This window comes from Pseudomonas fluorescens (genome assembly GCF_902497785.1).
In the GTDB taxonomy this organism is placed as follows: Bacteria; Pseudomonadota; Gammaproteobacteria; order Pseudomonadales; family Pseudomonadaceae; genus Aquipseudomonas; species Aquipseudomonas fluorescens_BO.
Window position 1 is genome coordinate 172,108 of the sequence record NZ_CABVHK010000002.1, and the last position, 115,343, is coordinate 287,450.

A 115,343-nucleotide genomic window follows, 5' to 3' on the forward strand; every position below is an offset into this window, starting at 1 on the left:
GCCTGCGGCAGCTCCTACATTGGGATATGTTTCCCCGGTAGGAGCTGCCGCAGGCTGCGATCTTTTGATCTTCAACAAAAAGCCCCGCATCTGCGGGGCTTTTTGTTGGGTTACGCGCTTACTTTCTTCGCGTTGAGCTTCTTCAGCTCTTCATCACGCAATTCCCGGCGCAGGATCTTGCCGACGTTGGTCGTCGGCAGCGCATCGCGGAACTCCACAGAACGCGGCACCTTGTAGCCGGTAACGTTGGCACGCATGTGCTCCATCACTTGCTCTTTGGTCAGGGTCACACCCGGTTTGGCGACGATAAAGATCTTGATCGCCTCGCCCGATTTCTCGTCCGGCACGCCAATGGCCGCGCATTGCAGCACGCCCGGCAAGGTCGCCAGGACATCTTCGAGTTCATTCGGGTACACGTTGAAACCGGACACCAGGATCATGTCTTTCTTGCGATCGACGATGCGCATGTAGCCATCCGGCTGAATCACCGCGATGTCACCGGTTTTCAGCCAGCCTTCGCTGTCGAGCATTTCATCGGTGGCGTCCTGACGCTGCCAGTAGCCCTTCATGACCTGCGGACCTTTCACACACAGCTCGCCGATTTCGCCCAACGGCTGCTCGACGCCGGCATCGTTGATGATTTTGCACAGGGTCGAAGGCACCGGAATACCGATGGTGCCGAGCTGGATGTTCTGGATCGGGTTCACCGTTGCCACCGGGCTGGTTTCGGTCATGCCGTAACCTTCGCAGATCGCGCAACCGGTGACCGCTTTCCAGCGCTCGGCCGCGGCCAGTTGCAGGGCCATGCCGCCGGAGAGAGTGACTTTCAGGGCCGAGAAATCCAGCTTGCGGAAGCCTTCGTTGTTGCACAGGGCAACGAACAGCGTGTTCAGGCCGACGAAACCGCTGAACTTCCACTTCGACAGTTCCTTGACCATCGCCGTCAAATCGCGCGGGTTGCTGATCAGGATGTTGTGGTTGCCGATCAGCATCATCGCCATGCAATGAAAGGTGAACGCATAGATGTGGTACAGCGGCAGCGGCGTGATCAGGATCTCGCAGCCCTCATGCAGGTTGGAACCCATCAGCGCCTTGCACTGCAGCATGTTCGCCACGAGGTTGCGATGGGTCAGCATCGCCCCCTTGGCCACACCGGTGGTGCCGCCGGTGTATTGCAGCACGGCGACGTCGCTGCTGGCCGGATTGGCCTCAGCTACTGGCTGGCCATGACCCTTGCTCAGCACGTCGTTGAATTTGATGGCTTTCGGCAAGTGATACGCCGGGACCATTTTCTTCACGTATTTGATGACACTGTTGATCAGCAGACGCTTGAGCGGCGGCAGCAGGTCGGCCACTTCGGTGACGATGACGTGCTTGACCCCGGTTTTCGGCACGACGGCCTCGGCCAGGTGCGCCATGTTTGCCAGGCAGACCAGCGCTTTGGCGCCAGAGTCGTTGAACTGGTGTTCCATTTCCCGCGCGGTGTACAGCGGGTTGGTGTTGACCACGATCAGCCCGGCGCGGATGGCACCGAATACCGCGACCGGGTACTGCAGAACGTTGGGCAGTTGCACGGCGATTCGATCGCCCGGCTGCAAGTCGGTATGCTGTTGCAGGTAAGCGGCAAAGGCCCCGGACAATTCGTACAGTTCACCGTAGGTGATTGTCTTGCCCAGGTTGCTGAATGCCGGCTTGTCGGCGAAGCGTTGGCAGGACTGCTTCAACACTGCCTGAATATTCGGATACTCGTCCGGATTGATGTCGGCAGCAATCCCGGCAGGGTACTTATCCTTCCAGAAGTCTTCGATCATGGAAGCCCACTCCTCAGCAACGCGAATTCAAATACCGCATTTTGATGCGGTTATTATTGGTGTTTGATTATGGGTGAGTCTGGCAGTTACAGCAGGCCGAGAGGTCCCAAAGCGCGCCGAGAGTAGCAGCTTTGCCGAGGGTCGACCAGAGCCAAAAGCGGCCTCTACAGTCACATTGGTGACTCAAGAATATTCAATAGTCAGTTTTAGAGCAAAAAACCTATATGTCGCTGAAAGCCTATGAAAATGGGCTGAAAATCAAAGGATCGCAGCCTTCGGCAGCTCCTACGCAGGAATGCGATCCCCTGTAGGAGCTGCCGAAGGCTGCGATCTTTTATCGACTGCACCACCGATCAGGCAATATCGCGCAATTCCCGCCGCAGAATCTTGCCCACCGGCGTCATCGGCAACGACTCCCGCAACACGATGTGCTTGGGCACTTTATAAGCCGTGAAGTTTTCCTTGCAGTAAGCCTTCAGTTCTTCAAGGCTCACCCCCGATTCACGTGCCACCACAAACAATTTCACCGCCTCGCCCGAACGCTCGTCTGGCACACCGATCACCGCGCAGTTGGCGACTTTCGGGTGGGCCATTACCACGTCTTCGATCTCGTTCGGGTACACGTTAAAGCCCGAGACGATGATCATGTCCTTCTTGCGATCAACGATGCGCACGAAACCGTCCGGATCGATCACAGCGATGTCGCCGGACTTGAACCAGCCTTCGACATCCAGCACTTCAGCGGTGGCTTCGGGCTTCTGCCAGTAGCCCTTCATGATCTGCGGGCCTTTGATGCACAACTCGCCCCGCTCGCCAAGCGGCTGCTCGACACCTTCATCGTTGATGACTTTGAGCGTGGTGCCCGGCACCGGCAGGCCGACGGTGCCAATCCGCGACTTGTCGCCGTACGGATTGGTACACGCCACCGGTGAGGTTTCAGTCAGGCCGTAACCTTCGGTAATGCGACAGCCGGTGAGTTGTTCCCAGCGCTCGGCGGTGGCCTTGACCAGGGCGGTGCCGCCGGAGTTGGTGAGCTTGAGGCTGGAGAAATCCAGGGTCTTGAAATCCGGATGGTCCATCAGCGCGACAAACAGTGTGTTGAGTCCCAGCAACGCCGAGAACCGCCAGTTCTTCAGCTCCTTGATGAAGCCCTTGATGTCCCGTGGATTGGTGATCAACACGTTGTGGTTGCCAGTCACCATCATGCACATGCAATTCGCCGTGAACGCATAGATGTGGTACAGCGGCAGCGGCGCGATCATCACTTCCTGACCTTCGCGCAGCAACGGCTGCCCATCGCTGCCAAACTGTCCGAGACACGCCCGCGCCTGCTGCATGTTCGCCACCAGATTGCCGTGGGTCAGCATCGCGCCCTTGGCCAGGCCGGTGGTGCCGCCGGTGTATTGCAGCACCGCGATATCATTGAGGCCGGCGTTCAGCGGCTTGATGCCCAGGCCCCGGCCCATGCGCAACGCGCTCTTGAAGGAAATGGCCTGCGGCAAGGCATAGGCCGGGACCATTTTCTTCACTTTGCTCACCAGCGTGTTGACCAGCCAGCCTTTGGCGGCGGGCATCATGTCGCCCATCTTCGCCTCGATCAGGTACTGGATGTCGGTATCGGGCAGCACTTCCTGGACCTTTTGCCCGAACATGTTCAGGTACACCAGCGCCCGGGCACCGGAATCCTTGAACTGATGACGCATCTCCCGCGCGGTGTACAGCGGGTTGGTGTTGACCACGATCAGCCCGGCGCGCAACGCACCGAACACGGCAATCGGGTAATGCAGGACGTTGGGCATCTGCACCGCGATGCGATCCCCGGGCGCGAGGTCGGTGTGAGCTTGCAGGTAACCGGCGAACGCGGCGCTGTAGCGTTCCAGTTCGGCGTAGGTCAGGGTGACGCCCATGTTGCTGAAGGCCGGGCGGTCAGCGAATTTTTTGCAGGAACGCTCGAACACCTCGATCACCGACTTGTAGGCCCCTTGATCAATGTCCAGGGGCACGCCGGCCGGGCGCTTGTCATTCCAGAAATCAGGTTGCATTGTTCTTGTCCTCTTTACCTGAGCCTATCCGGGCCGCTTTTCTGTTCGCCTTCAAAACAAGCAACGAAAAAGCGGAGCTTCACGGACACTAGCAGCTATGGCGAATCAGGCAAATATGCCAAAGGGTGTCATAGACCGTGTGAATCTTGGTGCCGTGGTGCGGCCTGATCAGACGCCAGTGCCGGGATGCGCTATACAATGGACCGAGCCCGTGCCCATGCCCGCAAAAGGAATCGCCATGATCCACGACACCTTCTGGCTGACCGCGAGTGACCGCAGTCGCCTCTTCGTCAATCAGTGGTTGCCGGCCCCGCCGTTGAAAGCCGTGATTCTGCTGGCCCACGGCATGGCCGAACACAGCGGTCGCTACGCGCGCCTGGCGCAAAAGCTCTGCGATCAAGGCTACGGTGTGTACGCGCCGGACCTGCGTGGGCATGGCAGAACTGCCGAAAACGGCACACTCGGTCATTTCGCCGATGACGATGGCTGGTGCAAGGTGGTCGGCGACCTGGCCAGCCTCAATCAGCACATTGGCCAGCAACATCCCGGCCTGCCGATTGTGCTGCTCGGCCACAGCATGGGCAGCTACATCGCCCAGGCCTATTTACTGCATCACAGCGCCAGCCTGCACGGCGCCGTGCTCAGCGGTTCGAACTTCCAGCCCATGGCGCTTTATCGCGCCGCACGGCAGATCGCCCGCCTCGAAGGATTGCGCCAGGGGCCGAAGGGTCGCAGCGCACTGATCGAATGGCTGTCGTTCGGCTCGTTCAACAAGAAATTCAAACCGGCCCGGACACAATTCGACTGGCTCAGTCGTGATCCGAACGAGGTCGATCTGTACGCCAACGACCCGCTCTGCGGCTTTCGCTGCACCAATCAACTGTGGATCGATTTGCTCGGCGGCTTGCAGCAAATCAGCAAAGCGTCCAATCTCGCTCAGATTGATCCGGGCCTGCCGCTGCTGGTGATTGGCGGCGAATGTGATCCGGTGAGTGAAGGCAAGCGTCTCAAAGATCTGGCTGACGCGCTACGTGCCGCTGGCAGCCAGAGCCTGCAACTGAACGTCTATCCGCAGGCGCGGCACGAACTGTTCAACGAGAGCAATCGCGATGAAGTGACGGCCGATGTGCTGAGCTGGATCGCACAAGCCCTCAGCCACCGCCGTCCACCCCGATCCGAATAGTTTTTTGTGGTTTTTTTGATTTGTCACAGGAATTGAAACCGATGACCCAGGTTACCAACACCCCTTACGAAGCCCTTGAAATCGGCCAGACTGCCAGCTACAGCAAGACCGTTGAAGAGCGCGACATTCAATTGTTCGCCGCGATGTCCGGCGATCACAACCCGGTGCACCTGGACGCCGAATTCGCCGCCGCCACCATGTTCAAGGAACGCATCGCACACGGCATGTTCAGTGGCGCGCTGATCAGCGCCGCCGTCGCTTGTGAGTTGCCTGGGCCGGGGACTATTTATATCGGTCAGCAGATGAGCTTTCAGAAGCCGGTGAAGATTGGCGACACCTTGACGGTGCGTCTGGAGATTCTTGAGAAGCTACCGAAGTTTCGTGTGCGCATTGCCACACGCGTGTTCAACCAGCGCGATGAATTGGTGGTGGATGGCGAGGCGGAGATCCTGGCACCGCGCAAACAGCAGACCGTGACGTTGCCGACTTTGCCGGCGATCAGCATCGGCTGATGGCCGTTAAAAGATCGCAGCCTTCGGCAGCTCCTACAGGTGTACACAAAACCCCGTAGGAGCTGCCGAAGGCTGCGATCTTTTGATCTTATGGCGACTCCTGCACCTGCACACTCGCCGTCATTCCCGAACTCAGATTGATCCCTTCGGGCAGGTTGTCCAGTTTGATCCGCACCGGAATCCGTTGCGCCAGCCGCACCCAGTTGAACGTCGGCTCCACTTCCGCCAGTAGCTGCCCATCCGGCGTGGTGTTGCGATCGGTAATCCCGCGACTGACGCTTTCGACGTGCCCGTGCAACGCCTCGCCCGCGCTCATCAACCAGATTTTCACCGGATCGCCAACGCGAATCCGCGGCAGTTTGGTTTCCTCGAAATACGCCTGCACATAAAACGTCGAATCATCAATCAACGCCATCACCGCTTGCCCGGCATTGACGTAATTGCCCTGGGCCAGTTGCAGGTTGGTGATGTGGCCGTTGCGTGGCGCATGCACCTGGCTGCGGGCGAGGTTGAGCTCGGCGACCTTGGCTTCGGCCTGGGCTTCACGCAGTTCGCCACGGGCGATGCCGGCGTTGATTTGTGCGTTTTCGCGCAGCTCTGCACTGATTGCCTGCGGGCCGAGGGCCGCGCGACGACTGGCTTCGCGCTCACGCAGATTGAGTTGCTGCTGGCGGGTTTGCACCACCGCCTGTGCCTTCTCCAGCGCCGCTTCAAAACGGTCGCGATCAATGCTCAACAACAGATCCCCGGCCTTCACCGGCTGGTTGTCGAACGCCTTCAGTTCGCGCACCCAGCCCGACACATCCGGGGCGATTACCACCACGTCGGCGCGAATCCGCGCATCCCGCGTCCAGGGCGTGAGCATGTAGTACTGCCACAGATGAAAACCGGCAAAAATCGCCACCACCACCAGGCACAGGGTTATCGCGACACGTACGGAGGTACGCATGTTCACTTCCTTATAAAAGTCTGAGTTAAAAACGTCCGAGGACGAGGGTGATCAAGGTCAAAACACACACATACAAGGCGCAGTCGAATAGCGCTTCGTGCCAGATCCAGCGGCCCACCGGCGTCAGGCGCAAGAGCATGCGCAGCGCCCCGGTGACCAGCAGCGCCAGCAGCACATAAATCAGAAACGGACTGAGCAGCACGCCGCCCACCGACCATTCACGCAAGCCCATGGCGTTGCTCCTGTTGATGGCACCAGGCGCGCCAGCTGTTTTGCAATTGCAGCACCGCGCCCTGGGCCAGTTTCACCGCATCGCTGGATGGCAACGCGTACAAGGTTTTCAAGAAGTCTGCGCTGGGCTGTTCGAGGGCGTCGGCACGCTGTCCGCTCGGGCCTTGCTCAAGGACGTTTTCCAGTTGCTCGAAATAACGCCGTTGCGGCGCGCTGGCCGGAGCCTGCGCCACCGCCAGGCTCAAGCGCAGATGCAGCAGTTCATCGCCGATGTCGAGCCCGAGCAAACCGTCGTCCCAGCGACTGCGTGCCGGTTGCGGCAGCTCTGGGTAATGCCGCGCCAGTTGCAGCAAGCGGTCGGCCATGCGCCCGCCGAACCAGCTTTCGGCGCCGCGCAGATTGCGTCGGGTCAGGCGCACCAGGTCGTGCAGCGTCGCCACCAGCAAACGCCTGCTGTGCCAGGCTGGATCACGCAGGATCAACAGCTTGAACGCCAGCACCGCCGCGCCCACGCCGATCACCATCGCCTGGGCGCTGTTGAAGAAATTCGCGACATCGAACTTCATCGCGTTCAGCGGCGAGATCAACACGATGAAATGCAGGCAGAACGACGTGGCGGTGGCACCGATCTGCGGCTTGGCCATGCCCAGCGCGCCGAAAAACAACGGCACGCCCATGCCCATGCACAGCAAGGCAAAACTGCTCCATTGCGGCAGCAGAATCTGCCCGACGATAAACGCCGCCGGGATCGCCAGGAAAATCCCGCGCATGAAGCTCATGCCGATCTGCGCGCCGTTTTCGCGACTGGCAAACAGGCTGCACACCACGCACGTCAGCAGCAATGCACCGGAGGCAGCGGGCCAGGCGGTCGCCAGCCAGAAGCACGACACCACCAAAAACGCCAACGCGCTGCGGGCACCGAAGACCAGCGCCAATGACAGGTCCCGGTGCGGGGTCAGGGTGCGTGGGGGATCGACGGTTTCCCTGCCCTCCTCCACCGCCGCCAACGCAGCGGTCGCCGCCATCGCGGTATCGAGCAGCAAGGTGAAACGAGCCAGGCAATAGCTCTGCGCCGAACTGATCTGCGGGTCGTGGGAAGCGTCGAGCAAGCGCGGGCGCAAGGCTTGCAGCGTCGCATTATCGGGGCTGTCGAGCGCGGCTTGCACTTCGCTCAGCCAGGGTGAAAGCTGCTCGGCCTCCTGCGGCGCCAACTGCTTCCACTGACGCCGCACCGACCGGGCAATGCGCAGCAACATCAACAATTTCTGGCTCAGCCCGCTGATCGCCCTTGCACGTTGCCGGCCCAACCCGCCTTCAAACCACGCATGCTCGCGCTGCGCATCCACTGCAACAATCCGGCCGAGGATTTCCAGCAAGCCTTTGCGCGCCTGGCCATCCCCGGCCAGGGTCGCTCGCGCGGCATTTATCCCACTGCGCCACGCGGCCTGTGCCTGGTCACTCAGTTGCTGTTCAACCCGCATCGGCCACAACAGCGCACTGGCGGCGGTGGCGCAGAGAATGCCCAGGCAAATTTCCGTGCAGCGAGCCACCGCCTGATCGAATACCGCCAAAGGATGGGACAGGGCCGGCAGCGCAATGATCGCTACGGTGTAGCCGGCCAGCACAAACGAATAGGACCAGGCACTGCGCAGCAGGGTCGAACTCGCCGTACAGATTCCCAGCCACAACGCCAATGCCAGCAGAAACAGCCACGGCGTCTGTGCGAAGAGGCCCATGAACACCACCGACATGATCGTTCCGACCAGCGTACCCAAAAGCCGTGCCAGGCCTTTTTGCACCACCATCCCGGACAACGGCTGGGCAACAATGAACGCCGTCATCAACGCCCACGCCGGTTGCTCCAGGCCCCAACGCAATGCCAGCCACAGCGCCAGGCCGCCGCCGATCAGGGTCTTGATCGCGAACTGCAGGGCACGGCGGTCGGGCGCGAATAACGCCTGTAAGGTGATGGGCACGGAGGGGTCTCAGAAAGGGTTCGGTATAACGAGTGTAGGAGCTGCCGAAGGCTGCGATCCTTTGATCTTGCTTTCGGCAACAGTCAAAAGATCGCAGCCTTCGGCAGCGCCTACAAGGGTAAGTTCAGGGTTAATTCCCGGGCACAAAAAAACGCCAGACTGGCTGGCGTTTTTGACAGGTTACGAACGCTTACGAGCGTGCGCGAGCCTGATTACGCAAGGCTTTCACCTGATCGTGATTGCGTTGTACGCCGTGGTACTGACGTTCAACCAGGTCACGAATGCCCACCAAGTTGTGCTTGTTGATTTTCTCGATGGCTTCTTTGTACGCCTTCAGTGCGTGATCTTCACCGCGTTCGGCTTCGTTCAGCACGGCTTCTTCATCCTTGCCGGTGAACATCGCTTTCACGTCGACCCAGCGACGGTGCAAGTCACCGCTGACGCTGGTGGAAGTTTCCGGATCGCCACCCATCGAACGCACGGCGGTTTGCAGTTCCGAAGCCGCGGCAGCGCAGTCGGCGGAACGCTGGATGAACAGCGATTTCAGCTCTGGGTGTTTGATGTCTTCAGCGCAAGTCTTGAACCCTTCCTGACCGTCTTTGCTGGTTTCAATCAGGTCGTTGAGTACAGAGATCGCTTCTTTATTCATGTCGGTCATTTTCAATTCCTCACGGGTTGATGAAAGATGCAATAGCTATTGCACCCTGCATGCCAGCTTTGAATTGACAATTTATTACTTAGAATTCAAGCACTTAACATTCCAGTGAAAATCTGTATCCGCGTTTTTTGCATGATCTGTCATTTGGCCTGCATGCAGAATGCCTGTATTTTCCAGACTGAATGAATCAAGACGACCGATTGATGAACCCTGAAAAGCTCGAATTGCTGATTACCCGCGAAATGCCCTTCGGCAAATACAAGGGCCGCATCATCGCCGACTTGCCCGGCCCTTACCTGAACTGGTTCGCCCGTGAAGGCTTCCCCCACGGAGAACTCGGCGGCCTGCTGGCGCTGATGCAGGAAATCGATCACAACGGTTTGGCGGAGCTGCTTGAACCGCTGCGCGCCAAACATGGCAAACCTGCCCCTCGCCATTGAGTCGTTCCCATGCCCGATAACACCCTGCGCGCCCGTGATGAAAAATTCTGGCAGACCTTTGCCGACCGGTACGCCGTCGAGCCCGGCCCGCTGAATCTGGAAAATGGCTATTTCGGGCGCATGTCGCGCACGGTGGTCGAGGAATATCAACGCAACATCGAACTGATCAACCGCAGCAACTCGGTGCATGTGCGCCAGCGCTTCGAACAGGGCGAAAACGAACAGGTTCGCGCGCAACTCGCCGAACTGATGGGCGTACCCACCGACAGCGTTGCTTTCACCCGCAATGCCTCGGATGGCCTGCAATCGCTGATCCGCAATTACAACCGCTTGCAGCCTGGCGATCAGGTACTGATCTGCGACCTGGAATACGACACTGTCAAAGGCGCCATGCGCTGGCTGGCCCGGCATCGCGGCGTGGAAGTGATCGAGATCGAACACGCCCACCCGGCCAGTTTCGACAGCTTGCTGGCAACTTATCGCGACACCTTCGTGCGCTACCCGAAGCTTAAGTTGATGGCGTTGACCCACGTCACTCACCGCACCGGTCTGGTGATGCCGGTGCAGGCGATTGTCGCCGCCGCCACGGAACACGGGATCGAAGTGATCTTCGACGGCGCCCATGCCCTCGGCCAGATCGAGTTCGATCTCGCTGAACTCGGCGTCGCGTTCGCCGGTTTCAACCTGCACAAATGGATCGGTGCGCCGCTGACCCTCGGCTTCCTGTATATCGCGCCGGAACGCCTGGCCGACATCGACCCGGACATGGGCGAAGCGCATTACCCGGTCACCGACATTCGCGCCCGCACGCCCTACAGCACACCCAATATCCCGGCACTGCTGACACTGCCGTTGGTGTTCGAAGAACACCGGGCCATGGGCGGGTCCGCTGCCAAGGGTGCACGGCTCAATTACCTGCGTAACCGCTGGGTCAGTGCGGTGCGGGATTTGCCGGGCATTGAAGTTCTGACTCCGGATGATCCGCGTCTGTATTGCGGCATCACCTCGATGCGCTTCACCCGGCAAGCCGATCAGCAAGCGATGGTCGAGCGACTGCTGGAGGACTACAACCTGTTTACCGTGATGCGCAGCGGTGCGGCGTGTGGCCCGTGTATCCGCATTACGCCGGGGCTGACCACCACTGCAGCGGACATGGACGCCTTGAGCGAAGCACTGAACGCACTGCGCTGACGTCACACGGTGTACTTGTCGAAGTCCTCGGGCTTGATCTGCGATGACGCCGCAAACGTGTCGATGCCGATGGTGAGCTGACCGAAAAAACCGTCTTCTTTCGAGTCACGACTGAGCGCGTGAACGGTCAGTGTCGAGGCGTCGCCGCCCATGGTTTCATAGAAAAAATCCTGCTGGTTGGTCAGCGGCGTGACCGTTCGACCGCTGTATTCCCTGGCGTTGAGCACTGAACGCGAGGCCACTTCGGGCAGGTACAGCTGGCCGACCCAGGCGACATGGCGTTCCTCCAGATAGTTCTTGCCGGCAGGTACGCGCACCGCGACGTGAATGTGCAACGCCCGACCGGCATAAAAACCCGGATAGATCGTGGTGAAACGCACAATGCCGTGCGGGTCGGTGAACTGCCCGCCGCGCAGGTAGGTATCGTCGTCGGTGCGCGGGATGGCGCCGATCGCGTCGACATCAACTTCGGTATCCGGATTGATCTTGCTCCAGCCCGAATACGCACCGCGGGCATTGCAATGCCAGATATCGACGATGGCGCCGGTGACTGGCTCGCCGGTCATCGCATCGACAATCGTCAGGCGCAGCACCAGCGGGATGCCATCCAGGCCTTCGCTGATGTTGCGCCTGATCAGTTTCGGGTTGCGAAAATACGGGCCGGCGATCTGTTCGGGCGTCAGCAGGTAAGCCGCGGGGGAAGGTGCAACTGAGGCGTGGTCGTCCATGACGTTCTCTCTTCAAAAGATGAACGGAGGTTAACGCTGGATGACCGGGATGATGCGGTAACTATGTATCGCATGATGTCCTGCCGCTAATGCCAGCAGGTAAAGAGACCGAGTGATCTGTGGCGAGGGAGCTTGCTCCCGCTGGGTCACGAAGTGGCCCCCCTCTCCATCTGAAAAGAAGGGGACTGCTTCGCAGTCCAGCGGGAGCAAGCTCCCTCGCCACAGCTTCAGGTTTTCCAGGGGCAAAAAAAAACGGTGCACCGACCAAGCGCACCGTAAAGCCGTAGAACACACAACGAAGTGTCAGGTAAAGCGATCAGTCCAGCAGCGCCAGGGCCTCGGCGGTGCATTCCTGAATGCGGGCCCAGTCGCCGTTCTTGATCCACTCCGGGTCAAGCATCCAGCTACCGCCCACGCACATCACGTTTTTCAACGCCATGTAGCTCTTGATGTTGGCCGGGCTGACGCCGCCGGTCGGGCAGAATTTCACTTCGCCAAACGGGCCGCCGAGCGCTTTGATCGCCGCGACGCCGCCGCTGACTTCCGCCGGGAACAGCTTGAAGCGGCGGTAACCCAGGCCGTAGCCTTCCATGATCCCCGAAGCGTTGCTGATGCCGGGCAACAGCGGGATCGGGCTGTCGACGCTGGCTTCGAGCAGGTCACGGGTAATGCCCGGCGTGACGATAAATTGCGAACCGGCCGCTTCAGCGGCGGCCAGCATCTGGCGATCGAGCACGGTGCCGGCACCGGTCACCAGTTCCGGACGCTGCTCACGCAGAATCTGAATCGCCTTGAGGCCGAACTGCGAACGCAGGGTCACTTCCAGCGCGGTCAGGCCACCGGCGGCGAGGGCGTCGGCCAAGGGCAGCACGTCCTGTTCGCGGGCGATGGTGATCACCGGCAGAATCCGCGCCTTGGCGCAGAGGCTGTCGATCAGGGCAACTTTGTCCGCCATGGAAACGGTCGGGGATAGGGTTGTCATAGCGGCTGTTCCTTGGCTCATGGGCACCAGTAAATCTCTAACGTGGGTTGCAAAAATGCGCGTATCGGCATGGCGGCGACATCGTCACCGGCCAATGCCGCGCTCAACGTGGTCAGCTTGGACTGACCGGAAATCGATAGAACGGTGTACCTGGCCGAAGCCAGCAACGCGCGACTCATGGTCAGGCGCTGATGCGGCACGGTGGGCGCCAGCATCGGGTAGCAACGGCGGGTGCCGTCGGGTTTCAGGGCTTCAGCCAGGTTCGGGCTGTTGGGAAACAGCGACGCGGTGTGGCCGTCGTCGCCCATGCCGAGGATCAGCACGTCGATCGGTGGCAATTCCGCCAGCAAGCGATCAGCCTGCTCGGCCGCCAGTTCCAGATTCGCGGTGGCGCTGTACAGACTCAGAAACTGAGCCTTCGCCGCCGGGCCTTGCAACAGGTAACGCTTGAGCAGGCCGGCATTGCTGTCGGCGTGTTCCACCGGCACCCAACGCTCGTCGGCCAGGGTCACGACGACCTTGGACCAGTCCAGCGTCTGCGTGGCCAGGTGCTGGAAAAACGCCACCGGGCTGCGGCCACCCGAGACCACCAGGGTCGCGGTGCCCGAGGCATCAATCGCGTCGCTCAGTTGCTTCGCCACCTTCAGCGCCAGGCCTTCAGCCAGCAACACCGGACTTTTGAACGCATGGGCGCTGACGCCCTGCGGCAGTTGCACATTAGATATCGCCATACCACGACCTCCCGTCCCGCGTGATCAGTGCAATGGAGCTCATCGGCCCCCAGGACCCGGCCGCATACGGCTTGGGCGCATCACCGGACTTTTTCCACCCGGCAATCAACTGGTCACACCACTTCCACGCGGCTTCGATTTCATCTTTACGGACAAACAGGTTCTGATTGCCGCGCATCACTTCCAGCAACAACCGCTCGTAGGCATCGGGAATCCGTGCGCTACGCCAGGTGTCGGAAAAATTCAGCTGCAACGGACCGCTGCGCAGCTGCATGCCCTTGTCCAGGCCTTGTTCTTTGGTCATCACACGCAAGGAAATGCCTTCGTCCGGTTGCAGGCGGATAATCAGCTTGTTGCTGATTTGCAGGCGCTGCTCAGGGGCGAAGATGTAGTGCGACGGTTCCTTGAAATGGATAACGATCTGCGACAGCTTCTGCGGCATGCGCTTACCGGTGCGCAGGTAAAACGGCACGCCGGCCCAGCGCCAGTTGCGGATGTCGGCACGCAGGGCGACGAAGGTTTCGGTGTCGCTCTGGGTGTTGGAATTCGGTTCTTCGAGGTAACCCGGCACCGGTTTACCTTCGCTGTAACCGGCGATGTACTGGCCGCGCACCACTTGCGTGGTCAGGCCTTCCGGGCTGATCGGCGCCAGCGCCTTGAGCACTTTGACTTTCTCGTCGCGGATGCTGTCGGCGGAGAGGTCGGCCGGCGGGTCCATGGCGATCAGGCAGAGCAGCTGCAACAGGTGATTCTGGATCATGTCGCGCAGTTGGCCGGCCTTGTCGAAGTAGCCCCAGCGGCCTTCGATCCCGACCTTTTCCGCCACGGTGATTTCCACGTGGGAGATGTAATTCTGGTTCCACTGGGTTTCGAACAGGCTGTTGGCGAAACGCAGGGCGATGAGGTTTTGAACGGTCTCTTTGCCCAGATAGTGGTCGATACGGTAAGTGCGGTTCTCCGGGAAGAACTGCGCCACGGCGTCGTTGACCTTGCGCGAGGATTCGAGGTCGGAACCGATCGGTTTTTCCAGCACCACGCGGGTATTTTCGGCCAAACCGACCTTGGCCAGATTCTCGCAGATCGCACCGTAGACGGCGGCCGGCGTAGCAAAGTAGGCGATCACCCGTTGGGCGCTGCCGGCCATTTCGGCCAGGGCCACATAGTCTTCGGATTTGAGGAAATCGACGTGCAAATACGTCAGGCGCGCCAGAAAGCGCTCGAGCACGGCTTCATCGAGCTCTTTGGAGCCAACGTAGCGGCGCAGTTCGGACGTGATGAACGCCAGATGCTCCTGCTCGCTGCCGGCCTCACGGGCCAGCGCGATAACCCGCGTGTCCTCGTGCAGCAGGCCTGCGCCATCAAGCTGGTACAGGGCAGGAAACAGCTTGCGCAAGGCCAGATCGCCGAGGGCGCCGAACAAGGCAAAGGTGCACGGTTCAACCGTAATCGAAGGCATGATGTTTGTTCTTTTATCAAGTTAAGCTACAAATACCTTTTTTCAAGGCATCGCTCAAGCAAAAATGTAGTAATAACCACAACATTTTCGCAAAATATGGATTCCGAGTGGTGGTCGGTTGGAGCCATCAGTAGGATAGGCCACCGCTTGGGGCCCGATCAAAGGCCCAATTTGCATAGCAACACCCTTATTTGCATCGCAGAGCACTCTTGTCGGCGAACCAAGGAAATCATATGGACCGCGTGCGAAATTTACTGGAACAGATCCAGAATCGCCTTGAAGACCTGAACAAGGCAGAACGCAAAGTCGCCGAAGTGATCCTGCTCAACCCGCAGCAGGCCACCCGGTTCAGCATCGCCGCCCTCGCCCAGGCCTCCAAGGTCAGCGAGCCGACGGTCAACCGTTTCTGCCGTTCGTTCGGCGTCAGTGGCTACCCGGAACTCAAGCTGCAACTGGCCCAAAGCCTGGCCAGCGGCGCCGCGTATGTCAGCCGGGCGGTCGAGGCTGATGACAATCCCGAAGCGTATACGAAGAAGATTTTCGGCAGTGCCATCGCGTCCCTGGACAGTGCCTTGCAGGCGCTGGACCCGAACCTGATCAGCCGCGCCGTCGACCTGTTGATCCAGGCCCGGCAGATCCACTTCTTCGGCCTCGGCGCCTCGGCACCGGTGGCACTGGATGCGCAGCACAAGTTCTTCCGCTTCAACCTGGCCGTCACCGCCCATGCCGATGTGCTGATGCAGCGGATGATTGCTTCGGTGGCGCACACCGGCGAGTTGTTCGTGATCATTTCCTACACCGGCCGCACCCGCGAACTGGTGGAAGTGGCGCGCATCGCCCGGGAAAACGGCGCGTCGGTGCTGGGTCTCACGGCTGAGGGTTCACCGCTGGCCAAGGCCAGTACCTTGAGCCTGAACATTCCGCTGCCGGAAGACACCGACATCTATATGCCGATGACCTCGCGCATTATTCAACTGACCGTGCTGGATGTGCTGGCAACGGGCATGACCTTGCGTCGGGGCGTGGATTTCCAGCCGCATTTGCGCAAGATCAAAGAGAGCCTGAATGCGAGCCGGTATCCGGTGGGGGATGAGTTCAATTGAAAGATCGCAGCCTCGCTTCGCTCGACAGCTCCTACGCAGACCTGTAGGAGCTGTCGAGCGAAGCGAGGCTGCGATCTTTTGATCTACCGCTACACCCCAACCCTCGCCTGCAAACTCAAATGCGCCTTCTGCCCCGGCGCCAGGCTAAGGCTGTCGGTCCCGCCGCTCGCCGCTTCGACACAGACAAACTCCGAAACCTCGTTCCAGCTCACCCCCAACAACGGCCGCGAGCCCGGATGCCAGACCACGGTGTCTCCATCATCGCCAGTATCGATGCACAATTCGCGCTGCCAGGCGTGATCCTTGAGCTGCAGTTCACCGTCATGCTGAAACACCCGCTGACAGCCGCCCTCTACCCTTAATTCGCCTTCCTGCTGGCAAACCTGACGATTCAATTGATCATATCCCTGCGCGCCGTCGAGCCCAGACAGCGCTACCTCACCGACATCGCCAATACGCCAATACGCGTGCAACGCCTGACTCAATTGGCAGGGCAGGCTGTCCTGATGCTCGGTGCTCAGGCGCAAATCCATGCGTTCGCCAAGCTGGGCATGCAGGTCCACTTGCCAGTCGCACAGCTGCAATTGCCAGTGCAGGTGCACGCCGTCGTCGTCATGGCTGCTGTCGAGCAGTTTCCAGTCGAGCAGACGCGCCCAACCATGGGACGGCCAGGCGTTTTCGCTCGGATGCCGGCCATACCACGGCCAACACACCGGCACCCCGCCGCGAATCGCCCCCACGTGCGGCCACTTCGCCGCGCACCACAGCCAGGGCTTCTGGCCCTTGGGCTGGAAGTGCAGCAATTGCGCACCCTGCCGACTGAACACCGCCTGACACAGCGGATGATCGATCACCAGCACATCGCGCATCTGATAGCGCTCCCACGCAAACACCGGACGTTCGCGCAAGGATTTGAAGAAGCGTTGTAGCGGATGCTCATGCATGTGCCACGGTCCTGAAAATCATCTGTGTACTCATATTCTTGTGTTCAGCGAACTAATGTGGCGAGGGGATTTATCGAAACGTCGCACCGCCCCGTTGGACTGCGCAGCAGTCCCTTTTTTTGGGGCCGCTCCGCAGCCCAACGGGGATAAATCCCCCCACCACAATTGCGTCAGACATAACTTTCCTTGTAAGCCCCAAAAAAAAGCGGACAGCCTGGGCTGTCCGCAAATATGCGCACATAGAGAGGAGCTTATCGCAACAGCGTTAGAACACCGACTGAATTTTCAGGCCGGCGACCAGCGCGTCATCCACTTCATTCACACCGCCCGGGTGCGTGATGTATTGCAGGTTGGGACGCACGGTCAGCCAGTTGGTGACGTGGAAGCCGTAGTTGAGTTCGTAGTTGTATTCAGTGTCCCGCAGTGGCGAAAACAACGGATCTTCGTACTGAGTAACACCATTGGCGGCGTTGACCAATTCAGCGTTCTTCTTCACGTCATCGTTGATATGGATACGGGCGAAACCGATGCCGACGTCATCTTTCGGACGCGCATCGAACGGGCCCTTGTACACAAACATCAGCGACTGATAGTTGTCGACGACGTTGGTGTCCTTGTCGTGGAATGTGGCGTTGGCCGAGACGGTCAGGCCGCGGCTCTTGTCACCGTTGTGGTCGGTCAGTTGTTGCTGCGCGACGAACCAGTAGCCGGACTTGCTGCTGTGGCTGCGGTAAGCGTTGCCGCTGGTGGCCGCGTCATCACCGTTGTCGTCTTCGCGAACGTCATCGGCCTTGGCCGTGCTCTTGTAGTAACCGACACGGTATTCGCCCGGCAGGTTGTTCGGGTTAGGCAACCAGACCAGTTCGACCGGCAACACGGTGCCCTTGGTGCCACTGCCGCTGAGCTTGAAACCGTTGCCGTGCTCCAGCTGCGACGGATTCTGGTTGTACGCGCCGATCTGCGCATAGAACTCGGGCGAGATGTTGTACTTCACGCGCACCGCGGCCTGGCTGACGGGCCAGTTGTACCAGATGTTGGTCGCCCAGTTACCCACTTGGGAACCGCAGAACGCCAGGTTCTGGAACTCGCAAGGGAAGGTGTTGAAGTCTTCGCCTTCGCCGAAGTAACCGGCCTTGACGTCCAGTTTGCCGTCGAGAAACTGGTGCTTGATCCACAGTTGGGTCAAACGGACCATGTGGCCACGGCCGTAGACTTCCTGCGAAGAGCTCAAGGTGCCGGCACGCGGATCGCCGACGCGATCGTTGGAGATGTTCTGCCCGTTACGGTTGGTCAGCTGGATCTTCGCCTGGGTGTTGTCCCAGCCCCACAACTTTTGCAGGTCCAGCGCCACGCCCAGGCCAAACTGATCGGCGTAACGCGCAGTTTTGTCGTCGTTGTAACCGCCGTGGAGGTTGCCGCCCACTTCACCGACGTAGTCCATCTTGATGTCGATGCCTTGCTCGATGAGCCTGGTCCGCTCGCCGCCCCAATCGCCGGTCATCCACTCGGAATCGGCACTGAACGCGTCAGCCGCGTGAGCGCTACCGGCCATCATCATTACCGCAACAGCTGATAATTGGCAGATAAGCTGAGCGTTGTTCTTCTTCTTCATCCCTACATCCTCGTTTTATTGTTATTAACTGTTTTTATTTAACGCGGTTACATCGGTTAACCTTTGTAGGAGCCGACTTTGTGGTGAGGGGATTTATCCCCGTTGGACTGCGCAGCAGTCCCATTTTTTAGGGCCGCTTCGCGCCCCAACGGGGATAAATCCCCTCACCACAAGCTCGCTCCTACAGTTTTTGATCTTCAGCGGCCTTTGAATTGGGTGACGTTGGCGCTGTGAACTTCGGCTTTTGGCAGACCGGCCACCCCCAGGCGCTCGCCGGTCTTGGCATCAAACAACAACACTTTCGCTGGATCGAATTGCAGGGTCAGGGTCTCGCCCACGGCCGGCGCTACGTCCGGCGCCAGACGGCAGCAGACTTTTGTGTCATTCAGATTGACGAACACCAGCGTGTCGGGACCGGTCGGTTCGGTGACCTGGACTTCGGCGCGAATGGTCGGCAAACCATTGGCTTCACTGCCCGCCAGCACGATCTGTTCAGGGCGCATGCCGAGGATCACTTCACGGTCTTCAAGCCCGGCATCCTGCATGCCCAACGGCAATTCGCAGCGCGCCTGACCGCTGTCGAGCAGCGCCAGCAGACGACCGTCCTTGCGCTGCAAGCGCAGGGGGATGAAGTTCATCGGCGGCGAACCGATGAAGCTCGCCACGAACAGGTTGGCCGGGTTGTTGTAGATGTCCTTCGGCGTGCCGAACTGCTGAATGATCCCGTCCTTCATCACCGCCACTTTGTCGCCCAGGGTCATGGCTTCGATCTGGTCGTGGGTCACGTAAACCGTGGTGGTTTTCAGGCGCTGGTGCATCAGTTTCATTTCAGTGCGCATCTCGACCCGCAGCTTGGCGTCGAGGTTGGACAGCGGTTCGTCGAACAGGTAAATCTTCGGCCGCCGCGCCAGGGCACGGCCCATCGCCACACGCTGTTGCTGGCCACCGGAGAGCTGGCCCGGCTTGCGGCTGAGCAAATGTTCGATCTGCAGCAGCTTGGACACACGAGCCACTTCTTCGTCGATTTCAGCGGCCGGCATTTTGCGAATTTTCAGGCCGAACGCGATGTTGTCGCGCACGCTCATGGTCGGGTACAGCGCGTAAGACTGGAACACCATGGCGATGTCGCGATCTTTGGGGCTCATGCCGCTGATGTCGGCGTCATCGACCAGGATCGCGCCGCCGCTGATGTTTTCCAGGCCGGCAATGCAGTTCATCAGCGTGGATTTACCGCAGCCCGACGGGCCGACCAGAATCAGGAACTCACCGTCATCGATTTTCAGTTCGATGTTTTTCAGGGTGTCCGGCAAACCGGCACCGTAAGTCTTGTTGACGTTGCGTAATTCGAGAGTTGCCATGTTCTACCCCTTGACCGCGCCGGACGTCAGCCCACGCAGGAAATACTTGCCAGCGAATATGTAGACCAGCAGTGTCGGCAGCCCGGCGATCATCGCGGCAGCCATATCAACGTTGTATTCCTTGGCCCCGGTGCTGGTGTTGACCAGGTTGTTGAGGGCCACGGTAATTGGCTGGGCATCGCCACTGGCGAAGACCACGCCGAACAGGAAGTCATTCCAGATCTGGGTGAACTGCCAGATCAGGCAGACCATCACGATCGGGATCGACATCGGCAGCAGGATCTTCCAGAAAATCGTGAAAAAGCCGGCGCCATCCAGGCGTGCCGCCTTGACCAGCGCATCCGGGATGCTCACGTAGTAGTTGCGGAAGAACAGCGTGGTGAACGCCAGGCCGTAGACCACATGCACCAGCACCAGGCCCGTGGTGGTGTTGGCCAGGCCGAATTTGCCGAGGGTGAACGAGGCCGGCAGCAGCACGGTCTGGAACGGCAGGAAGCAGCCGAACAGCAACAGGCCGAAGAACAGTTGCGAACCACGGAAGCGCCACATCGACAGCACGTAGCCGTTCATCGCGCCAATAAACGTAGAAATCAAAACCGCCGGCACGGTGATTTTCACCGAGTTCCAGAAGTAGCCGCCGACGGTGTCCCAGGCCTTGATCCAGCCGATGCCGTCGATCACGGTTGGCCAGCTCAGCAGGTTGCCGGTGCGAATGTCTTCCGGGGATTTGAAACTGGTCAGCAGCATCACCACCAGCGGGATCAGATACACCGCAGCGGCGAGCAACAGCGTGGCGTAAATCGCGATGCGACTGAAGCTGATCGCCGGTTTGCCAAGTTGATTACTCATGGCGTTTGCCTCGCAATTCGGAGTACAGGTACGGCACCAGAATCGCCAGGATCGCGCCCAGCATCATCATGGCGCTGGCCGAACCAATGCCCATCTGGCCACGGCTGAAGGTGAAGGAATACATGAACATCGCCGGCAGGTCGGACGAGTAACCCGGACCGCCTGCGGTCATCGCCGCCACCAGGTCGAAGCCCTTGATCGCGATGTGCGCGAGGATCATGAAGGCGCTGAAAAACACCGGGCGCAGGCTCGGCAGCACGATTTTCATATAGATGGTCGGCAGGCTCGCACCGTCGACTTGCGCGGCGCGAATGATCGATTGATCGACACCGCGCAGGCCGGCGAGAAACATCGCCATCACAAACCCGGAGGCTTGCCACACGGCGGCGATCACCAGGCAATACACCACGCGATCCTGATCCACCAGCCAGTCGAGACGGAAGCCTTCCCAGCCCCAGTCGCGCAACATTTTGTCCAGCCCAAGGCCGGGGTTGAGCAGCCATTTCCACGCGGTACCCGTGACGATCATCGAGAGCGCCATCGGGTACAGGTAAACGGTGCGGATGAAGCCTTCCTTGCGGATGCGCTGATCCAGCAGCACGGCGAGGAACACGCCCAGCACCAGGCTGATGCCGATGAACATGCCGCCGAACAGCGCGAGGTTCTTGCTCGCGACCCACCAGCGATCATTGTCCAGCAGACGGGTGTATTGCTGCAGGCCAACCCATTTATAGGTCGGCATGAAGCTGGAATTGGTGAAGGACAGTACGAATGTCCAGATGATGTAACCGTAGAAACCAACCAACACGATGAGCATGCTCGGCGCGAGTACCAACTTGGGTAACCAGCGTTGCAGCGCATCGAACGGTGAGGCTTTGCTGAAAACCGCCACAGAGCTCATCGGGATAATCCAGGTTTAGAGATAAGGATCTGAGTGCGATCCCTGGTAGGAGCTGCCGAGTGACACGAGGCTGCGATCTTTTGAATTGGTTTTTTATAATCAAGATCAAAAGATCGCAGCCTGCGGCAGCTCCTACAGGGGCCTCACTCGATGTCAGGGATTACTGGGCGGCTTTGACGGCCGATGCCAGTTGGGCGCTGGCCTTGGCCGGGTCAGCATCCTTGTCGTTCATGAAGTTGGTGACCACGTCGAAGATCGCGCCTTGCACGGCCAGGGATGTGGCCATGTTGTGCGCCATGCTCGGTTGCAGGCCGCCCGTCTTCTCGTCCGCCAGGAAATCCTTGGCGGCCGATTGAGCGCAGGAATCGAAGCCCAGGCCGCTCATGTCGTTGAGCATGTCGGTGCGGACCGGGATCGAGCCTTTGTTGATGCTGAAGACCTTCTGGAAGTCTTTACCCAGCGCGACCTTGGCCAGGTCTTGCTGAGCGGCGATGTCGCCCTTGCGATCGGCTTTCAACTTGAACACCGCCAGGGAGTCGATGTTGTAGGTGAAGGCTTTTTCGGTGCCCGGGAACGGCACGCACTGGTAGTCCTTGCCTGCCACTTTTTTCGCGGCAGTCCATTCGCTTTTCGCCCAGTCGCCCATCATCTGCATACCGGCCTTGCCGTTGATGACGTCGGCGGCAGCGATGTTCCAGTCACGACCGGCGCGGTTCGGGTCCATGTAGCCCGTGAGTTTTTTCAGCTCGGTAAACGACTTGGTCATCTCGGCCCCGGAGAGGGTTTTCTGATCCAGGTCTACCAGCGCTTTTTTGTAACCGTCAGCCCCCATGACCGAGAGCACCACGTCTTCAAACACGGTGCTGTCCTGCCAAGGCTGGCCACCGTGGGCGAGCGCAATGAAGCCTGCGGCTTTGAGCTTGTCGCCGGCGGCATAGAATTCTTCGAGGGTGGTCGGGGCTTTTTCGATGCCGGCTTTCTTGAACACTTCCGGGTTGATCCACAGCCAGTTCACGCGGTGAATGTTCACCGGAACGGCGACGTAATCACCTTCGTACTTGACCGTGTCGGAGACTTTCTTCGACAGCAAGCCATCCCAGCCTTCGGACTTGGCAACGTCTTTCAGGGTGTCGGTGCTGAGCAGGCCAGTGCTGCCCCACTCCTGGATGTCCGGACCTTTGATCTGGGCAACGCCCGGCGGGTTACCGGCAACGGCGCGGCTTTTGAGTACGGTCATGGCTGTGGAACCGCCACCACCGGCAACAGCGCCGTCCTTCCAGGTGAAGCCGTCTTTTTCGACTTGAGCCTTCAGAACATCGACCGCTGCTTTTTCACCACCCGACGTCCACCAGTGAACGACTTCCACGGAACCTTTGGATTCGGCGGCAAGCACACTGAGAGGGAGCGCAGACAGGGAAGCGAGAGAAATGACAGTAGCGAGGCGAGAAATCGCATTCATCTAAAAGTACCTTTCTTGTTGTTATGCATTGCAAGTCTGGTGCTTGCGCTGCATGGATTTTAAACAGGAGTCATCCCTTCGCAGGTAACGAAGGGACGCGTGAATGTCACCGCATGGTTACATAGAACCGCTCTGGGACAACCTTGCCAAGGCGCTGGCCATGCTCGGCGCCAGCGGCAGGCGCGGAATCAACACGGCTTGCCAGGCGTGATAAAGGTCGGGTTTACCGGCCCAGATATCGGCACTCGGGCGGTTGAGCGGATCAAGTTCGTGGTGCCAGCTGCCATCGCAGCGGTCGATGAAATGACGGTCACAGAAATCCCAGAACAGTCGGTACCAGGTTTCGTAGTGCGCCTCGCCCGTGCGTTTAAGCAGCGCGCTGGCCGCGGCGCTGGCCTCGCAATGGGTCCAGTGCAAACGATGGCGAACCACGGCGCGATTGTCCCAATCGAGGGTGTAGACGATCCCCGGTTCACCGTCGATATTCCAGCCATGGCGGCAGTTGTGTTCGAAGAGTTTTTGCGCGTCGGTGACCAGCCATCCCGGCGTCAGCATCCCGGCCTGCACCCGCGCCGCTTCGAGGTGCAGCAACAGCCGCGCCCATTCGAAACCGTGGCCCGGGGTGGTGCCGTAAGGACGGAAACCATCGGCCGGGTTGTCGTGGTTGTAATCGCGCAGCGGTTGCCAGTCGCGGTCGAAATGCTCCACCACCAGAAAGTCGTTGGCGGCGGCGTGACCATGGATCACGCGCTCGACAATGCGTTGCGCGCGGCACAGCCAGCGGTTGTCTTCGGTGACATCGGCGAGGGCGAGGAAGGCTTCGGTGGCGTGCATGTTGCTGTTGGCGCCGCGATAGCTTTCTTCTTCACTCCAGTCGCGATTGAAGGATTCGCGCATGGCGCCCTCCTCTTCGCTCCAGAAATGCGTGTCGATGATGTCGATCGCGTCATCGAGCAAGGCTTGCGCGCCGGGACGTTGCGCGACCACCGCAGAGCTGGCGGCCAGGGCGACGAAGGCGTGCAAGTAAGCCGCCTTGTCGGTGTTGTCATCGCGGTGATGCGCGGTGGCAAACCAGCCGCCGTGCGCGGCATCCTTCAACGGCCCGCTGAGTGCCTGAATGCCATGGTCCACCAGCGCGGCGAAGCCCGGCAGGCCCTGGATATGGGCCATGGCGAAGCTGTGGGTCATGCGCGCGGTGTTCATGGTTTCGGCTTGGGCATTCGTCGGCAGGCAGCCCTTTTCATCGAGATTGCCGAAACCGTCAGGCAGCTGCGAAGCCTTGGCGAATGCCAGCAGGCGAAGGCCTTCGTCGGCGAGCCATTGCAGATGGGCCGGTGCGTTCAGCCAACTGCTGAAGCCGGGTTGGAAGGTGTCCATGGGGTGCCTTTTTTGTTGTTATGACTGCAGGCAGTCTAAACAACGGGCGGGGGTGGGCTTGTAACGAAGGGCGCGCTATATGTCACCGTTTTGTGACAAAGCGGGATCAAAAGATCGCAGCCTTCGGCAGCTCCTACGCAGGTCGGTGTAGGAGCTGCCAAAGGCTGCGATCTTTTGATCTGCTTAGTCGACACTCCGAGGTAGTTGCAGCGTCACTCTCAGCCCGCCTTCACGCAAATTCTGCAGACTCACCTCGCCGCCATGGCTATGCGCAATGTTGCGCGCAATCCCCAACCCCAGCCCATAACCCTGCTGCTGCCCGGCCAGCCGGAAGTGCGGCTCGAATACCTGCTCCAAGCGTTGCTCCGGCACGCCCGGCCCTTCGTCATCGACGTGCAGGACAAACGCGTTCTCGTCGTCATCGATATGCAGGTGCGCGTTCTGCCCGTACTTCAAGGCGTTGTCGATCAGGTTGCCGATGCAGCGCTTGAGCGCCAGCGGTTTGCCGGGATACGCTGCCAGGGCCCGCCCCTGCTGGGTGACGCGACCGTTGCCGTTGGGCGCCAGATACGGCTCCACCAGGCAATCGAGCACATGGTTGAGGTCAACCGGTTCGATGTTTTCGTGGATGTCCGTATCTTTCACGCATTGCAACGCACCTTTGACCAGCAGCTCCAGCTCATCCAGATCGCGGCCGAACTTGGCTTGCAGCTTTTCGTCCTCGAGCAATTCGACCCGCAGGCGCAGCCGGGTGATCGGTGTGCGCAAGTCATGGGAAATCGCACTGAACAACTGACTGCGTTCGGTCAGGTAACGGCTGATGCGTTCGCGCATGGCATTGAACGCGCGGCCCACTTCAACCACTTCACTACCGCCGCCCTCCGCCACCGGCTCGACTTCGGCGCCGAGGGACATGTCCCGCGCCGCCCGCGCCAGACGCTTGAGCGGACGACTTTGCCAATGCACCAGCAGACCAATGAACAACAACAGAAAACCGCTGGTGAGGACGATGAACCAGACCTGCTGCGCCGGTAGGCCCTGCTCTTCGAGACTGGTGTAGGGCTCGGGCAACAAGGACGCGATGTACAGCCATTCCCCCGGCGCCATCTGGATTTGCGTGACCAGCACCGGCGGGTTCACCGGTTCCAGGGTCAGCGCGTAATGCGCCCACGAGCGCGGCAGTTCATCGAGTTTCAGGCCACCGTTGAAGATCCGCAGGTCTTCGGGGCTGACGAAAGTCACCGAGATGTCCGTGTCCTGTCCCAGCGACTGGCGCAGCACTTCGTCCACCGCCTTGAGCACCGCTTCTTTGCGCGGGGTGATCGGCAGCACGTCCATGCCCAGGGGTTTGTCATTGAGGGTCACCACGAAACGGGTGCCGCCCATGCTGCGCAACTGATCGAGTACCAGCGGCCGGAACGCCACCGGCAACGAACGGAAATAACTGACGCTGGCGGTCATCGAATGCGCGAGGCTGCGGGCGCTGGTGACCAGGCCTTCCAACTGCGTGGCGCGCAATTGCGAGACCCAGATCACGCTCGATAGTGCCTGCGCGAACAGCACCGCCAACAGGGTCAGCAGCAACATCCGCCCGAGCAGTGAACGCGGTACCGGCACGCGGGCGGCGAGCTTTCGGAAGAACTCAGTGACCATTGCTGGCAACCACATTGGCAGCCAATTGATAACCGCTGCCACGCACTGTGCGGATCAGCCGAGGCGGTTTTTCCGTATCGCGCAGGCGCTGGCGCAGACGGCTGACTGCCATGTCAACGATCCGGTCCAGCGGCATCAGGTCGCGACCACGGGTGGCATTGCCGATGGTGTCGCGATCGAGGATTTCCTGCGGGTGATCGAGGAACAGTTTCAGCAGCGCGAAGTCAGCGCCGGAGAGAATCACTTCTTCGCCGTCAATGTGAAACAGCCGATGGCTGACCATGTCCAGGCGCCAGTCATCGAAGGCCAGCACTTCACCGCCGGAACGTTCCTGACCGAATTGTGCGCGGCGCAACAAGGCTTTGATCCGCGCCTGGAGTTCACGGGGGCTGAAGGGTTTGCCGAGGTAGTCGTCCGCGCCCAGCTCCAGGCCGATGACACGGTCGGCTTCGTCGGAACTGGCGGTGAGCATGATGATCGGCACTTGCGCCTGACGCGGGTGCTGGCGGATCCAGCGGCAGAGGCTGAAACCGTCTTCGTCGGGCAGCATCACGTCGAGGATCACCAGATCGCTCGGCGCGTCGTTCATGGCTTGGCGGAAACCGGCGCCGTCGGGCGTGGTGCGCACCTGAAAACCCGCGCGGGTCAGGTAGGTGTCCAGCAACTCGCGTATCTCTTGATCGTCATCGACCAACAAAATCGACTTGTTGACTGAGCTCACGGGGCGGCGTCCTTGTTGTTTGAATTGGGGCGGATTATGCCTTAAGCACTGAATTTACAAACACCACTGAAACAACTGTGGGAGCGAGCTTGCTCGCGATGGGGCCATCACATTCAACATCATCGTTGACTGACACACCGCCATCGCGAGCAAGCTCGCTCCCACATGGGTACTCATTTCAGGCTGGAATGGATTGATCAAGCGCCACACCCGCACCCATCAACCCGGAATACGGCGCCGTGACCAGCCACACCGGTATGCCCTTGAAGTAATCGCTCATGCAGCCCTTGTCGGCAAAGCATCGCGCAAAACCACTTTCGATAAAGAAATCGGCGAAACGCGGAATCACCCCGCCGACGATGAACACACCACCCCGGGCGCCTGTGGTCAGCACGTTATTGCCCGCCACACGACCGAGCCAGCAGCAGAATTGCTCCAGCACTTCCAGCGCAATCGGGTCGCCCGCCAGCCCGGCCGCCGTGATCGACTCCGGAGAATCCAGCACCGGCTCATGCCCGTCCACTGCGCAGATCGCCCGATATACTCGCGGCAAGCCGCTGCCGCTCAACGCCGTCTCCGCGCTGACATGCCCAATCTCATTGAAGATGTGCTGCCACAGCTGGGTTTCACGCGGGCTGCTCAATGGCAAATCGACGTGACCGCCCTCGCCCGGCAATGCCGCAAATCGGCCTTCGCCCAAATCCAGCAACGTGCCAACGCCCAGGCCTGTGCCCGGACCGATCACCACCGCCGGGCGCAACGGTTCCGCGGTGCCTTCGCAAACCACGCGAAATTCACCCGGCTGCAAACGCGTCATGCCCAAGGCCATTGCCGAGAAGTCGTTGACCAGCAGCAGTCGATCCACCTGCAAGATGTTGCAGAAGGTCTTGCGACTCAGGCGCCAGTGATTGTTGGTGAACTTGAACTCATCGCCGCTGACCGGCCCGGCCACCGACAGGCACACCGAACCGATCGATCCCAACGCCAGACCCAGCCCGCTCAGGTAGAGCGCAATCGCCTCTTCCGGGCTGGCGTGGTCGGCCGTTGCCAGCACCTGAACCGATTCCAGCTGCTGGTTTTTCCACAACGCGAAACGTGCGTTGGTCCCACCGATGTCACCGACCAAAGCCAGTTTCAATTAAGCGTCTCCAGGGCAGAAGTAAAGGCGCTGGCGCCCTGCTCTGCGGAGCTGAAGGCCATGCGCATGAAACCGAACAGCTCGCGTCCGCTGCCAATGTTGTTGCCCAGAAGGCCCTTGGCCGGTTCGCGCGCTGCAAATTCGTCGGCGTCCACCTTAAGCTCCAAAGTGCCTTTGACGCCATCGACGCGGATGATATCGCCCTCTTGCACGCGCGCCAAAGCGCCGCCCACAAATGCCTCGGGGCTGACGTGGATCGCCGCCGGGATTTTTCCCGAGGCGCCGGACATGCGCCCGTCCGTCACCAGCGCCACCTTGAAGCCGCGATCCTGCAGCACGCCGAGGAACGGCGTCATCTTGTGCAGCTCCGGCATGCCGTTGGAGCGCGGGCCCTGGAAGCGCATCACCGCGACGAAATCCTTCTCCAGCAGACCGGCCTTGAACGCATCGGCCAGGTCCTGCTGATCCTGGAACACCATCGCCGGTGCTTCGACAATCTGGTTTTCCAGCGCGACCGCCGAGACTTTCATCACACCGCGACCGAGGTTGCCTTCCATCACACGCAGCCCGCCTTCGGGCGAAAACGCACGCGCAACCGGACGCAAGATGCTCTCGTCGAGGCTGTCGGTGACGCCTTCGCGCCAGACCAGTTCACCGTTATCGAGGAACGGTTCCTGGGTGTAACGGCTCAGGCCATGGCCCATCACGGTATTGACGTTTTCGTGGAGCAACCCGGCTTCCAGCAGTTCGCGGATCAGGAACGACATACCGCCGGAGGCCTGGAAGTGGTTGATGTCGGCCTTGCCGTTCGGGTAGACGTGACTCAGGGTCGGCACGACTTCAGAGAGGTCGGCCATGTCCTGCCAGGTCAATTGGATACCCGCTGCCATCGCAATCGCCGGCATGTGCAATGTGTGGTTGGTCGAGCCGCCGGTGGCGTTCAGCGCCACGATCGAGTTGACCAGCGAACGCTCGTCGACGATTTCGCCGATCGGCATGAAGGCGCCGTTCTGTTTGGTCAGGCGCGTGACTTGATGCGCCGCTTCGCGGGTCAACGCTTCGCGCAGTGGCGTGTTCGGGTTGACGAAAGAGGAACCCGGCAAGTGCAGGCCCATGACTTCCATCAGCAACTGGTTGGTGTTGGCGGTGCCGTAGAAGGTGCAGGTGCCGGGGCTGTGGTAGGAGTTCATCTCCGATTCCAGCAGCTCCTCGCGGGTGGCCTTGCCTTCGGCGTAGCGCTGGCGCACATCGGCTTTCTGCTTGTTGGAAATGCCCGAGACCATCGGCCCGCCCGGCACGAAAATCATCGGCAGATGACCGAAGCGCAACGCGCCCATCATCAGGCCCGGGACGATTTTGTCGCAGATGCCGAGCATCAGCGCGCCGTCGAACATGTTGTGGGACAACGCCACGGCGGTGGACAGCGCGATCACTTCACGGCTCGGCAGGCTCAGCTCCATGCCCGGTTCGCCTTGGGTCACGCCATCGCACATGGCCGGGGTGCCGCCGGCGAACTGGCCGACAGAGCCGATCTCGCGCAGGGCTTTTTTGATTTGTTCAGGGAAGACTTCGTACGGCTGATGCGCCGAGAGCATGTCGTTATATGACGAAACAATCGCGATGTTCGCGGCGTTCATCATGCGCAAGCTGTGCTTGTCTTCGGTGCCGCAACCGGCCACGCCGTGGGCGAAGTTGGCGCATTGCAGCTTGCCGCGCATCGGACCCTCACTGGCTGCACCGCGAATAAGCGCAAGGTAAGCCTCGCGGGTGGCGCGGCTGCGGGCGATAAGCCGTTCGGTGACCTCAAGGACGCGGGGATGCATGTGTAGAACTCCAGGCTAACGGATGTGGCGACCTGATTGTCTATGCTGAACAAGTGCCGTTGTGGTTGGGATGACAGACGGCTTTCTTGATCATTCGGACCAGTTGATTCAGGTCACTCGTTGTAGATTGAACAAAATATTGCCATTAAAAAGGCTTGTTTTCTATTTTTATGCGAATAATCTTGTAATTCCAACAACAAATCGACGGCGGCCCTGTTAAATGACTCTTCGAATCGCAATCAATGGTTTTGGCCGTATCGGCCGCAACGTCCTTCGCGCACTGTATACCCAGGGCTACCGTCAGGACCTGCAGATTGTTGCCATCAATGACTTGGGTGACAGCTCGATCAACGCGCATCTGCTCAAGTACGACACTGTTCACGGCACGTTCGATGCTGATGTTCAGCATGATCAGGAAAGCCTGACCGTCAACGGCGACCGTATTGCGGTCAGCGCCATCCGCAACCCGGCCGACCTGCCCTGGGCTGCGGAAAAGATCGACGTGGTGTTCGAATGCACCGGCCTGTTCACCGACCGGGTCAAAGCCGCCGCACATATTACGGCCGGCGCACGCAAAGTGATCATCTCCGCCCCGGCCAAAGGCGCCGATGCCACCGTGGTGTATGGGGTTAACCACGACATTTTGCGCCAGTCCCACCAGATTATTTCCAACGCGTCGTGCACCACCAACTGCCTGGCGCCGATTGCCCAGGTGCTGCACCGCGAACTCGGCATCGAAAGCGGTTTGATGACCACCATCCACGCCTACACCAACGACCAGAACCTGACTGACGTCTACCACACCGACCCGTACCGCGCCCGTTCGGCGACGCAGAACATGATCCCGAGCAAGACCGGTGCGGCAGAAGCCGTGGGCCTGGTGCTGCCGGAACTGGCGGGCAAACTGACCGGCATGGCGGTGCGCGTCCCGGTGATCAATGTGTCGCTGGTCGACTTGACCGTGCAACTGAAGCGCGAAGCGTCGGCCGATGAAGTGAATGCGCTGCTCAAAGAAGCCAGCCAGCATTCGAAGATTCTTGGCTACAACACCTTGCCGCTGGTCTCCAGCGACTTCAATCACAACCCGCTGTCGTCGATCTTCGATGCCAACCACACCAAATCCAGCGGCAAGCTGCTCAAGGTGTTGGCCTGGTACGACAACGAATGGGGCTTCTCCAACCGCATGCTCGATAACTGCCTGGCGTTGTGCAACGCCGAATAAACGCAGCGCTCGTTTGACGTTGCCCTGTAGGAGCTGCCGAAGGCTGCGATCTTTTGATCTTGATCTTTTGCAATCGCTAAAGATCAAAAGATCGCAGCCTTCGGCAGCTCCTACGTTTGTTCGCGTCGTGCATCAAGCCCCGGAGCAGCAACCCATGATCGGTATCAGCTTCACGCAAAAAACCGTGGCGGCGCGCAAGCGTATCGCCCTGGTCGCTCACGACCACTGCAAAGTGTTCTTACTGGACTGGGCCGAGCGGCATAAAGACAAACTCGCGCACCATGAACTGGTCGCCACCGGCACCACGGGGTTGTTGTTGCAACAACGCCTCGACCTGCCGGTGGAAAGCATGATCAGCGGCCCGTTGGGTGGCGACCAGCAACTGGGTGCACGCATCGCCGAGCAACGGGTCGACATGCTGGTGTTCTTCTGGGACCCCTTCGAGCCGCAGCCCCACGACCCCGACATCAAGGCCTTGCTGCGGGTGGCCGCCGTCTGGAACATCCCGGTTGCCTGCAATGAATGCAGCGCCGACTACCTGCTCAGCAGCCCGCTGATGGAGCAGGCGCATTCGCAGCGCATTCCCGACTACGCGACCTATCTGCTGGGCCGAGCATAAACCTTCACAATTGAGCACTTGACCAGCCGCGCGGATGATAAGCATTATCATTCGCTCGAAATGGATCAGGTTCTCCCGTGAGTCAATCGCGCTTCAATCATGTCTTCATCGCCCAGCGGGTTTCGCTGCTGCGTACTTTGGAGCGGATGGTCAACAATCACAGCACCGCCGAAGACCTGTTGCAGGAAACCTACCTGCGCGTGACCCGTGCGCTCGGCGAACGGGCCATCGATCACCTCGAACCCTTCGTGTTCCAGACCGCCCGCAACCTGGCGCTGGACCATTTGCGTGCCCGACGCATCCAGTCGCGGACAATGCTCGACGACGTGCCGCAGCAGGTGGTGGAAAGTATCGCCGCCCCTGCCAGCAGTGCCGAGGACGCCGCCCATGCCGAACAATTGCTGGAGCGTTTGAACGTGAGCCTCAGTCAACTCAGTGCCCGCCAGCAACAGATTTTCATCCTCAGCCGTCTGCACGGGCACAGTTACCTGGAGATTTCCGGGCAACTTGGCGTGTCGTTAAGCACCGTGCAGAAGGAACTCAAGCTGATCATGGCGATTTGCATCGGTGTCGCCGAGCGATTGAACGGCGACTGAGCATGCAAGGCTTTGCTACCCTTGCCCACTTTCAGTGTTTGATTAAAAAACAGCCGTGCACAGACACTGCCGAGGAAACCCCGTGACGGACACCGACCGTTCCCCTGCGCCCTCCCCGGCGCGGAACTCCGCCAGCGCGATGGACCAGGCTTTGGACTGGTTGATCGTGATGGGCAGTGCGAGCGAGGAACAGGCTCGTCAGTTCCAGCAATGGCTGGACGCCGATCCTTCGCACGCCGAAGCCTTTGCCAGGGCCCAGGCGATCTGGGACGGCCCGCAAGTGGTGCAGTGCGCGCAAAAACTCGCCACCCGGCCCCCCAAAGTCAGCGTCCTGTCGCGCCTGCGCCCGCATTGGAAACCGCTGGCGACCGCCGCTGTGCTGATCCTCGGTCTGTTCAGTTTCAGCAACCTGCCAATGCGCCTGCAAGCCGATCACTTGACCGTGGTCGGGGAACGTCAACGCCTGCACCTGGCGGACGGTTCGCAGGTGTTGCTCAATACCGATTCGGCGTTTTCCAGCACCATCAACGGCCAACAGCGCGTTGCTCGTTTGTATCAGGGCGAAGCGTTTTTCGACGTGCCGGGCAATCGCGACCAGCCACTGGAAATCGACGCCGGACCGGTGCAAGCCAGCGTGCACGATACGGCGTTCGCGGTGCGCTATCTCGATGGCGTGGCGCAGATTCGCGTGCAGCGCGGCGATGTCGACTTGCGCGCGACTCGCAATGATGCGCGGCTGCGCTTGTCCGCCGGTGAAAGTGTGCGCATCGGCCCCAACGGTTTCGATCGCCCGGCCAAGCTCGATGCCGCAACCGACCTGGCCTGGGTCCAGGGCCGTCTGGTGTTCGAGAATTGCCCGATGAGCCAGGTGCTCGCAGAGTTGCGGCGTTACTACCCGGGCTGGATCATCAACACCAACGAGCAGTTGGCCGATATTGCCGTGACCGGCAATTACCGCCTCGACCAACCGCTGGACGTAGTCCGTTCGCTGGCTCACATCACCTCGGCCCGCCTTCGGGAATTCCCGGCGCTGGTCATCCTGAACTAAATGAGAATTATTTTTACTCGATAGTCGAAGCTCGTACGTCTCGTTATAGCCAATGCAATTGATTCGCATCTCCAAATGCTAATCAGCACCTATAAAGATTCGTGCGACACGGAGCGCTATCGATGTCCTCTCGACTTACCCGCCACTCTTCTTCACCTTCACGCGTGCTCTCGCTGCTGACCGCCGCCATCCTCATGGCCGGCAGCGCGCCGTTGCTGGCCGCCACCGCCACCGACCAACCGACGCGCAACATGGGCGATTACGCATTTGCGATCCCGCAGCAGTCGCTGGTCACGGCGCTCAATGCCTTTACCGCCGTGACGGGTTGGCAAGTCGGTCTGCCGGCTGAACTGGCGCAGAATGTGTCCTCGCCGGGCGTGCGCGGGTCGTTGCCGCCGGAAAAAGCCCTGGATCGCCTGTTGGTGGGGACCAACCTGAGCTATCGCAAACTGGGCAACAACAGCATCGTTTTGGAGAAGCGCCTGAACAGTGGCGCGCTCAATCTGCAACAGGTGACGATCAGCGCCACCCGTCAGGAACAGAGCATTGAAAGCGTGCCGGGTACGGTGACCGTTCACACCCGTGAAGAGCTGGACCGCAGCAACGTCAACACCATCAAGGAGCTGGTGCGTTATGAACCGGGGGTTTCAGTGGGCGGCGCCGGTCAGCGCTCCGGGATCACCGGTTACAACATTCGCGGGATCGACGGCAACCGCGTCCTGACCCAGGTCGATGGCGTGCAAATCCCCGACAGCTTTTTCAACGGTCCCTACGCCCAGACCAACCGCAACTATGTCGACCCCGAGATCGTCAAACGCGTCGAGATCCTGCGCGGCCCGGCGTCCGTGCTGTATGGCAGCAACGCCATCGGCGGCGCGGTCAGCTACTACACGCTGGACCCGGACGACATCATCAAACCGGGCAACGACGTCGGCGCCCGTCTGAAAACCGGTTACAGCTCGGCCGATGACAGCTGGCTGACGTCCGGCACGGTTGCCGGGCGCGCCGGCGACTTCGACGGCTTGCTGCACCTGAGCCAACGCAATGGCCACGAAAGCGACTCCTATGGTGAAACCGGCGGCAGCGGTCTGAAGCGCACCGAAGCCAACCCGGAGGACGTGCGCACCACCAACGTCCTGGCCAAGCTCGGCTGGAACTACGCCGACGACGCGCGCTTCGGTCTGACCTACGAGCATTACAAGGATGACCGCGACACTAACCAGTTGAGCGCAGTGGGCGGCCCGTTCAACGCAGGACGCGGGTTTGGCTTCTATAAATCCCGGACCGGTAACGACACCGTCACGCGCGAACGCTTTGGTCTGGAACACAGCTTTGGTCTGGACAGCGTTCTGGCCGACAACATCAAGTGGACATTGAATTACCAGATCGCCAAGACCGACCAAACTACCGAGGAAATCTACGCGCCTCCCGGACGCACGGTGCTGCGCAACCGAGATACCACCTACAAGGATCGCCAATGGGTGTTCGATGCTCAGGCTGACAAGGCATTTGCCGTTGCCGGCACTAATCACGTCGTCACCTACGGCACCACGATCAAACAGGACAAAGTCACCGGTTTGCGCACCGGCAGCGGCACTTGCCTGACCGTGGCCGGTGCCTGCCGGGTTATCGGTGCCCCCAGCGCGTCCGACACGCTGAAACCGGCCAGTGACTTCCCGGACCCGACCATCAACAGCTACAGCCTGTTCGCCCAGGATCAGATCAGTTGGGGCAACTGGACCTTCCTGCCCGGTGCTCGTTACGACTACACCGAGCTCAAACCGCACATTACTGACGAGTTCCTGGCCACCGCCGACCAGAGCGGCAACGGCGTGGTAAGCGACGAGACCAAAACCTGGCATCGCCTGTCACCGAAATTCGGCACCACCTACCAATTCAATGACAACTACACCTGGTATGGCCAATACGCCGAAGGCTTCCGCACACCGACCGCCAAGGCTTTGTATGGCCGATTCGAGAACGTGGCGGGCGGCTATCAAGTCGCGCCGAATCCGGATCTGGAACCGGAAAAAAGCAAAAGCTATGAAACCGGCCTGCGTGGCCAGTTCGACGCGGGCACGTTCGATGTGGCGGTGTTCTACAACAAATATCGCGACTTCATCGACGAGAACGCCATCACGCCCGGTTACACCGAGACCACCTTCCAGAGCAACAACATCGCACACGCCACTATCAAGGGCCTAGAGCTCAAGGGCCGTCTGAACCTCGACAGCCTGGGCGCTCCAAACGGTCTTTATACCCAAGGGTCGGTCGCCTATCTGTACGGCCGTAACGATGACAACGGCCAGCCACTGAACAGCGTCAATCCGCTGACCGGTGTGTTTGGCCTGGGTTATGACCAGGACAATTACGGCGCGTTGTTGAGCTGGACACTGGTGAAACGCAAGACCCGTGTCGACAGCAGCAACTTCAAGACCCCGGACGGCACCAGCACCCAGTTCAAGACCCCGGGTTATGGCGTGCTCGACCTGGCCGGTTTCTACAAGGTGACTGACGATGTGACGATCAATGCCGGTCTGTACAACCTGACCGACAAGAAATACTGGCAGTGGGATGACGTGCGCGGCTACGACAGCGTCGGCGAAGCCTCGGTCACGCAACCGGCCAACCTCGATCGCCTGACTCAACCGGGTCGCAACTTCGCCGTCAATCTGGTCTGGGACATCTGACCTGCCCTCCTCGCGGCGCGGTTTGATTTGAAACCGCAAGGTGAGGTTTTTTTACGCTCGGGCGTCTTCTTGTTCGTCTCGTTACCAAGCGCCTCTTTTCTTCAAGGATTATTCATGACCACTCAAGACACTGCTCAACGCCCGGCGTTGCGTTCGCAACGTTTGAATCAGATCACTAACGAGCCCCATACCAAACTCGATGCGCTGGTCAAAGCCCACGCGCCCTTCGAAACCCAGGCCAACTTTGCTCGATTCGTGGTGGCCCAGTATCTGTTCCAGTCGGAACTGATGGCGCTGTACGACGATGCCAAACTGATCGCCATCATCCCGGACCTGTCGGCGCGTTGCCGGGCCGAAGCGGCAAAGGCTGACCTGGCGGACTTGCAGACCGAAGTGCCGGCGCCCGTCGCCGGCGCAGTCAAGCACCCGACCAACGCCGAAGCGCTGGGCTGGTTGTTTGTTTCGGAGGGCTCCAAGCTTGGCGCGGCGTTCCTGATCAAACGGGCTGTCGGTCTGGGCCTGAGCGAAACCTTCGGCGCCCGTCACCTCGCCGAACCGGCCGGTGGCCGTGCTGAAGGCTGGAAAAGCTTCGTCAAAACCCTGGACGGCCTGGCGCTGTCCGGGCAGGAAGAATCCGAGCTGGACAAAGGCGCCATCGCTGCGTTCAACCGCTTCACCGTTCTGCTGGAGCAGGCCTATTCGACAGCTGCCGAACCCGCCTGAAGCCGGACAATTCCCCTGTGGGAGCGGGCTTGCCCGCGAAGACGGCAGGTCAGCAACATTTATGTCGGCTGATACACCGCAATCGCGGGCAAGCCCGCTCCCACAGGGAACAGAGCACGTCGGTAAGCATTTGATCCTGTCCTCACACTTATGAGCCTATGCCTCAACTCCCCTCCTCCAGACTCGCCCGCCTGCTGTTCGGCGCACTCGCCTACATCAGCCTCGCCATCGGCCTGATCGCCATCGTCGTGCCGGGCGTGCCGACCACCGAGTTCATCCTGCTCGCCGCCTGGGCCGCCACCAAGAGTTCGCCGCGCCTGAGTGCCTGGCTGGAAAACCATCGGCTGTTCGGGCCGATCCTGTTCAACTGGCGCAACGGCAAACTCATCGCGCGCCGGGCCAAGGTCAGTGCCACCGTGAGCATGCTGCTGTGCGCCGGACTGATGCTGCTGATGCTTGATCACGACTGGCCGGTTTACCTCGCCATTGCAGGCATGAGCCTGGGCAATCTGTGGATCTGGTCGCGCCCGGAGTCATTGCCGCAACCCTCCTGACACTGTGGCGAGCGAGCTTGCTCGCGCTGGGCTGCGCAGCGGCCCCGGCTTTTACAGCGACACCACAAACACCGGTTGACGACTGCTGCGCAGCCGAACGGGAGCAAGCTCCCTCGCCACATTTCCATCAAAAAACACCGCGCAAACGTTCAACTCCTACCGTTCGTCGGAGCCACCATCATGCAACCCCGCCCCTCGCCGATGTGCAGTGAATGGCGCTGAATGGACTTGGCGAACCGGGTCGATCTCGACTCGCCGACACTTCATCCATTTGCGGGTTCGCCTTATGTTCGACTCTCTTTCCATTCGCCTGAAAATCGTTCTGCTCTCAGGTTTGTGCCTGTTGGGCGTGGTCGTTTTGATTGTCAGCATGAATTTCTACCAGACCAATCAGAACGACGAACGGGTCAGCGCCTCGAGCAACCAGATGCTCACCGCCAGTGTGCAGGAACTGCTGGAAGCCAAAGCCGCCGAGCAAGCGGTGCGCGTGCAAAAAACCTTCGGCGAAAGCCTGCTGGTCGTGACCGCGCTGGCGGACCAGATCAAAGACCTGCGCAGCATGGCCGCCAAGCGTTCGCTTGAAGCAGGCGCTGTGCGTGAAGAGTTGAACCAGAGCCTGAAAACCGCCTTCGAACGCAACAGCAAGGTGCTGGGGATCTGGCTCGCGTTCGAGCCCAACGGCCTGGACGGCAAGGACAGCGAGTTCGCCAATGACGCCGCTCGCCAGTCCAACGAAGCCGGTCGTTTCGCCAGTTACTGGAGTCGCGCCGGCGGGGTGGGGATCAACACGATCATGGTCGAAGACGACATGACCAAAACCACCTTGAGCCTTAGCGGCACGCCTTATAACAGCTGGTACACCTGCCCTCGCGACAGCAAACGCACCTGCTTGCTCGATCCATATGCCGACACCGTCGCCGGCAAGGAAATGCTGATGACGACCATTTCCGTCCCGCTGCTGGTGGACGGCAAATCCATCGGCGTGGTCGGTGTGGACATCGCGCTCGACGCCCTCCAGGCAGCGGCGGTCGACTCCCAACGTGATCTGTTCAACAACGCCGGGCACATGCTGATCGTCTCCGGCAGCGGCGTGCTCGCCGGCTACAGCGCGGACGCCAGCAAGGTCGGCAAAAACATCGGCGAGACCCTCGGCGCCGAGGGCAAGGAAGTTTTGCAATTGCTCAGCGGCGGTGCACCGAAGATTCTCGAACAAGGCGAACTGATTCGCGCGGTGTACCCGGTCAGCCCGATCAGCGAATCCAAAGCCTGGGGCGTGGTGATCGACCTGCCGAAACAAGTGCTGCTGGCCGATTCGGTTAAGTTGCAAGCGGTACTCGACGACGCCCAGCAAAGCGGCACGATCAAAGCGGTGCTGGTGGCAGTGGCTGCAGGCCTTGTCGGCCTGTTACTGATCTGGCTCACCGCCTCCGGCGTTACGCGGCCGATCAACAGCGTCGCCGACATGCTCAAGGCGATTGCCAGCGGCGACGGCGACCTGACCCAGCGTCTGCACTACAGCAAAAAAGATGAGCTGGGCGAATTGGTGAGCTGGTTCAACCGCTTCCTCGACAAGCTGCAGCCGACCATCGCGCAGATCAAACAGAGCATCACCGACGCCCGCGGCACGGCTGACCAGTCTTCGGAAATTGCCCGCCAGACCAGCGAAGGCATGCAGGTGCAGTTCCGCGAAATCGACCAGGTCGCCACCGCGTCCAATGAAATGAGCGCCACCGCCCACGACGTCGCCAACAGTGCTTCGAACGCCGCCAATGCGGCGAAAGGCGCGGATCAATCGGCCCGCGACGGCATGTCGATCATCGAGCGCAGCACCCGCGACATCAATCAACTGGCCGATGAAGTCAGCAAGGCCGTGACCGAAGTCGAAGCCCTGGCGGTCAACAGCGAGCAGATCGGCTCGGTGCTGGAAGTGATCCGCAGCATCGCCGAACAGACCAACCTGCTGGCGCTCAACGCGGCAATTGAAGCAGCCCGTGCCGGCGAGAGCGGTCGCGGGTTTGCGGTGGTGGCCGATGAAGTGCGCAACCTGGCCAAACGCACCCAGGATTCGGTGGAAGAAATCCGCACCGTGATCGAACGGATTCAAACCGGGACGCGCGGCGTGGTGGCGACTATGCATTCAAGCCAGACCCAGGCGCACAGCAATGCCGGGCAGATCCAGCAAGCGGTGCAAGCCTTGAGCAAAATCAGCGACGCAGTGACGGTAATCAGCGACATGAACCTGCAAATTGCCAGCGCCGCCGAACAGCAAAGTGCGGTGGCCGAAGAGGTCAACCGCAACGTCTCGGCCATCCGCACCGTTACCGAAACCCTGACCGGCCAGGCCACCGAATCGGCACATATCAGCAGCCAGCTCAACACCCTGACCAACCACCAGATGAAATTGATGGATCAGTTTCGGGTGTAGGTCTTGAAAGATCGCAGCCTTCGGCAGCTCCTACACCGCCCCTGTAGGAGCTGCCGCAGGCTGCGATCTTTTGCTCTATGCTGCCCTCTCGCTCCGGAGGGCCTTCGATGACTGATTTACTCACGTCCATTCAAGCCGCACTCGGCTTGCCCCACACCCCTATCCCGTTCACCTCGAATGGCGCACTGCCCTCGGCGTTTGCCGTCACCGACCTGGCCTGCGCCAGCATCGCCGCTGCCGGCCAGGCGGTCAGCGCATTTTTGCATCGGCACAACGGTCGCCTGCCCGGCCTTGAAGTTGACCGGCGTCTTGCGTCTTTCTGGTTCGCGTCATCAATCCGTCCCGTCGGCTGGAGCGTTCCGCCGTTGTGGGACCCGGTTGCCGGAGACTACCAGGCCCTCGATGGCTGGATCCGCCTGCACACCAACGCCCCCCATCACCGCACGGCGGCGCAAAAAGTGCTCGGTGCCTGTGCCGACCGCGCCGCCGTGGCGAGCAAGGTGGCGCAATGGGCGAAAACCGATCTGGAACGCGCAGTAGTCGAAGCCGGTGGCTGTGCCGCCGAAATGCGCAGCTGGGCACAATGGCAAACCCATCCGCAAGGCCTGGCGGTGAATGCCGAGCCGTTGATTCAGTTCGACGCCAAGGTCAATCAAAACGCCAGGCCGTGGCATGGATCGGTGGCGCAACCGTTAGCCGGGCTCAAGGTCCTGGATTTGACCCGGGTGCTCGCGGGCCCCGTTGCCAGTCGCTTTCTCGCCGGCCTCGGCGCCGACGTGTTGCGCATCGATCCACCGACCTGGAGTGAACCGGGCGTGGTGCCGGAAATGACCTTGGGCAAACGCTGCGCGCGCCTGGACCTGCATGACAAAGCTGATCGCGCCGTATTCGAGAGCTTGCTCAAGGACGCCGACATTCTCCTCCACGGCTACCGCGCCGACGCGCTGGAGCGCCTGGGTTACGGCGTGGCTGAGCGCAAGAAACTGGCGCCGGGCCTGGTCGACGTCAGCCTCAATGCCTATGGCTGGAGCGGCCCCTGGCAGAATCGGCGGGGCTTCGACAGCCTGGTGCAGATGAGCTGCGGGATTGCCGAAGCGGGCATGGGATGGCAGAACGCGGACAAGCCGACGCCGCTGCCGGTGCAGGCGCTGGATCATGCCACCGGGTATTTGATGGCGGCGGCGGCGATCACGTTGTTGGGGCGTGGTGGGTCAGCCCGGTTGTCGCTGGCGCGGACGGCGAAGTTGTTGATCGAACAGGGTGCCGGGACAGCCGAGGCGCTTCGGGCAGAGGATGAAAACGATCAGGGTGTGTTGATTGAGCAGACGCCTTGGGGGCCGGCGAATCGGCTTCATGTGCCGTTGAAGATCACCGGGACCCCGTTGCAGTGGGCGATTCCGGCCTCTGAATTGGGTTCACATCGCGCGCAGTGGTGGTGACTGTTCGGACGCCTTCGCGGGCAAGCCCGCTCCCACAGGGGCCGTGGCGTACACAAAATCTGTGAACACCACCAAACCTGTGGGAGCGGGCTTGCCCGCGAAGAGGCCCGAGCAGCAACCCCCTCACAACGACAGCAAACCGCTGTACAACCCATACGCCGCCAGCCCCGCAGCACTGATAACACAGGTGAAAACCCCTTTCTCGACAGGCGTGAACAGAGGCTCGCCCTGCTCGTGTTTGGCCTTGGCGAACAAAATCACCCCCGGCGCATACAGCAAGGCCGACAACAGCAGGTATTTGACCCCGCCGGCGTACAACAACCACACCGCATAACTCAGCGCGATGCCACCGATCAGCAGGTCCTTGGTGCGTTCCGCCGAAGCATGTTCGTACGTTTCTCCCCGCCCGCTCAACAACACGGCGTAGGCAGCCGACCACAGGTAAGGCACGAGAATCATCGAGGACGCGAGGTAAATCAGGCTGGTGTAGGTGCCGGCGGAAAACAGTGTGATCAGCAGGAAAATCTGGATCATCACGTTGGTCAGCCACAGCGCGTTGACCGGCACATGGTTGGCGTTTTCCTTTTTCAGGAACGCCGGCATGGTCTTGTCCTTTGCCGTGGCAAACAGAATCTCGGCGCAAAGCAGCGCCCAGGACAGCAGCGCACCGAGCAACGAAACGGCCAGGCCGATGCTGATCAACAACGCCCCCCAAGGCCCGACGATGTGCTCCAGCACCGCCGCCAGCGAAGGGTTTTGCAGGTTGGCCAGCTCCGGCTGACTCATGATGCCCAGCGACAACACATTCACCAGCACCAGCAACGCCAGCACCCCGAGAAACCCGATGACGGTCGCCCGGCCAACATCCGAACGCTTTTCCGCCCGCGCCGAATACACACTCGCGCCTTCAATGCCGATGAACACAAACACCGTCACCAGCATCATGTTGCGCACCTGATCCATCACCCCGCCAAAATCCGGATTGCTGCGACCCCATATATCCCGGGTGAAGATGTCGGCCTTGAACGCCACGGCGGCGATCACGATGAACATGATTAGCGGCACGATCTTGGCCACGGTGGTGACCTGATTGATGAACGTCGCCTCTTTGATCCCGCGCAGCACCAGAAAATGCACAGCCCACAGCAATACCGACGCGCAGCCAATGGCGACGGGGGTGTTGCCCTGACCAAACACCGGGAAGAAATAACCGAGGGTGCTGAACAACAGAACGAAGTAGCCGACGTTGCCCAGCCATGCACTGATCCAGTAACCCCAGGCCGACGAAAACCCCATGTAATCGCCGAACCCGGCCTTGGCATAGGCGTACACCCCGGAGTCCAGTTCGGGTTTGCGATTGGCCAGCGTCTGGAACACGAACGCCAGGGTCAGCATGCCGACTGCGGTGATCGCCCAGCCAATCAAAATCGCGCCGGCATCGGCGCGGGCCGCCATGTTCTGCGGCAAGGAAAAAATCCCGCCGCCAATCATCGAACCCACCACCAGCGCGATCAGCGCGCTCAGGCGAAGTTTTTGCGTCGGTTGCGACATTCCCGGTTCTCCTTGTTCCGAACACCTGTGGCGAGGGGATTTATCCCCGTTGGGCCGCGAAGCGCCCCCGCTTTTTCCTGAAAGAACGAACGGCTGCGCAGTTCAGCGGGAGCAAGCACCCTCGCCACAAAAAGATACCTTTAACTAAATAGTCAAACGGTCATACGTTTATTAATTAATGACAATGCGCGCATTTATTTATAGCCGATGCTTCTAACCCCAACCCCCTCAATAGCAATTTTATGTGTCGATTTTAATAAATCAATTCCGCACGGCACACACGGCGGAGAATTTGCGAAAGCGTGGAAACGGACTAGATTAAACATTCGAAGCGATACGTGTTATCGCCATTTGGATCTGACCGAGGCCTCTGGACAGGGCTTTTCCGGCAATACTGTTATGCCCGGAAACGATCCATAAGTCTTTTAATAACAATGGAATGTGCCCATGCACTGATCTAAGTCAGCTGACTGAAAAGCTAACAGAATTACTCTGTTGTCTCTCTTCTCCTGCATTGGAGTCATGCAATGTCTGAATCCCCCGGAAAACTGAAACTCGGCGCACTGGTTGCACTGGTAGTCGGCTCAATGATTGGTGGCGGGATCTTCTCCTTGCCGCAGAACATGGCCGCCAGTGCCGACGTCGGCGCCGTGCTGATCGGTTGGGCCATCACCGCCGTCGGCATGCTGACGCTGGCGTTCGTGTTCCAGACCCTGGCCAATCGCAAGCCTGATCTGGACGGCGGGGTCTACGCCTACGCCAAAGCCGGTTTCGGCGACTACATGGGTTTCTCGTCCGCCTGGGGTTACTGGATCAGTGCATGGCTGGGCAACGTCGGCTACTTCGTGCTGTTGTTCAGCACCCTCGGCTACTTCTTTCCGATCTTCGGCGAAGGCAATACGGTCGCGGCGGTAATCGGCGCGTCGGTGCTGCTCTGGGCTGTGCATTTTCTGGTGCTGCGCGGGATCAAGGAAGCGGCGTTCATCAACCTGGTGACCACTGTCGCCAAGATCGTGCCGCTGGTGCTGTTTGTGCTGATCGCGATTTTCGCCTTCAAGCTGGACATCTTCACCGCTGACATCTGGGGCCTGAAAAACCCGGACCTGGGCAGCGTGATGAACCAGGTGCGCAACATGATGCTGGTCACCGTCTGGGTGTTCATCGGCATCGAAGGCGCGAGCATTTTCTCGGCCCGTGCGGAAAAACGCAGCGACGTCGGCAAAGCCACGGTGATCGGTTTCATCACCGTGCTGCTGTTTCTGGTGCTGGTGAATGTGCTGTCGCTGGGCATCATGACCCAACCGGAACTGGCCAAACTGCAGAACCCGTCGATGGCCGCGGTGCTGGAACATATCGTCGGTCCGTGGGGCGCGGCGCTGATCAGCGTCGGTCTGATCATTTCCCTGCTCGGTGCGTTGCTGTCGTGGGTGCTGCTGTGTGCGGAGATCATGTTCGCCGCCGCCAAGGACCACACCATGCCGGAATTCCTGCGCAGGGAGAACGCCAACCATGTGCCGGTCAACGCGCTGTGGCTGACCAACGCGATGGTGCAACTGTTCCTGATCATCACGCTGTTTTCCGCCAGCACTTACCTGTCGCTGATCTACCTCGCCACCTCGATGATTCTGGTGCCTTACCTGTGGTCGGCGGCGTACGCGCTGCTGTTGGCGGTGCGCGGCGAAAGCTATGAAAACGCTGTCGCCGAACGCCGCAAAGACCTGTTCATCGGCAGCGTCGCACTGATTTACGCGGTCTGGCTGATCTATGCCGGCGGCGTCAAATACCTGCTGCTCTCGGCCCTGCTCTATGCCCCCGGCGCGATCCTGTTCGCCAAGGCCAAGCTTGAAGTCAACAAACCGGTTTTCACCAACGTCGAGAAGCTGATTTTCGCCGCAGTCGTCGCGGGCGCCCTGGTGGCGGCTTACGGGCTGTATGACGGCTTCCTGACCCTGTAACACCCGATTGTTTTGTCATCTGGAGGATCACTGTAATGACCACGGAAAAAGTTAAGTACGGCGTACATTCCGAAGCCGGCAAACTGCGCAAAGTCATGGTTTGCTCCCCCGGCCTGGCCCACCAGCGGCTGACCCCGAACAACTGTGACGAGCTGCTTTTCGATGATGTGCTGTGGGTCGCCCAGGCCAAGCGTGACCATTTCGATTTCGTCACCAAAATGCGCGAACGTGGAATCGACGTGCTGGAAATGCACAACCTGCTGACCGACATCGTCGCGATTCCCGAAGCGCTAGACTGGATTCTGGAGCGCAAGGTCACCGCCAATTCGGTGGGCCTGGGCCTGATCAATGAAGTCGGTTCGTGGCTGCGCAGCCTGGAGCCGCGCAAGATCGCCGAGTTCCTGATTGGCGGCGTGTCCGCCGATGACCTGCCGGACAGTTTCGGCGGCAAGACCATCCAGATGTTCCGCGACTTCCTCGGCCACTCCAGTTTCATTCTGCCGCCGCTGCCCAACACCCAGTTCACCCGTGACACCACCTGCTGGATCTACGGTGGCGTAACGCTGAACCCGATGTACTGGCCGGCGCGTCGCCAGGAAACGTTGTTGGCCACGGCCATCTACAAATTCCATCCGCAGTTCACCAGCGCCGAGTTTGAAATCTGGTACGGCGACCCGGACAAGGAACACGGCAGCTCCACCCTTGAGGGCGGTGACGTCATGCCGATCGGCAACGGCGTGGTGTTGATCGGTATGGGCGAACGCACATCGCGTCAGGCCATCGGCCAACTGGCGGTGAACCTGTTCAAGAACAAAGCCGTGGAACGCATCATTGTCGCCGGCCTGCCGAAGTCCCGCGCGGCGATGCACCTGGACACCGTGTTCAGTTTCTGCGACCGCGACCTGGTGACCATTTTCCCTGAAGTGGTGAACCAGATCGTCGCCTTCACCCTGCGCCCCGACGAAGGCAAACCGGGTGGCATCGACATCCGCCGCGAAGAAAAAAACTTCCTCGACACCGTCGCCGAAGCCCTCAACCTGAAAGCGTTGCGCGTAGTGGAAACCGGCGGCAACAGCTTCGCCGCCGAACGCGAACAGTGGGATGACGGCAACAACGTGGTCGCCGTCGAGCCCGGCGTGGTGATCGGTTATGACCGCAACACCTACACCAACACCCTGCTGCGCAAGGCCGGCGTGGAAGTCATCACCATCAGTGCCGGCGAACTCGGGCGCGGGCGTGGCGGCGGCCACTGCATGACCTGCCCGATCATTCGCGACCCTATCGACTATTAATTTTTATGCCCTGCTTCGCGCTTATAAAGCGTGAAGCAGGCGGATAACCGAAACCAAAGGAGATCCAAATCATGGCTTTCAACATGCGCAACCGCAGCCTGCTCTCGCTGATGCACCACACGACTCGCGAGCTGAACTACCTGCTGGACCTGTCCCGCGACCTCAAACGCGCCAAGTACACCGGCACCGAGCGTCCGCACCTCAAAGGCAAAAACATCGCGCTGATTTTCGAAAAAACCTCGACCCGCACCCGTTGCGCCTTCGAAGTGGCGGCCCATGACCAGGGCGCCCACGTCACCTACATCGACCCCGTGTCGTCGCAGATCGGCCACAAGGAAAGCATGAAAGACACCGCCCGCGTGCTGGGGCGGATGTTTGACGCCATCGAGTACCGCGGCTTCGAACAGGAAATTGTCGAAGAGCTGGCCAAGTTCGCCGGCGTGCCGGTGTTCAACGGTCTGACCGCCGAGTTCCACCCGACGCAAATGATCGCCGACACCCTGACCATGCGCGAACACAGCGACAAGCCGCTGCATGACATCAGCTACGCCTACCTCGGCGATGCCCGCTACAACATGGGCAACTCGCTGCTGATGATCGGCGCCAAACTGGGCATGGACGTGCGCATTGCCGCGCCGAAAGCGCTGTGGCCGCACGCTGATTTCATCGCCGAATGCAAAGGCTTCGCCGAAGAGAGCGGCGCGCGCATCACCATCACCGAAGACCCGAAAGAAGCAGTCAAGGGCGTGGACTTCATCCACACCGATATCTGGGTGTCGATGGGCGAACCGGTGGAAGCGTGGGACGAGCGCATCGAGCAATTGCTGCCGTACCAGGTCAACGCGGACATGATGAAAGCCTCAGGCAACCCGCGCGTGAAATTCATGCACTGCCTGCCGGCGTTCCACAACAGCGAAACCAAGGTCGGCAAGGACATTGCCGCGCGGTATCCGCACCTGGCCAATGGTGTCGAAGTGACGGAGGAAGTGTTCGAATCGCCAGCCAACATCGCCTTCGAGCAAGCGGAAAACCGCATGCACACCATCAAGGCGATCCTGGTGTCGGCGTTGGCGGATATCTAAGGCTGAACCTCCGTTCATGACTTGCCCCCGTAGGAGCTGCCGAAGGCTGCGATCTTTTGACTTTTTTTAGACTCAAGATCAAAAGATCGCAGCCTTCGGCAGCTCCTACGGGGGATCATCTAATTCTGAAAGGACTGCATTATGCGTATCGTCGTTGCTCTGGGCGGTAACGCCCTGCTCCGCCGTGGTGAACCCATGACCGCGGACAATCAACGCGCCAACATCCGGATCGCCACCGAACAAATCGCCAAGATCCATGCCGGCAACGAACTGGTGATCGCCCACGGCAATGGTCCGCAGGTTGGCCTGCTGTCGCTGCAAGCGGCGGCCTACACCTCGGTCTCGCCTTATCCGCTGGACGTGCTCGGTGCCGAAACCGAAGGCATGATCGGCTACATCATCGAGCAGGAACTGGGCAATCTGCTGGACTTCGAAGTGCCCTTCGCCACCCTCCTGACCCAGGTCGAAGTCGACGCCAATGACCCGGCGTTCCAAAACCCGACCAAGCCCATCGGCCCGGTCTATGCCAAGGCCGAAGCGGAAAAACTCGCTGCCGAAAAAGGCTGGGCGATTGCCCCGGACGGCGACAAATTCCGTCGTGTGGTGGCCAGCCCACGCCCCAAACGCATCTTCGAAATCCGTCCGATCAAATGGCTGCTGGAAAAAGGCAGCATCGTGATTTGTGCGGGTGGCGGGGGCATCCCGACGATGTACGGCGCCCACGGCAAGCTGCAAGGTGTCGAAGCGGTGATCGACAAAGACCTGTGCTCGGCGCTGCTCGCCGAACAGCTTGAAAGCGATCTGCTGGTGATCGCCACCGACGTCAGTGCAGCCTTCATCGACTTCGGCAAACCGAGCCAGAAAGGCATCGCCCAGGCTCACCCGGACGACATGGAAAAACTCGGCTTTGCCGCCGGTTCCATGGGGCCGAAAGTTCAGGCCGCCTGCGAGTTCGCGCGCCACACTGGAAAAGTCGCGGTGATCGGTTCACTCTCGGACATCGAAGCGATCGTCCAGGGCAAGGCCGGCACGCGGATCAGCACGGCGACACCTGGCATAACTTATTTATAAGGAGAGACGTCAATGGCAACGTTCGAGCCCGGCCACCTGCACATCGAGCGCCACGCGCTGACCCCGGATGATGTCAGCTACAACGTGCATCTAGACTATGAGGTCTCGCAGGATCCCAAGAAAGGCAAAGGGATCCTGTTCAAACTGCACGGCAGCATGCAGGGAAAGGACATGACGGAGACCTTCTTTCTGCCCAAGGAGGAGGCTTACAACTTCGCCAACAACGTGACGAAAATCGCCGAGAAGTACGGAATCCCGAAGACGCATAGTCAAATCGGCTCGGTTCACAAGCATTACGATTTGATGTTTGAAGACATCCGTAAGCAGTTGAATATGAAATCCGGCGACCCGGTAAACCTCGAGAACTTCGAATAACCTGTTCCCCTGAATGAACGCTGTACCTGTGGGAGCGACGTGCTCGCGATAGCGGACTGACAGTCACTATGGACGCCGACTGATACACCGCTATCGCGAGCAAGTCGGATCGCCGCACCGTCGCTCCCACAGGGGGTGTGCATGTCGCCCGAGATCTGTACCAGATTTCACCAATCGCCCGCCCCAAGGCATACTTGCCACCCTCCGCATTCCAGAACCAAAGCGCCCCATGCGTATTCACGTCAGCTTCATCGACCGCGTCGGCATCACTCAGGAAGTCCTGGCCCTGCTCGGTGGGCGCAATCTCAATCTGGATGCGGTGGAAATGGTGCCGCCCAACGTCTACATCGACGCCCCGACCCTGAGCCCGGACGTGCTCGAAGAGTTGCGCGATGCGTTGCTCAGCGTGCGCGGTGTGCAGGCGATGACGGTGGTCGACATCCTTCCCGGCCAGCGCCGCCACTTGCAACTCGACGCACTGCTCGCGGCCATGACCGACCCGGTGCTGGCCCTGGACAGCGCCGGCAAAGTCCTGCTGGCCAATCCTGCACTGATTGCCTTGTACGGTCGCGAACCGGCCGGTGAAAGCGTCGCCGAGCTGTTTGCCGATTCGGCACTGCTCGATGCCTTGCTCGAACACGGCTTCCGTCTGCCGTTGCGCGAGATCACCGTCAATGGCCAGACCCTGTTGCTCGACGCCACGCCGATCACCGATGCCGGCGCCCTGCTGACCCTGTATCAACCCAACCGCATCGGCGAACGCCTCTCGGCACTGCACCACGACCATGCCGAGGGCTTCGATGCGCTGCTCGGCGAATCGCCGGCCATTCGCACCCTCAAGACCCGCGCCCAGCGTGTGGCAGCGCTGGATGCGCCCCTGCTGATCCAAGGCGAAACCGGGACCGGAAAAGAGCTGGTGGCTCGCGCCTGTCACGCCATCAGCGCTCGCCACAGTTCACCGTTCCTGGCGCTGAACTGCGCAGCATTGCCGGAGAACCTCGCCGAAAGCGAACTGTTCGGCTACGCCCCCGGCGCCTTCACCGGCGCGCAACGCGGTGGCAAACCGGGGCTGATGGAACTGGCTAACCAGGGCACGGTGTTTCTCGATGAGATCGGTGAAATGTCGCCGTATTTACAGGCGAAACTGCTGCGCTTTCTCAATGACGGCAGCTTCCGGCGGGTGGGGGGCGATCGTGAGGTCAAGGTCAACGTGCGCATCCTCAGCGCCACGCACCGCGATCTGGAAAAAATGGTCGGCGAAGGTACGTTCCGCGAAGACCTGTTCTATCGCCTCAACGTTCTCAACGTCGAAGTCCCGCCGCTGCGTGAGCGCGGTCAGGACATTTTGCTGCTGGCCCGCTACTTCATGCAGCAGGCCTGCGCACAGATTCAGCGGCCAGTGTGCCGTCTGGCACCGGGCACTTATCCGGCGCTGCTGGGCAACCGCTGGCCGGGCAATGTGCGGCAACTGCAGAACGTGATTTTCCGTGCGGCGGCGATCTGCGAAAGCAGCCTGGTGGACATTGGTGACCTCGATATCGCTGGCACCTCTGTGGCGCGCCAGAGCGACAGCGACGTCGACAGCCTCGAGCAGGCGATGGAAGAATTCGAAAAAACCCTGCTGGAAAAGCTGTACGTCAGCTACCCCTCGACCCGGCAGTTGGCCAGTCGTCTGCAAACCTCCCACACCGCGATTGCCCATCGGCTGCGCAAGTACGGGATTCCCAACAAGCCTTAAGGTTTGTGACTGAAACACAATTTCTCCAACGCCACAGAGCCCTGTGGGAGCGGGCTTGCCCGCGATGAGGCCATCCCGTTCAACATCCATGTCGAATGCCGGATCGCCATCGCGGGCAAGCCCGGCTCCCACAGGATTTGCATACATTTCAAATAGTGCTCAAAAGCGACCTCCACCTGTACTGAAAGCGCTACAGCGGAACGATATCGATACACCGACCTCCGATCACCGCTGCGCAAGGCTTTGATCCACTTAACCTTTTTTCCTCACCGCAGGCTGTAGCGATTTCGCTACAGCCACTAAATTCCCGCGTCCTGGAAAAACTCATAACACACTGATTTATAACAATAAGTTTACATTGGCCGCGTTTTTGCTAAGTAACCCCTCATAAATCAGGGCATTGCCCAAGCATTCAATCGCGTCCACCAGACGAGTCTGGCCCCCTTAGGAGTTTCCATGAGCGAGTTGCGTTTTACTGAAGATCACGAATGGCTGCGCACCGAAGCTGACGGCAGCGTCACGGTCGGCATCACCGCTTTCGCGCAGAACGCCTTGGGCGACGTGGTTTTCGTACAACTGCCCGAGCTGCAGTCCTACGACAAAGGCGCCGAAGCCGCCACCGTCGAATCGGTAAAAGCCGCCAGCGGCGTGTACATGCCACTCGACGGCGAAGTGCTAGAAGTTAACCCGGCGCTGGACAGCAGTCCGGAGCTGGTCAACGAAGACCCGCTGGGCGAAGGCTGGTTCTTCCGCTTCCAGCCAAGCGACGCCTCGGCGGTTGCCAAATTGCTCGATCAGGACGCCTACGACCGTCTGATCAAAGCCAACGCCGAAGCCTGAGGAGCGCGAACATGACTGAAGTGAATCTGACCACCGCCAACGAATTCATCGCCCGCCACATCGGCCCGCGTTCCGGCGACGAGCAAGCGATGCTCAACAGCCTCGGGTTCGACTCCCTGGAAGCCCTGAGCGCCAGCGTCATTCCGGAAAGCATCAAGGGCACCAGCGTGCTCGGCATGGACGATGGCCTGAGCGAAGCCGACGCCCTGGCGTTGATCAAAGGCATCGCGGCGAAGAACCAACTGTTCAAGACCTACATCGGCCAGGGCTACTACGGCACGCACACGCCGTCGCCAATCCTGCGCAACCTGCTGGAAAACCCGGCCTGGTACACCGCGTACACCCCGTACCAGCCGGAAATTTCCCAGGGTCGTCTCGAAGCGCTGCTGAACTTCCAGACCCTGATCAGCGACCTCACCGGTTTGCCGATCGCCAACGCCTCGCTGCTCGACGAAGCCACCGCCGCCGCCGAAGCCATGACCTTCTGCAAGCGCCTGAGCAAGAACAAAGGCAGCCACGCGTTTTTCGCGTCCGTGCATTGCCACCCGCAAACCCTCGACGTGCTGCGCACCCGTGCCGAGCCGCTGGGCATCGACGTCGTGGTCGGCGACGAGCTTGAACTGACCGACGTGACGCCGTTTTTCGGCGCCCTGCTGCAATACCCGGCCAGCAACGGTGACCTGTTCGACTACCGCGAACTGACCGAACGCTTCCATGCCGCCAATGCTCTGGTGGCCGTTGCCGCTGACCTGCTGGCCCTGACCGTGCTGACCCCGCCGGGCGAGTTCGGCGCCGACGTGGCCATCGGCAGCGCGCAACGCTTCGGCGTACCGCTGGGCTTCGGTGGCCCGCACGCGGCGTACTTCTCCACAAAAGATGCATTCAAGCGCGACATGCCCGGCCGTCTGGTCGGCGTTTCCGTGGACCGTTTTGGCAAGCCGGCCCTGCGCCTGGCCATGCAGACCCGCGAGCAACATATCCGTCGCGAAAAGGCCACCAGCAACATCTGCACCGCGCAGGTGCTGTTGGCCAACATCGCCAGCATGTACGCCGTCTACCACGGTCCGAAAGGCCTGACGCAGATTGCCCAGCGCATTCATCACCTGACCGCGATTCTGGCCAAGGGCTTCAGTGCACTGGGACTGACTGTCGAGCAAGAAAACTTCTTCGACACGCTGACCCTGAACACCGGTGCCAACACGGCCGCTTTGCACGACAAGGCGCGTGCCCAACAGATCAACCTGCGAGTGATCGATGGCCAACGTCTGGGCCTGTCCCTCGACGAAACCACTTCGCAGGCTGACGTTGAAACCCTGTGGGCCTTGCTGGCCGACGGTAAAACGCTGCCAGACTTCGCTGCCCTCGCCGCTTCCGTTGTCAGCACCATCCCGGCCGCGCTGGTTCGTCAATCGCCGATCCTCAGCCACCCGGTGTTCAACCGTTATCACTCGGAAACCGAGCTGATGCGCTACCTGCGCAAGCTCGCCGACAAGGACCTGGCCCTGGACCGCACCATGATCCCGCTGGGTTCGTGCACCATGAAACTCAACGCCGCCAGCGAAATGATCCCGGTGACCTGGGCCGAGTTCGGCGCCCTGCACCCGTTCGCCCCGGCCGCGCAAAGCGCCGGTTACCAGCAGCTGACCGACGAACTGGAGGCGATGCTCTGTGCCGCCACCGGTTACGACTCGATCTCGCTGCAACCGAACGCCGGTTCCCAAGGTGAGTACGCGGGCCTGCTGGCCATTCGTGCCTACCACCAGAGTCGTGGCGAAGACCGTCGCGACATCTGCCTGATCCCCTCGTCCGCCCACGGCACCAACCCGGCCACCGCCAACATGGCGGGCATGCGTGTGGTGGTGACCGCGTGCGATGCCCGTGGCAACGTCGACATCGAAGACCTGCGCGCCAAGGCCATCGAGCACCGCGAACATCTCGCGGCCTTGATGATCACCTACCCGTCGACCCACGGCGTGTTCGAAGAAGGCATCCGCGAAATCTGCGGCATCATTCATGACAACGGCGGCCAGGTGTACATCGACGGCGCCAACATGAACGCGATGGTCGGTCTCTGCGCACCGGGCAAGTTCGGCGGCGACGTCTCCCACCTGAACCTGCACAAAACCTTCTGCATTCCTCACGGCGGTGGCGGCCCGGGCGTCGGCCCGATTGGCGTCAAGTCGCACCTGACCCCGTTCCTGCCGGGCCACGCCCAGATGGAGCGCAAGGAAGGCGCGGTCTGCGCAGCACCGTTCGGCAGCGCGAGCATTCTGCCGATCACCTGGATGTACATTCGGATGATGGGCGGCGCGGGTTTGAAGCGTGCTTCGCAATTGGCGATCCTCAATGCCAACTACATTTCCCGTCGCCTCGAAGAGCACTACCCAGTGCTCTACACCGGCAGCAACGGGCTGGTGGCACACGAATGCATCCTCGACCTGCGTCCATTGAAAGACAGCAGCGGCATCAGCGTCGATGACGTCGCCAAGCGCCTGATCGACTTCGGTTTCCATGCGCCGACCATGTCGTTCCCGGTGGCTGGCACGCTGATGATCGAGCCGACCGAAAGCGAATCCAAGGAAGAACTGGACCGCTTCTGCGATGCGATGATCCGCATCCGCGAAGAAATCCGCGCGGTGGAAAACGGCACGCTGGACAAGGACGACAACCCGCTGAAAAACGCCCCGCATACCGCAGCGGAACTGGTTGGCGAATGGACCCATCCGTACAGCCGTGAGCAAGCGGTGTATCCGGTCGCGTCGCTGATCGAAGGCAAATACTGGCCGCCGGTCGGTCGCGTCGACAACGTCTTCGGCGATCGCAACCTGGTGTGCGCCTGCCCGTCGATCGAAAGCTACGCTTAACCTATGAGGGGGCGGTCAATCCGCCCCACTCAACAACACCGCATCTCCCCCGGTAGGAGCTGCCGCAGGCTGCGATCTTTTGATCTTGCTTTTCAAATCCAGGATCAAAAGATCGCAGCCTGCGGCAGCTCCTACGGGGCGCCTTTACCGTGATGTTTGCGCCTATAACAAGAAACCGGAGAACAACCATGTCGTTAAGCGTGTTCGACCTGTTCAAGATTGGTATCGGCCCCTCCAGTTCCCACACTGTCGGCCCGATGCGCGCTGCTGCGCGCTTCGCCGAAGGCCTGCGCCGTGAAGGGCTGCTGGCGGCAACCACCTGCGTCAAAGTCGAACTCTACGGCTCGCTCGGCGCCACCGGCAAAGGCCACGGCAGTGACAAGGCTGTGCTGCTGGGCCTGGAAGGTGAACACCCGGACACCGTGAACACCGAAACCGTCGCCGCCCGTCTGCAAGACATTCGTGGCAACGGTCGCTTGAACCTGCTTGGCGAACACAGCATTGCGTTCAACGAGAAAGAACACCTGGCGATGATTCGCAAGCCGTTGGCCTATCACCCCAACGGCATGATCTTTCGCGCGTTCGATGCCGCCGGCCTGCAGATCCGCAGCCGCGAGTACTACTCGGTCGGCGGCGGTTTCGTCGTCGATGAAGACGCCGCCGGCGCCGACCGCATCGTCGAGGACGCCACGCCGCTGACCTTCCCGTTCAAAAGCGCCAAGGACCTGCTCGGGCATTGCACCACGTATGGACTGTCGATCAGCCAGGTGATGCTGACCAACGAAAGTGCCTGGCGTCCGGAGGCGGAAACCCGCGCCGGCTTGTTGAAAATCTGGCAAGTGATGCAGGACTGCGTCGCCGCCGGTTGCCGTAACGAGGGCATTCTGCCGGGCGGCCTGAAGGTCAAGCGACGCGCCGCCGCGCTGCATGCACAACTGTGCAAGAACCCCGAATCATCGTTGCGCGACCCGCTGTCGGTGCTGGACTGGGTCAATCTGTACGCGCTGGCGGTCAACGAAGAAAACGCCAACGGCGGGCGCGTGGTGACCGCGCCCACCAACGGTGCTGCCGGCATCGTCCCGGCGGTATTGCATTACTACATGCGCTTCATCCCCGGCGCCAATGAAGACGGCGTCGTGCGATTTCTGCTGACCGCTGCGGCGATCGGCATTCTCTATAAAGAAAACGCCTCGATCTCCGGCGCTGAAGTCGGCTGTCAGGGCGAAGTCGGCGTAGCTTGCTCGATGGCCGCCGGCGCCTTGTGCGAAGTGCTCGGCGGCACCGTGCAGCAAGTGGAAAACGCCGCCGAAATCGGCATGGAACACAACCTCGGCCTCACCTGCGACCCGATTGGCGGCCTGGTGCAAGTGCCGTGCATCGAGCGCAACGCCATGGGTTCGGTGAAAGCGATCAATGCGGTACGCATGGCCCTGCGTGGCGACGGTCAGCATTTCGTCTCCCTCGACAAGGTCATCCGCACCATGCGCCAGACCGGCGCCGACATGAAAAGCAAATACAAGGAAACCGCCCGTGGCGGTTTGGCGGTCAACATTATCGAGTGCTGATGCGCGCTCACTGCATCTGCAGACTTTTTCAGGAGCTGGATATGTCCACCGAACAACTGTTGAAAACCCCGTTGCACGCACTGCACATCGAACTCGGCGCCCGCATGGTGCCGTTTGCCGGCTACGACATGCCAGTGCAGTACCCGCTGGGTGTGATGAAGGAACACCAGCACACCCGTGATCAGGCCGGGTTGTTTGATGTGTCGCACATGGGCCAGATCCGTCTGACCGGCACGAATGCCGCCAAAGCACTGGAAACCCTGGTGCCGGTGGACATCATCGATTTGCCGGTGGGCATGCAGCGCTACGCGATGTTCACCAACGAGACGGGCGGCATTCTCGACGATCTGATGGTCGCCAACCTCGGTAACGATGAACTGATCCTGGTGGTCAACGCGGCTTGCAAGGATCAGGACCTCGCGCATCTGCAACAGCACATCGGCGACCAGTGCACCATCGAGCCGTTGTTCGAAGAACGTGCGCTGGTGGCCCTCCAGGGTCCGGCAGCCGTCACCGTGCTCGCCCGCCTGGCACCTGAAGTGGCAAAGATGACCTTCATGCAGTTCGCCCGCGTCAGCCTGCTGGGCGTGGACTGTTTTGTCAGCCGCTCGGGTTACACCGGTGAAGACGGTTTCGAAATCTCCGTGCCGGCCGCCAGCGCCGAAGCGCTCGCTCGCGCCCTCCTCGCCGAACCGGAAGTGGCCGCCATCGGCCTCGGCGCGCGTGACTCCCTGCGTCTGGAAGCCGGCTTGTGCCTCTACGGCCACGACATGAACACCGAAACCACCCCGATCGAGGCGGGTCTGTTGTGGGCCATCTCCAAGCCGCGACGTGCCGACGGCGCTCGCGCCGGCGGCTTCCCTGGCGCTGAAACCGTGTTCGGCCAGCAGCAAGCCGGTGTCAGCCGCAAACGCGTCGGCTTGCTGCCTCAGGAACGTACGCCGGTACGCGAAGGTGCAGAGATCGTCAATGAAGCGGGCGACATCATCGGCACCGTTTGCAGCGGCGGATTCGGCCCGACGCTGGGTGCGCCGTTGGCCATGGGCTACCTCGACAGCGCCTACATCGCCATCGACACACCGGTCTGGGCGATCGTGCGTGGGAAAAAGGTGCCTTTGCTTGTAAGCAAAATGCCATTTGTTCCACAACGCTACTATCGTGGCTGATTGACTGTTTCTATAAGTAACGCAGTTGCGTTAAACAGTGCACTACTGTGTAACGCAACTGCCATAAAACAGTGCACACCCTGGTTGTAAGCTTCGATTATGAACTTCGCTTATAACGTTCGAAAACAATTGAACACCTCTATCGAATAAGCCCGCATTAGTGGACCGACTACACCCTCAACCTGAGTAAAACCGGGCCCTGCACGGGGCTTGTTTTTTCTCCCGTAGTTGGCGTAGAGTTTGTTCACTGTGTTTGCATGGGTCGCTTGGAATCGTGACCTGGGCAGTAGCCTACAAGTTAGCTACATCCCGTTCGACGTCTTCTTACTCTCCTGCAACCAGCCCCAGTACTCTTTCATAAGAAAGAGGCTGTCATTAATTTTTGCGTCATAGGAAATAAGAAATGTCCCAACGTCAGAGCGGTACCGTCAAGTGGTTTAACGACGAGAAAGGTTTTGGTTTTATCACTCCAGAAAGCGGTCCGGATCTGTTCGTGCATTTCCGCGCTATTCAGGGCAACGGCTTCAAGAGCCTGAAAGAAGGCCAGAAAGTGACCTTCATTGCCGTTCAGGGCCAGAAAGGCATGCAAGCTGACGAGGTCCAGGCAGAAGCCTGACTTTCTGTTACGAAAAAGCCCCTGATGCTGACATCAGGGGCTTTTTTGTGCGCGTAAATCCGTAAAATGGTTTCTTTTTCCACCGGGAACCTGCCATGTCGAAACACCTGCTCAAACCTCAGGGCGACTTTCCCGCCGCTTCACTGGGTCGTCGTCTGGCAGCGATGTTCTATGACTTTCTGTTGTGCACCGCCCTGCTGATCGTGACCAGCGGCGCCTACAAGATGATCCAGATGACGATCATCGGCGAGGACAGAATGCGCACGCTGACCGAGGCAGGCGCGCTGGACGGCGATCCTCTGCTTTCAACGTTGTTGCTGTTTGTGCTGTTCGGTTTCTTCGCCAAGTTCTGGACCTGGTCTGGCCAGACCCTGGGCATGCAGGTATGGGGCATCCGCGTGCAGAACGCTGATGGTTCATCGATCAGCCTGTGGCAGGCGCTGTTGCGGTTTGTGGTGTCGATTGCTTCGTGGCTGTGTGTTGGCCTGGGGTTTATCTGGTCGCTGTTCGATAAACAGAAACGCAGCTGGCATGACATGTATTCCAACACCCAGCTGGTGCGGATTCCGAAGAAGGCCAAATAACGGCCACAAAAAAGATCGCAGCCTGCGGCAGCTCCTACCAGGTTTTGTAGGAGCTGCCGAAGGCTGCGATCTCTTGATCTTGCTCTTAAGCGTTGCCGACCAGTTTCATCCGCGCAGCCTGAGTAAAATCGAGCATCCGCTTCAACGGCCGAATCGCCTGGGGAATCAACGCCGGGTCGACAAAGATCTCGTTCGCCCCCTCCTTCAAGCTCTTCAGCATCCGCTCAAGCGTGTTCATCGCCATCCACGGGCAATGTGCGCAACTGCGGCACGCTGCACCGTTACCCGCCGTAGGCGCTTCGATGAAGACCTTGTCCGGGCACAGCTGCTGCATCTTGTAGAAAATGCCACGGTCGGTGGCGACGATCAGCGTCTTGTTCGGCAGGCTCTGCGCCGCTGCAATCAGCTGGCTGGTAGAGCCGACGGCATCCGCCAGCTCGATCACCGATGTCGGCGATTCCGGGTGCACGAGAATCGCCGCATCCGGATACAGCGCCTTCATGTCTTCGAGCTGTTTGGACTTGAACTCTTCGTGGACGATGCAGGCGCCATCCCACAACAACATGTCTGCACCAGTCTTGCGCTGGATGTAGGTGCCCAAATGTTTGTCCGGGGCCCAGATGATTTTCTCGCCGTTATCCATCAGGCTTTCGACGATTTCCACCGCGCAACTGGACGTCACAACCCAGTCCGCCCGCGCTTTCACCGCCGCCGACGTGTTGGCATACACCACCACGGTACGTTCCGGATGCTGATCACAGAACGCCGAGAACTCGTCCACGGGGCAACCCAGGTCCAGCGAACAGGTCGCTTCCAGGGTCGGCATCAGGATACGTTTTTCAGGATTGAGAATTTTGGCGGTCTCGCCCATGAACTTCACACCCGCGACCACGACGGTCTTGGCCGGGTGTGCATTGCCGAATCGGGCCATTTCCAGCGAGTCGGAGACACAGCCGCCGGTTTCTTCGGCCAAGGCCTGAATCACCGGATCACAATAAAAGTGGGCAACCAACACCGCGTCCTGAGCCTTGAGCTCGGCAGCAATGGCAGCGCGATAATAGGCCTCTTCCTCGGGCGTCAGCGGCTTGGGCTGTTTGGCGTCGAGGTGAGCTTGAACCAGAAGGCGTTCAGAAATCTGCGTCATGTTCGCAAGACCTGCAAGCGCTTACGCGCGAAAGTCGAGTATACACCCGGCTCCGGACCCTTCAGGGGTACCGCCGGGAGAGTGAGTATTCATCAGGCATGGAAAGCGTTGGAGCTGCGCAAGGCTACAGAATATCCGGGGGATGCAAAAGATGATTCTGACCTGCGTCATGCGGAGTCGTTTGTTGGCAGTCGAGCTCAAATCGCGGGCAAAAAAAAATCCGGAAATCCTCACTTGCGTGGGCCTTCCAGACTTTTAAAACTGCTACAAAAATGGTGGGTCGTGTGGGATTCGAACCTACGACCAATTGGTTAAAAGCCAACTGCTCTACCAACTGAGCTAACGACCCGCTGTGTGGTGGCGCGTATAATACTGATTTTTAACGTTTATTCAACACCTTATTTGAAATAAATCAGAAATAAGGTGTTGGGTCGCTGATTCCGGCCGCTGCAAAGCCTTCTGCACGCAGTCGGCAGCTGTCGCATTTGGCACAGGCGCGGCCGTCATCGTCGGCCTGATAGCAGGAAACGGTCAGACCGTAATCGACGCCCAGCTTCACACCCGCCTGGACGATCTGCGCCTTGCTCAGGTTTTGCAGCGGTGCCTGAATGCGAAAGCCGTTGCCCTCTACACCGGCCTTGGTCGCCAGATTGGCCATGCGTTCAAAGGACTCGATGAACTCGGGACGGCAGTCCGGGTAACCGGAATAATCCACCGCGTTAACGCCGATGAAGATGTCACGCGCGCCCAACACCTCCGCCCAACCCAACGCCAGCGACAGGAACACGGTGTTTCGCGCAGGCACATAAGTCACCGGAATACCTTCGCCCGCCACTTCCGGCACATCGATGCTGCTGTCGGTCAGCGCGGAACCACCGATGCCGTTCAGATTCAGACCGATCACCTTGTGCTCAACCACGCCTAGGTCGCGGGCGACACGTTCGGCGGCGTGCAATTCGGCATGCGAGCGCTGACCGTAATCGAAACTCATGGTGTAGCAGCTGTAGCCTTCTGCGCGGGCCATGGCCACGACTGTGGCCGAATCCAGGCCGCCGGACAGCAGGATGACCGCACGTTTTTCAGCAGTGTTCAGTTGTTCAGTCATGTCAGCGCCCCGGCTCGTCATTCCATAGATATTTATGCAACTGCAGTTGCAGGCGCACAGGCAAGTTGTCCGCCACTACCCAATCCGCCAGGTCGCGCGCATTCAAATCGTGATGACTTGGCGAGAACAGCACTTCACCGGCGCGCCGATCCAGTCCGTACTGGATCAACTTGGACACGGCCCAGTCGTAGTCTTCCCGCGAGCAGATGACAAACTTCACCTGATCATTGGGCGTGAGCAATTCGATGTTCTCGTAGCGGTTGCGATGCGCTTCCTTCGAACCCGGCGTCTTCAGGTCGACAACGCGACTGACCCGGGAATCTACCGCCGAGATATCCAGTGCGCCACTGGTTTCCAGTGACACTTCGTAACCGGCGTCGCACAACTGCTTGAGCAAGGGGATGGCGTTAGGTTGCGCCAGCGGCTCACCGCCGGTGACACACACATAACGGGGGCGAAAACCGGCCACCTGTTCAAGGATGTCGTCGAGCGGGCGGATGGTGCCGCCGGTGAAGGCGTAGGCGCTGTCGCAGTACTGGCAACGCAAGGGGCAACCGGTCAGGCGCACAAAAACAGTGGGCAGCCCGGCAGTCCGCGTTTCACCCTGCAACGAGTAGAAAACTTCGGTGATTCTCAATGTGTCTTGCATAGTCGCCACGGGCGTAACAGCTAAACAGGCTGTCCGCCTCCGTCAGGCACTTCAAGGAACCTCGCCAATGCGCAGATCCCAAAAAGCGTGTTTCAGAAAAAGGGCGTGAATTCTAACGAAAAAACCCGCGACTGGCGCGGGTTTCTTCGAAACGGTTCAAGCAGCCTTACATGCGCTGCAGATCGCGCTGGGCCAACTGAGCAGCGGATGTGCCCGGGTATTGCGACACAACCTGCTGCAGAATGCCTTTGACCTTGTCCGGATGACCAAGGCGGCGCTCTACATCAGCCAGCTTGTACAGCGAGTCAGGCACTTTGTTGTGCTTGGGGTACAGCTGCGAAACCTTGGCAAAAGCCTGGCCTGCACCTTGCAGATCGCCTTTGGCCAGGTTCACTTCGCCCAACCAGTACTGAGCATTGCCCGCGTACTGACTGTTCGGGTATTTGCGCAGGAAAGCGGCAAAAGCCTGGCTGGCCTTGTCGAAATCCTTGGCCTTGATCAGGTCGAAGGCTGCATCGTAATACAGTTTTTCCTTCGCCGGATCCGCCGGTTCGCTACCCGCGGCCGGTGCTTGAGCGGCTGCCGCCCCTGCACCTGCGCCAGCTGCTGCGCCGGGGGCATTCAACGTGCCACCGGAGGGAGAATTCTCAGGAGTCGCGGCTGGTGCAACGCCGGTTCCTATGCGCCGATCAAGATCCTGGTATCGCTCCAGGCTTTCCTGCTTCATGCGCGCTACATCATTTTGCAGAACTTCGATGATGCCTTGTTGGCGCGAGATCTGCTCCTGCATTGATTGCAGTTGGTTGAACAGCTCGCCCTGTGCCGAGACAGGGGCCGAAACCCCTCCCCCGGCATAGGCGCCGTTCGTACCGTAACCCGCAGGCGGATAACTCGTCCCGCTATTGTTATAGCCGGAGTTGTCTTCGACCACAGGAACCGCAGCCCACACCGCAAGCGGTGCGAGACTGAGAGCCAGAAAAGTTACAGCACGACGGCACGTTCGCATGACGAATTACTTACGCAGTTCGACGCGACGGTTTTGAGCCCAGGACTGCTCGTCGTTGCCGGTAGCAACTGGACGCTCTTCGCCGTAGGAAACCAGTTCCAGCTGAGCTGGGGAAACACCTTGCAGTACCAGGTAACGCTGAACGGCTTTCGCACGACGCTCGCCCAGTGCCATGTTGTACTCACGAGTACCACGTTCGTCGGTGTTGCCTTCCAGAACAACGCGAGCGCCGTTCGATTTCAGGTCTTTGGCGTGAACGTCCAGAGCGCGCATGGCTTCTGGCTTCAGGTCCGAGCTGTCGTATTCGAAGTAGAAGGTGGTGATTGCGCGCAGAGCAGCTTCTTCGCTCAGGGAGCCATCAACGGCGCCAGTGTTAGCGCCGTAACCAGCGTTTGGATCAACAGCGCCTTCACCGGCGTTGTCGCCGCCTTTGGACGAGCAACCTACAGCTACAGCCATGGCCAGAGCCAGCGCAGCAAATTTACCAAACTTCAGCATTTCCATCGTGAAACTCCTAATGAACCCCAGTGTTTTAAGTGAAACGTGTAGCGCCGCGTCAGTTCAGGTAAGGGGACCAGGAAGGTTCTCTGACTTCGCCTTGTGCGGTAGGAAGCGGGAGCCTTACGCGTCCATTAATGGACACGAGCATCAAGACTCCCCGGCCCTGCTGGCGGGTGGCGTAGATTACCATGGTGCCGTTGGGCGCAACAGTAGGCGACTCGTCCAGAGTGCTATCAGTGAGGATTTTTACGCTTCCGCGCTGCAAATCCTGGGCCGCCACCTTGAAATTAGTGAAGCCATCCTGGCGGTGAATCATCACCAGGGTCTTTTCATCAGCCGAAAGCTTGGGGTTGGCGTTGTAGTTACCAATAAAGGTCACACGTTCCGCACCGCCACCACCGACGCTGGTTTTGTAGATCTGAGGCTTGCCGCCACGGTCGGAGGTGAAGTAGATGGTCGAACCATCCTTGCCCCAGAACGGTTCGGTGTTGATGCCGGGACCATTGGTGACGCGAGTGATCTGACGCGAACCCAGGTTCATCACGTAGATGTCCGGGTTACCGTCTTTGGACAGTACGAACGCCAGGCGATTGCCATCCGGCGACCAGGCTGGCGCACCATTCAGGCCTTCAAAGTTGGTGATCTGCTCACGGCGACCGGTGTCGATGTTCTGCATGAAGATACGCGGACGCTTCTGCTCGAACGAGACATAAGCGATGCGTTTGCCATCCGGTGCGAAACGCGGCGACAGGATCGGCTCACGCGATTGCAGCAGGGTCACGGCGCGGGCACCGTCGTAATCGGAACGCTGCAGCGTGTAGCGCGTGTTCTTCTCGGAGAAACGCTCTGCCGTCACGTACAGCAGACGTGTCGAGAACGCACCTTTGATACCGGTGAGTTTTTCGAACGACTGGTCCGCAATGTAGTGCGACATGTCGCGCAGTTGATCCACGCTGCCCGACACGCTGCCGGTCAGCACTTGCTGCTCGGTGGCGACGTTGAACAAAGCGTATTGAACCTGCAGGCGACCGCCCGCTGGAGCAATGCTGCCGACCATGACGTACTGGGCGCCGAGCGCCTTGAAGTCACGGTAGATGATTTCGCTGGCCTGGCTTGGCTGGCTGATCATGTTCTGTTTCGGAATCGGCGAGTAGTAACCGGAGTTGCGCAGGTCATTGCCGATGATTTCGGCCATGTCGTCCGGCAGCACGCTGCCGCCCTGGTTGCCAAACGGTACTACGGCAATTGGAACTGCCTGGGAGCTACCACTGCTGACCAGGATATTTTTTTCATCTGCGGTGGCCAGGCCTGCAAAGCAGACCATGACTACAAGCAGTCCTCGAAGAAGGTTTCTCACAAGGCTAGATCCTCAGGTGTGAATGTCATCTTGAATGAACGATAGGGTGCGAAATCAGCTGGCTTCAGACCCTGCATTTCGGTCAATCGACCAATATTTTTTACCGCTGCAACCGCCGAGCTGTCGAACGGTACATCACCGCTGGAACGCGCAACCGATACGCCGGAGATTGTTCCGTCAGGCAGCATGTTGATTTGCAGGATCACCTTCATGCCCTTGCGGGCCGACGGTGGCTGCGCCCAACCTTCAGAAGCACGCGAGCGGATCAGATCGTCGAAGTTACCCGCGACTTCATCACCCACCTCATCTGCCAATGCCTGCTGCCGCTCTGGCGTGTCGGAAAGCAAATCTGCCAGGGCCTGGGCCTTCTTGTCTTCGGCGGATTTACGTGCCGCTTCCTGCGATTTCTTCTTCGCAGCATCGGCAGCAGCTTTCTTCTTCGCGTCTTCGGCGACTTTCTTCTTCGCGTCTTCAGCTTCAGATTTTTTCTTGGCGTCGTCCACGGCTTTCTTCTTCGCGTCTTCGACAATCTTTTTCTTGGCTTCTTCAGCGGCCGCTTTCTTGGCCTCTTCTTCAGCTGCTTTCTTGGCTTCTTCTTCAGATTTCTTCTTGGCTATATCAGCCAATTGTTTCTCTTCGACCTTTTTGGCTTCGGCGGTCTTCTTCGCTTCATCGGCTTTCTTGGCTTCATCAGCCTTTTTCGCCTCTTCCGCTTTCTTCGTCTCGTCGGCCTTCTTGGATTCTTCGGCTTTTTGAGCCGCGTCTTCCTTCTTTTGTTCCGCAGCCTTGATCGCTTCCTGTTCGATCTTTTTCTGTTCCATCTGTTCGACTTCGGTCTGACGTGCGGCGGATTTCTTCGCCTCACCCGCAATCTTCTGATTGGTCTGGGTGGTCGCCTGACTTTTCGATTTCAGCTGGTACAGGGTCGCCTGGACAATCGGCTTGGCCGGCGGCAGTTCGGGTGTGAAGGCAAAGCTGACGAACAGCATGCCGAACACCAGCACGTGCAGGACTATCGCCCAGACGCTAGGCCAGAAATAGCTTTCCGAGGCTGTTGGCTCTCGCTGTTGCTGCATCAGGGCGCCTCGGTAATCAGGCCAACGTTACCGACTCCGGCTTTCTGCAACCCGCCCATGGCGCCCATGACGGAACCGTAATCGACGGTCTTGTCGCCGCGGATGAACACCTGGGTGCGCTTGCCGCCTTCAGTACCGGCGCGAATGATCTTGGTCACGGCGTCAGTCATTTGCGGCAAGGTCATTGCCTTGTCCTGCTGCTTTTGCGTGTCGACTTCGCTGCCAAGGTTCCAGTAATAGGTCTTGTCAGCCTTGATCGAAATGGTCAGGACCTGAGTGTTGTTGTCCTGCGGCAAGGCTTCGCTGGAAACCTTGGGCAGATCAACTTTCACGCCCTGATTGAGCATCGGCGCGGTCACCATGAAAATGACCAGCAGCACCAACATCACGTCGATGTAAGGCACTACGTTCATCTCGGCGACCGGCTTGCGCTTTTTGCGAGCTCGAGCGATTAAAGCCATTGGAAATTACCTGCTTATTCTTCGCTGGTGTGCACTTTGCGGTGCAGGATCGCCTGGAATTCGTCGGCGAAGGTGTAGTAACGGCTGATCAGCGTTTCGCTGCGAGCGGCAAAACGGTTGTAAGCGATAACGGCGGGGATGGCGGCGAACAGACCGATCGCGGTGGCGATCAGTGCTTCGGCGATACCGGGAGCCACAGTGGCCAGGGTCGCTTGCTGGGCAGTGGCCAGACCACGGAAAGAGTTCATGATGCCCCAGACCGTACCGAACAGACCGATGTACGGGCTGACGGAGCCGACGGTGGCGAGGAACGGCAGGCTCTGCTCAAGCTTCTCTTCTTCGCGCGAGATGGCCACGCGCATGGCACGGGCCACGCCTTCCATGACCGCTTCCGGGTCTACGCCTGGCTGCTGACGCAGACGGGAGAATTCCTTGAAGCCGGCACGGAAAATCTGCTCGACGCCCGAATCCGGATCAGGATTGCTGCCGGCCTGACGGTAGAGTTTGGACAGGTCGATGCCCGACCAGAAGCGCTCTTCAAAGCTCTCCAGGGCACGTCGACCGGCGCGCAGCAGGTTGCTGCGCTGAAAGATCATGATCCATGAGGTCACCGATGCGGCTACCAGGATCAGCATTACCAGTTGCACCACGATACTGGCATTGCTGACCAGGCTCCACATGGAGGAATGGTCGACGACGTTAGCTTCCACGCTTTATCTCCTGCTTTGAGTGTGTACCCGCGCCGCTCACGTCGGCAAAGGCCGCACGTAGAGCTTCGGGAATGGCCCGGGGTTTCAGACTGTCAGTGCGCACACAGGCCACCAAAAACTGCCCTTCACAGAGCAGCGCATTATCCGTGGCTCGCCTGACCTGCTGTTTAAAGCGCAGGCTGACACGGTTCAATTCGATTACTTCAGCGCTTACCAGCAGTTCGTCGTCCAGTCGCGCCGGCGCGTGGTAACGCGCTTCGCTGGAATGCACGACAAACAACAGGTCCTCACCGGCCAGCTGGGATTGGGCAAAGCCCAGCTCCCGGAGCCGCTCGGTACGAGCCCGTTCCATAAACTTGAGGTAATTGACGTAATACACGATGCCGCCCGCATCGGTGTCCTCGTAATAAACGCGACAACGATGTGCGAACGGCTCAAGCCCGTTTTGCGCGCGCATACTCTAGTGCTTACTCCTCAGGTTGCCAATCCGGCCAGGCAACTGTTTTTCATTGTTCTGCGGCTTTCTCGCGAAAGTACGGTCCTAGGACAGCACAATGCCCGAAAAATCAGCGCGCAAAGGTTAATTAATCGTCCACGGCATCGAGGAACTCGTCTACCACGGGCATCTCGCCCAATCGTGACGGAATGTTTAAACCAAAATGCAGGTACGCATGCCGAGTCACCACCCGCCCCCGCGGGGTGCGCATGATATAGCCCTGCTGGATCAGATAGGGCTCCAGCACGTCTTCAATGGTGTGACGCTCTTCGCTGATTGCCGCCGCCAGACTGTCGACGCCCACCGGCCCGCCGTCGAATTTTTCGATCATGGTCAACAGCAGGCGTCGGTCCTGGTGGTCGAAACCACGCTCATCGACATCCAGCAGGTTCAAGGCGAGATCGGCGATCGGTTTGGTGATGTGACCCTTGGCACGGACTTCGGCAAAATCGCGCACCCGACGCAGCAGCCGGTTGGCGATCCGCGGGGTGCCACGGGCACGGCGGGCGATTTCGAAGGCACCCTCCGGGTCGAGCGGCAGGCCAAGGATAGTCGCCGAGCGGCTGACAATCGTTGCCAGGTCCGCGGTGTTGTAGAACTCAAGACGCTGGACGATGCCGAAGCGGTCACGCAACGGGTTGGTCAGCATACCGGCGCGGGTCGTCGCACCCACCAGCGTGAAGGGCGGCAGGTCCAGCTTGATCGAACGTGCGGCCGGCCCTTCGCCAATCATGATGTCGAGCTGGAAATCTTCCATGGCCGGGTACAGCACTTCCTCGACAATCGGCGACAACCGATGGATTTCATCGATGAACAGCACGTCGTGCGGTTCGAGATTGGTCAGCAGTGCGGCGAGGTCGCCGGGGCGTTCGAGCACCGGGCCGGAGGTGCTTTTGATCGATACGCCCATTTCCTGGGCGATGATGTTGGCCAGGGTGGTTTTACCCAGGCCCGGCGGGCCGAAGATCAGCGTGTGATCGAGCGACTCGTTGCGCCCACGGGCGGCCTGGATGAACAACTCCATTTGTTCGCGAACGGTCGGCTGGCCAATGTACTCGGCCAGGCTGACAGGACGGATCGCCCGGTCCTGGACTTCCTCGCGGTCGCGCGGGCCCGGCGTGGCGGTTATCAGACGATCAGCTTCAATCACTTAGATCATTCCCTTCAGGGCACGACGAATCATGTCTTCACTGCTCAAACCTTTCTCCTTGATCGCGGAAATCGCCTTGCTGGCTTCCTGCGGCTTGTAGCCCAGGGAGATCAGCGCACTGACCGCGTCATTTTCAGCGGTGGCCACCGCGACCTGCGCATCTGGCCCACCCGCCTGATTCGGTACCAGGGCGAACATCGCCGGCACGGTTTCCCAAGCCTTGAAGCGATCCTTGAGTTCCACCAGCAAACGCTCAGCGGTCTTTTTGCCCACGCCCGGCACCCTGGTCAACGCCGAGGTGTCCTGGGATTGTACGCAACGTACCAACTCATCGACTTCCAGACTCGACATCAAAGCCAGCGCCAGTTTCGGCCCTACACCATTGAGACGGATCAATTCGCGAAAAAAGTCTCGCTCACGCTTGCTGGCAAAACCATAGAGTAACTGCGCGTCTTCGCGTACGACCAAATGGGTGTGCAGCGTCAGTGGTTCACCGACCGACGGCAGCCGATACAGCGTGGTCATGGGCACTTCCAGCTCATACCCCAGACCATTTACATCCAGAATCAGGTGCGGCGGCTGTTTCTCAGCCAGTGTGCCGCGCAAGCGTCCAATCACGTTTCAGATCCTTGAGCGTTGGCCAGCGCGGTGCTGGCGACTGACAGAACAAGGGTTTTGCGCCGACAACCCAGGCGCAAAACCCTTGCTCCGTAAAAATGACTGCTGATGCTATCAGAGACGCAGGCGCCCGCCACGACTGCGTGCGGTGCCCAAGCCATGCGGCAACAGGCTGGAACGGGTGTGCGCGTGGCAAATAGCGATCGCCAGAGCGTCCGAGGCATCGATTTGCGGCTTGCTGGTCAGTTTCAACATGTGCATGACCATCATCTGCACCTGTTCTTTGTTTGCCGCGCCGGTCCCGGTCACGGCCTGCTTGACCTGGGTGGCGGTATATTCAGCGATTTCCAGGCTTTCTTCGGCACCGGCCACGATGGCAGCACCGCGCGCCTGCCCCAGTTTCAGGGCAGAGTCGGCATTGCGCGCCATGAACACTTTTTCGATGCCCATGGTCGTCGGGCCGTAGGTCTGGATGACTTCGCGTACGCCGCGATAGACGATTTGCAAACGCTCATGCAACTCGCCGGAGCCTGTGCGGATGCAACCCGATGCCACGTACACGCAGCCACGCCCGGTATCGCGGACCACGCCATAACCGGTGATGCGCGAACCGGGGTCGATGCCAAGAATTAAAGTCATAACTCAATATATGTAGGAGCGAGCTTGCTCGCGATGGACGTTAACGATAACGCGGTTCGCCTGAATGAGCGCGGCGCTCTCAGGTTTTTCGCGAGCGAGCTCGCTCCTACAGGAGACATCCTTAACCGAGCTGGGCGGCAACCGATTCCGGGATATCCGCGTTGGAGTAGACGTTCTGCACGTCGTCCAGGTCTTCCAGCATATCGATCAGCTTGAGGACCTTCTCGGCGCCTTCCAGGTCAAGTTCGGCGCTGGTGGTCGGCAACATCACGATTTCCGCGTCATCACCCTTGAACCCTGCCGCTTCCAGCGCGTTACGCACCGAGTAGAAACCGGCGAACGAGGTGAACACGTCGATGGATCCGTCTTCGTGGGTCACCACGTCATCGGCATCGGCTTCCATCGCCGCTTCCATCAACGCATCCTCGTCCACGCCCGGCGCGAAGGAAATCTGCCCCTTGCGCTCGAACAGGTAGGCCACGGAGCCGTCGGTGCCGAGGTTGCCGCCGCACTTGCTGAACGCGTGACGCACAGCCGCCGCGGTGCGGTTACGGTTGTCGGTCATGCATTCGACCATCACCGCCACGCCGCCCGGGCCGTAGCCTTCGTAGGTCAGCTCGACCATGTCGTCGGTATCGGCAGCACCGGCACCGCGAGCCACTGCGCGATCAATGATGTCGCGGCTCATGTTCGCACCGAGCGCCTTGTCCAGCGCCAGGCGCAGACGTGGATTGGAACCCGGATCGCCGCCGCCCTGACGGGCCGCAACGGTCAGTTCACGAATCCACTTGGTGAAAATCTTGCCCTTCTTGGCATCCTGACGTTCTTTGCGGTGCTTGATGTTCGCCCACTTGGAATGACCCGCCATATCTCGCTCCGAATTCTCTTTGAAACCTTGCCCGCTGCGCACACTGCGCCGGCCAGCAATAAAAAATCTCGACCTGAAAAAAAGGCGCATCCCAAAGGATGCGCCTTTGCGATCAGCCTTACTCGGCCTTCGGCGTTTCGCGCAGACGAATGTGCAGTTCGCGCAATGCCTTGGCATCGACGGCACCCGGTGCCTGAGTCATGACGTCAGCCGCGCTCTGGGTTTTCGGGAATGCAATCACTTCACGGATCGACTGGGCGCCGGTCATCAGCATTACCAGACGGTCCAGACCGAAAGCCAGACCACCGTGCGGCGGTGCGCCGTATTTCAGGGCGTCAAGCAGGAAGCCGAATTTCTCTTCCTGTTCGGCTTCGTCGATACCCAGCAGGCGGAACACCGTCTGCTGCATTTCCTTGCGGTGGATACGGATCGAACCGCCACCCAGTTCGGTACCGTTGAGCACCATGTCGTAGGCACGGGACAGCGCGGTCGCCGGGTTGGCTTCCAGCTCTTCCGGGGTGCATTTCGGCGCGGTGAATGGGTGGTGCAAGGCACTGAAGCTGCCGTCGTCGTTTTCTTCGAACATCGGGAAGTCGACGACCCACATCGGCGCCCACTTGCAGGTCAGCAGGTCCAGGTCGTTGCCAACCTTGATCCGCAGTGCGCCCAGTGCTTCGCTGACGATCTTGGCCTTGTCGGCGCCGAAGAACACGATGTCGCCATCAACTGCGCCAACACGATCGAGGATCACATTGAGGTTGGCTTCAGGGATATTTTTGACAATCGGCGATTGCAGCCCTTCGACGCCTTTCGCGCGCTCGTTGACCTTGATGTACGCCAGGCCCTTGGCACCGTAGATGCCGACGAACTTGGTGTAGTCGTCGATTTGCTTGCGCGGCATGCTCGCTGCGCCCGGAACGCGCAAAGCGGCGATGCGGCATTTCGGATCGTTGGCAGGACCACTGAAGACTTTGAAGTCGACTTCTTTCAGTTGGTCGGCAACGTCAACCAGTTCCAGCGGGTTACGCAGGTCCGGCTTGTCGGAACCGTAACGGCGCATGGCCTCTTCAAAGGTCATGTGCGGGAATTCGCCGAACTCCAGATCCAGCACTTCCTTGAACAGGTTGCGGATCATGCCTTCGGTGAGGCCCATGATGTCTTTTTCATCGAGGAAGCTGGTTTCGATGTCGATCTGGGTAAATTCAGGCTGACGGTCGGCACGCAGGTCTTCATCGCGAAAGCACTTGGCGATCTGGTAGTAACGGTCGAAACCGGCAACCATCAACAGTTGCTTGAACAGCTGCGGCGATTGCGGCAGAGCGAAGAACGAACCGGCATGAGTACGGCTCGGCACCAGATAGTCGCGAGCACCTTCAGGGGTGGCGCGGGTCAGGATCGGCGTCTCGACGTCGAGGAAGCCGTTCTCGTCCAGGTAGCGGCGGATGCTGGTGGTCATGCGCGAACGCAGGCGCAGCTTCTCGAGCATTTCCGGGCGACGCAGGTCGAGGAAGCGATAGCGCAGGCGGGTTTCCTCGCCAACGTCGGAGAACTCGTTGAGCGGGAACGGCGGGGTTTCCGATTCGTTCAGCACTTCCAGCTCGTAGCCCAGCACTTCGATCATGCCCGACGCCATGTTGGCGTTGGTGGCACCGGCCGGACGCAGACGGACCTTGCCGGTGATCTTGACGACGTACTCGCTGCGCACGCGATCGGCGGCGGCGAAGCTCTCGGCGCGGTCCGGGTCGAACACCACCTGGGCCAGACCGTCACGATCACGGATATCGAGGAAAATCACCCCACCGTGGTCACGGCGACGGTGAACCCATCCGCAAAGGGTAATTTCCTGGCCTTCCAGGCTTTCGTTCAGTTGGCCGCAATAATGGCTGCGCATCATGGTCGTGGTTTCACTTCTCGTAATTCGAAATTCGGTTGGAGGCCTTGCGCACATCCAGTGCCGGATGATGCAAGAGCTCGCACGTGTCGTTCAACAGGTTCCAGACCCTAGTCGGCTTTATCGCCGCCGGCCAGATTCTTCTTGGAACCGGTCTTGAAATCGGTTTCGTACCAACCGGTGCCGCTAAGGCGGAAGCCCGGCATGGACAGCATCTTTTTCAGCTCTGGCGCCTGGCAGGCAGGGCAGTCGACCAGCGGTGCAGCGCTGATCTTTTGAATGGCTTCCAACTGATGACCACAGGAAGCACATTGATAGTCGTACATCGGCATGGGGTTGTCTCGGCGATCAGATTGCTACCGCATACACTGGGTTTTGCGGCAAAGAGCGGGATTATATCCATTAAATGCAGCCTGTGCAGCCGTAAGACTGCACAGACCGACACTCGACGCGTTCCGTCACCACGGCTAGGCCATGGCCACGCAATTCCCTTCCTTTAGACTGTGCACAACGCAGACAACCCGGACCAGCCCGCTGAAGTTTTTCACCCCGCCGTGGCGCAAATGCACTTCGCGATCCACGTGGGACAACAACGCGCTGACCGAGCAACAGTTGACCCTGGCCATTTCCGCCAAAATATCCCAATACACCTGCTCAAGCCGCAAACAAGTAGCAAAGCCGTTCAAACGTACTGACCGGGATAATGGCTGGGCCAGCCCCATATCGAACTCACTGACAAACGGATGGGTCCTTACATCCTTGAATCGACCTCTCCCTTCGTTGCGCCTGTCTTCATAAACCATACCGTTGACACTCCTTTGTCATCCCCGATTCTTACAAGAGCCAGGTCGGGCCTTATAAAAGCGCAGGCGCAAAGTTATATCCAGATGACTTTATGACCATCAACGTAGGATAAGCCAACAACTTGAGGCAGATCGTGGAGACCGTCCTAGTCGGGAAATTTTCCTACGCAGCCCGGTACAGAATCATTCGACGGCAGGCGGCTGAACAACAGTGCGCGAATAACGCCGAAAACGGCTCATCCGCGCACTGCAGGCGTTACTGGTCGAGCAAGGAGCGCAGCATCCACGCGGTTTTTTCGTGAACCTGCATGCGCTGGGTCAACAGGTCAGCGGTCGGCTCGTCGCTGACTTTGTCGAGTAGAGGAAAGATTCCGCGCGCTGTACGCGTAACGGCCTCTTGGCCTTCGACAAGTTGCTTGATCATGTCCTCCGCACTGGGCACACCCGATTCTTCCTTGATAGAAGAGAGCTTCGCATAAATCGAATAAGCGCCAGGCGCGGGAAATCCGAGCGCACGAATTCGCTCGGCAATCGAATCGACCGCCAGGGCCAGCTCGTTGTATTGCTCCTCGAACATCAGGTGCAGGGTCCGAAACATGGGACCGGTGACGTTCCAGTGGAAGTTATGGGTTTTCAAATAAAGTACATAAGTGTCCGACAGCAGACGCGAAAGTCCGTCGACGATGGACTTGCGGTCTTCTTCACTGATACCGATATCGATTGCCATGCTTTTCCCCTAAAGGTGATGAATTTCATCCGACAGGTGCAGGACCACTCTAGCAAGCCTGTCGCCGCACCGCAGCCCGGATTGCACCTGAATCCTGCGACAAATCGCCCCCGGTGCACCGCTGGACTCCCTGATTTGAGTAGCCGCCAGCTTTGCTGTTAAATAGACAGTGTGTCGCCAACGCCTATTTTTCCGGGCGCTGCGCATAGGCTGATTCCGGGTGCGTGCCCAACGCCTCTTATTGTTCTGAAGCGAACCGTGCCCGATCAGCTCTTCCTTGTGATCCGTCTTAACGTGAGTTAATCAAAATGTTGAAAATCGTCCACCTGCTAATGGGCGCAGCAGCTTTGCTGCTGTCCTTCATCCCTAGCCTGCGATCCGAAGCTGTTCCTTACCTGCAACAACCCGATGCTCTGTACCTGGCCTTTTTCGGCCTGCTCAACCTTACCCTCGCTCCTGTCATCCCTTACTGGAACAAAGGTCCGCGTCATCAACTGCAAAACCTGGTCAGTGCCCTGCTGGTGCTGACCGTCGTATTGCAAACCCTGACGCTGCTCGCGCCGATGCCTGTCATCGCCGGTCAACCTGCCGTTCTGTTCAGCCTGGTGGCTGCGCTGATTGCCGTTCTTCTGCACCTGGCCATCAGCTTCTACAAATCGTCACCGGCCACCGCCTCGCCAAGCTACGACATGAGCAACCGCGATACCGGCACTGTGAAGTGGTTCAACACGTCCAAAGGCTTCGGGTTTATTTCCCGTGACTCCGGCGATGATATTTTCGTGCATTTCCGGGCCATTCGTGGCGAAGGCCATCGCGTCCTGGTGGAAGGCCAGCGCGTGGAGTTCTCTGTGATGAATCGTGACAAAGGCCTGCAAGCCGAAGATGTGATCGCCGCACTGCCGCGACGCTGATCCAAGGCTAAAAAAAACCGCGAACAGCCTGGCTGCTCGCGGTTTTTTTACGTCCGTGCATTTAGTAGTGCGGCGGCGGTGCTTCTTCTTCAAACGTTTCGAACTGCCCGGCCATCTCTTCCTGGCGCTTGAGTAACGCGGCCATCTGCAATTGCAGGCGCTCGACTGCACGCTGCTGCGTCGCCAGCACGTCGCTCAGGGCCTGAATGGTGTCATCCTGAAACGCCAGCTGGCTCTCCAGGTCGGTAACGCGTGCTTCCAGGCTCATGACTCAACCCTCCAGAAACGTGAAGTCTTCAGTTAATACCAGGCGCAACCGCTCGCGAATCGCCGAAACCTGCTCCGCACTGTAAGGCGCAGCGGGATGCTTGCCCCACACGGGAGCTGGCCAGGCGGCGTCCGCGCGTTTGCGCACAATGACGTGCATATGCAACTGACTGACCACGTTGCCCAGAGCCGCGACATTCAGCTTGTCCGCGTCGAACGAGTCTTTGAGCAGCTCTGCCAGCGCAGTGGTTTCCTGCCACAGCTGCTGCTGATCGGCGACACCCAACTGAAATATCTCGCTGATATCTTCGCGGCGTGGCACCAGGATGAACCAGGGGTAGCTCGAGTCATTGGACAACAGCAGCCGGCACAGCGGGAAATCCCCGATTGGCAGGGTGTCTTGTTGAAGTCGTGGATCTAAAGCGAACACTGCGCGCACTCCCGTCAGGTGAACAATTTCAGCTTAGCGCCCATCCCGAGGGACGGCGCACCAAGCGACAGGACGGCAGCATACCTGCGAAAGCCCCCCGCTTCACGGCGAACCACCTTGCCGAGCATGCCGGGAAAAAAATACGCGCCCTGACATGTGACATTTTCCACAAGGCCGCACCATTACAGAACCAGTGATCATCGCCGAACTGCTGAAATGATCGTCGGACAGCATTCGAGACGCATCCGCCGAGCAGGCACGCTGTATGAAATCAGTACAGCGTTTAAAATTTTTTGCACCAAAACCGCACAGTGCGTCTACGCTCAGTGCGTCGGGCATCCGCCAACTACTCACTGGAGGGGTGAACCGGTAACGTTTTCGGTTGTCGCGCAGTCGACCAGGAAGGTTCAACACGATGCAAACCATGGCGTCAAGCCCCATCAAAAGGTGCTTGTAACCCCCGGTTTTATGAGGTTTTTACGGTATCAGGCAGGCGTTCAGAAAAAAAAACAGCGAAAAGCTGATTTGTGCACGCTTGTTGCATTCACACTCACATCGCCTTCAAAGCGTCCGCGGGAAGCGGAAGCTTCGAAGGCTATAAAAATAGCGGCAGGATTGCCCGATGGAGATTCAGACGTTTCACCAAGGACACTCTTTACCGATGCTCAAGCCCAGGAAATACAGCGCTGAAGTTGTCATTCCGATTGAATTGGGGCTGTAAATTTGCGACATCTACCCAGCTGTTTGCGACAGGGTCGTAAAGAAGCTGAAAGGTTAGAAGCGCAAGTATCGCCAACATGGTCGGCGTGATATAAGTTTGCGCCGACACAAAAAGAAAGAGCCGCCCAGATAATAAAACAGGTGGGACGGCAGTACTCTTCTAAAAACCAAAGGAGCAAATCACGATGCGCGTGATGAAGTGGAGCATGATCGCACTGGCAGTTGCAGCAGCCGCCGGTACTCAAGTGGCTACGGCCGCACCTTTCGTAAGTGACCAGGCTGAAGCCAAAGGTTTTGTTGAAGACAGCTCGCTGAACTTGCTGGTTCGCAACTACTACTTCAACCGTGACAACAAAGATGGCGGCAACGACCAGAAAGACTGGACCCAAGGTCTGTGGGGCAATTTCAGCTCCGGTTACACTCAGGGCACTGTAGGCGTTGGCGTTGATGCATTCGGTTACCTCGCCATCAAACTGGACGGTGGCGACGGTACTGGCGGCACTGGCAACATGAGCCGTGATGGCGATGGCGACGTCAATGACAGCCAGGGCAAAGCAGGTGCAGCGGCTAAATTCCGCATCTCCAAAACCGAGCTGAAAGTCGGCGACATGCAGCCAAGCACTGCTCCAGTGTTCGCTGTTGGCGGTTCCCGTATCCTTCCTCAAACTGCCAGCGGTTTCCAACTGCAGAGCAGCGAAGTCAAAGACCTTGACCTCGAAGCCGGTCACTTCTACTCGGCAACCAGCCAGGACCGCAACGCTCGCGACGGCGGCCTGTATGCAACCTACGCTGGTGTAGAAGCCAACTCCATCGACTACTTCGGCGGCAAATACGGCATCACCGACAATCTGAGCGCATCGCTCTACGGCGCCAAGCTGGAAGACGTCTGGAACCAGTACTACGCCAACCTGAACTACACCATTCCAATGGGTGGCGATCAGTCGTTGAACCTGGACGGTAACATCTACAACACCAAAGACACTGGCGATGCCAAAGCCGGTGACATCAGCAACACCACGTTCTCCCTGGCTGCCGCTTTCTCGTTCCTGAAAGCGCACACCGTTACCGTCGCCTTCCAGAAGGTTAACGGTGACACCCCGTTCGACTACATCGGCGTGGGCAAGAACAACCGTGGCGGCGACTCGATCTTCCTCGCCAACTCCATCCAGTACTCTGACTTCAACGCCCCGAACGAGAAGTCGGCCCAGATCCGTTACGATCTGAAAATGGCTGAGTATGGCGTTCCTGGTCTGAGCTTCATGACCCGTTACGTTAAAGGTTGGGACATCGATGGCACCGGTCTGGCTGCCAACAGCCAATACCGCAATGACGACGGTGATCCGCTGTACGGTTCCGATGGCAAGCACAACGAAACCAACTTCGAGGCCAAGTACGTTGTTCAGTCTGGCCCGGCAAAAGACCTGTCCTTCCGTATTCGTCAAGCATGGCACTTCGCTAACGCTGACGAAGGTGAAGGCGACGTGAAAGAGTTCCGTTTCATCGTCGACTACCCGCTGTCGGTTTTGTAATCGCATCCAGTTAGTTTGCGGTAACAAACAAAAAGGCCCATCTTCGGATGGGCCTTTTTTTGTTGCCGGTTTATTGCTTACTGCACCGCAGATTCCTGAACCACTCGAATCACTCGCTGTGGAAACGGGATATCGATACCGGCCGTTTTCAACCGGTCACGGGATTGTTCATTGAACATGAACATTACATCCCAATAATCCGCCGTTTTGACCCACACCCGCAGGGAAACAGTAATCGAACTGTCGCCCAGGGTGGAAATTACCGCCTGCGGAGCCGGCTCAGCCAATATGCGTTCGTCCTTGGCCAGGTCCAGCAACACTTCACGGGCTTTCTGCAAGTCCGCTTCGTAATCAACACCGACATCAAACACCACCTTGCGGGTCGGCTGACGATTAGTGTTGGTGATGATGCCGTTGGACAAGTTACCGTTTGGCACGATGATGGTTTTGTTGTCGCCTGTACGCAGCACGGTGTGGAAGATCTGAATGCTGTCGACGGTTCCGGCAACCCCCTGGGCTTCGATCCAGTCACCGATGCGGAACGGACGGAACAACAGAATCAGCACCCCACCGGCGAAGTTCGCCAGGCTGCCCTGCAAGGCCAGACCGATGGCCAGACCGGCCGCACCGATGGCGGCGACGAACGACGTGGTTTCCACACCGATCATCGACGCGACGCTGACGATCAGTAACACCTTGAGAATGATGTTCGCCAGACTGCTGATAAAGCCTTGCAGCGCCAGGTCGGCGTTACGCAGCGCGAGCAGGCCGCCCAGTTTTTGTGTCACTTTGTTGATCAGCCACCAGCCGATGGCCAGTGTGATGATCGCCAGCAACACGCGGCTGCCGTACTCCATCATCATCGGGATCCAGGCTTGGGACGCCTTGACCAGATTGTCCACTTCAGCATTCAAGTCCATCGAGATTCTCCTGAAAAATCAGTCGCGGAAGTTGTTGAACTGCAGCGGCATGTCAAACGTCTTGGCGCGCAAAGCAGCAATGGCTTCCTGCAAGTCGTCACGCTTCTTGCCGGTGATACGCACTTGTTCACCCTGAATAGAGGCCTGCACCTTGAGTTTGGCGTCCTTGACGTGAGCGACGATTTTCTTCGCCAGCTCTTTGTCGATGCCTTCCTTGAGCACAGCTTCCTGCTTCATCAGCTTGCCCGATGCATAGGCGTCCTTGACTTCAAGGCACTGCACATCGATCTTGCGCTTGACCAGCGCCAGCTTGAGGATCTCAATCATCGCTTCAAGCTGGAAATCGGCTTCAGCGGTCAGGTTGACGGTCAGGTCCTTTTCCTTGAACTCGAAGGTGCCCTTGCCTTTCAGGTCATAACGACGATCGAGTTCCTTGACGGCGTTCTCGACCGCGTTGGTGACTTCGTGTTTGTCCAGTTCGGATACCACGTCGAACGACGGCATGTAATCTCTCCAATAAAGGGCGCGCTCGATCACGATGGAGCACGCCTGGCTTGCGGTTAAAATCCGCGCTGATTATAACGGGTCTTTCCCATCATTCACTGCGAGCCTCCGATGCGCGCCTCAAACAGAGCAAAAAGCTGATGTCCACTCCCTGGCATGTTCTGGGCGCCGGCAGCCTCGGCACCTTGTGGGCGACCCGTCTGTCACGGGCCGGGATGCCCGTCAGGCTGATCCTGCGCGATGAAATGCGCCTGCAGGCCTATCAAAACGCCGGCGGCCTGACGCTGGTGGAGCACGGCGCGGCGACAACCTGGAACGTCCCCGGCGAAACAGCCGACAGCATAGAGCCGATCAACCGCCTGTTGGTCGCCTGCAAAGCCTACGACGCCGAGCAAGCTGTGGCCAGACTGGCGCCGCGCCTGGCACCCGGTGCCGAATTGATTCTGTTGCAGAACGGGCTGGGCAGTCAGGACGCCGTCGCCGCGCAGGTGCCACAGGCGCGCTGCATTTATGCATCGAGCACCGAGGGCGCGTTTCGCGAAGGTGACTGGCGCGTGGTGTTTGCCGGTCACGGTTACACCTGGCTGGGGGACGCCGGTCATCCGGTCGCACCGATCTGGCTGGATGACCTGAGCGCCGCCGGGATTCCCCACGAGTGGAGTACCGACATTCTGACCCGGTTGTGGCGAAAACTGGCGCTCAACTGTGCAATCAACCCGCTGACGGTGCTGCATGATTGCCGTAACGGCGGGTTACAGGATCATCATTGCGCCGTCGCCACCCTGTGCGGCGAACTGGCCGAGTTGCTCGAGCGCTGCGGCCAGCCGGCTGCAGCCGAGGATCTGCAGCAGGAAGTCGAGCGGGTGATCCACGCCACTGCCGCCAATTACTCTTCGATGTATCAGGACGTTGCCAGCCGGCGCCGCACCGAAATCAGTTATCTGCTGGGCTACGTCTGCAAAGTCGCCTCGCGCCACCAGTTGAACCTGCCGCACCTCAATCAGCTGGAACAACGGCTGATCCGCCATCTGCACAGCCTTGGATTGCCCAGCGACTGAGCAGCGGCTACGCTGGCCACTGGTTCCTTTTCAGCGATAACCCTGATGCCATTGCGTGAACGCCTTGAAAACCTGCCGGTCGGCCAGAAACTGCTGGCCGCCCTGCTGGTGCTGTTGACCACCGTTCTGCTGGTCGCCAACCTGACGTTTATCAGCGCCGCGTATTACATTTCCCAGGAAAGCATGGCCCCCCAGGCCTTGCAGACCATCGGCCGACTGGTGTCCAACCCCAGCCTGGTGGCCGAAGCGCTGCAGTCACCGCAAAGCGCCGAACGCCTGCTCAATGAACTCAACAGTTATTCACCGCTGCGCGCTGCGGCGCTGTATGACGGCAAGGGCGAACGCCTGGCACAGTTGCAACACGGCGATAAACTGTCCCTGCCGGAGCGTTACCGGCACATCGAATCCTGGCAAGCGAGCGAGTTTCGCAGCAATCAACTGATCACCCTGCCCCGCCCCGGCACCGCGCCCGGCCACTTGCTCCTGGTCGCCAGCAGCGAACTGCCGATGGCCTTCTACACCGGGACCCTGACGGCCAGCCTCGGGATTCTGATCTTCAGTGTTCTGTTGTGGCTGGTGATCGCCCGGCAGATCAAACGCCTGATCACCCGGCCGATCCACCAACTGGAAGAATTGTCGCGGCAAGTGACCCGCGAAGAGAACTACGCCCTGCGCGCCTCTCGCGGCAACCATGACGAAATCGGCAGTCTCGCCGAAGCGTTCAACACCATGCTCTCGCGTATCGAAGCGCGGGAGCAGCAACTGAAACGGGCGCGGGACGATTCCCAGGCTGCTTACGATCAGGCCCAGGGCCTGGCCGAGGAAACCCGCCACACCAACCGCAAACTCGAACTCGAAGTTCAGGTGCGCAGCAAGATCGAGAAGAAACTCACCGGGTTCCAGAACTACCTCAACAGCATCATTGACTCCATGCCGTCGGCGCTGATTGCCCTCGACGAGCAACTCTATGTGACGCAATGGAATCAGGAGGCCAGCGCCCTGTCCGGCACGCGCCTGGACGAAGCATTGAACCAGCCGATCTTCCTCGCCTTCGAGCCGCTGAAGCCATTTTTGCCGCAACTCAAGCAAACCGTCGAGCAGCACACCGTCGCGAAAATCGAGCGTGTGACCTGGTTCAAGGACGACGAACCCAAGCATTACGCCCTGACCTTTTACCCGCTGATGGGCGGCGCCGGCCGGGGCGTGGTCATCCGCATCGACGACATTACCCAGCGCCTGTCGCTGGAAGAAATGATGGTGCAGTCGGAAAAAATGCTTTCAGTCGGTGGCCTCGCCGCCGGCATGGCCCACGAGATCAACAACCCGCTGGGCGCAATCCTGCACAACGTGCAAAACATCCGCCGACGACTCTCCCCCGATCTGCCAAAAAACCTCGAACAGGCCGAACAGGTCGGCATTGAGCTGGAAACGGTCAACCAGTACCTGAAAGCACGTGAAGTGCCGCAATTGCTCGACGGTATTCAACAGGCCGGCGCGCGGGCGGCGAAAATCGTCACGCACATGCTCAGCTTCAGCCGCCGCAGCACCCGGCAAATGGCGCCGTGCGACTTGCCGGCCTTGATCGATCAGGCAGTGGAAATCGCCGGCAATGACTTTGATCTGGCGATCGGTTTCGACTTCAAGGGCCAGGCCATTATTCGCCAATTCGATCCCGCGCTCGGCCCGGTGCCCGGCACTGCCAACGAACTCGAGCAAGTGCTGCTCAATTTGCTGAAAAACGCCGCACAAGCTATTCACCAGCGCGAAGACGACCGCGAGCCGGGGCGGATCATCCTGCGCACGAAGCTGAATCCGCCGTGGGCGGAAATCCAGGTCGAGGACAACGGCATCGGCATGAGCGAGAGCGTGCGCAAACGCACGTTCGAGCCGTTCTTTACCACCAAGGAAATTGGTCAGGGCACCGGTCTTGGCCTGTCGGTCTCGTATTTCATCATCACCAACAACCACAAGGGACAGATGGAAGTGCAGTCGACCCTGGGCCAGGGCACGTGCTTCACCTTGCGCCTGCCGTTGGCGAGCACCCCGCTTGTCTCTCAAGAACTCAATCAGCTATCGAGGTAACCATGGGCTTTCGCTTGTCGAAGATTTACACCCGAACCGGCGACACCGGCGAAACCGGCCTGGGTGACGGCCGCCGCGTGCCCAAAGACCATCCGCGGATCGAGGCCATCGGCGAAGTCGATACGCTGAACAGTCAGGTCGGTGTGTTGCTGGCCGGGCTGGAGGCTGAAAGCGCTACGTTTGCAGGGTTGAAAGAAGTGATTGAAGTATTGGCGCCGTGTCAGCATCGACTGTTCGATCTGGGCGGAGAGCTGGCGATGCCTGTGTATCAGGCGCTGAACGCGGCGGAGATCGAGCGCCTGGAAGCGGCGATTGATCGGTGGAATGAAGAGCTGGGCCCCCTGGAAAATTTCATTCTGCCGGGCGGGTCTGCGCTGATTGCCCAGGCCCATGTGTGCCGCAGCCTGGCGCGCAGTGCCGAGCGCCGGTGTCAGCAGTTGAATGCGGTTGAGCCGTTGGCCGGGGTTGGCCTGGCGTACATCAATCGGCTGTCGGATGTGTTGTTTGTGGTGGCGCGGGTGATTGCGAAGCGGCAGGGGATTGCGGAGATTTTGTGGCAGCCGGTGGTGAAGCCTGAGGTTTAGTTGGCGCTTTTAAGAACGCCATCGTCGGAACGCCGCCCGGAGCCGGCTCGCTCCCACAGGTTCAGTAGTGCTCACATTTTTTGTGTACAACCCCGATCACTGTGGGAGCGAGCCTGCTCGCGATGAGGCCAGCAAACTCACCGCAGCATCAAGCCTCAGGCCAGAACGCCCGAATCCCCGCCACACCTTGGGCGCCTGCTGCCCAAGCTTTATCAACCTGTGTCGGCCCAACGCCACCCAGCAAAAACACCGGCTTGCTAAAGCCCTCGATCAACACCGAAGCCTGTTCCCAACCCAACGGTTGAGCCTGCGGATGCGTCAAGGTCGGCTGTACCGGTGACAAGGTCACAAAGTCCACCCCCATCTGCTCCGCCAGCGCCAGTTCTTCGGCGTTGTGGCAGGACGCCGCCAACCAGCGCGACGCGGGCAACGGTCGCCCGGCAGCCGCGTACTTGCGCAACTGCGCCGAGGTGATGTGCCAGCCCGCCGACGGGAAATCGCCGAGCCATTCGAACGGCCCCTTGATCATCAATTGCGCCTTGCCGGCACACAGTCCCGCGGCATCTACCGCCAGATCGCGGTACTTCGGATCGTAGCCATTAGGCGCCCGCAGCTGAATCAGCTTGATCCCGCCCGCGATCGCTTTCTGAATCCCGCGCAGCAGGGCCGGGGTTTCCAGATCTTCGGGGGTAATCAGGTACTGCGCCGGCAAGCGCGCCGCCGCGACAATCGGCTGGTTGGCCGCCGGAAACTCATAATTCAACAGGTCACGCGGCGCCACCCACTCCAACGGCTGCCCTTCGGCACCGTGGGGTTCGCCGGTAAACTGCGAGACCTCCCAGACATCCAGCAACACTTGCTTGTCCGGGTAGTCATGGCGAACCTTGATCAGCGGCCGGGCCGCGTTGACCACAATCCCCAACTCTTCATGAAGCTCGCGGGCCAGCGCAGTCTCGACGGATTCGTCAGCCTCGACCTTGCCACCCGGAAACTCCCACAGACCGCCCTGATGCTGAGTGTCGGCACGGCGGGCGATCAGAATCTTGCCGCTGCTATCGCGGATGACGGCGGCGGCTACGTGTACTCGCTTCACTGCCCGACCTCCTCCAGACCTGCTTTCTGCCACGCCTTGAAGGCAGGCCATTGGTAGATCGTTTCAACATAGGCTTCGGCTGCCGCCGGCAATTTCACCTGGTAGGTGCGCAAACGCACGGCAATCGGCGCGAAGAACGCATCGGCCAGGGTCGCTCGGCCAAACAGGTACGGGCCGGTTTCAGTCGAAGCGGCGCGACACTCGGCCCACAACGCCAGCATGCGCTCGATGTCTGCCTGGACGTCCGCCGGGACCGGCGACAACGGTGCGTCGCGGCTCAGGTCGAACGGCATGTTGCCGCGCATGGCGAAGAATCCGGCGTGCATCTGCGCGCACGCCGAACGCGCCTGGGCGCGCGCGGCAACGTCTTCGGGCCAGAGACCGGCTTCGGGGAATTGCTCGGCCAGGTACTCGGCAATCGCCAGGGAATCGGCGATGGTGCCGTGTTCGGTTTTCAGCAGCGGAACTTTGGCGGTCGGCGAATGCTTGAGCAGCTGTTCGCGGGTGTCGGGCTGGTTGAGTTTGATCAATTCTTCGGTGTAAGAAGCGCCAGCCAGCTCGAGGGCCAATGCGCCGCGCAGGGACCAGGAGGAATACAGTTTGTCGCCGATGATCAGGTGAAGGCTCATGTTCGGGACCTTTGATTAGGGGGACAGGCCAGAAGCTTTGGTGTCTGGTCGGCCGTCATCGCGGGCAAGCCCGCTCCCACAGAATTTGTGTCGGCCATCAATTGTATGGCTGACTCGGTCACTGTGGGAGCGGGCTTGCCCGCGATGGGGTCAACACGGTCTTACGTACGGTACTCGGCGTTGATCTTGACGTATTCGTGGGACAGGTCGGTGGTCCAGATGGTTTCGCTGCAATCGCCGCGACCCAGTTCGATGCGAATGGTGATTTCTTCCTGCTGCATCACCGCTGCGCCCTGCGCTTCGGTGTAAGTCGAAGCGCGAGCGCCACGGCTGGCGATGCACACGTCGCCGAGGAACACGTCGATCTTGCTCACGTCCAGGTTCGGCACGCCGGCACGGCCGACAGCGGCGAGGATACGGCCCCAGTTCGGGTCGGACGCGAACAGCGCGGTTTTGATCAGCGGCGAGTGCGCCACGGTGTAACCGACGTCCAGGCATTCCTGGTGATTGCCGCCGCCATTGACTTCAACCGTCACGAACTTGGTCGCGCCTTCGCCATCGCGAACGATCGCCTGGGCGACGTCCATGCACACCTCGAACACCGCCTGCTTGAGCTTGGCGAACAATTCACCGGTGGCGGTGGTGATTTCCGGCAGTGCCGCCTGACCGGTAGCAATCAGCATGCAGCAGTCGTTGGTCGAGGTGTCGCCGTCGATGGTGATGCGGTTGAACGACTTGTTGGCGCCGTCCAGCATCAGGTTTTGCAACACCTCGCGGGAGACTTTGGCGTCGGTGGCGATGTAGCCGAGCATCGTCGCCATGTTCGGGCGAATCATGCCCGCGCCTTTGCTGATGCCGGTGACGGTGATGGTCACGCCGTCATGCTGGAACTGGCGGCTGGCACCTTTTGGCAGGGTGTCGGTGGTCATGATGCCGGTGGCGGCGGCTTCCCAATTGTTCACCGACAGATCGTCGAGCGCCGCTTGCAACGCGCCTTCGATCTTCTCGACCGGCAATGGCTCGCCGATCACACCGGTGGAGTACGGCAGCACCAGGCTGGCATCGACGCCGGTCAGTTCAGCCAGTTTCGCGCACGTGCGCTCGGCAGCGGCCAGGCCTGGCTCGCCAGTGCCGGCGTTGGCGTTGCCGGTATTGGTCAGCAGGTAACGTACCGGCCCTTGTACACGTTGCTTGGCGAGGATCACCGGAGCGGCGCAAAAAGCGTTCAGGGTGAACACGCCGGCCACGGTCGAACCTTCGGCGCAGCGCATGACCACGACATCCTTGCGCCCCGGGCGCTTGATGCCCGCCGAGGCGATACCGAGTTCAAAACCGGCAACCGGGTGCAACGTTGGCAAAGGACCAAGACCAACAGCCATGAATGCGCTCCTCAATAAATGATGTCTGCACCGCTTTCAGGAACAACGGTGGTGTAAATGGCAAAACGCCGCGACGGCTGATGCCGGTCGCGGCGCGGGTATTTCAGCGTATGAAACGGGGTTTACTGGATCTGCCCGTGGCAATGCTTGAATTTCTTGCCCGAACCGCAGTAGCACAATTCGTTACGGCCCAGCTTCTGTTCGTTGCGCACCGGCGCGGTGGCGAGGGCTACATCAACCTCTTCACCGAGCAACTCCGGTTGCTCAAGACCCGGCGCTTCGTCGTGCTGGAACTGCATGCGCGCCGCCAGTGCCTCGGCTTCCTGACGCAGGCGCTGCTCTTCTTCGATCGGGTCTTCGCGACGAACCTGAACGTGGGACAACACACGGATCGAATCGCGTTTGATCGAATCCAGCAGCTCGGAGAACAGCGCGAACGACTCGCGCTTGTACTCTTGCTTCGGGTTCTTCTGGGCATAGCCACGCAAGTGGATGCCGTGACGCAGGTGATCCATGGTCGACAGGTGATCTTTCCACAGGTCGTCCAGCACACGCAGAACGATTTGCTTCTCGAAGGAGCGCAGCGCTTCGGCGCCCGCCTGATCTTCTTTCTCGTTGTACGCGGCAATCAGTTCCTGCATCAGTTTCTCGCGCAGGGTTTCTTCATACAGATGATCGTCTTCGTCGAGCCACTGCTGGATCGGCAATGCCACACCGAAGTCGCTCTGCAACGTCGCTTCCAGGCCGGCCACGTCCCACTGCTCCGGCAGCGATTGCGGTGGAATGTGCGCACTGATGGTGGCGTTGAGCACGTCCTGACGGAAGTCGGCGATGGTTTCACCGATGTTGTCGGCGGCCAGCAACGTGTTACGCATGTGATAGATCACTTTACGCTGTTCGTTGTTGACGTCGTCGAACTCGAGCAGTTGCTTGCGGATGTCGAAGTTGCGGCCTTCAACCTTGCGCTGAGCCTTCTCGATCGCGTTGGTCACCATGCGGTGCTCGATCGCTTCGCCGGACTGCATGCCCAGCGCTTTCATGAAGTTCTTCACCCGGTCAGAGGCGAAAATGCGCATCAGGCTGTCTTCCAGCGACAGGTAGAAACGGCTGGAACCGGCGTCACCCTGACGGCCGGCACGACCACGCAACTGGTTATCGATACGGCGCGATTCGTGACGCTCGGACGCGATCACCTGCAAGCCGCCCGACTCCAGCACTTGCTGGTGGCGTTTTTGCCAGTCGGCCTTGATCTGGGCGATCTGTTCCGGCGTTGGATCCTCCAGCGACGCGACTTCCACTTCCCAGTTGCCGCCCAACAGAATGTCGGTACCACGACCGGCCATGTTGGTGGCGATGGTGAGTGCGCCCGGACGACCGGCCTGGGCAATGATCTCGGCTTCTTTCTCGTGGAACTTGGCGTTCAGAACCTTGTGTTCGATGCCCTCTTTCACCAGCAGCGCCGACATGTGCTCGGACGTTTCGATGGTGGCAGTACCCACCAGCACCGGACGGCCCTGGGTCATGCATTCCTTGATGTCGGTGATGATCGCCGCGTACTTCTCTTCGGCGGTCAGGAACACCAGGTCGTTGTAGTCTTTACGCGCCAGCGGCTTGTTCGGTGGAATCACCATGACCTGCAGGCCGTAGATCTGGTGGAACTCGAACGCTTCGGTGTCTGCGGTACCGGTCATGCCGGACAGCTTGTTGTACAGACGGAAGTAGTTCTGGAACGTGGTCGACGCCAGCGTCTGGCTCTCGGCCTGGATGTTGAGGTTTTCCTTGGCTTCGATGGCCTGGTGCAGGCCTTCGGACAGACGTCGACCCGGCATGGTACGACCGGTGTGTTCGTCGACCAGGACAACCTGACCGTCCTGCACGATGTATTCAACGTTGCGGTTGAACAGCTTGTGCGCGCGCAGGCCGGCATAAACGTGGGTCAGCAGGCCGAGGTTGTGCGCCGAGTACAGGCTCTCGCCTTCAGCCAGCAGGCCGACGCGGGTGAGCATTTCTTCGATGAACTGGTGACCGGCTTCGTTGAGCTCGACCTGGCGGGTCTTCTCGTCAACGGTGTAATGGCCGGCCTTGGTGACTTCGCCTTCCACTTCTTCGACGTGCAACTCCAGCTGCGGGATCAGCTTGTTGATCTCGATGTACAGCTTGGAACTGTCCTCGGCCTGACCGGAAATGATCAGCGGGGTACGGGCTTCGTCGATGAGGATCGAGTCGACTTCGTCGATCACGGCAAAATTGAGTTCGCGCTGGAATTTTTCTTCCATGCTGAACGCCATGTTGTCGCGCAGGTAGTCGAAACCGAATTCGTTGTTGGTGCCGTAGGTAATGTCGGCGGCGTAGGCCAGGCGTTTCTCTTCCGGCGGCTGGAAAGGCGTCACTACGCCGACCGTCATGCCGAGGAATTCGTAGAGCGGACGCATCCAGTTGGCGTCACGGCGGGCCAGGTAGTCGTTCACCGTTACAACGTGCACGCCCTTGCCGGATAGCGCGTTGAGGTAAACGCCCAGTGTGGCCACCAGGGTCTTGCCTTCACCGGTACGCATTTCCGCGATCATGCCTTCATGCAAGGTCATGCCGCCGATCAGCTGGACGTCGAAGTGGCGCATACCCATGACGCGCTTGCCGGCTTCGCGGGCAACCGCAAAGGCTTCTGGCAGCAGCTTGTCAAGGGTTTCCCCTTTGGCGATGCGGGCCTTGAACTCATCCGTCTTGGCACGCAATTGATCGTCCGAAAGGGCCACCATTTGCTCTTCGAAGGCATTGACGAATTGCACCGTCTTGAGCATGCGTTTGACTTCACGCTCGTTCTTGCTTCCAAAAAGTTTCTTTAACAAAGGCGCAAACATATCGGCAGGATCTTCCACACTAAAGGGATGGAGGGCGGCCCCGTGAGTCGCCCGTGCAGCCCTCATGGCCGCATGCGAACGAGCATTCTACCCGGAAACGGTGGTGAGGAAAGTGGCGTTATTCCACGATGCTGGCACAGCGCTGTGACGGGGCTCACTTAAAATAAGGGCTTTTTACTGAACTTCAAGCCATCCACGGCAGAAGTTACTTATTGATTTAATGGGTAAAGCGCTCGCAAAGCAATGGGTCGGGCGCATCCGGCGCTTTCTGCTACCATGGCGCCTCTGTTACTTCAGGTGTCTGATCATGGCATTTCGCCCTCTTACGGCCAGAGCACCCGCCGTTCTGCTTCGCGAAGCCAAACCGCTGAAAGCCATTTTTGGCCACGCTCAACGCCTGGGTCATTTACAACGTCTGGTGGAAAGCCAATTGCAGCCCGCCGCGCGCGAACATTGCCATGTGGCGTCGTGGCGCGAAGGCAGTTTGTTGCTGATTGTCACCGACGGTCATTGGGCGACTCGCCTGCGCTATCAACAGAAACGCCTGCAACGGCAGTTACAGATGTTTGACGAATTCGCCAGCCTGACGCGGATTCTGTTCAAGGTGCAGCCGCCGACCGTCCAGCAAGGGGCGGTCGGACATACCATCAGTTTGTCGACGGATGCCGGCGCGACGATTCAGGCGACGGCGGACGGGATCAGTGATCCCAACCTTCGGGCAGCGCTGGAACGATTGGCGGCGCACGCCAAGCCCAAGGACTAGGCAAGTTCAAAAGATCGCAGCCTTCGGCAGCTCCTACAGGGTTCACTCAATGTAGGAGCTGCCGCAGGCTGCGATCTTTTGCATTTATCGGCGTTTGCTGCCGCCGAGCAGCGAGCCCATCAACCCGCGCACCAACTGGCGGCCCAGATTATTCGCCGCCTGTCGCATGGCCGATTTCAGCGCCTGCCCCGCCGCCGTGCCGAGAAATTCCCCGGCCTTGTCGGTGAAGCTCGGTTCCTCAGGTGCAGCTTTGCCCGGCACGGCTTCTGCTTCCGGTGCCAGCCCCTTGCGCCCCATTAACACTTCATAGGCCGACTCACGATCAACCGGTTTGTCATACCGCCCCTTGAACGGCGAACCGGCAATCAGCAGGGTGCGTTCGGTGTCGGTCAATGGCCCGATCCGCGATTGCGGCGGCGCCACCAGCACGCGCTGGACCATCGCCGGCGTGCCCTTGTCCTGTAACGTGCCGACCAGCGCCTCGCCGATCCCCAGCTCAGTCAACACCGACAAGGCATCGAACGCCGGGTTCGGCCGAAAACCCTCGGCGACGGCCCGCAGGGATTTCTGTTCCTTGGCGGTGAATGCCCGCAAGCCATGCTGAATGCGCAGACCGAGCTGAGCCAAAACGTCGTCCGGCAAGTCGCCCGGCGATTGGGTGACGAAATACACGCCCACGCCTTTCGAGCGAATCAACCTCACCACTTGCTCCAGTCGCTCCTGCAATGCCTTGGGCGTATCGGCAAACAACAAATGGGCTTCATCGAAAAACAGCGCCAGCAATGGCTTGTCGGCATCGCCGCGCTCCGGCAGTTGCTCGAACAATTCGGCGAGCAACCACAACAGGAATGTCGCATAGACCTTCGGCGCTTCGTGCACCAGTCGACTGGCATCGAGCAAGTGAATGCGCCCGCGACCGTCGGCGGTCGGCTGCAGAATGTCTTCGAGTTGCAGCGCCGGCTCGCCAAACAGCGCTTCGGCGCCTTGCTGTTCCAGGGTCGCCAATCGGCGCAACAGGGCCTGACTGGAACCGGTGGTCATCAGCGCGGCGTCGTCACCGAGCAATTCGGGATGGTCACGCAGGTGATTGAGCAGCGCCTTCAGGTCTTTCAAATCGAGTAGCAACAACCCTTCGCGATCCGCCACCTTGAACGCGGCATACAGCGCTGATTGCTGACTGTCGGTCAGTTCCAGCAGCGCGCCGATCAGCAACGGGCCCATTTCACTCAATGTCGTGCGCAAAGGATGACCGGACTGGCCGTGAATGTCCCACAGGGTGACCGGATACGCCTGGGGCGTGTGATTCAGCCAAGGCATGCCGGCGATCCGCTCGGCGATCTTGCCTTGAGGGTTGCCGGCAGCGCCGAGGCCGCACAGGTCGCCTTTGATATCCGCCGCAAACACGGCCACCCCGGCGTCGCTGAACGCTTCGGCCAACCGTTGCAACGTCACGGTTTTGCCGGTGCCCGTGGCCCCCGCGACCAGACCGTGACGGTTAGCCAGGCGCATGGCCTGAGCAACAGGCTGCCCTGGGAGGTCGGCACCGATAACGAGTTGCGATGAATCGTGCATTTTGCCACCTATGGTTAAACTTTGATCGATTACGGCCGATATCGAGGACTGACTGCGTTGATAATCCGCTAGGGCGAGGACGGAATTATCAGCTTGATCTCAACCTTGCCCGTGGTGCATGCCTGTATAAAAGCACGCCGTGGGCATCCGAACCTTATCGGAAACCCAAGCCATGAATAAAAATATGCGCTTTAGCCATAAAATCCTGCTTGCCGCCGCCCTCATCGTCACCCTCGCCTTCGCCGCCTTCACGTTGTACAACGACTATAAGCAACGTCATGCGATCCGCAATGACCTGGACAACTATCTGCAAGAAATGGGCAGAGTGACCGCCAACAATATCCAGACCTGGCTGAACGGTCGCAGCCTGCTGATCGAAAACCTCGCACAAAACATCGCGCTGAACGCCGACACCGGCAACATCACCCTGCTGCTCGAACAGAAGGCGCTGGCCGCGGCCTTCGTGGCCATGTTCCTGGGCAGCAGCGATGGCACCTTTATCATCCGCCCCGACAGCAAGATGCCCGCGGGCTTCGATCCTCGCGTCCGGGATTGGTACAAGAGCGCCCAAAGCACCAGCGGCTCGGTACTGACCGAACCCTACATTGATGTGGCCACCGGCAAACTGGTGGTTTCCATCGTCCAGAGTGTGTTCATGGACGGTCAAAACATCGGCGCAGTCGGCGGTGATCTGAGCCTGCAAATGATCACCGACACCCTGAACGCGCTGGACTTCGACGGCATGGGTCATGCCTTTCTGGTCAGCGCCGACGGCAAAATCCTGGTGCACCCGGACCAAAAGCTGGCGATGAAATCACTGGCCGAGGCCTACCCGAAAGACACGCCGCGCATCAGCAGCGACTTCAGCGAAATCGAAGTCGATGGCCAAACCCGCATCGTCACCTTCACGCCCATCAAGGGGCTGTCTTCGGTCAACTGGTACATCGGTCTGTCGGTGGATAAAGGCAAAGCCTTCTCGATGCTCAGCGAATTCCGCACCTCGGCGGTCGTTGCAACCGTCATCGCGGTTGCGATCATCCTCGCCCTGCTCGGCCTGTTGATCCGCCTCCTGATCCAGCCGCTGCACGTCATGACCCGCGCCATGGTCGATATCGCCGACGGTGAGGGCGACCTGACCAAACGCCTGACCATTGAGAACCAAGACGAATTCGGCGCGCTGGGGACGGCGTTCAACCGGTTCGTGGAGCGCATCCACGGTTCGATCCGGGAAGTGTCCTCGGCCACCGGCCAGGTCAACGAAGTGGCCCTGCGGGTAGTTGCCGCTTCCAACTCGTCGATGTTCAACTCCGACCAGCAAGCCTCGCGCACCAGCAGCGTGGCCGCCGCGATCAATCAACTCGGCGCCGCCGCCCAGGAAATCGCCCGCAACGCCGCGCAAGCGTCGAGTCAGGCCAGCGATGCCCGCAGCCTCGCCGAAGACGGCCAGCAAGTAGTGGATCGCAGCATCGGTGCGATGAACCAATTGTCGAGCATGCTCAGCGCGTCGAGCAGCCATATTGAATCGCTGAACAGCAAAACCGTGAACATCGGGCAGATACTCGAGGTGATCACCAGCATCTCCCAGCAAACCAACCTGCTGGCGCTCAACGCCGCCATCGAGGCCGCGCGGGCGGGTGAGGCCGGGCGTGGTTTTGCCGTAGTCGCCGATGAGGTGCGCAACCTGGCGCACCGCACGCAGGAATCGGCGCAGCAGGTGCAAACCATGATTGAAGAGCTGCAAATCGGCGCCCGCGAATCCGTCAGCGCCATGAGCGACAGCCAGCGTCACAGTCGCGACAGCGTCGACATCGCCAACCTGGCGGGCGAGCGCCTTGACAGCGTGACCCGGCGCATCGGCGAAATTGACGGGATGAATCAGTCGGTGGCGACGGCGACCGAGGAGCAGACGGCGGTGGTCGAGTCGATCAATGTCGACATTACCGAGATCAATACCCTGAATCAGGAAGGCGTGGAAAACCTGCAATCGACGTTGCGCGCGTGTTCGGACCTGGAGCAGCAGGCGGCGCGATTGAAGCAATTGGTGGGTAGTTTCAGGATTTAAATCGCTCTTGCGGGCCCCTTCGCGGGCAAGCCCGCTCCCACAGGGATCTTCTGTGAACACAAATCATGTGTACGACTGAGATCCTTGTGGGAGCGGGCTTGCCCGCGAAGGGGCCCGCCCGACCACCACACAACGCACTAGCACACCACAACCAAACCCCAACCGAACATCTATCCTTCATAAAGGTCAACCAAAGGAGCCTAACGGTCCGGAGGGATGTTCATCGTGCATATCGCTGACATAACCATGTTCTACGCCCCTGCCAGCGGTGGCGTGCGCACTTATCTGGATGCAAAACACCGTCGCCTGGGCATCAAGCCAGGCATTCGCCACAGTCTGTTGATTCCTGGCTCGCACCTGAGTGAACGGGATGGCATTTACACGGTTCCGGCCCCGGCCCTGCCCTTCGGCAAGGGCTATCGTTTCCCTCTCCGTCTCGCGCCCTGGCGAAATGTCCTGCACGATTTACAGCCCGATCTGATCGAAGTCGGCGACCCTTACCTCACCGCCTGGGCCGCCCTCGATGCCCGGCGCCAGCTCGATGTCCCGGTGATCGGGTTTTATCATTCGGATTTGCCGCTGCTGGTCAGCAATCGCATGGGCAATTGGGTGACCACCAACGTCGAAGCCTATGTCAGCAAACTCTACGGCAACTTCGACCGGGTGCTGGCGCCGAGCCGGATCATGGCCGACAAGCTGATGAGCCTGGGCGTCAAGAATGTGTTCGTACAGCCACTGGGCGTCGATCTGCACACCTTCCATCCCGATGCGCGGGACCCGCACCTGCGGGCGCAATTGGGCCTCGATGAAAACACCCACCTGCTGATTTTCGCTGGACGCGGCTCCAAGGAAAAAAACCTGCCGGTGCTGCTCGCCTGCATGAAACGTCTGGGTCGCGGCTATCACTTGCTGCTGGTGGGTTCGTCCATGCCGAGCGTGGTGCCGGACAATGTCACCGTGATCAACGAGTTCTGCCCGGCGGCGCAAGTGGCACGACTGATGGCCAGCGCCGATGCGCTGCTGCATGCCGGCGATCAGGAAACCTTCGGCCTGGTGATCCTCGAAGCGATGGCCTGCGGTATTCCGGTGGTGGCCGTGGCGGCCGGGGCCTTTCAGGAAATCGTCACCGAGCCCTGCGGCCTGCTGTGTGCGCCGAACGATTCGAAAGCAATGGCCAACGCGGTTCGGGAGCTGTTCGCTACGGGCAGCGTCGTTGCGGGCCAACAGGCGCGTCGTCATGTCGAACGGCATTATTCCTGGGACACGGTAGTCAATAGCCTGCTCGGCCACTATCACGCCGTCCTCGGCAGCCACTGGCCACTGATTGCCAATGGTTGAATCCATGAGCGCGCCCAGCCTTTTACTCGTCCTTCACGACGTCGCGCCGCACACCTGGGCCGATTATCAACCCTTTGTCGAAGCCGTCGACGCCTTGGGTGACGTGCCGATGACCTGGCTGGTGGTGCCGGATTTTCACCGGCAAAACGATCTGGAGGCGCACCCCGGATTTCGACGCCTGCTCACCGGCCGGGTCGCCCGGGGTGACGAACTGGCGTTGCACGGCTACTTTCATTGCGATGAAAGCCCGCCACCCCACACGCCACGAGACTGGTTCATGCGCCGCATCTACACCCACGAAGGCGAATTTTACAGCCTGTCCCAAGCAGCGGCCCTCGCTCGCCTGCGCGCCGGCATCGAAGTCTTCCACCGTTACCATTGGCCGCTGGAGGGGTTTGTCGCCCCGGCCTGGTTGATGAGCGAAGGGACGCGCCAGGCGCTGCGCCAGTTGCCCCTGAGCTACACCAGTGATTCGCAGCACCTGTATCGTCTGCCTGATTTCACTCCGATTGAAGCGCCGGGGCTGGTCTGGAGTGCACGCAGTGCCTGGCGTCGCGGCGTGTCGAAACTGCTCAGCGATCAACGCGAACAACGCTGGCGTCGGGCACCGGTGATTCGTCTGGGCTTGCACCCGGTAGACATGCGTCACGGCTTTTCGCGCAATTATTGGCTGCAAACTCTCAAACGCTTGCTGGACGAGGGCCGTGTGCCCCTGACGAAGGCGCGCTGGCTGGCGCTGCAAAACGACCGTGTCGGTCGCGCCGCATGAGCCGCGGGATCCTGCTGTTGGTCGCACTGCTCGCGGCGGTGCTGATTCCGTTGTTGCTCGGCGGTAACCAGACGTGGTCGCGGCTGCAAAGCTTTCCTGTGAGCTGGCTGATGATCATGTTCGGCATGATCCTGCTGTGCTGGGTGGTGAACACGATGCGCTTGCGCCTGTTGCTGGGCGATCAGTGCGATAAGGTCAGCCCGGTCAGAAGCCTTGGCGTGGTAATGGCCGCCGAGTTCGCCTACTGCGCCACGCCCGGTGGCAGCGGCGGACCGCTGACGATCATGGCGCTGCTCGCACGTAACGGCGTGCGGCCGGCGCGGGGCAGCGCGGTGTTTGCCATGGATCAACTGAGCGACCTGCTGTTCTTTCTCTGCGCGCTCAGCGGGATTTTGATTTATGCACTGTTCCAGCACCTCAGTGAACGCATGGAATGGTTGCTGATTGTCAGCGCCATTTCGATGTTTGGCGGGTTACTCAGTTGTGTAGTGGTCGCGAGATATCACCGACTGCTGATTCGGCTGAGCGGGCGCCTGCTGGCTCGCCTGAACGTCAAAAGCACGACGCGTCTGCGTTGGGCGCGAAAACTCCTGCACTTTCTGGCGGCGTTCACTGACACGCTGAAGTTACCCTTTCAGACATTGATCAAAGTGTTTGCGCTGACCTGTGTGCATTGGCTGCTGCGGTATAGCGTGCTGTACCTGGCCTTGCTTGGGCTCGGTGCCGATTTGCAATGGGCCTGGAGTTTTTTGATTCAGATGCTCTCGTTGAGTGCGGGGCAGTTCAGTTTGTTGCCGGGAGGAGCCGGTGCGGCAGAGCTGACGTCGGCAGCGCTGCTGACGCCCATGGTGGGGAAATCCACGGCGGCGGCGGCGATTCTGATTTGGCGGGCGGTGACTTATTACTTTTATCTGGTGGTCGGAGGGCCAGTGTTTTTGTTGATGCTGGGGCGACCGCTATTGAAGAAGTTGATGCGGGTCAGGCGGGCGTAGATTGTGTGCCTATCCATTGCTGGGTGATGGCGGCCATGGGTATGTCCAACAACATTCCCCTGTGGGAGCGAGCCTGCTCGCGAAGAAGGAGTGTCAGTCGCCATCTAGGTTGGCTGACTCACCGCCTTCGCGAGCAGGCTCGCTCCCACAGGATCAGCATCAGCATCAGCATCAGCATCAGCATCCGGATTCAACTCTTCCCACAACTGCGCCGCCCCCGGAAACTCGGTGCCATCCTCAGGCCCCATGTCATCCGGGTCATAACGGCTCAAACAGCCCTCCCCCAACGTCGCAGGTGCCTTGGAAGTCGCTTTGTCGAGTGGATCACCCATGCTCATATCCTCAGTGCAAAAACGGCGAAGGGCCTGTAGCGATTGAACGCCCAGGCCCTTCGAATTTCAACCGCGATGTTTGACTGTCAGAACACAACAGTCTTGTTGCCGTGCACCAACACCCGGTCTTCGAGGTGATAACGCAAACCACGGGCCAGCACCATTTTCTCGACGTCACGGCCGAAACGCACCATGTCCTCAATGCTGTCACTGTGGCTGACACGCACTACGTCTTGCTCGATGATCGGGCCAGCATCCAGTTCTTCAGTCACGTAGTGACAGGTCGCGCCGATCAACTTCACCCCACGCATGGACGCCTGGTGATACGGCTTGGCGCCGACGAACGAAGGCAGGAAACTGTGGTGAATGTTGATCACCTTGTGCGCGTATTCGCTGCACAACGCGGGCGGCAGGATTTGCATGTAACGGGCAAGTACCACCACTTCGGCATCGTGCTGTTTGACCAGGCGCGAGACTTCGGCGAACGCCGGCTCTTTATCCTGTGGATTGACCGGCACGTGGTAGTAAGGAATACCGTGCCACTCGACCATGCTGCGCAAATCATCATGGTTGGAAATCACGCAGGAGATCTCGCAATCCAGTTCATCGCTGTGCCAGCGGTGCAGCAGGTCGGCCAGGCAATGGGACTCGCGGCTGGCCATCAGCACCACGCGCTTTTTCTGCGCGGTGTCGGTGATGCGCCAGTTCATCGAGAACTCTTCGGCAATCGGCGCGAACGCATCGCGGAAGGCCTCGATACCGAAGGGCAGCGAGTCGGCACGAATTTCGTGACGCATGAAGAACCAGCCACTGAGATTGTCCGAGTGGTGGCTCGCTTCAGTGATCCAGCCGTTATGTGACGCCAGAAAGTTACTGACTTTAGCAACGATACCGACGCGGTCCGGGCAAGCAATCACCAGCCGAAAAGTGCGCATGGGGGGGGAACTCCAGAACTTCGCAAAGGCCGCCATTCTAGCGATAACGCGGAAAAACTGCAGTATAGATCACACCGTGGGCGACCCGAGAGTAGTCGGCTCATGCGTTGAACGCTGCCGTTTACCCGTGCCCGGCGATCTTGTCGGCACTCAACAAGCACTTAATTGTGAATATCTGTGATACCTGCGTCACACTCTCTAACTGCACATCCAGTTCACAGCCTGTTCATCGCAACTAAATTAAGTAAAACCCCGGTTAAATGTTTACTTGATGAAACACCCTGACTATTATTGGCGCACTGTACCCTGCCATCCAGCGTCCTGACATAAGGTAGTCTCCATGTCCCTGATCAACGAATACCGTGCCACCGAAGAAGCTATCAAAGAGCTGCAAGCCCGTTTGAAGAACCTGTCTGAAGACGACAAACTGCAAACCGAGCTGGAATTCGAAGGCAAACTGCGCACCCTGATGGGCGAATACTCCAAGTCGCTGCGTGACATCATCGCGCTGCTGGACCCAGAATCCAAAACCAAAGCACCACGCGCCGGCGCAGTTAAAACTACTGGCACCAAGCGTGCTCGCAAAGTTAAACAATACAAAAACCCGCACAACGGCGAAGTCATCGAAACCAAAGGTGGCAACCACAAGACTCTGAAAGAGTGGAAAGCCAAGTGGGGCGGTGACGTGGTTGAAGGCTGGGCTACCCTGCTGGGCTAAGCCGCACCGCGATCACCCGCTACAAAAAACAACGCCAGCAATCGCTGGCGTTTTTTTATGCCCGGTATTTAGCGCCGGGCATCTTCATTTTTAAAGATCCAAACGTTTGCGCAATGCCTGGACATAATCGCTCCATTCATTGAGCACATTTTTCTGGAACGGCGTCGCCGTCATATTCAATTGGGCCGTGGCCTCTACGAAAGTTTCAAGCGTATTGGGCGCGCCCCACTCGGGGTCTGACAAACGTTGCTGACAGAATATTCGCCAGCGCTCTTGCTCTTCGAAATTCAACGTATCGGGAAAGTTACGTGCTCGATATCGAAACAATAATTCGGGCAGACGTTCATCACCGAACGGCCATTGTTCCTGAGCTAATTGTGAAGGGTCAGACGTTCTGACTTGCTCGCAAAGACGCCGATCCCGATCGCTAATAAAACCATCGTATAACTGTTGCTCCGGGTCCTGGCTCTGGGTGAAATCTTCGCGGGCATAAACGGCCTGAACTTTATCCCGCCAAACTTGCTGTGCGTCACTTAGCCGCAGCGCGCGTTCCTGATACAGCGCCATATCCAGTCCAAGGCGTTGCTGATCATCAGGGCGAAGGACCGATAACGGTGCCACCACCGGGCATTTATTGATGTGGATAAGTTTGAGCGGCACCGGCAACTCGCCTTCGGCCAGATCGTCGCGACGGGTATACAAGCGCTGGCGCAAGGTCTCGGCATCCAGATCGAGCAAGCCCTGAGGGTCCAGATGCAAGTCGCAGACAATCAGCGCGTTCTTGTTGCGCGGGTGCCAGGCCAGCGGCAGCACGACCCCGACGTAGCTGCGCGACGCCGAAAAACGCCCGGAGATATGCACCATCGGTTGCAACAAGCGAATCTGGTCCATGACCTTTTGTTTGCCGCGCAGCTGAAACAGCCAGTCATATAGCTTCGGCTGTTTTTCCCGGATCAGCCGGGCCAGCGCGATGGTCGCGCGAACGTCAGACAGCGCTTCGTGAGCATTGCCGTGATCAATGCCATTGGCCGCCGTCAGGCGCTCGAGTTTGAGCGTGACCCGGCCCTCTTCATCCTCGGGCCAGACGATGCCTTCGGGCCGCAACGCGTACGCCGTACGCACCACATCGATCAGGTCCCAGCGGCTGTTACCGCCCTGCCACTCGCGGGCGTAAGGGTCGAAGAAGTTTCGGTACAGGCTGTAACGCGTCATCTCGTCGTCGAAACGCAACGTGTTGTAACCCGCGCCACAGGTGCCCGGCGCCGCGAGCTGGGCATGCACCCGGGTCATGAAATCCGCTTCGCTCAACCCGTGTTCGGTCAGTTGGCCCGGTGTTATTCCGGTGATCGCGCAAGCCGCCGGATGCGGCAGGATGTCTTCGCTGGGCTGGCAATACAGATTGACCGGCTCGTCGATGACATTGAGGTCGAAGTCAGTGCGCAGCCCCGCGACTTGCAGTGGACGGTCGCAGCGCGGGTTGATGCCGGTGGTTTCATAGTCGTACCAGAAGATCGAGGTCACGGGCTATTCCTGTACTGAAGATCGACGAAGTCTAGGCGTTTGCATCCCGCCCCGGCCAGTGATCTTGCATTCAATCACCTCTGGCCACGCACCGTGCAATACATAGTTATGTCGTTTTCCCCCGAGAGGCTGCTAGCATCGGGCGCAGAGAAAATCCCGGTCAGGCCACATCATCAGGTTGCCCATGCTCGAGACCACAGCACTGCCACGGAAAGCGACGCTGTCCCCACCACTGGATACGCGGTATCAGGTCGAAACGCCGGAAGGCATCGACTTGCCGCTGCGCCCGGCCGGGTTGATGGTTCGAGCACTGGCGTTCGCCATCGACCTCGGCCTGCGCGGGTTGATCCTGGGCCTGTTGTTCATCGTACTGGCGTTTCTCGGCAAACTCGGTGCCGGCCTGGGCTCGATCCTGCTGTTCGCGGTGAGCTGGTGGTACATGGTGCTGTTCGAAGTGTTCAATCAGGGCCGCTCGCCGGGCAAACAGTGGATGGGCCTGCGCGTAGTGCAGGACGATGGCACGCCGATCGGCTGGTCTGCTTCGCTGGTGCGCAACCTGCTGCGGTTTGTCGACCTGCTGCCGTTCGGCTATTTCCTCGGCGCCATCAGTTGTTTGCAACACCCCCATTTCAAACGCCTCGGCGATCTCGCGGCCGGCACGCTGGTAATTTACCGCGAACACGCGCTGATCCGTCCGTCGCTGCCCGACGTTGAACCGCGCCGCCCGGCCTTTGCCTTGACGCTGAACGAACAGCGCGCCGTTCTCGGATTCGCCGAGCGCCAGGCTGAACTCTCCGAAGCACGGACCGCAGAGCTGGCCTCGATCCTCGCGCAACCGTTGAAGGTGCCGGCGTCACGTGCAGTGTCGGAACTCAACGGCATTGCCCGCGGCTTGTTGGGCCCCGCATGAAGCAAAGTCTTTTCGAAAATCACCACAAAGCTGAATGGGCGCAGTTTTCGCTGATGCTCGAGCGGCTGGAGCGCAACAAGGACACCTCACGCGTCGCCAGTTTCCCGAAAGACTACCGCAGGCTCTGCCAACACCTGGCCCTGGCCCAGGAGCGTGGCTACAGCAGTTTTCTGGTGGACTCATTGCAGCAGCAAGTGTTGCGCGGGCATCAGCAACTGTATCGGCATCGCAGCCGGTTGGGTGCCAATGTGCTGGCGTTCATCCTCGCGGATTTTCCGCGACTGGTGCGCGAGCAGTGGCGGTTCGTGCTGGCCGCCAGCCTGATATTTTTCGGCAGCCTCAGCGGTTTTGCGCTGTTGGTGTACCTGTTCCCGGACCTCGTCTACAACCTGATCCCGGCGCAACAGGTCAGCGACCTGCAAAGCATGTACGACCCCAACGCCGGTCACCTCGGCCGTTCGGCGGAACGGGCGGCCAGTGAAGACTGGGTGATGTTCGGGTTCTACATCATGCACAACATCGGCATTGCCTTTCAGACGTTCGCCAGCGGTTTGCTGTTCGGCCTGGGCAGCGTGTTCTTCCTGTTCTTCAACGGTTTGATGATCGGTGCGGTGGCCGGGCATCTGACGCAGATCGGCTACGGGCAAACCTTCTGGTCGTTCGTGATCGGCCATGGTGCTTTCGAACTCAGTGGCATTGCCCTCGCCGGTGCCGCCGGCCTGCAACTCGGCTGGGCCTTGATCGCACCGGGACGCCTGCCGCGCGCAGAAGCGTTGCGCATCGCGGCGCGCAAAAGTGTGCGGCTGATTTGCGGGGTCATGCTCTTTCTGTTGATCGCCGCGTTTATCGAAGCCTATTGGTCGTCGATGACTGGGCCCGCGCCGCTGACCAAGTATCTGGTGGGCGCGGCGCTCTGGTGTCTGGTGGCGATGTACCTGCTGTTGGCCGGACGGACGCGCCATGCGCCTGAGTGACGCGACCGTGGTGATCCGCCCTCGGAGCCACTGGGAAGCCATGGACCTGGGCGTGCTGCTGAGCCAACGGCACCGGCGCCTGCTGATGACCAGTTGGGCCATCATCACCCTGCCGGTTTTCGCCGTGCTCACCGTGCTGCTGTGGGATTCACCGTCCCTCGCCGTGTTCATTTTCTGGTGGTTGAAACCGGCGTTCGAGCGCCTGCCGCTGTACATCTTGTCCAACGCCATGTTCGGTGAAACGCCCACCCTGAAAAAGGCGTTGCGCCAATGGCCACGATTGCTCAAGCCGCAACTGCTGGCGAGTCTGACCTGGCGCCGCTTGAGCCTGAGCCGCAGTTTCCTGATGCCGGTGGTGCAACTCGAAGGCCTCGGTGGCCCGGCACGACAACAGCGCTTGCAGGTGCTGTTGCAACGCAACGCCGGCGCAGCGCGATGGCTGACCATTATCGGCATGCATCTGGAAACTGCGCTGTGGATCGGCTTGATGGTGCTGTTTTACCTGCTCCTGCCGCAACAGGTCGAACTCGACTGGAGCTGGCAAACATTGCTGTCCGCCGCCACGCAAGACTGGCGCTGGCTGGAACACCTGACCAATGTGTTTTACGTGTTGGTACTGGTGGTGTGGGAGCCGATCTATGTGGCGTGCGGCTTCACCCTTTACCTGAATCGGCGCACGGTGCTGGAGGCCTGGGACATCGAGCTGGTGTTCCGCCGCCTGCGCCAACGCTTGAGCAGCACCGCCGTCGCGCTGTTGCTCGCAGCCGTTGTGCTGATGCCATCGGTGCAAACCGTTTGGGCGACGGAGCCGGTGATCTCGCCCGAGACCCCGCGCCTGCTGGACCAGCCACTCACTACTCAGGCGTCCCGCGAAAGCATCAAGGCGATCCTCGATCAGGCGCCGTTCAAGAACAAGGAGACGGTCACGCGCTATCGCTTTGGCGAGGACAAACCCGACGCCGAAACCGCTGAAGATGGCCAAGCCCCCGCGTGGCTGAGAGCGCTGCTTAAAATGCTGGACCACCAGCGTTTTGGCGCACTGGCGAGCCTGATCGAAGTGGTGCTGTGGAGTTTGATCGTCGGAGCACTCGCAGGGTTGATCTGGCGCTACCGCGACTGGCTGCAGGCCTTCGTCAGTCGCCGACCGGCATTGAAGCGCAAAGTGGCGCGGCCGCTACCGCAACAAGCGTTTGGCCTGGACCTCAATCGCGACACCCTGCCCGCCGACATCGCCGCCAGCGCCGAAAGCCTCTGGCAAACCCATCCTCGCGAAGCACTCGGGCTGCTCTACCGCGCCCTGCTCAGCCACTTGCTGCACGACTGCCACCTGGCGCTGAAACCTGCCGACACCGAAGGCGAAGTGCTGGAGCGCGTTAAACACCTGCAACAACCGGCGTTGCTGGATTTCAGCTTAAAACTGACCCGGCACTGGCAGAACATGGCCTACGGGCATCGCCTGCCACCCGCGCACCTGCAACAGGAATTGTGTGATGGCTGGCGGGCCCTGTTCGGTCCGGGAGCGTCGCGTTGAACCGGCGGCTCTGGCTCGCGGCGGGCCTGTTTATCGCCGTGCTGTTGGGCGCCCTGAGTATTTATCTGTACGTCAAAGCGGTGCCTTATCAGGCCGACATCGATCATGGTCCGTCGCCTGCCGCCCAAGCCAACCCGTACCTGGCCGCCGAGCATTTCCTGCGCAAACAGGGCCTCGACGTCGGCCACGCCAACAGCCTCGACATTTTGCCCACACTCGACCCGCGTCAACACAGCCTGCTGCTGCTCGGCGACCGGGACAACATGACCCCACGGCAGATCGATCAGGTAATGAACTGGACTCGCGCCGGTGGTCGTCTTCTGTTCGTCGCCGAATCGTTATGGGATGAAAAACTCGGTCAAAGCAATGACCTGTTGCTCGACCGGGTGCAGGTGCATCAATCACTGAGCAAAGACCTCAAGGACCCGCCATCCGACGTCGAGAAAGATCCCTTTCCCCGGCTGACCAAGCTGTACCTCGAAGACGAGAATGCGCCGGCCTACGCCAGTTTCGACACCGCGTTCCATCTCGAAGACCCGAACAACCTCGCGCAATCCTGGGCCAACAGCGCCAAGGCCACGCACATGATGCAGCTGAACCACGGGCTCGGCTCGATCATCGTCGTGACCGACGCCGACCTGTGGAAAACCCCGGCCATCGACCAGTACGACAACGCCTGGCTGCTGTGGTACCTGACGGCGGACACGAGCGTGACGCTGCTGTTCAACACCGATCACGACAGCCTGCTGACCTTGTTGCTGCGCTATTTTCCCCAGGCGCTGGTTGCATTGATCGCCCTGATCGGGCTTGGCTTATGGCACGTTGGCGTGCGCCAGGGTCCATTGATTGAAGCGGCTCCAAGAGCCCGTCGACAACTTCAGGAACACCTGCGCGCCAGCGCCGATTTCCTCCTGCGTCGCAGTGGTCAGGACAGCCTGTTGCACGCCTTGCAGCAAGACATCCTGCGCCGGGTGCGGCGCCGTCACCCCGGTTTCGAACAACTCGGCGTCGCCGAACAATGGTTGGTGCTCGCACGCCTGAGCGGCCAACCCACACGCGCTATCAGCCAGGCCATGAGCCCGCGACCGAAGCAACGGCTGTCCAGCGTTGAATTCAGCCGTCAGGTCGCCCACCTGCAAACCTTGAGGAACGCGTTATGAGTGAACAGATCGAGCCCGGCGCACCGAGCCACGCCGCGCAGCAACGCCAGCGCGCCAGTCAACTGGCCCAGGCTATACGGACTGAATTGCAAAAAGCCGTGATCGGTCAGAACCTGGTGATCGATGACGTGCTCACCGCGCTGATTGCCGGCGGTCACGTGTTGCTTGAGGGCGTGCCGGGGCTGGGTAAAACCTTGTTGGTGCGCGCCCTCGCCCGCTGCTTCGGCGGTGAATTCGCGCGCATTCAGTTCACCCCGGACTTGATGCCCAGCGATGTCACCGGGCACGCGGTGTATGACGCGCAGACCGAGCAATTCAAACTGCGCAAAGGCCCGGTGTTCACTAACCTGTTGCTCGCGGACGAGATCAACCGCGCCCCGGCGAAAACCCAGGCGGCGCTGCTTGAAGCCATGCAGGAACGCCAGGTCACCCTCGAAGGCCGCGCGCTGCCCATCGTGCAACCGTTCATGGTGCTCGCCACGCAAAACCCCATCGAACAGGAAGGCACGTACCCGCTGCCGGAAGCCGAGCTGGATCGCTTCATGCTCAAGGTGCGCATGGACTACCCCGACGCCGAACAAGAGTTGGACATGGTGCGCCAGGTCAGCCGCTCGACCCGCGCCGACATGCTCGACGTGCAACCGCTGCGCACCGTGTTGCAAGCCAAGGACGTAATGGCCTTGCAACGCATTGCCAGCGACCTGCCGATGGACGATCAGGTCCTCGACTACGCAGTACGGCTGGCCCGCACCACCCGCAGCTGGCCCGGCCTGACCCTCGGCGCCGGGCCGCGTGCCTCCATTGCACTGGTGCGCTGCGCACGGGCGCGGGCGCTGTTGCGCGGTGGTGAATTCGTGATTCCGGATGACATTAAGGACTGCGCGCTCGCCGTGCTGCGCCACCGTGTGCGCATCGCGCCGGAGCTGGACATCGAAGGGCTGGAGGTGGACAGCGTCCTTCGGCAACTGCTCGATCAAGTAGCGGCACCGCGCCTATGAATATCGTCGTCCGGATAAAAGATCGCAGCCTTCGGCAGCTCCTACAGGGGTACGCGTTCAACGTAGGAGCTGGCGAAGGCTGCGATCTTTTGATCTTTCAACACGATCAAGTGCTCCGCCAACGGCCTGATCAAGTAGCGGCGCCGCGCTTATGAATATCGTCGTCCGGATAAAAGATCGCAGCCTTCGGCAGCTCCTACAGGGGTACGCGTTCAACGTAGGAGCTGCCGAAGGCTGCGATCTTTTGATCTTTCAACACGATCAAGTACTCCGCCAACTGCTTGATCAAGTAGCGGCGCCGCGCTTATGAATATCGTCGTCCGGATAAAAGATCGCAGCCCCGTAGGAGCTGCCGAAGGCTGCGATCTTTTGATCCACCTGCCCGGTGCAACCCCATGAAACCCTCGCGCCTGCTATTGATCTGGCTCGCCGTGCTGTTGGCCATCGGCATCATGCTCGGCGCATTGCGCGCGCTGGAATTCGCCGTTTCATCAACATTGTTATCGATCCACTGGGGACTGCTGCTGGCGCTTCTGGCCCTGGCGATACTCGACGCCGCCCGCCTCAAACGCTTCCCGTCGCCCCGGATAAAACGACACATGCCCGGCAGCCTGGCGCTCGGTCGCTGGGGTGAAGTGCGCATCGAGATTGAACACGACTTCCCCCAGCCACTGAGGCTCCAACTCTTCGACCACGTCCCCGACGGCCTCAGCTTCGACAACCTGCCCCTGTCAGTCGAGCTGCAACCCGGCCAGCACAGCCAGGTCGGTTACCGTCTGCGCCCGCTCAAGCGGGGTCACTTCAAGTTCGAACACTGCGAGATAAACCTGCCAAGCCCCATGGGCCTCTGGTCCGACAAACGCCTGCCAAGCGTGGCCGACAGCACCCGCGTTTACCCCGACTTCGCGCGCCTCTATGGCGGCCAACTGCTGGCGGTGGATAACTGGCTCAGCCAGCTCGGCGTGCGCCAGCGGCAACGACGCGGCCTGGGCCTGGAGTTTCACCAACTGCGCGAATTTCGCGAAGGCGACAGCCTGCGCCAGATCGACTGGAAAGCCACCGCCCGCCAGCGCACGCCGATTGCCCGTGAATACCAGGACGAGCGTGACCAGCAGATCATTTTCATGCTCGATTGCGGTCGACGCATGCGCAGTCAGGACGGCGAACTGGCGCATTTCGATCACGCGCTGAATGCCTGTCTGTTGCTCAGCTACGTGGCGCTGCGTCAAGGCGATGCGGTGGGCCTCAGCACCTTTGCCAGCGACAGCCCCCGCTACCTGGCCCCGGTAAAAGGCGCCGACCAGCTCAATATCTTGCTCAACTCGGTCTACGACCTGAACAGCAGCCAACGCAGCGCCGACTATCAAGCGGCGGCAACGCAACTGCTGGCCCGGCAAAAACGCCGGGCGCTGGTGGTGCTGGTGACCAATTTGCGCGATGAAGACGATGAAGAACTGCTCACGGCCGTCAAACGCCTGAGCAAGCAGCATCGGGTGTTGGTTGCGAGTCTCAGGGACGGTGTGCTCGACACGCTGCGTCAGGCTCCGGTGCAAACCCTGCACGAAGCGCTGACCTATTGCGGGACGGTGGATTACTTGAATTCGCGGGCGCAATCCCATGAACGGTTGAATGCTCATGGTGTGTCGGTGGTGGATGCCAAACCGGGGGAATTGGGCAGTGAACTGGTCACGCATTACCTGGCCTTGAAGCGTGGTGGGGTCTCTTGAAATACCCGTCAGCAACTGACTACGACTTCTTGCGCAACGGACTACAGATCCGCCAGAATCCGCCGGCTTGTGCGCCCTGAGCCCACCCCGTAACTTGATCCACGTCGCTGATTTCCAGCGATCGGGTTTAGTCGCCCGAGGGGCAAATGGATGTGCACAAGTGTCATGAAATCAGGTGATCCCCATCCCTGACTTTTATGGTGGCTGTGCGCAGGGCGCCTTCGGGCGCGCCGGTTTCCGTTTGCTCCCGGTCGACTAACCTGCGTTCAGCCGCCACCCTCGTTTAGTCGCGAGTCGGTGACAGCATCATGAGAGCAAATATTATGTCCAAGCAAAAACCGAACCCCCACGTAAACGGCATGTCGATGTTCACCGTCGATCCCGACGCCGACCCCCGATCCCTCTCCATCCAGGCGCTCGAAACCTTCTGTTCCGTCAACGACCTGCTGCTCGATCTGGCCGATAGCCTCGACGACAAGGCGCGGCGTTCGGCCGTGATCATTTACCAGTTGAGTGAGTTGGGGTTGATGCTGGTGGAGAAATCGCTGGCCAGGGAGCCCGCGGTTTAGCGTTTAGCCGTGAAGCATCTATTGTTTAAACTGATGCATTCTTCGGAACGCCGCCCGGTGCCGGCTCGCTCCCACATTTAATCGGTTTCGAACACAAAATATGTGCACCCGAAGATCCATTGTGGGAGCGAGTTTGCTCGTCAAGACGCTATTATCTAGTCAAGCAGCTTGAACGATGTCGATTCTTTTGGAGGATCACCACCAGGTGTGTCAACCTGATACTCAATTTGCACTATAATACCGTCACCCGGTCTTTGATTTAACACCTGACCGTAAATCTTACTTTGCCACTGCCCATTCTGAACTGCCTTATCGGTGACTCGTCCACCAATGAAGGAAAAGTATGGAGCCCCTAAAAAATAGTTATACAGCTTACCTTTGCTCCTGCCATTGCCAGGACTAACCCTGTATTTGATGAGATCTATCGCAACCTGGTGACCACGAAATTCATACTTGTACATGTAATCTACAACGAATCCCGCAACGTGAAGCCGCCGTTCTATAATCTTTTCTCCCGCCTTTATATTATCTCCAGGCGAAAGTCCGGTCTCGACACTCTCTAACTCCTCAAAATTTTCAACGTTCATACCGACTACCTCCTAAATTGTTATTTGACTTGTATTATTGATCTGTAATGGAAACCTTAGATCACAAGTAGTTAATGCCGATTCGCATCCCCTGCCTACCTGTCAATAATGACAGTCGCGACGAACGGTATTTTCCCCTTGTAACAAGAACGTCGGCGAACATCGTCCACGAGAACGTGTAAGCGCTCTCATTGATGAGACTCAGCAAATTGGCCAAGGGCGTCTCAGTTGAATGAATTGCGGGATGAGGTTGGTAAAGAGGTCGCTGGCGAATCAGCCGGCGGTTGGCGCGATGTAGCGTCAATTCATTCACAATGCAGTGTCTGATCTGCCATCGCGAGCAGGCTCGCTCCCACAGTTGATCCGTGGCGTTCGCCGGTAATGCGTTGCCAGGAGATCCCATGTGGGAGCGAGCCTGCTCGCGAAGGCGTCAGCTCAAACAACGCAGCGCTCAGGCAGACGCCGGCAACGACTGAAAACTGAAGTACCGCTTCAACGCCTCCACCAAATCCCCATACTCCGGCGGAGCCCATTGCAGGCTAAACCCGGCGTCGTAGTGCCGAGGGGTGGCGTCTTCATGGCACCACAGGCAGCACGCCCTGATGTCGATCACCTGCTGGCCACCATCGGCCTTGGGGATTTTCAGGCGCAGATCAAAATCGGCGCCGATCATCATGGGCAATTGACTGATGAGCATCAGCCCGTCTTCGGAGACGTTGCCCAGAAACCCTATGGGTTTGTCGGTGACGCTGTTGAACACTTTCAGAAAATACGGCAGTTGATGCCGCTCGATCCGGCGGTCAGTGAACATGCGCAATTCGCCCAGCAAGGCCCTTAAGCAGGGCCGCACTAATGCTTCGGAACGGGCCGGCCTGCCTTCAAGCATGGGCAAGTAATTGGCGCGCTCTCCCCGATCCCGGTGCGACAGCCCATGAACCGCTGCCGCTTACTCCCGCCGATCACAGGTGTTGCCTCGGTTCAGAGGCAAGGCTCCAGAACCGGTTTACTCGACTATAGCTCACCGTCGCGGGTGAGCCAGCCTTTGCATGGCAACTGCAATCAGAAGCGAGTCGGGCGCACCACCGCAGCGCTGCGCAGCGGGTAATGGCCCAGCGACTGCAAGGTTTCCAGGCGGGCGCGGGCGCGGTAGGCGTACTCGCTTTGCGGGTACGACGCGAGGATGAACTGGTAGGTCTGCGCCGCATCGACAAACAACTTCTGCCGCTCCAGGCACAAACCGCGCAGCATCGACACTTCCGGCCACACGTAGGACCGCGCGCGGCTGGCACGTTCGACTTTGGACAGTTCGAGCGTCACCTGCTCGCAATTGCCACGGTCGTAGGCTTTATAGGCATTGTTCAAATGGTGGTTCATCGAGAAACGGGTGCAGCCCACAACACTGAGGGCAAGCACGGCTATGAGCACGAATCGCATGGGGGTTCTCCTGTCTTGAGCTCTGTATCGACCCGTGGGCGAAAATCTTCAGGCTGCCTGTAACCAAAAGTGTTCGTTTAAAGAAAGAAGCGAATAAGTAGTGCGAATGAACAATGACTACACCCCGAGAGCATAGTAGCCTCACTCAGCGCTTGAACTCAGGAGTCTTTGCATGTCCGTCCGTCGTACCAAAATCGTCGCTACCCTTGGCCCGGCCAGTAACTCGCCGGAAGTTCTAGAACAGCTGATTCTGGCTGGCCTGGACGTCGCCCGCCTGAACTTTTCCCACGGCACCCCCGACGAGCACAAGGCTCGCGCGAAGCTGGTGCGGGACCTCGCCGCCAAGCACGGCCGCTTCGTGGCCCTGCTGGGCGACCTGCAAGGCCCGAAAATCCGTATCGCCAAATTCGCCAACAAGAAGATCGAGCTGAAGATCGGTGATCAATTCACCTTCTCCACCAGCCATCCTCTGACCGAAGGCAATCAGCAAGTGGTCGGCATCGACTACCCGGACCTGGTCAAGGACTGCGGCGTAGGCGACGAGCTGTTGCTCGACGACGGCCGCGTGGTGATGCGCGTCGATACCGCCACCGCCACCGAACTGAATTGCACCGTGCTGATCGGCGGCCCGCTGTCGGATCACAAAGGCATCAACCGTCGCGGCGGTGGCCTGACGGCGCCAGCCCTGACCGAGAAAGACAAGGCCGACATCAAGCTCGCTGCCGAAATGGAAGTCGACTACCTCGCCGTGTCCTTCCCGCGTGACGCCGCTGACATGGAATACGCCCGTCAACTGCGCGACGAAGCCGGCGGCACGGCCTGGCTGGTGGCGAAGATCGAACGCGCCGAAGCCGTGGCCGACGACGCCACCCTCGATGCACTGATCGCTGCCTCCGATGCGGTCATGGTTGCCCGTGGTGACCTCGGTGTGGAAATCGGCGACGCCGAGCTGGTAGGCATTCAGAAGAAAATCATTCTGCACGCACGCCGCCACAACAAAGCCGTGATCGTGGCGACCCAGATGATGGAGTCGATGATCCAGAACCCGATGCCGACCCGCGCCGAAGTGTCCGACGTGGCCAACGCCGTGCTCGACTACACCGACGCCGTGATGCTTTCGGCCGAAAGTGCGGCCGGCCTGTACCCGCTGGAAGCGGTGCAAGCGATGGCGCGCATCTGCGTCGGCGCGGAAAAGCACCCGACCAGCAAAACCTCCAGCCACCGCATTGGCAAGGTCTTCGAAAGCTGCGACCAGAGTATTGCGCTGGCGGCCATGTACACCGCCAACCACTTCCCGGGTGTAAAGGCGATCATCGCCCTGACCGAAAGTGGCTACACGCCGTTGATCATGTCGCGAATCCGCTCTTCGGTGCCGATCTATGCGTTCTCCCCGCACCGCGAAACCCAGGCCCGCGCGGCCATGTTCCGTGGCGTCTACACCGTACCGTTCGACCCGGCATCGCTGCCGCCTGAGCAAGTCAGCCAGGCTGCGATCGACGAGTTGCTCAAACGCGGCGTTGTCGAGAAAGGCGACTGGGTCATCCTGACCAAGGGCGACAGCTACCACACCATCGGTGGCACCAACGGGATGAAAATCCTGCACGTTGGCGATCCGATGGTCTGAGTGACCGGTTGCTGAAAAAACAAAGCCCCGCCATGTGAATGGCGGGGCTTTTGTGTTTTTAGAATCAAAAGATCGCACACGGTCAATGCCGGTTGATAAACCCCGACAACGCCGCAATCGCTTCCGGCGAGCGCAGGCGTTGGGTGAATAACGCGCCCTCTTCTTCGATGACTTTGCGCAGCTGCTCGCGGTCCGGAGCTTTCATCAATTGCTTGCTGATGCGCACCGCCTCCGGTGGCAACGATTCGAAGCGAAGCGCCATTTCCCGTGCCTTGGCCAACGCTTCTTCGCCGCTGCCGAGCGCCTCGCTCGCAATACCCCACGTGGCAGCTTGTTCTCCGCTGAATCCTTCGCCGAGCAACAGCAGTTCAGACGCTTTGGCATGCCCGAGCAAGCGCGGCAGGATCAGGCTGGAGCCGAACTCCGGGCACAAGCCGAGATTGACGAACGGCATGCGCAACCGCGCATCGCGGGCGACGTACACCAGATCGCAATGCAGCAGCAGTGTCGTGCCGATCCCCACTGCCGCGCCGGCCACGGCGGCGATCACCGGTTTGCGGCATTCGAGCAGGTTGAGCATGAAACGAAACACCGGGCTGTCGAGGTTGCCCGGTGGTTGTTGCAGGAAGTCGGCGATGTCGTTGCCGGCGGTGAAGCACTCGGCGGAACCGGTGATCAGCACGGCGTTGATGTCGGGGTCGGTGTCGGCCTGTTGCAGTGCCTCGGCCAGATGACTGTACATAGCGCGGGTCAGGGCGTTTTTCTTGTCGGGGCGGTTCAGACGCAGGGTCAGCAGACCGCGTTCGCGTTCAATCTGGATGGCATCGGTCATGGAAGGTCCTGATCTGAAAGGATCAACTATGGCGAGGGTGCTTGCTCCCGTTTGAGTGCGCGGCGTCCACAAAATTTTGGGGCCGCTGCGCAGCCCAGCGGGAGCAAGCTCCCTCGCCACAACAATCAGCGCTCAACCGCGAGGCAGGAAGACGTCGGCCAGCAGTTGATTGCGCGGCAGTCCCGCCAGGTACAGGCGCCGGGCAAAGGCGTCGACGCTGTCGGGGGCCCCGCAGAGTAAGGCCTGGGTTTGCCGCGAAACAAGCCGCAGTTGCGCCAAAGCCGCGGCCAGGTCGGTCGGTGTCCACAGCTCGATGCTGAGGTTCGGACGGCTGGCGGCCATGGCTTGCAGGGGTTTGGCCAGATAGTGCTCGTCGGCATCATGGGCCAGGTGAATGACGCGGATGTCGCCCTGGTGATCCTGGCGCAGGGCTTCGCGCAACACGCCAAATAACGGACCCAACCCGGTGCCGGCGGCCATCAGCCACAGCGGTCGGGTGTGCCAGTCGGCATCGTAATGCAGCGCGCCGCCGCGCAGTTCGCCGAGGCGCAGCGGGTCGCCGATTTTCAATTGGCGCGCGGCGTCACTGAAGGCACCGGGTTGGCGGCAGTCGAGGTGGAATTCCAGAAAGCGGTCTTCTTCCGGCAGGCTCGCCAGGGAATAGGGCCGCGCCACGTTCCCGGCCCACAACACCAGATGCTGACCGGCGCTGTAGCGTAACGGCCGTTGAGGCGTCAGGCGCAGGCGCAACACGCTGGCGCTCAACCAGTCGACAGCGGCGACCTCGGCCGGGCGACCGTCGCGCTGCGGGTCGAAGGCATGCACTTGCAAATTTTCGATCACCTGACACTGGCACGCCAGCCGCCAGCCTTGCTGACGTTGTTCTGCGCTCAAGGCATCCGGGCGGCTGTCGCCCGGCAGTCCTTGCGTACACTGCACCAGACAGGCGTGACAACTGCCGGCCCGGCAGCTGTAGGGAACGGATACGCCGTGTTGATTCAACGCATCGAGCAGGTTGCTGCCAGCAGCCACCGACCATTGTTGATCGCCGACCCGCACCTCAGGCATCGACGTTCTCCCACGCCGCCGCGCAACGATTGCGGCCGTCGCGTTTGGCGCGGTAGAGGGCCTGATCGGCGCGGTGCAAGGCATCGTCGAGATCATCGCCCAGCTCCAGCAGCGTCATGCCCGCCGAGAGGCTGAGGTTGCCGACTTTCAGGCCGATCAACTCGACATCGGTGAAAGCAATGCGCAGCCGCTCGCAGCAAGACGTCAGGCGTTCGGCGCTGCAATCGGGCAGCAACACCACGAACTCTTCGCCGCCATAACGGGCCAGCACATCGCCCTCGCGCAGACAGGCGCTGGCCACGCCGGCAAAGGCTTGCAGCACCTGATCGCCGGCGGCGTGGCCGTGCACATCGTTGATCCGTTTGAAATGGTCGAGGTCGATCAGCGCCAGGCCATGCACGACACCGGGCTCCATGGCGTTCAGCTCGCGCGAGGCCAGGCGCAGGAAATGCCGGCGGTTGAACAGCCCGGTCAATTCGTCGGTGGCGACCAGGTCTTCGAGCTGACGCATCATCCCGCGCAGGGTGTCCTGATGCGCTTGCAAGGCGAACCGGCGCTGACGCATCCGATGGCGCGAGGCCTGGACGTAACGGGCGTAAAGCTCCAGCCAGATCAGCACGATAAACAGCACGCAGACCTGTAACGCGGCCAGCGCCGGGTCGGCCAGTTCAAAGTGATAGCCCTCCCACAGCGTGATCGCACTGAAGCTGAAAAACACCAGCAACGCACAGCGCAAAAACGCCCGGCGCGACAGATGAAACAACCCGAACAGCAGGATCAGCAGGTAAAACACCAGGAACGCGCCGCGCGCCTCGTCCAGGTTGGCGATCAGCCAGGTTTGCCAACCCAGCCCCATCAGCACTTGGGCTTCAGTCAGGCTGGGGTCGGGAAAGCGCAGGTTCCAGCCGCTGTAGAACAACGCGAACAGGGTCGCCTGACTGATGACCACGAGTGCGCTGCCGACGGCGACGTTAGCGAGCGGTTCATCGTAATGGCCGGTGAAAAACGCCAGCCACAGCAGCAGCAAAGCCAGGGCGTAGGTGCCGGCTGCGAGGGCAAAGCGTTTGAGCAAAAGGCGCTGGATTGCGTTATGGGTCAATCGTTGACTCACCGTGCGAATGGAGGCTGATTGAGTGTCCTACTCTACAGACCGACTGCCACTTTAGTGGCGGGCCGGATAAATGACCATTGAATTTTGGGGCGAATAACTGGCGTCAAACCACTGACCCGCGATGAGCCGATTACCTGTGGCGAGGGAGCTTGCTCCCGCTGGGCTGCGCAGCGGCCCCCGCATTCTTTCAGTTAAACCATGATGAATCTCTGGCGACTGCTTCGCAGCCGAGCGGGAGCAAGCTCCCTCGCCACAGAGGCGCGTCATTTGTGGGCGATATGCGACCAACGATTGACTGCTGGCGCGTGTGCCCGCCACCGAGGCGCGTTATACTGCCGCGCCTTTTTAGCGTCGCGCCAGCACCCCGGCGTGCCTTGAAAGGTGCTTGCAACCGACCGATGCACCCAAGCTGCAAGCACCTTATTGAATGTTCCCGTCTTTTAGAGGAGCGCGACTCATGACCGTGATCAAGCAAGACGACCTGATTCAGAGCGTTGCCGACGCCCTGCAGTTCATTTCCTACTACCACCCCGTGGATTTCATCCAGGCGATGCACGAAGCCTACCTGCGCGAAGAATCGCCAGCGGCCCGTGACTCGATGGCGCAAATCCTGATCAACTCGCGCATGTGCGCCACCGGCCACCGCCCGATCTGCCAGGACACCGGCATCGTCACCGTGTTCGTGCGCGTGGGCATGGACGTGCGTTGGGATGGCGCCACCATGGGCCTGGACGACATGATCAACCAAGGCGTGCGCCAGGCTTACAACCTGCCGGAAAACGTCCTGCGGGCCTCGATCCTCGCCGACCCGGCGGGCGCTCGTAAAAACACCAAGGACAACACCCCGGCCGTTATCCACTACTCCATCGTTCCGGGCAACACCGTGGAAGTGGACGTGGCGGCCAAGGGCGGCGGTTCCGAAAACAAGTCGAAAATGGCCATGCTCAACCCGTCCGACTCGATCGTCGACTGGGTATTGAAGACCGTTCCGACCATGGGCGCCGGCTGGTGCCCGCCGGGCATGCTCGGTATCGGCATTGGCGGCACCGCCGAGAAAGCCGCGGTGATGGCCAAGGAAGTGTTGATGGAGTCCATCGACATTCATGAGCTGAAAAAGCGCGGCCCGTCCAATCGTATCGAAGAGATGCGCCTGGAGCTGTTCGAGAAGGTCAACCAACTGGGCATCGGCGCCCAGGGCCTCGGTGGCCTGACCACCGTGCTCGACGTGAAGATCATGGATTACCCGACCCACGCCGCTTCGTTGCCGGTGTGCATGATCCCGAACTGCGCCGCCACCCGTCACGCGCACTTCGTGCTCGACGGTTCCGGCCCGGCCTCGCTGGAAGCGCCACCGCTGGACGCCTACCCGGAAATCGTCTGGGAGGCCGGCCCGTCGGCCCGTCGCGTCAACCTCGACACCCTGACCCCGGAAGACGTGCAGAGCTGGAAGCCGGGCGAAACCGTGCTGCTCAACGGCAAGATGCTCACCGGTCGCGACGCCGCGCACAAGCGCATGGTCGAGATGCTGAACAAGGGTGAAACCCTGCCGGTCGACCTCAAGGGTCGCTTCATCTACTACGTCGGCCCGGTTGATCCGGTGCGCGAAGAAGTGGTGGGCCCTGCCGGCCCGACTACCGCGACGCGGATGGACAAGTTCACCCGTCAGATCCTCGAGCAAACCGGCCTGCTGGGCATGATCGGCAAATCCGAGCGCGGCCCGACCGCGATCGACGCGATCAAGGACCACAAGGCCGTTTACCTGATGGCCGTCGGCGGCGCCGCTTACCTGGTGGCGCAAGCGATCAAGA

103 protein-coding genes, 1 tRNA gene and 3 pseudogenes (1 of these 107 running past the window's edge) are annotated in these 115,343 nt (G+C 59.9%); 48 read left to right on the plus strand and 59 right to left on the minus strand.

Features of this window, described 5'->3' with window-relative positions; genetic code table 11:
- Nucleotides 1-110 precede the first annotated feature (110 nt).
- Both fadD1 and fadD2 read right to left on the minus strand, forming a co-directional pair.
- Entirely contained in the window at nt 111-1,811 is a 1,701-nt protein-coding gene (gene fadD1, locus F8N62_RS03665; RefSeq protein ID WP_150709684.1) for a long-chain-fatty-acid--CoA ligase FadD1, read from the minus strand.
- Nucleotides 1,812-2,164: 353 nt separating this feature from the next.
- Complete coding sequence (fadD2, locus tag F8N62_RS03670; RefSeq protein WP_150709685.1) at nt 2,165-3,853, minus strand: long-chain-fatty-acid--CoA ligase FadD2; 1,689 nt, start codon at nt 3,851-3,853, stop codon at nt 2,165-2,167.
- Nucleotides 3,854-4,091: 238 nt separating this feature from the next.
- On the opposite strand from fadD2, the gene F8N62_RS03675 reads away from it, so the two are divergent.
- Nucleotides 4,092-5,036 (plus strand): alpha/beta hydrolase, encoded by a 945-nt coding sequence (locus tag F8N62_RS03675; RefSeq protein WP_150709686.1) that lies wholly within the window; start codon nt 4,092-4,094, stop codon nt 5,034-5,036.
- A 41-nt stretch (nt 5,037-5,077) separates the two neighbouring features.
- Nucleotides 5,078-5,548, plus strand: a complete 471-nt coding sequence (locus F8N62_RS03680) for a MaoC family dehydratase (RefSeq protein ID WP_150709687.1) — start codon at nt 5,078-5,080, stop codon at nt 5,546-5,548.
- Between the two features lie 88 nt (nt 5,549-5,636).
- Here the strand turns inward: F8N62_RS03680 and F8N62_RS03685 are convergent, their stop codons facing one another.
- The 4 genes from F8N62_RS03685 to F8N62_RS03705 all read right to left on the minus strand — a co-directional run bounded on the left by F8N62_RS03685 (nt 5,637) and on the right by F8N62_RS03705 (nt 9,362).
- Entirely contained in the window at nt 5,637-6,497 is an 861-nt protein-coding gene (locus F8N62_RS03685; RefSeq protein WP_150709688.1) for an efflux RND transporter periplasmic adaptor subunit, read from the minus strand.
- Nucleotides 6,498-6,522: 25 nt separating this feature from the next.
- Nucleotides 6,523-6,729: a DUF1656 domain-containing protein gene (locus F8N62_RS03690; RefSeq protein ID WP_150709689.1), complete on the minus strand. Its 207-nt coding sequence runs from the start codon at nt 6,727-6,729 to the stop codon at nt 6,523-6,525.
- Nucleotides 6,716-8,704 carry an FUSC family protein gene (locus F8N62_RS03695; protein WP_150709690.1) on the minus strand — a complete coding sequence of 663 codons (1,989 nt, stop codon included), beginning with the start codon at nt 8,702-8,704 and terminating at the stop codon, nt 6,716-6,718. Before F8N62_RS03695 ends, F8N62_RS03690 begins: the two co-directional genes overlap by 14 nt.
- Before the next feature lie 190 nt (nt 8,705-8,894).
- Nucleotides 8,895-9,362: a ferritin-like domain-containing protein gene (locus F8N62_RS03705; protein WP_150709691.1), complete on the minus strand. Its 468-nt coding sequence runs from the start codon at nt 9,360-9,362 to the stop codon at nt 8,895-8,897.
- Between the two features lie 203 nt (nt 9,363-9,565).
- On the opposite strand from F8N62_RS03705, the gene F8N62_RS03710 reads away from it, so the two are divergent.
- Nucleotides 9,566-9,802, plus strand: a complete 237-nt coding sequence (locus F8N62_RS03710; RefSeq protein WP_005790761.1) for a DUF3820 family protein — start codon at nt 9,566-9,568, stop codon at nt 9,800-9,802.
- A 9-nt stretch (nt 9,803-9,811) separates the two neighbouring features.
- Nucleotides 9,812-10,993 carry an aminotransferase class V-fold PLP-dependent enzyme gene (locus F8N62_RS03715; protein WP_150709692.1) on the plus strand — a complete coding sequence of 394 codons (1,182 nt, stop codon included), beginning with the start codon at nt 9,812-9,814 and terminating at the stop codon, nt 10,991-10,993.
- A 2-nt stretch (nt 10,994-10,995) separates the two neighbouring features.
- On the opposite strand, the gene F8N62_RS03720 is transcribed toward F8N62_RS03715, so the two are convergent.
- The 4 genes from F8N62_RS03720 to zwf form a co-directional block, all read right to left on the minus strand.
- Nucleotides 10,996-11,721 (minus strand): intradiol ring-cleavage dioxygenase, encoded by a 726-nt coding sequence (locus tag F8N62_RS03720; RefSeq protein WP_150709693.1) that lies wholly within the window; start codon nt 11,719-11,721, stop codon nt 10,996-10,998.
- Between the two features lie 316 nt (nt 11,722-12,037).
- The gene (locus F8N62_RS03725; protein WP_150709694.1) at nt 12,038-12,703 is read right to left on the minus strand and encodes a bifunctional 4-hydroxy-2-oxoglutarate aldolase/2-dehydro-3-deoxy-phosphogluconate aldolase; all 666 of its coding nucleotides are present in this window, start codon (nt 12,701-12,703) and stop codon (nt 12,038-12,040) included.
- A gap of 17 nt (nt 12,704-12,720) precedes the next feature.
- Nucleotides 12,721-13,434 carry a 6-phosphogluconolactonase gene (pgl, locus tag F8N62_RS03730; RefSeq protein ID WP_150709695.1) on the minus strand — a complete coding sequence of 238 codons (714 nt, stop codon included), beginning with the start codon at nt 13,432-13,434 and terminating at the stop codon, nt 12,721-12,723.
- The gene (zwf, locus tag F8N62_RS03735) at nt 13,421-14,890 is read right to left on the minus strand and encodes a glucose-6-phosphate dehydrogenase (protein WP_150709696.1); all 1,470 of its coding nucleotides are present in this window, start codon (nt 14,888-14,890) and stop codon (nt 13,421-13,423) included. The genes pgl and zwf overlap by 14 nt, the downstream gene beginning before the upstream one ends.
- Nucleotides 14,891-15,132: 242 nt before the next feature.
- On the opposite strand from zwf, the gene F8N62_RS03740 reads away from it, so the two are divergent.
- Nucleotides 15,133-15,993 carry a MurR/RpiR family transcriptional regulator gene (locus tag F8N62_RS03740; protein ID WP_175649041.1) on the plus strand — a complete coding sequence of 287 codons (861 nt, stop codon included), beginning with the start codon at nt 15,133-15,135 and terminating at the stop codon, nt 15,991-15,993.
- Nucleotides 15,994-16,082: 89 nt separating this feature from the next.
- On the opposite strand, the gene F8N62_RS03745 is transcribed toward F8N62_RS03740, so the two are convergent.
- From F8N62_RS03745 to edd, 11 genes are all read right to left on the minus strand, one after another.
- Complete coding sequence (locus tag F8N62_RS03745) at nt 16,083-16,937, minus strand: D-hexose-6-phosphate mutarotase (RefSeq protein WP_150709697.1); 855 nt, start codon at nt 16,935-16,937, stop codon at nt 16,083-16,085.
- 265 nt (nt 16,938-17,202) lie between these two features.
- Complete coding sequence (locus tag F8N62_RS03750) at nt 17,203-18,549, minus strand: carbohydrate porin (RefSeq protein ID WP_150709698.1); 1,347 nt, start codon at nt 18,547-18,549, stop codon at nt 17,203-17,205.
- Between the two features lie 197 nt (nt 18,550-18,746).
- Complete coding sequence (locus tag F8N62_RS03755; protein WP_150709699.1) at nt 18,747-19,907, minus strand: ABC transporter ATP-binding protein; 1,161 nt, start codon at nt 19,905-19,907, stop codon at nt 18,747-18,749.
- A 3-nt stretch (nt 19,908-19,910) separates the two neighbouring features.
- Nucleotides 19,911-20,756 carry a carbohydrate ABC transporter permease gene (locus F8N62_RS03760; RefSeq protein WP_150709700.1) on the minus strand — a complete coding sequence of 282 codons (846 nt, stop codon included), beginning with the start codon at nt 20,754-20,756 and terminating at the stop codon, nt 19,911-19,913.
- Nucleotides 20,749-21,657 carry a carbohydrate ABC transporter permease gene (locus tag F8N62_RS03765; RefSeq protein ID WP_150709701.1) on the minus strand — a complete coding sequence of 303 codons (909 nt, stop codon included), beginning with the start codon at nt 21,655-21,657 and terminating at the stop codon, nt 20,749-20,751. Before F8N62_RS03765 ends, F8N62_RS03760 begins: the two co-directional genes overlap by 8 nt.
- Nucleotides 21,658-21,817: 160 nt before the next feature.
- Nucleotides 21,818-23,116, minus strand: coding sequence for an ABC transporter substrate-binding protein (locus F8N62_RS03770; RefSeq protein WP_150709702.1), 1,299 nt, complete (start codon nt 23,114-23,116; stop codon nt 21,818-21,820).
- 117 nt (nt 23,117-23,233) lie between these two features.
- Nucleotides 23,234-24,493: an AGE family epimerase/isomerase gene (locus F8N62_RS03775; protein ID WP_150709703.1), complete on the minus strand. Its 1,260-nt coding sequence runs from the start codon at nt 24,491-24,493 to the stop codon at nt 23,234-23,236.
- Nucleotides 24,494-24,676: 183 nt separating this feature from the next.
- On the minus strand, nt 24,677-26,146 hold the full coding sequence (locus tag F8N62_RS03780) for an ATP-binding protein (protein WP_150709704.1): 1,470 nt from the start codon (nt 26,144-26,146) through the stop codon (nt 24,677-24,679).
- Entirely contained in the window at nt 26,136-26,867 is a 732-nt protein-coding gene (locus tag F8N62_RS03785) for a response regulator (protein WP_109634248.1), read from the minus strand. Before F8N62_RS03785 ends, F8N62_RS03780 begins: the two co-directional genes overlap by 11 nt.
- Before the next feature lie 178 nt (nt 26,868-27,045).
- On the minus strand, nt 27,046-28,005 hold the full coding sequence (locus F8N62_RS03790; RefSeq protein WP_150709705.1) for a glucokinase: 960 nt from the start codon (nt 28,003-28,005) through the stop codon (nt 27,046-27,048).
- Nucleotides 28,002-29,828: a phosphogluconate dehydratase gene (edd, locus tag F8N62_RS03795; protein WP_150709706.1), complete on the minus strand. Its 1,827-nt coding sequence runs from the start codon at nt 29,826-29,828 to the stop codon at nt 28,002-28,004. The genes F8N62_RS03790 and edd overlap by 4 nt, the downstream gene beginning before the upstream one ends.
- A 220-nt stretch (nt 29,829-30,048) precedes the next feature.
- On the opposite strand from edd, the gene gap reads away from it, so the two are divergent.
- The 10 genes and pseudogenes from gap (at nt 30,049) to F8N62_RS03840 (ending at nt 41,144) form a co-directional block, all read left to right on the plus strand.
- Entirely contained in the window at nt 30,049-31,050 is a 1,002-nt protein-coding gene (gene gap / locus F8N62_RS03800; protein ID WP_150709707.1) for a type I glyceraldehyde-3-phosphate dehydrogenase, read from the plus strand.
- 154 nt (nt 31,051-31,204) lie between these two features.
- A complete protein-coding gene (locus F8N62_RS03805) occupies nt 31,205-31,669 on the plus strand; it encodes a methylglyoxal synthase (RefSeq protein ID WP_150709708.1) in 465 nt (154 codons plus the stop codon).
- 77 nt (nt 31,670-31,746) lie between these two features.
- Nucleotides 31,747-32,265 (plus strand): RNA polymerase sigma factor, encoded by a 519-nt coding sequence (locus tag F8N62_RS03810; RefSeq protein WP_150709709.1) that lies wholly within the window; start codon nt 31,747-31,749, stop codon nt 32,263-32,265.
- Nucleotides 32,266-32,347: 82 nt separating this feature from the next.
- Nucleotides 32,348-33,313 (plus strand): FecR family protein, encoded by a 966-nt coding sequence (locus tag F8N62_RS03815; RefSeq protein ID WP_150709710.1) that lies wholly within the window; start codon nt 32,348-32,350, stop codon nt 33,311-33,313.
- Nucleotides 33,314-33,435: 122 nt separating this feature from the next.
- Nucleotides 33,436-36,003, plus strand: a complete 2,568-nt coding sequence (locus F8N62_RS03820; protein ID WP_150709711.1) for a TonB-dependent receptor — start codon at nt 33,436-33,438, stop codon at nt 36,001-36,003.
- 114 nt (nt 36,004-36,117) lie between these two features.
- Nucleotides 36,118-36,726, plus strand: coding sequence for a biliverdin-producing heme oxygenase (locus F8N62_RS03825; protein ID WP_150709712.1), 609 nt, complete (start codon nt 36,118-36,120; stop codon nt 36,724-36,726).
- Nucleotides 36,727-36,884: 158 nt separating this feature from the next.
- Nucleotides 36,885-37,280 (plus strand): YbaN family protein, encoded by a 396-nt coding sequence (locus F8N62_RS03830; RefSeq protein ID WP_150709713.1) that lies wholly within the window; start codon nt 36,885-36,887, stop codon nt 37,278-37,280.
- Nucleotides 37,281-37,839: 559 nt separating this feature from the next.
- A pseudogene (locus F8N62_RS32260) lies at nt 37,840-38,799 on the plus strand (chemotaxis protein); the annotation flags it as partial.
- 378 nt (nt 38,800-39,177) lie between these two features.
- Nucleotides 39,178-39,705 (plus strand): annotated as a pseudogene (locus F8N62_RS32265) (methyl-accepting chemotaxis protein); the annotation flags it as partial.
- A gap of 107 nt (nt 39,706-39,812) precedes the next feature.
- On the plus strand, nt 39,813-41,144 hold the full coding sequence (locus F8N62_RS03840; RefSeq protein ID WP_150709715.1) for a CoA transferase: 1,332 nt from the start codon (nt 39,813-39,815) through the stop codon (nt 41,142-41,144).
- 123 nt (nt 41,145-41,267) lie between these two features.
- Here the strand turns inward: F8N62_RS03840 and arcD (F8N62_RS03845) are convergent, their stop codons facing one another.
- Nucleotides 41,268-42,695, minus strand: a complete 1,428-nt coding sequence (arcD, locus tag F8N62_RS03845) for an arginine-ornithine antiporter (protein WP_150709716.1) — start codon at nt 42,693-42,695, stop codon at nt 41,268-41,270.
- A 527-nt stretch (nt 42,696-43,222) separates the two neighbouring features.
- Here arcD (F8N62_RS03845) and arcD (F8N62_RS03850) point away from each other — a divergent pair.
- From arcD (F8N62_RS03850) to F8N62_RS03910, 12 genes are all read left to right on the plus strand, one after another.
- On the plus strand, nt 43,223-44,650 hold the full coding sequence (gene arcD, locus F8N62_RS03850) for an arginine-ornithine antiporter (protein WP_150709717.1): 1,428 nt from the start codon (nt 43,223-43,225) through the stop codon (nt 44,648-44,650).
- A 35-nt stretch (nt 44,651-44,685) separates the two neighbouring features.
- Complete coding sequence (gene arcA / locus F8N62_RS03855) at nt 44,686-45,942, plus strand: arginine deiminase (RefSeq protein ID WP_150709718.1); 1,257 nt, start codon at nt 44,686-44,688, stop codon at nt 45,940-45,942.
- Between the two features lie 71 nt (nt 45,943-46,013).
- Nucleotides 46,014-47,024, plus strand: coding sequence for an ornithine carbamoyltransferase (locus F8N62_RS03860; RefSeq protein ID WP_150709719.1), 1,011 nt, complete (start codon nt 46,014-46,016; stop codon nt 47,022-47,024).
- A gap of 141 nt (nt 47,025-47,165) precedes the next feature.
- A complete protein-coding gene (arcC, locus tag F8N62_RS03865; protein WP_150709720.1) occupies nt 47,166-48,095 on the plus strand; it encodes a carbamate kinase in 930 nt (309 codons plus the stop codon).
- Between the two features lie 12 nt (nt 48,096-48,107).
- Entirely contained in the window at nt 48,108-48,470 is a 363-nt protein-coding gene (locus F8N62_RS03870; RefSeq protein ID WP_150709721.1) for a DUF5064 family protein, read from the plus strand.
- A gap of 229 nt (nt 48,471-48,699) precedes the next feature.
- Nucleotides 48,700-50,208: a sigma-54-dependent transcriptional regulator gene (locus F8N62_RS03875; RefSeq protein ID WP_150709722.1), complete on the plus strand. Its 1,509-nt coding sequence runs from the start codon at nt 48,700-48,702 to the stop codon at nt 50,206-50,208.
- 456 nt (nt 50,209-50,664) lie between these two features.
- Nucleotides 50,665-51,048: a glycine cleavage system protein GcvH gene (gene gcvH, locus F8N62_RS03880; RefSeq protein WP_033056841.1), complete on the plus strand. Its 384-nt coding sequence runs from the start codon at nt 50,665-50,667 to the stop codon at nt 51,046-51,048.
- An 11-nt stretch (nt 51,049-51,059) separates the two neighbouring features.
- Nucleotides 51,060-53,912, plus strand: coding sequence for an aminomethyl-transferring glycine dehydrogenase (gene gcvP / locus F8N62_RS03885; RefSeq protein ID WP_150709723.1), 2,853 nt, complete (start codon nt 51,060-51,062; stop codon nt 53,910-53,912).
- A 188-nt stretch (nt 53,913-54,100) separates the two neighbouring features.
- Nucleotides 54,101-55,477: an L-serine ammonia-lyase gene (locus F8N62_RS03895; protein ID WP_150709724.1), complete on the plus strand. Its 1,377-nt coding sequence runs from the start codon at nt 54,101-54,103 to the stop codon at nt 55,475-55,477.
- A gap of 41 nt (nt 55,478-55,518) precedes the next feature.
- A complete protein-coding gene (gene gcvT / locus F8N62_RS03900) occupies nt 55,519-56,643 on the plus strand; it encodes a glycine cleavage system aminomethyltransferase GcvT (RefSeq protein ID WP_150709725.1) in 1,125 nt (374 codons plus the stop codon).
- Between the two features lie 403 nt (nt 56,644-57,046).
- Nucleotides 57,047-57,259, plus strand: coding sequence for a cold-shock protein (locus F8N62_RS03905; protein ID WP_007977299.1), 213 nt, complete (start codon nt 57,047-57,049; stop codon nt 57,257-57,259).
- Between the two features lie 95 nt (nt 57,260-57,354).
- Nucleotides 57,355-57,843 carry an RDD family protein gene (locus F8N62_RS03910; RefSeq protein ID WP_150709726.1) on the plus strand — a complete coding sequence of 163 codons (489 nt, stop codon included), beginning with the start codon at nt 57,355-57,357 and terminating at the stop codon, nt 57,841-57,843.
- Nucleotides 57,844-57,928: 85 nt separating this feature from the next.
- Here F8N62_RS03910 and nadA read toward each other — a convergent pair whose 3' ends face one another.
- The 19 genes from nadA to F8N62_RS04010 form a co-directional block, all read right to left on the minus strand.
- Nucleotides 57,929-58,987 carry a quinolinate synthase NadA gene (gene nadA / locus F8N62_RS03915; protein ID WP_150709727.1) on the minus strand — a complete coding sequence of 353 codons (1,059 nt, stop codon included), beginning with the start codon at nt 58,985-58,987 and terminating at the stop codon, nt 57,929-57,931.
- Nucleotides 58,988-59,260: 273 nt separating this feature from the next.
- Nucleotides 59,261-59,336, minus strand: a tRNA-Lys gene (locus F8N62_RS03920).
- Nucleotides 59,337-59,399: 63 nt separating this feature from the next.
- Nucleotides 59,400-60,092: a 7-cyano-7-deazaguanine synthase QueC gene (gene queC / locus F8N62_RS03925; RefSeq protein ID WP_150709728.1), complete on the minus strand. Its 693-nt coding sequence runs from the start codon at nt 60,090-60,092 to the stop codon at nt 59,400-59,402.
- Between the two features lies 1 nt (nt 60,093).
- Nucleotides 60,094-60,741: a 7-carboxy-7-deazaguanine synthase QueE gene (gene queE / locus F8N62_RS03930; protein WP_046032066.1), complete on the minus strand. Its 648-nt coding sequence runs from the start codon at nt 60,739-60,741 to the stop codon at nt 60,094-60,096.
- A gap of 166 nt (nt 60,742-60,907) precedes the next feature.
- Nucleotides 60,908-61,747 carry a tol-pal system protein YbgF gene (gene ybgF / locus F8N62_RS03935; RefSeq protein WP_150709729.1) on the minus strand — a complete coding sequence of 280 codons (840 nt, stop codon included), beginning with the start codon at nt 61,745-61,747 and terminating at the stop codon, nt 60,908-60,910.
- A gap of 6 nt (nt 61,748-61,753) precedes the next feature.
- Nucleotides 61,754-62,251, minus strand: coding sequence for a peptidoglycan-associated lipoprotein Pal (gene pal / locus F8N62_RS03940; RefSeq protein WP_003205029.1), 498 nt, complete (start codon nt 62,249-62,251; stop codon nt 61,754-61,756).
- A gap of 52 nt (nt 62,252-62,303) precedes the next feature.
- Nucleotides 62,304-63,572 carry a Tol-Pal system beta propeller repeat protein TolB gene (tolB, locus tag F8N62_RS03945; RefSeq protein ID WP_224791336.1) on the minus strand — a complete coding sequence of 423 codons (1,269 nt, stop codon included), beginning with the start codon at nt 63,570-63,572 and terminating at the stop codon, nt 62,304-62,306.
- Nucleotides 63,573-63,601: 29 nt separating this feature from the next.
- Nucleotides 63,602-64,681: a cell envelope integrity protein TolA gene (gene tolA, locus F8N62_RS03950; protein ID WP_150709731.1), complete on the minus strand. Its 1,080-nt coding sequence runs from the start codon at nt 64,679-64,681 to the stop codon at nt 63,602-63,604.
- Nucleotides 64,681-65,133, minus strand: coding sequence for a protein TolR (gene tolR, locus F8N62_RS03955; protein ID WP_162491085.1), 453 nt, complete (start codon nt 65,131-65,133; stop codon nt 64,681-64,683). Before tolR ends, tolA begins: the two co-directional genes overlap by 1 nt.
- Nucleotides 65,134-65,156: 23 nt before the next feature.
- Complete coding sequence (gene tolQ, locus F8N62_RS03960; protein ID WP_017340467.1) at nt 65,157-65,852, minus strand: protein TolQ; 696 nt, start codon at nt 65,850-65,852, stop codon at nt 65,157-65,159.
- Complete coding sequence (gene ybgC, locus F8N62_RS03965; RefSeq protein WP_150709732.1) at nt 65,842-66,309, minus strand: tol-pal system-associated acyl-CoA thioesterase; 468 nt, start codon at nt 66,307-66,309, stop codon at nt 65,842-65,844. Before ybgC ends, tolQ begins: the two co-directional genes overlap by 11 nt.
- Nucleotides 66,310-66,436: 127 nt before the next feature.
- The gene (gene ruvB / locus F8N62_RS03970; RefSeq protein ID WP_056741402.1) at nt 66,437-67,498 is read right to left on the minus strand and encodes a Holliday junction branch migration DNA helicase RuvB; all 1,062 of its coding nucleotides are present in this window, start codon (nt 67,496-67,498) and stop codon (nt 66,437-66,439) included.
- Nucleotides 67,499-68,116 carry a Holliday junction branch migration protein RuvA gene (ruvA, locus tag F8N62_RS03975; RefSeq protein ID WP_150709733.1) on the minus strand — a complete coding sequence of 206 codons (618 nt, stop codon included), beginning with the start codon at nt 68,114-68,116 and terminating at the stop codon, nt 67,499-67,501.
- Between the two features lie 114 nt (nt 68,117-68,230).
- Entirely contained in the window at nt 68,231-68,755 is a 525-nt protein-coding gene (ruvC, locus tag F8N62_RS03980; protein WP_054044997.1) for a crossover junction endodeoxyribonuclease RuvC, read from the minus strand.
- A gap of 121 nt (nt 68,756-68,876) precedes the next feature.
- Nucleotides 68,877-69,623: a YebC/PmpR family DNA-binding transcriptional regulator gene (locus tag F8N62_RS03990; RefSeq protein ID WP_008072427.1), complete on the minus strand. Its 747-nt coding sequence runs from the start codon at nt 69,621-69,623 to the stop codon at nt 68,877-68,879.
- 118 nt (nt 69,624-69,741) lie between these two features.
- Nucleotides 69,742-71,517: an aspartate--tRNA ligase gene (gene aspS, locus F8N62_RS03995; protein WP_150709735.1), complete on the minus strand. Its 1,776-nt coding sequence runs from the start codon at nt 71,515-71,517 to the stop codon at nt 69,742-69,744.
- A 107-nt stretch (nt 71,518-71,624) separates the two neighbouring features.
- Complete coding sequence (locus tag F8N62_RS04000; protein ID WP_010457489.1) at nt 71,625-71,846, minus strand: FmdB family zinc ribbon protein; 222 nt, start codon at nt 71,844-71,846, stop codon at nt 71,625-71,627.
- Between the two features lie 135 nt (nt 71,847-71,981).
- Complete coding sequence (locus F8N62_RS04005) at nt 71,982-72,317, minus strand: ribbon-helix-helix domain-containing protein (RefSeq protein WP_150709736.1); 336 nt, start codon at nt 72,315-72,317, stop codon at nt 71,982-71,984.
- 256 nt (nt 72,318-72,573) lie between these two features.
- Entirely contained in the window at nt 72,574-73,044 is a 471-nt protein-coding gene (locus tag F8N62_RS04010) for a Dps family protein (protein WP_150709737.1), read from the minus strand.
- Nucleotides 73,045-73,352: 308 nt separating this feature from the next.
- Between F8N62_RS04010 and F8N62_RS32110 the strand changes: the two genes are divergently transcribed.
- Nucleotides 73,353-73,955, plus strand: coding sequence for a cold-shock protein (locus F8N62_RS32110; protein WP_017340476.1), 603 nt, complete (start codon nt 73,353-73,355; stop codon nt 73,953-73,955).
- 61 nt (nt 73,956-74,016) lie between these two features.
- Here F8N62_RS32110 and F8N62_RS04020 read toward each other — a convergent pair whose 3' ends face one another.
- Both F8N62_RS04020 and F8N62_RS04025 read right to left on the minus strand, forming a co-directional pair.
- Nucleotides 74,017-74,223 (minus strand): SlyX family protein, encoded by a 207-nt coding sequence (locus F8N62_RS04020; protein ID WP_008147392.1) that lies wholly within the window; start codon nt 74,221-74,223, stop codon nt 74,017-74,019.
- Nucleotides 74,224-74,226: 3 nt separating this feature from the next.
- Nucleotides 74,227-74,652, minus strand: coding sequence for an HIT domain-containing protein (locus F8N62_RS04025; RefSeq protein WP_150709738.1), 426 nt, complete (start codon nt 74,650-74,652; stop codon nt 74,227-74,229).
- A gap of 905 nt (nt 74,653-75,557) precedes the next feature.
- Here F8N62_RS04025 and F8N62_RS04030 point away from each other — a divergent pair.
- A complete protein-coding gene (locus F8N62_RS04030; RefSeq protein WP_150709739.1) occupies nt 75,558-76,901 on the plus strand; it encodes an OprD family porin in 1,344 nt (447 codons plus the stop codon).
- 77 nt (nt 76,902-76,978) lie between these two features.
- Here F8N62_RS04030 and F8N62_RS04035 read toward each other — a convergent pair whose 3' ends face one another.
- Together F8N62_RS04035 and F8N62_RS04040 are read right to left on the minus strand one after the other, a co-directional pair.
- Nucleotides 76,979-77,821 (minus strand): mechanosensitive ion channel family protein, encoded by an 843-nt coding sequence (locus F8N62_RS04035; RefSeq protein ID WP_150709740.1) that lies wholly within the window; start codon nt 77,819-77,821, stop codon nt 76,979-76,981.
- Nucleotides 77,822-77,839: 18 nt separating this feature from the next.
- A complete protein-coding gene (locus F8N62_RS04040) occupies nt 77,840-78,325 on the minus strand; it encodes a YajQ family cyclic di-GMP-binding protein (RefSeq protein WP_028621905.1) in 486 nt (161 codons plus the stop codon).
- A gap of 140 nt (nt 78,326-78,465) precedes the next feature.
- Here F8N62_RS04040 and F8N62_RS04045 point away from each other — a divergent pair, with 140 nt between their 5' ends.
- Genes F8N62_RS04045 through F8N62_RS04055 form a run of 3 tightly spaced genes read left to right on the plus strand, consistent with a single transcriptional unit; the run spans nt 78,466 to nt 82,049 of the window.
- On the plus strand, nt 78,466-79,383 hold the full coding sequence (locus F8N62_RS04045) for a putative 2-dehydropantoate 2-reductase (RefSeq protein WP_150709741.1): 918 nt from the start codon (nt 78,466-78,468) through the stop codon (nt 79,381-79,383).
- A gap of 45 nt (nt 79,384-79,428) precedes the next feature.
- Nucleotides 79,429-81,465, plus strand: a complete 2,037-nt coding sequence (locus F8N62_RS04050; protein ID WP_150709742.1) for a sensor histidine kinase — start codon at nt 79,429-79,431, stop codon at nt 81,463-81,465.
- A gap of 2 nt (nt 81,466-81,467) precedes the next feature.
- Nucleotides 81,468-82,049 (plus strand): cob(I)yrinic acid a,c-diamide adenosyltransferase, encoded by a 582-nt coding sequence (locus F8N62_RS04055; RefSeq protein ID WP_150709743.1) that lies wholly within the window; start codon nt 81,468-81,470, stop codon nt 82,047-82,049.
- A gap of 148 nt (nt 82,050-82,197) precedes the next feature.
- Here the strand turns inward: F8N62_RS04055 and F8N62_RS04060 are convergent, their stop codons facing one another.
- The 4 genes from F8N62_RS04060 to secA form a co-directional block, all read right to left on the minus strand.
- Nucleotides 82,198-83,142: a Nudix family hydrolase gene (locus F8N62_RS04060; protein ID WP_150709744.1), complete on the minus strand. Its 945-nt coding sequence runs from the start codon at nt 83,140-83,142 to the stop codon at nt 82,198-82,200.
- Nucleotides 83,139-83,771: a glutathione S-transferase family protein gene (locus F8N62_RS04065; protein ID WP_150709745.1), complete on the minus strand. Its 633-nt coding sequence runs from the start codon at nt 83,769-83,771 to the stop codon at nt 83,139-83,141. Before F8N62_RS04065 ends, F8N62_RS04060 begins: the two co-directional genes overlap by 4 nt.
- A gap of 161 nt (nt 83,772-83,932) precedes the next feature.
- Nucleotides 83,933-85,150: a bifunctional glutamate N-acetyltransferase/amino-acid acetyltransferase ArgJ gene (argJ, locus tag F8N62_RS04070; RefSeq protein WP_150709746.1), complete on the minus strand. Its 1,218-nt coding sequence runs from the start codon at nt 85,148-85,150 to the stop codon at nt 83,933-83,935.
- A 122-nt stretch (nt 85,151-85,272) separates the two neighbouring features.
- A complete protein-coding gene (gene secA / locus F8N62_RS04075) occupies nt 85,273-88,008 on the minus strand; it encodes a preprotein translocase subunit SecA (RefSeq protein WP_150709747.1) in 2,736 nt (911 codons plus the stop codon).
- Between the two features lie 307 nt (nt 88,009-88,315).
- Between secA and F8N62_RS04080 the strand changes: the two genes are divergently transcribed.
- Nucleotides 88,316-88,771: a DUF721 domain-containing protein gene (locus F8N62_RS04080; protein ID WP_150709748.1), complete on the plus strand. Its 456-nt coding sequence runs from the start codon at nt 88,316-88,318 to the stop codon at nt 88,769-88,771.
- Nucleotides 88,772-88,855: 84 nt separating this feature from the next.
- Here the strand turns inward: F8N62_RS04080 and F8N62_RS04085 are convergent, their stop codons facing one another.
- Nucleotides 88,856-90,343: a helicase HerA-like domain-containing protein gene (locus F8N62_RS04085; RefSeq protein WP_150709749.1), complete on the minus strand. Its 1,488-nt coding sequence runs from the start codon at nt 90,341-90,343 to the stop codon at nt 88,856-88,858.
- 184 nt (nt 90,344-90,527) lie between these two features.
- Between F8N62_RS04085 and F8N62_RS32270 the strand changes: the two are divergent.
- The 5 genes and pseudogenes from F8N62_RS32270 to F8N62_RS04105 all read left to right on the plus strand — a co-directional run.
- Nucleotides 90,528-91,547 (plus strand): annotated as a pseudogene (locus F8N62_RS32270) (cache domain-containing protein); the annotation flags it as partial.
- A gap of 93 nt (nt 91,548-91,640) precedes the next feature.
- Nucleotides 91,641-92,405, plus strand: a complete 765-nt coding sequence (locus F8N62_RS32275; RefSeq protein WP_412071964.1) for a methyl-accepting chemotaxis protein — start codon at nt 91,641-91,643, stop codon at nt 92,403-92,405.
- A 216-nt stretch (nt 92,406-92,621) separates the two neighbouring features.
- On the plus strand, nt 92,622-93,743 hold the full coding sequence (locus tag F8N62_RS04095) for a glycosyltransferase family 4 protein (protein ID WP_150709751.1): 1,122 nt from the start codon (nt 92,622-92,624) through the stop codon (nt 93,741-93,743).
- Nucleotides 93,736-94,512: a DUF2334 domain-containing protein gene (locus F8N62_RS04100; RefSeq protein ID WP_150709752.1), complete on the plus strand. Its 777-nt coding sequence runs from the start codon at nt 93,736-93,738 to the stop codon at nt 94,510-94,512. The genes F8N62_RS04095 and F8N62_RS04100 overlap by 8 nt, the downstream gene beginning before the upstream one ends.
- Nucleotides 94,509-95,504 carry a lysylphosphatidylglycerol synthase transmembrane domain-containing protein gene (locus F8N62_RS04105; protein ID WP_150709753.1) on the plus strand — a complete coding sequence of 332 codons (996 nt, stop codon included), beginning with the start codon at nt 94,509-94,511 and terminating at the stop codon, nt 95,502-95,504. The genes F8N62_RS04100 and F8N62_RS04105 overlap by 4 nt, the downstream gene beginning before the upstream one ends.
- Nucleotides 95,505-95,608: 104 nt before the next feature.
- Here F8N62_RS04105 and F8N62_RS04110 read toward each other — a convergent pair whose 3' ends face one another.
- A complete protein-coding gene (locus F8N62_RS04110) occupies nt 95,609-95,836 on the minus strand; it encodes a hypothetical protein (protein WP_150709754.1) in 228 nt (75 codons plus the stop codon).
- 86 nt (nt 95,837-95,922) lie between these two features.
- Nucleotides 95,923-96,771, minus strand: coding sequence for a formyltetrahydrofolate deformylase (gene purU / locus F8N62_RS04115; RefSeq protein ID WP_150709755.1), 849 nt, complete (start codon nt 96,769-96,771; stop codon nt 95,923-95,925).
- Nucleotides 96,772-97,111: 340 nt separating this feature from the next.
- Between purU and mvaT the strand changes: the two genes are divergently transcribed.
- The gene (gene mvaT, locus F8N62_RS04125) at nt 97,112-97,489 is read left to right on the plus strand and encodes a histone-like nucleoid-structuring protein MvaT (RefSeq protein WP_150709757.1); all 378 of its coding nucleotides are present in this window, start codon (nt 97,112-97,114) and stop codon (nt 97,487-97,489) included.
- 90 nt (nt 97,490-97,579) lie between these two features.
- On the opposite strand, the gene sbcB is transcribed toward mvaT, so the two are convergent.
- Nucleotides 97,580-99,010, minus strand: a complete 1,431-nt coding sequence (sbcB, locus tag F8N62_RS04130) for an exodeoxyribonuclease I (protein ID WP_150709758.1) — start codon at nt 99,008-99,010, stop codon at nt 97,580-97,582.
- A 184-nt stretch (nt 99,011-99,194) separates the two neighbouring features.
- Between sbcB and F8N62_RS04135 the strand changes: the two genes are divergently transcribed.
- From F8N62_RS04135 to F8N62_RS04165, 7 genes are all read left to right on the plus strand, one after another.
- Nucleotides 99,195-99,920: an RDD family protein gene (locus tag F8N62_RS04135; RefSeq protein WP_150709759.1), complete on the plus strand. Its 726-nt coding sequence runs from the start codon at nt 99,195-99,197 to the stop codon at nt 99,918-99,920.
- Nucleotides 99,917-100,894, plus strand: a complete 978-nt coding sequence (locus F8N62_RS04140) for a stage II sporulation protein M (protein WP_150709760.1) — start codon at nt 99,917-99,919, stop codon at nt 100,892-100,894. Before F8N62_RS04135 ends, F8N62_RS04140 begins: the two co-directional genes overlap by 4 nt.
- The gene (locus tag F8N62_RS04145; RefSeq protein ID WP_150709761.1) at nt 100,881-102,425 is read left to right on the plus strand and encodes a DUF4129 domain-containing protein; all 1,545 of its coding nucleotides are present in this window, start codon (nt 100,881-100,883) and stop codon (nt 102,423-102,425) included. The genes F8N62_RS04140 and F8N62_RS04145 overlap by 14 nt, the downstream gene beginning before the upstream one ends.
- The gene (locus F8N62_RS04150; protein WP_150709762.1) at nt 102,422-103,585 is read left to right on the plus strand and encodes a DUF4350 domain-containing protein; all 1,164 of its coding nucleotides are present in this window, start codon (nt 102,422-102,424) and stop codon (nt 103,583-103,585) included. The genes F8N62_RS04145 and F8N62_RS04150 overlap by 4 nt, the downstream gene beginning before the upstream one ends.
- On the plus strand, nt 103,582-104,583 hold the full coding sequence (locus F8N62_RS04155) for an AAA family ATPase (RefSeq protein ID WP_150709763.1): 1,002 nt from the start codon (nt 103,582-103,584) through the stop codon (nt 104,581-104,583). Before F8N62_RS04150 ends, F8N62_RS04155 begins: the two co-directional genes overlap by 4 nt.
- 395 nt (nt 104,584-104,978) lie before the next feature.
- Nucleotides 104,979-106,310, plus strand: coding sequence for a DUF58 domain-containing protein (locus tag F8N62_RS04160; protein WP_150709764.1), 1,332 nt, complete (start codon nt 104,979-104,981; stop codon nt 106,308-106,310).
- Between the two features lie 323 nt (nt 106,311-106,633).
- Nucleotides 106,634-106,879, plus strand: a complete 246-nt coding sequence (locus F8N62_RS04165) for a DUF6124 family protein (RefSeq protein WP_318181468.1) — start codon at nt 106,634-106,636, stop codon at nt 106,877-106,879.
- A gap of 155 nt (nt 106,880-107,034) precedes the next feature.
- Here F8N62_RS04165 and F8N62_RS04170 read toward each other — a convergent pair whose 3' ends face one another.
- From F8N62_RS04170 to F8N62_RS04180, 3 genes are all read right to left on the minus strand, one after another.
- The gene (locus tag F8N62_RS04170; protein ID WP_150709765.1) at nt 107,035-107,466 is read right to left on the minus strand and encodes a hypothetical protein; all 432 of its coding nucleotides are present in this window, start codon (nt 107,464-107,466) and stop codon (nt 107,035-107,037) included.
- A 451-nt stretch (nt 107,467-107,917) separates the two neighbouring features.
- Nucleotides 107,918-108,277: a PilZ domain-containing protein gene (locus F8N62_RS04175; RefSeq protein WP_150709766.1), complete on the minus strand. Its 360-nt coding sequence runs from the start codon at nt 108,275-108,277 to the stop codon at nt 107,918-107,920.
- Nucleotides 108,278-108,525: 248 nt separating this feature from the next.
- Nucleotides 108,526-108,900 carry a tetratricopeptide repeat protein gene (locus F8N62_RS04180; protein WP_150709767.1) on the minus strand — a complete coding sequence of 125 codons (375 nt, stop codon included), beginning with the start codon at nt 108,898-108,900 and terminating at the stop codon, nt 108,526-108,528.
- A gap of 172 nt (nt 108,901-109,072) precedes the next feature.
- Here F8N62_RS04180 and pyk point away from each other — a divergent pair, with 172 nt between their 5' ends.
- Nucleotides 109,073-110,524, plus strand: a complete 1,452-nt coding sequence (gene pyk / locus F8N62_RS04185) for a pyruvate kinase (RefSeq protein WP_150709768.1) — start codon at nt 109,073-109,075, stop codon at nt 110,522-110,524.
- A gap of 82 nt (nt 110,525-110,606) precedes the next feature.
- On the opposite strand, the gene F8N62_RS04190 is transcribed toward pyk, so the two are convergent.
- The 3 genes from F8N62_RS04190 to F8N62_RS04200 form a co-directional block, all read right to left on the minus strand.
- Entirely contained in the window at nt 110,607-111,356 is a 750-nt protein-coding gene (locus tag F8N62_RS04190; RefSeq protein ID WP_150709769.1) for an enoyl-CoA hydratase-related protein, read from the minus strand.
- Nucleotides 111,357-111,488: 132 nt separating this feature from the next.
- Nucleotides 111,489-112,424, minus strand: a complete 936-nt coding sequence (locus F8N62_RS04195) for an iron-sulfur-binding ferredoxin reductase (RefSeq protein WP_150709770.1) — start codon at nt 112,422-112,424, stop codon at nt 111,489-111,491.
- A complete protein-coding gene (locus F8N62_RS04200; RefSeq protein ID WP_150709771.1) occupies nt 112,417-113,523 on the minus strand; it encodes a GGDEF domain-containing protein in 1,107 nt (368 codons plus the stop codon). The genes F8N62_RS04195 and F8N62_RS04200 overlap by 8 nt, the downstream gene beginning before the upstream one ends.
- A 469-nt stretch (nt 113,524-113,992) precedes the next feature.
- Between F8N62_RS04200 and F8N62_RS04210 the strand changes: the two genes are divergently transcribed.
- Nucleotides 113,993-115,343, plus strand: partial view of a fumarate hydratase gene (locus tag F8N62_RS04210; protein ID WP_150709773.1) — the 5' portion only. It continues 173 nt past the right edge of the window; only the first 1,351 of its 1,524 coding nucleotides appear in the window; the start codon lies at nt 113,993-113,995; the stop codon falls past the right edge of the window.

Coding starts and splice junctions, on each gene's coding strand:
- pgl (WP_150709695.1), bottom strand. CDS start 13,434: ATGGCGATATCTAATGTGCAACTGCCGCAGGGCGTCAGCGCCCATGCG.
- F8N62_RS03725 (WP_150709694.1), bottom strand. CDS start 12,703: ATGACAACCCTATCCCCGACCGTTTCCATGGCGGACAAAGTTGCCCTG.
- zwf (WP_150709696.1), bottom strand. CDS start 14,890: ATGCCTTCGATTACGGTTGAACCGTGCACCTTTGCCTTGTTCGGCGCC.
- F8N62_RS03710 (WP_005790761.1), top strand. CDS start 9,566: ATGAACCCTGAAAAGCTCGAATTGCTGATTACCCGCGAAATGCCCTTC.
- F8N62_RS03690 (WP_150709689.1), bottom strand. CDS start 6,729: ATGGGCTTGCGTGAATGGTCGGTGGGCGGCGTGCTGCTCAGTCCGTTT.
- ruvC (WP_054044997.1), bottom strand. CDS start 68,755: ATGACTTTAATTCTTGGCATCGACCCCGGTTCGCGCATCACCGGTTAT.
- queC (WP_150709728.1), bottom strand. CDS start 60,092: ATGACTGAACAACTGAACACTGCTGAAAAACGTGCGGTCATCCTGCTG.
- F8N62_RS03870 (WP_150709721.1), top strand. CDS start 48,108: ATGGCAACGTTCGAGCCCGGCCACCTGCACATCGAGCGCCACGCGCTG.
- fadD1 (WP_150709684.1), bottom strand. CDS start 1,811: ATGATCGAAGACTTCTGGAAGGATAAGTACCCTGCCGGGATTGCTGCC.
- F8N62_RS03715 (WP_150709692.1), top strand. CDS start 9,812: ATGCCCGATAACACCCTGCGCGCCCGTGATGAAAAATTCTGGCAGACC.
- tolB (WP_224791336.1), bottom strand. CDS start 63,572: ATGGTCTGCTTTGCAGGCCTGGCCACCGCAGATGAAAAAAATATCCTG.
- gcvT (WP_150709725.1), top strand. CDS start 55,519: ATGTCCACCGAACAACTGTTGAAAACCCCGTTGCACGCACTGCACATC.
- F8N62_RS04050 (WP_150709742.1), top strand. CDS start 79,429: ATGCCATTGCGTGAACGCCTTGAAAACCTGCCGGTCGGCCAGAAACTG.
- F8N62_RS03685 (WP_150709688.1), bottom strand. CDS start 6,497: ATGCGTACCTCCGTACGTGTCGCGATAACCCTGTGCCTGGTGGTGGTG.
- F8N62_RS04175 (WP_150709766.1), bottom strand. CDS start 108,277: ATGTTCACTGACCGCCGGATCGAGCGGCATCAACTGCCGTATTTTCTG.
- F8N62_RS32275 (WP_412071964.1), top strand. CDS start 91,641: ATGTTCAACTCCGACCAGCAAGCCTCGCGCACCAGCAGCGTGGCCGCC.
- F8N62_RS03895 (WP_150709724.1), top strand. CDS start 54,101: ATGTCGTTAAGCGTGTTCGACCTGTTCAAGATTGGTATCGGCCCCTCC.
- queE (WP_046032066.1), bottom strand. CDS start 60,741: ATGCAAGACACATTGAGAATCACCGAAGTTTTCTACTCGTTGCAGGGT.
- F8N62_RS03755 (WP_150709699.1), bottom strand. CDS start 19,907: ATGGCAACTCTCGAATTACGCAACGTCAACAAGACTTACGGTGCCGGT.
- F8N62_RS03760 (WP_150709700.1), bottom strand. CDS start 20,756: ATGAGTAATCAACTTGGCAAACCGGCGATCAGCTTCAGTCGCATCGCG.
- purU (WP_150709755.1), bottom strand. CDS start 96,771: ATGCGCACTTTTCGGCTGGTGATTGCTTGCCCGGACCGCGTCGGTATC.
- F8N62_RS03775 (WP_150709703.1), bottom strand. CDS start 24,493: ATGGACACCTTCCAACCCGGCTTCAGCAGTTGGCTGAACGCACCGGCC.
- F8N62_RS03675 (WP_150709686.1), top strand. CDS start 4,092: ATGATCCACGACACCTTCTGGCTGACCGCGAGTGACCGCAGTCGCCTC.
- arcA (WP_150709718.1), top strand. CDS start 44,686: ATGACCACGGAAAAAGTTAAGTACGGCGTACATTCCGAAGCCGGCAAA.
- pal (WP_003205029.1), bottom strand. CDS start 62,251: ATGGAAATGCTGAAGTTTGGTAAATTTGCTGCGCTGGCTCTGGCCATG.
- F8N62_RS04030 (WP_150709739.1), top strand. CDS start 75,558: ATGCGCGTGATGAAGTGGAGCATGATCGCACTGGCAGTTGCAGCAGCC.
- F8N62_RS03780 (WP_150709704.1), bottom strand. CDS start 26,146: ATGGTCACTGAGTTCTTCCGAAAGCTCGCCGCCCGCGTGCCGGTACCG.
- argJ (WP_150709746.1), bottom strand. CDS start 85,150: ATGGCTGTTGGTCTTGGTCCTTTGCCAACGTTGCACCCGGTTGCCGGT.
- F8N62_RS04035 (WP_150709740.1), bottom strand. CDS start 77,821: ATGGACTTGAATGCTGAAGTGGACAATCTGGTCAAGGCGTCCCAAGCC.
- nadA (WP_150709727.1), bottom strand. CDS start 58,987: ATGACGCAGATTTCTGAACGCCTTCTGGTTCAAGCTCACCTCGACGCC.
- F8N62_RS04170 (WP_150709765.1), bottom strand. CDS start 107,466: ATGAACGTTGAAAATTTTGAGGAGTTAGAGAGTGTCGAGACCGGACTT.
- F8N62_RS04140 (WP_150709760.1), top strand. CDS start 99,917: ATGAAGCAAAGTCTTTTCGAAAATCACCACAAAGCTGAATGGGCGCAG.
- F8N62_RS03745 (WP_150709697.1), bottom strand. CDS start 16,937: ATGCATGAGCATCCGCTACAACGCTTCTTCAAATCCTTGCGCGAACGT.
- F8N62_RS04195 (WP_150709770.1), bottom strand. CDS start 112,424: ATGCCTGAGGTGCGGGTCGGCGATCAACAATGGTCGGTGGCTGCTGGC.
- F8N62_RS04145 (WP_150709761.1), top strand. CDS start 100,881: ATGCGCCTGAGTGACGCGACCGTGGTGATCCGCCCTCGGAGCCACTGG.
- F8N62_RS03860 (WP_150709719.1), top strand. CDS start 46,014: ATGGCTTTCAACATGCGCAACCGCAGCCTGCTCTCGCTGATGCACCAC.
- F8N62_RS04180 (WP_150709767.1), bottom strand. CDS start 108,900: ATGCGATTCGTGCTCATAGCCGTGCTTGCCCTCAGTGTTGTGGGCTGC.
- F8N62_RS03720 (WP_150709693.1), bottom strand. CDS start 11,721: ATGGACGACCACGCCTCAGTTGCACCTTCCCCCGCGGCTTACCTGCTG.
- F8N62_RS04085 (WP_150709749.1), bottom strand. CDS start 90,343: ATGCACGATTCATCGCAACTCGTTATCGGTGCCGACCTCCCAGGGCAG.
- F8N62_RS03680 (WP_150709687.1), top strand. CDS start 5,078: ATGACCCAGGTTACCAACACCCCTTACGAAGCCCTTGAAATCGGCCAG.
- F8N62_RS04100 (WP_150709752.1), top strand. CDS start 93,736: ATGGTTGAATCCATGAGCGCGCCCAGCCTTTTACTCGTCCTTCACGAC.
- F8N62_RS03840 (WP_150709715.1), top strand. CDS start 39,813: ATGACTGATTTACTCACGTCCATTCAAGCCGCACTCGGCTTGCCCCAC.
- gap (WP_150709707.1), top strand. CDS start 30,049: ATGACTCTTCGAATCGCAATCAATGGTTTTGGCCGTATCGGCCGCAAC.
- F8N62_RS03705 (WP_150709691.1), bottom strand. CDS start 9,362: ATGACCGACATGAATAAAGAAGCGATCTCTGTACTCAACGACCTGATT.
- F8N62_RS04010 (WP_150709737.1), bottom strand. CDS start 73,044: ATGGCAATCGATATCGGTATCAGTGAAGAAGACCGCAAGTCCATCGTC.
- tolA (WP_150709731.1), bottom strand. CDS start 64,681: ATGCAGCAACAGCGAGAGCCAACAGCCTCGGAAAGCTATTTCTGGCCT.
- F8N62_RS03765 (WP_150709701.1), bottom strand. CDS start 21,657: ATGAGCTCTGTGGCGGTTTTCAGCAAAGCCTCACCGTTCGATGCGCTG.
- F8N62_RS03825 (WP_150709712.1), top strand. CDS start 36,118: ATGACCACTCAAGACACTGCTCAACGCCCGGCGTTGCGTTCGCAACGT.
- fadD2 (WP_150709685.1), bottom strand. CDS start 3,853: ATGCAACCTGATTTCTGGAATGACAAGCGCCCGGCCGGCGTGCCCCTG.
- aspS (WP_150709735.1), bottom strand. CDS start 71,517: ATGATGCGCAGCCATTATTGCGGCCAACTGAACGAAAGCCTGGAAGGC.
- secA (WP_150709747.1), bottom strand. CDS start 88,008: ATGTTTGCGCCTTTGTTAAAGAAACTTTTTGGAAGCAAGAACGAGCGT.
- arcD (WP_150709716.1), bottom strand. CDS start 42,695: ATGTCGCAACCGACGCAAAAACTTCGCCTGAGCGCGCTGATCGCGCTG.
- F8N62_RS04095 (WP_150709751.1), top strand. CDS start 92,622: ATGTTCATCGTGCATATCGCTGACATAACCATGTTCTACGCCCCTGCC.
- F8N62_RS04135 (WP_150709759.1), top strand. CDS start 99,195: ATGCTCGAGACCACAGCACTGCCACGGAAAGCGACGCTGTCCCCACCA.
- edd (WP_150709706.1), bottom strand. CDS start 29,828: ATGCATCCCCGCGTCCTTGAGGTCACCGAACGGCTTATCGCCCGCAGC.
- F8N62_RS03830 (WP_150709713.1), top strand. CDS start 36,885: ATGCCTCAACTCCCCTCCTCCAGACTCGCCCGCCTGCTGTTCGGCGCA.
- F8N62_RS04045 (WP_150709741.1), top strand. CDS start 78,466: ATGTCCACTCCCTGGCATGTTCTGGGCGCCGGCAGCCTCGGCACCTTG.
- F8N62_RS03820 (WP_150709711.1), top strand. CDS start 33,436: ATGTCCTCTCGACTTACCCGCCACTCTTCTTCACCTTCACGCGTGCTC.
- F8N62_RS04055 (WP_150709743.1), top strand. CDS start 81,468: ATGGGCTTTCGCTTGTCGAAGATTTACACCCGAACCGGCGACACCGGC.
- ybgC (WP_150709732.1), bottom strand. CDS start 66,309: ATGCGCGCGCAAAACGGGCTTGAGCCGTTCGCACATCGTTGTCGCGTT.
- F8N62_RS04165 (WP_318181468.1), top strand. CDS start 106,634: ATGTCCAAGCAAAAACCGAACCCCCACGTAAACGGCATGTCGATGTTC.
- ybgF (WP_150709729.1), bottom strand. CDS start 61,747: ATGCGAACGTGCCGTCGTGCTGTAACTTTTCTGGCTCTCAGTCTCGCA.
- arcC (WP_150709720.1), top strand. CDS start 47,166: ATGCGTATCGTCGTTGCTCTGGGCGGTAACGCCCTGCTCCGCCGTGGT.
- F8N62_RS03770 (WP_150709702.1), bottom strand. CDS start 23,116: ATGAATGCGATTTCTCGCCTCGCTACTGTCATTTCTCTCGCTTCCCTG.
- F8N62_RS04155 (WP_150709763.1), top strand. CDS start 103,582: ATGAGTGAACAGATCGAGCCCGGCGCACCGAGCCACGCCGCGCAGCAA.
- F8N62_RS04105 (WP_150709753.1), top strand. CDS start 94,509: ATGAGCCGCGGGATCCTGCTGTTGGTCGCACTGCTCGCGGCGGTGCTG.
- F8N62_RS04080 (WP_150709748.1), top strand. CDS start 88,316: ATGGCATTTCGCCCTCTTACGGCCAGAGCACCCGCCGTTCTGCTTCGC.
- gcvP (WP_150709723.1), top strand. CDS start 51,060: ATGACTGAAGTGAATCTGACCACCGCCAACGAATTCATCGCCCGCCAC.
- F8N62_RS04065 (WP_150709745.1), bottom strand. CDS start 83,771: ATGAGCCTTCACCTGATCATCGGCGACAAACTGTATTCCTCCTGGTCC.
- F8N62_RS03990 (WP_008072427.1), bottom strand. CDS start 69,623: ATGGCGGGTCATTCCAAGTGGGCGAACATCAAGCACCGCAAAGAACGT.
- F8N62_RS03905 (WP_007977299.1), top strand. CDS start 57,047: ATGTCCCAACGTCAGAGCGGTACCGTCAAGTGGTTTAACGACGAGAAA.
- pyk (WP_150709768.1), top strand. CDS start 109,073: ATGTCCGTCCGTCGTACCAAAATCGTCGCTACCCTTGGCCCGGCCAGT.
- F8N62_RS03750 (WP_150709698.1), bottom strand. CDS start 18,549: ATGAAGAAGAAGAACAACGCTCAGCTTATCTGCCAATTATCAGCTGTT.
- F8N62_RS04110 (WP_150709754.1), bottom strand. CDS start 95,836: ATGGGTGATCCACTCGACAAAGCGACTTCCAAGGCACCTGCGACGTTG.
- F8N62_RS04040 (WP_028621905.1), bottom strand. CDS start 78,325: ATGCCGTCGTTCGACGTGGTATCCGAACTGGACAAACACGAAGTCACC.
- F8N62_RS03875 (WP_150709722.1), top strand. CDS start 48,700: ATGCGTATTCACGTCAGCTTCATCGACCGCGTCGGCATCACTCAGGAA.
- gcvH (WP_033056841.1), top strand. CDS start 50,665: ATGAGCGAGTTGCGTTTTACTGAAGATCACGAATGGCTGCGCACCGAA.
- F8N62_RS03805 (WP_150709708.1), top strand. CDS start 31,205: ATGATCGGTATCAGCTTCACGCAAAAAACCGTGGCGGCGCGCAAGCGT.
- arcD (WP_150709717.1), top strand. CDS start 43,223: ATGTCTGAATCCCCCGGAAAACTGAAACTCGGCGCACTGGTTGCACTG.
- F8N62_RS03910 (WP_150709726.1), top strand. CDS start 57,355: ATGTCGAAACACCTGCTCAAACCTCAGGGCGACTTTCCCGCCGCTTCA.
- F8N62_RS04160 (WP_150709764.1), top strand. CDS start 104,979: ATGAAACCCTCGCGCCTGCTATTGATCTGGCTCGCCGTGCTGTTGGCC.
- F8N62_RS32110 (WP_017340476.1), top strand. CDS start 73,353: ATGTTGAAAATCGTCCACCTGCTAATGGGCGCAGCAGCTTTGCTGCTG.
- F8N62_RS04005 (WP_150709736.1), bottom strand. CDS start 72,317: ATGGTTTATGAAGACAGGCGCAACGAAGGGAGAGGTCGATTCAAGGAT.
- F8N62_RS04000 (WP_010457489.1), bottom strand. CDS start 71,846: ATGCCGATGTACGACTATCAATGTGCTTCCTGTGGTCATCAGTTGGAA.
- F8N62_RS04190 (WP_150709769.1), bottom strand. CDS start 111,356: ATGACCGATGCCATCCAGATTGAACGCGAACGCGGTCTGCTGACCCTG.
- mvaT (WP_150709757.1), top strand. CDS start 97,112: ATGTCCCTGATCAACGAATACCGTGCCACCGAAGAAGCTATCAAAGAG.
- F8N62_RS04020 (WP_008147392.1), bottom strand. CDS start 74,223: ATGAGCCTGGAAGCACGCGTTACCGACCTGGAGAGCCAGCTGGCGTTT.